Source organism: Streptomyces sp. BK208 (assembly GCF_004364245.1).
Taxonomy (GTDB): Bacteria; Actinomycetota; Actinomycetes; order Streptomycetales; family Streptomycetaceae; genus Streptomyces.
In genome coordinates this window covers 114,278-227,381 of record NZ_SOAV01000006.1, presented here as the reverse complement: position 1 = coordinate 227,381, position 113,104 = coordinate 114,278, and the positions used below count along the sequence as shown (strand labels likewise).

The 113,104-nt window shown below is 72.2% G+C and carries 106 protein-coding genes, 3 tRNA genes and 1 riboswitch (2 of these 110 cut by a window edge); of the genes, 44 read left to right on the top strand and 65 right to left on the bottom strand.

All coding sequences use genetic code 11. The features are described from left to right. From EV562_RS16980 to EV562_RS16955, 6 genes are all read right to left on the bottom strand, one after another. Nucleotides 1-523, bottom strand: the 5' portion of a protein-coding gene (locus tag EV562_RS16980) for a TetR/AcrR family transcriptional regulator (protein ID WP_208298366.1). The gene continues 47 nt to the left of window position 1, outside the view; the window shows 523 of its 570 coding nt (coding positions 1-523); the start codon lies at nt 521-523; its stop codon lies off the left edge, out of view. Nucleotides 524-653: 130 nt separating this feature from the next. Next, complete coding sequence (locus EV562_RS16975; RefSeq protein WP_133887866.1) at nt 654-1,082, bottom strand: MaoC family dehydratase; 429 nt, start codon at nt 1,080-1,082, stop codon at nt 654-656. A 17-nt stretch (nt 1,083-1,099) separates the two neighbouring features. After that, entirely contained in the window at nt 1,100-1,552 is a 453-nt protein-coding gene (locus EV562_RS16970) for a MaoC family dehydratase N-terminal domain-containing protein (RefSeq protein WP_133887654.1), read from the bottom strand. Nucleotides 1,553-1,654: 102 nt separating this feature from the next. Then, entirely contained in the window at nt 1,655-1,819 is a 165-nt protein-coding gene (rpmG, locus tag EV562_RS16965; RefSeq protein WP_003948671.1) for a 50S ribosomal protein L33, read from the bottom strand. A 91-nt stretch (nt 1,820-1,910) separates the two neighbouring features. Further along, nucleotides 1,911-1,983, bottom strand: a tRNA-Met gene (locus EV562_RS16960). A 46-nt stretch (nt 1,984-2,029) separates the two neighbouring features. Next, a tRNA-Thr gene (locus tag EV562_RS16955) sits at nt 2,030-2,102 on the bottom strand. 223 nt (nt 2,103-2,325) lie between these two features. Here EV562_RS16955 and EV562_RS16950 point away from each other — a divergent pair. Both EV562_RS16950 and EV562_RS16945 read left to right on the top strand, forming a co-directional pair. After that, nucleotides 2,326-3,633 carry an amidohydrolase family protein gene (locus EV562_RS16950; protein ID WP_133887653.1) on the top strand — a complete coding sequence of 436 codons (1,308 nt, stop codon included), beginning with the start codon at nt 2,326-2,328 and terminating at the stop codon, nt 3,631-3,633. Between the two features lie 244 nt (nt 3,634-3,877). Continuing rightward, nucleotides 3,878-4,534 carry an NAD(P)H-binding protein gene (locus tag EV562_RS16945; RefSeq protein ID WP_133887652.1) on the top strand — a complete coding sequence of 219 codons (657 nt, stop codon included), beginning with the start codon at nt 3,878-3,880 and terminating at the stop codon, nt 4,532-4,534. Between the two features lie 47 nt (nt 4,535-4,581). On the opposite strand, the gene EV562_RS16940 is transcribed toward EV562_RS16945, so the two are convergent. Further along, a complete protein-coding gene (locus EV562_RS16940) occupies nt 4,582-4,803 on the bottom strand; it encodes a hypothetical protein (RefSeq protein ID WP_133887651.1) in 222 nt (73 codons plus the stop codon). A gap of 124 nt (nt 4,804-4,927) precedes the next feature. Continuing rightward, nucleotides 4,928-5,009 (bottom strand) — tRNA-Tyr (locus EV562_RS16935). A gap of 234 nt (nt 5,010-5,243) precedes the next feature. On the opposite strand from EV562_RS16935, the gene EV562_RS16930 reads away from it, so the two are divergent. After that, nucleotides 5,244-5,732, top strand: a complete 489-nt coding sequence (locus EV562_RS16930; protein WP_133887650.1) for a YajQ family cyclic di-GMP-binding protein — start codon at nt 5,244-5,246, stop codon at nt 5,730-5,732. Between the two features lie 148 nt (nt 5,733-5,880). On the opposite strand, the gene EV562_RS16925 is transcribed toward EV562_RS16930, so the two are convergent. From EV562_RS16925 to EV562_RS16865, 13 genes are all read right to left on the bottom strand, one after another. Further along, entirely contained in the window at nt 5,881-6,147 is a 267-nt protein-coding gene (locus tag EV562_RS16925; RefSeq protein WP_133887649.1) for a GlsB/YeaQ/YmgE family stress response membrane protein, read from the bottom strand. Nucleotides 6,148-6,340: 193 nt separating this feature from the next. Then, the gene (locus tag EV562_RS16920) at nt 6,341-6,757 is read right to left on the bottom strand and encodes a YccF domain-containing protein (RefSeq protein WP_133887648.1); all 417 of its coding nucleotides are present in this window, start codon (nt 6,755-6,757) and stop codon (nt 6,341-6,343) included. Further along, nucleotides 6,754-7,617 carry a zinc metalloprotease HtpX gene (gene htpX / locus EV562_RS16915; protein WP_133887647.1) on the bottom strand — a complete coding sequence of 288 codons (864 nt, stop codon included), beginning with the start codon at nt 7,615-7,617 and terminating at the stop codon, nt 6,754-6,756. The genes EV562_RS16920 and htpX overlap by 4 nt, the downstream gene beginning before the upstream one ends. Nucleotides 7,618-7,939: 322 nt before the next feature. Beyond that, nucleotides 7,940-9,493, bottom strand: coding sequence for an NADH-quinone oxidoreductase subunit N (locus EV562_RS16910; RefSeq protein ID WP_133887646.1), 1,554 nt, complete (start codon nt 9,491-9,493; stop codon nt 7,940-7,942). After that, nucleotides 9,490-11,088 (bottom strand): NADH-quinone oxidoreductase subunit M, encoded by a 1,599-nt coding sequence (locus EV562_RS16905; RefSeq protein WP_133887645.1) that lies wholly within the window; start codon nt 11,086-11,088, stop codon nt 9,490-9,492. The genes EV562_RS16910 and EV562_RS16905 overlap by 4 nt, the downstream gene beginning before the upstream one ends. 6 nt (nt 11,089-11,094) lie before the next feature. Further along, the gene (locus EV562_RS16900) at nt 11,095-13,089 is read right to left on the bottom strand and encodes an NADH-quinone oxidoreductase subunit L (protein WP_133887644.1); all 1,995 of its coding nucleotides are present in this window, start codon (nt 13,087-13,089) and stop codon (nt 11,095-11,097) included. After that, nucleotides 13,086-13,478 carry an NADH-quinone oxidoreductase subunit NuoK gene (gene nuoK, locus EV562_RS16895; RefSeq protein WP_133887643.1) on the bottom strand — a complete coding sequence of 131 codons (393 nt, stop codon included), beginning with the start codon at nt 13,476-13,478 and terminating at the stop codon, nt 13,086-13,088. Before nuoK (EV562_RS16895) ends, EV562_RS16900 begins: the two co-directional genes overlap by 4 nt. Continuing rightward, nucleotides 13,478-14,224, bottom strand: coding sequence for an NADH-quinone oxidoreductase subunit J (locus tag EV562_RS16890; RefSeq protein WP_243860075.1), 747 nt, complete (start codon nt 14,222-14,224; stop codon nt 13,478-13,480). Before EV562_RS16890 ends, nuoK (EV562_RS16895) begins: the two co-directional genes overlap by 1 nt. Then, entirely contained in the window at nt 14,221-14,781 is a 561-nt protein-coding gene (locus EV562_RS16885; RefSeq protein ID WP_133887642.1) for an NADH-quinone oxidoreductase subunit I, read from the bottom strand. Before EV562_RS16885 ends, EV562_RS16890 begins: the two co-directional genes overlap by 4 nt. Next, complete coding sequence (locus EV562_RS16880; RefSeq protein WP_133887641.1) at nt 14,781-15,749, bottom strand: complex I subunit 1 family protein; 969 nt, start codon at nt 15,747-15,749, stop codon at nt 14,781-14,783. The genes EV562_RS16885 and EV562_RS16880 overlap by 1 nt, the downstream gene beginning before the upstream one ends. Next, nucleotides 15,746-17,329, bottom strand: coding sequence for an NADH-quinone oxidoreductase subunit C (locus EV562_RS16875; RefSeq protein ID WP_133887640.1), 1,584 nt, complete (start codon nt 17,327-17,329; stop codon nt 15,746-15,748). The genes EV562_RS16880 and EV562_RS16875 overlap by 4 nt, the downstream gene beginning before the upstream one ends. Further along, nucleotides 17,326-17,964: an NADH-quinone oxidoreductase subunit B gene (locus EV562_RS16870; RefSeq protein ID WP_133887639.1), complete on the bottom strand. Its 639-nt coding sequence runs from the start codon at nt 17,962-17,964 to the stop codon at nt 17,326-17,328. The genes EV562_RS16875 and EV562_RS16870 overlap by 4 nt, the downstream gene beginning before the upstream one ends. Next, nucleotides 17,955-18,356, bottom strand: a complete 402-nt coding sequence (locus EV562_RS16865; RefSeq protein ID WP_037799397.1) for an NADH-quinone oxidoreductase subunit A — start codon at nt 18,354-18,356, stop codon at nt 17,955-17,957. Before EV562_RS16865 ends, EV562_RS16870 begins: the two co-directional genes overlap by 10 nt. A gap of 242 nt (nt 18,357-18,598) precedes the next feature. On the opposite strand from EV562_RS16865, the gene EV562_RS16860 reads away from it, so the two are divergent. The 9 genes from EV562_RS16860 to EV562_RS16820 all read left to right on the top strand — a co-directional run bounded on the left by EV562_RS16860 (nt 18,599) and on the right by EV562_RS16820 (nt 29,657). Continuing rightward, the gene (locus tag EV562_RS16860) at nt 18,599-19,825 is read left to right on the top strand and encodes a sensor histidine kinase (protein WP_133887637.1); all 1,227 of its coding nucleotides are present in this window, start codon (nt 18,599-18,601) and stop codon (nt 19,823-19,825) included. Between the two features lie 112 nt (nt 19,826-19,937). Beyond that, nucleotides 19,938-21,305 (top strand): sensor histidine kinase, encoded by a 1,368-nt coding sequence (locus EV562_RS16855; protein WP_133887636.1) that lies wholly within the window; start codon nt 19,938-19,940, stop codon nt 21,303-21,305. Between the two features lie 546 nt (nt 21,306-21,851). Continuing rightward, a complete protein-coding gene (locus EV562_RS16850) occupies nt 21,852-22,511 on the top strand; it encodes a response regulator transcription factor (RefSeq protein ID WP_275898184.1) in 660 nt (219 codons plus the stop codon). 268 nt (nt 22,512-22,779) lie between these two features. Beyond that, the gene (locus EV562_RS16845) at nt 22,780-24,717 is read left to right on the top strand and encodes a 2-oxoacid:acceptor oxidoreductase subunit alpha (protein WP_133887635.1); all 1,938 of its coding nucleotides are present in this window, start codon (nt 22,780-22,782) and stop codon (nt 24,715-24,717) included. Further along, nucleotides 24,710-25,768, top strand: coding sequence for a 2-oxoacid:ferredoxin oxidoreductase subunit beta (locus EV562_RS16840; RefSeq protein WP_133887634.1), 1,059 nt, complete (start codon nt 24,710-24,712; stop codon nt 25,766-25,768). Before EV562_RS16845 ends, EV562_RS16840 begins: the two co-directional genes overlap by 8 nt. Nucleotides 25,769-25,951: 183 nt before the next feature. After that, nucleotides 25,952-26,806, top strand: a complete 855-nt coding sequence (locus EV562_RS16835) for an SDR family oxidoreductase (RefSeq protein WP_133887633.1) — start codon at nt 25,952-25,954, stop codon at nt 26,804-26,806. A gap of 144 nt (nt 26,807-26,950) precedes the next feature. After that, a complete protein-coding gene (gene rarD / locus EV562_RS16830; RefSeq protein ID WP_133887632.1) occupies nt 26,951-28,006 on the top strand; it encodes an EamA family transporter RarD in 1,056 nt (351 codons plus the stop codon). 39 nt (nt 28,007-28,045) lie between these two features. Further along, a complete protein-coding gene (locus EV562_RS16825; protein WP_133887631.1) occupies nt 28,046-28,516 on the top strand; it encodes a VOC family protein in 471 nt (156 codons plus the stop codon). Nucleotides 28,517-28,703: 187 nt separating this feature from the next. Continuing rightward, complete coding sequence (locus EV562_RS16820; RefSeq protein WP_133887630.1) at nt 28,704-29,657, top strand: M28 family metallopeptidase; 954 nt, start codon at nt 28,704-28,706, stop codon at nt 29,655-29,657. Nucleotides 29,658-29,722: 65 nt separating this feature from the next. On the opposite strand, the gene EV562_RS16815 is transcribed toward EV562_RS16820, so the two are convergent. From EV562_RS16815 to EV562_RS16795, 5 genes are all read right to left on the bottom strand, one after another. Then, a complete protein-coding gene (locus tag EV562_RS16815) occupies nt 29,723-31,222 on the bottom strand; it encodes a tetratricopeptide repeat protein (RefSeq protein ID WP_166661833.1) in 1,500 nt (499 codons plus the stop codon). A gap of 197 nt (nt 31,223-31,419) precedes the next feature. Further along, nucleotides 31,420-31,920, bottom strand: a complete 501-nt coding sequence (locus tag EV562_RS16810; RefSeq protein ID WP_133887629.1) for a hypothetical protein — start codon at nt 31,918-31,920, stop codon at nt 31,420-31,422. Between the two features lie 178 nt (nt 31,921-32,098). After that, a complete protein-coding gene (locus tag EV562_RS35110; RefSeq protein ID WP_166661832.1) occupies nt 32,099-33,391 on the bottom strand; it encodes a tetratricopeptide repeat protein in 1,293 nt (430 codons plus the stop codon). A gap of 8 nt (nt 33,392-33,399) precedes the next feature. After that, nucleotides 33,400-34,101, bottom strand: coding sequence for a hypothetical protein (locus EV562_RS16800; RefSeq protein ID WP_133887628.1), 702 nt, complete (start codon nt 34,099-34,101; stop codon nt 33,400-33,402). Nucleotides 34,102-34,124: 23 nt separating this feature from the next. Then, entirely contained in the window at nt 34,125-35,165 is a 1,041-nt protein-coding gene (locus EV562_RS16795; protein WP_133887627.1) for a peptidoglycan DD-metalloendopeptidase family protein, read from the bottom strand. Nucleotides 35,166-35,350: 185 nt separating this feature from the next. Here EV562_RS16795 and EV562_RS16790 point away from each other — a divergent pair, with 185 nt between their 5' ends. The 10 genes from EV562_RS16790 (at nt 35,351) to EV562_RS16745 (ending at nt 44,651) form a co-directional block, all read left to right on the top strand. Next, nucleotides 35,351-35,881, top strand: coding sequence for a DUF6668 family protein (locus EV562_RS16790; protein ID WP_347877074.1), 531 nt, complete (start codon nt 35,351-35,353; stop codon nt 35,879-35,881). A 10-nt stretch (nt 35,882-35,891) separates the two neighbouring features. Beyond that, nucleotides 35,892-36,146, top strand: coding sequence for a hypothetical protein (locus tag EV562_RS16785; RefSeq protein WP_133887626.1), 255 nt, complete (start codon nt 35,892-35,894; stop codon nt 36,144-36,146). A 272-nt stretch (nt 36,147-36,418) separates the two neighbouring features. After that, nucleotides 36,419-36,718 carry a hypothetical protein gene (locus EV562_RS16780; RefSeq protein ID WP_133887625.1) on the top strand — a complete coding sequence of 100 codons (300 nt, stop codon included), beginning with the start codon at nt 36,419-36,421 and terminating at the stop codon, nt 36,716-36,718. 42 nt (nt 36,719-36,760) lie between these two features. Then, nucleotides 36,761-37,525: a hypothetical protein gene (locus tag EV562_RS16775; protein ID WP_133887624.1), complete on the top strand. Its 765-nt coding sequence runs from the start codon at nt 36,761-36,763 to the stop codon at nt 37,523-37,525. Nucleotide 37,526: 1 nt separating this feature from the next. Beyond that, nucleotides 37,527-38,732: a hypothetical protein gene (locus EV562_RS16770; protein WP_133887623.1), complete on the top strand. Its 1,206-nt coding sequence runs from the start codon at nt 37,527-37,529 to the stop codon at nt 38,730-38,732. A 184-nt stretch (nt 38,733-38,916) separates the two neighbouring features. Further along, on the top strand, nt 38,917-40,410 hold the full coding sequence (locus EV562_RS16765; RefSeq protein WP_133887622.1) for an SCO6880 family protein: 1,494 nt from the start codon (nt 38,917-38,919) through the stop codon (nt 40,408-40,410). After that, nucleotides 40,407-41,903: an ATP/GTP-binding protein gene (locus EV562_RS16760; protein ID WP_243860074.1), complete on the top strand. Its 1,497-nt coding sequence runs from the start codon at nt 40,407-40,409 to the stop codon at nt 41,901-41,903. Before EV562_RS16765 ends, EV562_RS16760 begins: the two co-directional genes overlap by 4 nt. Continuing rightward, on the top strand, nt 41,900-43,657 hold the full coding sequence (locus EV562_RS16755) for a type IV secretory system conjugative DNA transfer family protein (RefSeq protein ID WP_133887621.1): 1,758 nt from the start codon (nt 41,900-41,902) through the stop codon (nt 43,655-43,657). The genes EV562_RS16760 and EV562_RS16755 overlap by 4 nt, the downstream gene beginning before the upstream one ends. A gap of 5 nt (nt 43,658-43,662) precedes the next feature. Next, on the top strand, nt 43,663-44,067 hold the full coding sequence (locus EV562_RS16750) for a DUF4913 domain-containing protein (RefSeq protein ID WP_133887862.1): 405 nt from the start codon (nt 43,663-43,665) through the stop codon (nt 44,065-44,067). 44 nt (nt 44,068-44,111) lie between these two features. Continuing rightward, nucleotides 44,112-44,651: an NUDIX domain-containing protein gene (locus EV562_RS16745; RefSeq protein WP_133887620.1), complete on the top strand. Its 540-nt coding sequence runs from the start codon at nt 44,112-44,114 to the stop codon at nt 44,649-44,651. Here the strand turns inward: EV562_RS16745 and EV562_RS16740 are convergent. Beyond that, entirely contained in the window at nt 44,632-45,186 is a 555-nt protein-coding gene (locus tag EV562_RS16740) for a hypothetical protein (RefSeq protein ID WP_133887619.1), read from the bottom strand. The genes EV562_RS16745 and EV562_RS16740 overlap by 20 nt on opposite strands. A 43-nt stretch (nt 45,187-45,229) precedes the next feature. Here EV562_RS16740 and EV562_RS16735 point away from each other — a divergent pair, with 43 nt between their 5' ends. Next, nucleotides 45,230-47,854: a hypothetical protein gene (locus EV562_RS16735; protein ID WP_133887618.1), complete on the top strand. Its 2,625-nt coding sequence runs from the start codon at nt 45,230-45,232 to the stop codon at nt 47,852-47,854. Between the two features lie 74 nt (nt 47,855-47,928). Further along, nucleotides 47,929-49,254 carry a hypothetical protein gene (locus tag EV562_RS16730; RefSeq protein WP_133887617.1) on the top strand — a complete coding sequence of 442 codons (1,326 nt, stop codon included), beginning with the start codon at nt 47,929-47,931 and terminating at the stop codon, nt 49,252-49,254. A gap of 13 nt (nt 49,255-49,267) precedes the next feature. On the opposite strand, the gene EV562_RS16725 is transcribed toward EV562_RS16730, so the two are convergent. From EV562_RS16725 to EV562_RS16710, 4 genes are all read right to left on the bottom strand, one after another. Further along, on the bottom strand, nt 49,268-50,218 hold the full coding sequence (locus EV562_RS16725) for an ABC transporter permease (protein ID WP_133887616.1): 951 nt from the start codon (nt 50,216-50,218) through the stop codon (nt 49,268-49,270). Next, complete coding sequence (locus EV562_RS16720) at nt 50,205-51,188, bottom strand: ABC transporter ATP-binding protein (protein WP_133887615.1); 984 nt, start codon at nt 51,186-51,188, stop codon at nt 50,205-50,207. Before EV562_RS16720 ends, EV562_RS16725 begins: the two co-directional genes overlap by 14 nt. 61 nt (nt 51,189-51,249) lie before the next feature. Then, nucleotides 51,250-52,482, bottom strand: coding sequence for an outer membrane lipoprotein carrier protein LolA (locus tag EV562_RS16715; RefSeq protein ID WP_133887614.1), 1,233 nt, complete (start codon nt 52,480-52,482; stop codon nt 51,250-51,252). Between the two features lie 474 nt (nt 52,483-52,956). Then, a complete protein-coding gene (locus tag EV562_RS16710; protein WP_133887613.1) occupies nt 52,957-53,967 on the bottom strand; it encodes a polyprenyl synthetase family protein in 1,011 nt (336 codons plus the stop codon). Nucleotides 53,968-54,687: 720 nt separating this feature from the next. Then, nucleotides 54,688-54,848, top strand: a riboswitch (cyclic di-AMP (ydaO/yuaA leader). Nucleotides 54,849-54,852: 4 nt separating this feature from the next. Between EV562_RS16710 and EV562_RS16705 the strand changes: the two genes are divergently transcribed. Beyond that, on the top strand, nt 54,853-55,344 hold the full coding sequence (locus EV562_RS16705) for a transglycosylase SLT domain-containing protein (RefSeq protein WP_133887612.1): 492 nt from the start codon (nt 54,853-54,855) through the stop codon (nt 55,342-55,344). A gap of 99 nt (nt 55,345-55,443) precedes the next feature. Here EV562_RS16705 and EV562_RS16700 read toward each other — a convergent pair whose 3' ends face one another. Continuing rightward, complete coding sequence (locus tag EV562_RS16700; protein WP_133887611.1) at nt 55,444-56,253, bottom strand: HAD family hydrolase; 810 nt, start codon at nt 56,251-56,253, stop codon at nt 55,444-55,446. A gap of 299 nt (nt 56,254-56,552) precedes the next feature. On the opposite strand from EV562_RS16700, the gene fahA reads away from it, so the two are divergent. From fahA to EV562_RS16660, 8 genes are all read left to right on the top strand, one after another. Next, nucleotides 56,553-57,788: a fumarylacetoacetase gene (gene fahA, locus EV562_RS16695; RefSeq protein ID WP_133887610.1), complete on the top strand. Its 1,236-nt coding sequence runs from the start codon at nt 56,553-56,555 to the stop codon at nt 57,786-57,788. Between the two features lie 322 nt (nt 57,789-58,110). Then, complete coding sequence (locus EV562_RS16690) at nt 58,111-59,049, top strand: M56 family metallopeptidase (RefSeq protein WP_133887609.1); 939 nt, start codon at nt 58,111-58,113, stop codon at nt 59,047-59,049. A gap of 216 nt (nt 59,050-59,265) precedes the next feature. Next, nucleotides 59,266-60,054: a GntR family transcriptional regulator gene (locus EV562_RS16685; RefSeq protein ID WP_133887608.1), complete on the top strand. Its 789-nt coding sequence runs from the start codon at nt 59,266-59,268 to the stop codon at nt 60,052-60,054. Nucleotides 60,055-60,111: 57 nt separating this feature from the next. Continuing rightward, nucleotides 60,112-60,339 (top strand): ferredoxin family protein, encoded by a 228-nt coding sequence (locus EV562_RS16680; protein WP_030145386.1) that lies wholly within the window; start codon nt 60,112-60,114, stop codon nt 60,337-60,339. A gap of 14 nt (nt 60,340-60,353) precedes the next feature. Beyond that, a complete protein-coding gene (locus EV562_RS16675; RefSeq protein WP_133887607.1) occupies nt 60,354-61,721 on the top strand; it encodes an ABC transporter substrate-binding protein in 1,368 nt (455 codons plus the stop codon). Next, nucleotides 61,718-62,608 (top strand): ABC transporter permease, encoded by an 891-nt coding sequence (locus EV562_RS16670; RefSeq protein ID WP_133887606.1) that lies wholly within the window; start codon nt 61,718-61,720, stop codon nt 62,606-62,608. The genes EV562_RS16675 and EV562_RS16670 overlap by 4 nt, the downstream gene beginning before the upstream one ends. Further along, the gene (locus EV562_RS16665; RefSeq protein ID WP_243860073.1) at nt 62,592-63,521 is read left to right on the top strand and encodes an ABC transporter ATP-binding protein; all 930 of its coding nucleotides are present in this window, start codon (nt 62,592-62,594) and stop codon (nt 63,519-63,521) included. Before EV562_RS16670 ends, EV562_RS16665 begins: the two co-directional genes overlap by 17 nt. A gap of 17 nt (nt 63,522-63,538) precedes the next feature. Further along, the gene (locus EV562_RS16660; RefSeq protein WP_243860089.1) at nt 63,539-66,262 is read left to right on the top strand and encodes a fumarate reductase/succinate dehydrogenase flavoprotein subunit; all 2,724 of its coding nucleotides are present in this window, start codon (nt 63,539-63,541) and stop codon (nt 66,260-66,262) included. 42 nt (nt 66,263-66,304) lie between these two features. On the opposite strand, the gene recQ is transcribed toward EV562_RS16660, so the two are convergent. After that, nucleotides 66,305-68,347: a DNA helicase RecQ gene (gene recQ, locus EV562_RS16655; RefSeq protein ID WP_133887604.1), complete on the bottom strand. Its 2,043-nt coding sequence runs from the start codon at nt 68,345-68,347 to the stop codon at nt 66,305-66,307. 223 nt (nt 68,348-68,570) lie between these two features. Here recQ and EV562_RS16650 point away from each other — a divergent pair, with 223 nt between their 5' ends. After that, entirely contained in the window at nt 68,571-69,170 is a 600-nt protein-coding gene (locus EV562_RS16650) for a Uma2 family endonuclease (RefSeq protein ID WP_133887603.1), read from the top strand. Between the two features lie 84 nt (nt 69,171-69,254). On the opposite strand, the gene nuoN is transcribed toward EV562_RS16650, so the two are convergent. Genes nuoN through EV562_RS16580 form a run of 14 tightly spaced genes read right to left on the bottom strand, consistent with a single transcriptional unit; the run spans nt 69,255 to nt 85,427 of the window. After that, nucleotides 69,255-70,913 (bottom strand): NADH-quinone oxidoreductase subunit NuoN, encoded by a 1,659-nt coding sequence (gene nuoN, locus EV562_RS16645; RefSeq protein WP_133887602.1) that lies wholly within the window; start codon nt 70,911-70,913, stop codon nt 69,255-69,257. Then, nucleotides 70,910-72,481, bottom strand: coding sequence for an NADH-quinone oxidoreductase subunit M (locus EV562_RS16640; RefSeq protein ID WP_133887601.1), 1,572 nt, complete (start codon nt 72,479-72,481; stop codon nt 70,910-70,912). The genes nuoN and EV562_RS16640 overlap by 4 nt, the downstream gene beginning before the upstream one ends. A gap of 5 nt (nt 72,482-72,486) precedes the next feature. Then, nucleotides 72,487-74,451 carry an NADH-quinone oxidoreductase subunit L gene (gene nuoL / locus EV562_RS16635; protein ID WP_133887600.1) on the bottom strand — a complete coding sequence of 655 codons (1,965 nt, stop codon included), beginning with the start codon at nt 74,449-74,451 and terminating at the stop codon, nt 72,487-72,489. Nucleotides 74,452-74,460: 9 nt separating this feature from the next. Beyond that, nucleotides 74,461-74,760, bottom strand: coding sequence for an NADH-quinone oxidoreductase subunit NuoK (nuoK, locus tag EV562_RS16630; RefSeq protein WP_003974374.1), 300 nt, complete (start codon nt 74,758-74,760; stop codon nt 74,461-74,463). Beyond that, nucleotides 74,757-75,644 (bottom strand): NADH-quinone oxidoreductase subunit J, encoded by an 888-nt coding sequence (locus EV562_RS16625; RefSeq protein ID WP_133887599.1) that lies wholly within the window; start codon nt 75,642-75,644, stop codon nt 74,757-74,759. The genes nuoK (EV562_RS16630) and EV562_RS16625 overlap by 4 nt, the downstream gene beginning before the upstream one ends. Beyond that, nucleotides 75,641-76,318, bottom strand: coding sequence for an NADH-quinone oxidoreductase subunit NuoI (gene nuoI, locus EV562_RS16620; RefSeq protein WP_133887598.1), 678 nt, complete (start codon nt 76,316-76,318; stop codon nt 75,641-75,643). The genes EV562_RS16625 and nuoI overlap by 4 nt, the downstream gene beginning before the upstream one ends. Next, nucleotides 76,311-77,690, bottom strand: coding sequence for an NADH-quinone oxidoreductase subunit NuoH (gene nuoH, locus EV562_RS16615; protein ID WP_133887597.1), 1,380 nt, complete (start codon nt 77,688-77,690; stop codon nt 76,311-76,313). Before nuoH ends, nuoI begins: the two co-directional genes overlap by 8 nt. Beyond that, nucleotides 77,687-80,218: an NADH-quinone oxidoreductase subunit G gene (locus EV562_RS16610; RefSeq protein ID WP_133887596.1), complete on the bottom strand. Its 2,532-nt coding sequence runs from the start codon at nt 80,216-80,218 to the stop codon at nt 77,687-77,689. Before EV562_RS16610 ends, nuoH begins: the two co-directional genes overlap by 4 nt. Beyond that, nucleotides 80,215-81,564 carry an NADH-quinone oxidoreductase subunit NuoF gene (nuoF, locus tag EV562_RS16605; RefSeq protein WP_208298365.1) on the bottom strand — a complete coding sequence of 450 codons (1,350 nt, stop codon included), beginning with the start codon at nt 81,562-81,564 and terminating at the stop codon, nt 80,215-80,217. Before nuoF ends, EV562_RS16610 begins: the two co-directional genes overlap by 4 nt. After that, the gene (gene nuoE, locus EV562_RS16600; protein WP_133887594.1) at nt 81,561-82,433 is read right to left on the bottom strand and encodes an NADH-quinone oxidoreductase subunit NuoE; all 873 of its coding nucleotides are present in this window, start codon (nt 82,431-82,433) and stop codon (nt 81,561-81,563) included. Before nuoE ends, nuoF begins: the two co-directional genes overlap by 4 nt. Next, complete coding sequence (locus tag EV562_RS16595; RefSeq protein WP_133887593.1) at nt 82,430-83,752, bottom strand: NADH-quinone oxidoreductase subunit D; 1,323 nt, start codon at nt 83,750-83,752, stop codon at nt 82,430-82,432. The genes nuoE and EV562_RS16595 overlap by 4 nt, the downstream gene beginning before the upstream one ends. Next, nucleotides 83,749-84,504, bottom strand: coding sequence for an NADH-quinone oxidoreductase subunit C (locus EV562_RS16590; RefSeq protein WP_133887592.1), 756 nt, complete (start codon nt 84,502-84,504; stop codon nt 83,749-83,751). The genes EV562_RS16595 and EV562_RS16590 overlap by 4 nt, the downstream gene beginning before the upstream one ends. Then, nucleotides 84,501-85,055 (bottom strand): NADH-quinone oxidoreductase subunit B, encoded by a 555-nt coding sequence (locus EV562_RS16585; RefSeq protein ID WP_005313804.1) that lies wholly within the window; start codon nt 85,053-85,055, stop codon nt 84,501-84,503. Before EV562_RS16585 ends, EV562_RS16590 begins: the two co-directional genes overlap by 4 nt. A gap of 12 nt (nt 85,056-85,067) precedes the next feature. Then, a complete protein-coding gene (locus EV562_RS16580; protein WP_003974383.1) occupies nt 85,068-85,427 on the bottom strand; it encodes an NADH-quinone oxidoreductase subunit A in 360 nt (119 codons plus the stop codon). A 768-nt stretch (nt 85,428-86,195) separates the two neighbouring features. Here EV562_RS16580 and EV562_RS16575 point away from each other — a divergent pair. Both EV562_RS16575 and def read left to right on the top strand, forming a co-directional pair. After that, complete coding sequence (locus tag EV562_RS16575) at nt 86,196-87,026, top strand: C40 family peptidase (protein ID WP_133887591.1); 831 nt, start codon at nt 86,196-86,198, stop codon at nt 87,024-87,026. A gap of 124 nt (nt 87,027-87,150) precedes the next feature. Then, nucleotides 87,151-87,777, top strand: coding sequence for a peptide deformylase (gene def / locus EV562_RS16570; protein WP_133887590.1), 627 nt, complete (start codon nt 87,151-87,153; stop codon nt 87,775-87,777). 77 nt (nt 87,778-87,854) lie between these two features. Here the strand turns inward: def and EV562_RS16565 are convergent, their stop codons facing one another. Further along, the gene (locus tag EV562_RS16565; RefSeq protein WP_133887589.1) at nt 87,855-89,147 is read right to left on the bottom strand and encodes a geranylgeranyl reductase family protein; all 1,293 of its coding nucleotides are present in this window, start codon (nt 89,145-89,147) and stop codon (nt 87,855-87,857) included. Nucleotides 89,148-89,244: 97 nt separating this feature from the next. Here EV562_RS16565 and EV562_RS16560 point away from each other — a divergent pair, with 97 nt between their 5' ends. Continuing rightward, on the top strand, nt 89,245-89,772 hold the full coding sequence (locus EV562_RS16560; protein ID WP_133887588.1) for a GNAT family N-acetyltransferase: 528 nt from the start codon (nt 89,245-89,247) through the stop codon (nt 89,770-89,772). Between the two features lie 90 nt (nt 89,773-89,862). Here EV562_RS16560 and EV562_RS16555 read toward each other — a convergent pair whose 3' ends face one another. The 4 genes from EV562_RS16555 to EV562_RS16540 are packed head-to-tail and all read right to left on the bottom strand — an operon-like array spanning nt 89,863 to nt 94,493. After that, nucleotides 89,863-90,558 carry a demethylmenaquinone methyltransferase gene (locus tag EV562_RS16555; RefSeq protein WP_133887587.1) on the bottom strand — a complete coding sequence of 232 codons (696 nt, stop codon included), beginning with the start codon at nt 90,556-90,558 and terminating at the stop codon, nt 89,863-89,865. Between the two features lie 43 nt (nt 90,559-90,601). Continuing rightward, on the bottom strand, nt 90,602-91,693 hold the full coding sequence (locus tag EV562_RS16550) for an acyltransferase (protein WP_133887586.1): 1,092 nt from the start codon (nt 91,691-91,693) through the stop codon (nt 90,602-90,604). Further along, nucleotides 91,693-93,924 carry a glycosyltransferase gene (locus EV562_RS16545; RefSeq protein ID WP_133887585.1) on the bottom strand — a complete coding sequence of 744 codons (2,232 nt, stop codon included), beginning with the start codon at nt 93,922-93,924 and terminating at the stop codon, nt 91,693-91,695. The genes EV562_RS16550 and EV562_RS16545 overlap by 1 nt, the downstream gene beginning before the upstream one ends. A 17-nt stretch (nt 93,925-93,941) precedes the next feature. After that, complete coding sequence (locus EV562_RS16540) at nt 93,942-94,493, bottom strand: hypothetical protein (protein WP_243860072.1); 552 nt, start codon at nt 94,491-94,493, stop codon at nt 93,942-93,944. Between the two features lie 192 nt (nt 94,494-94,685). Here EV562_RS16540 and EV562_RS16535 point away from each other — a divergent pair, with 192 nt between their 5' ends. Continuing rightward, nucleotides 94,686-95,714 carry a chitinase gene (locus EV562_RS16535; RefSeq protein ID WP_133887584.1) on the top strand — a complete coding sequence of 343 codons (1,029 nt, stop codon included), beginning with the start codon at nt 94,686-94,688 and terminating at the stop codon, nt 95,712-95,714. A 7-nt stretch (nt 95,715-95,721) separates the two neighbouring features. Here the strand turns inward: EV562_RS16535 and EV562_RS16530 are convergent, their stop codons facing one another. The 4 genes from EV562_RS16530 to EV562_RS16515 form a co-directional block, all read right to left on the bottom strand. Next, entirely contained in the window at nt 95,722-96,321 is a 600-nt protein-coding gene (locus EV562_RS16530; protein WP_133887583.1) for a hypothetical protein, read from the bottom strand. A 7-nt stretch (nt 96,322-96,328) separates the two neighbouring features. Beyond that, nucleotides 96,329-97,528, bottom strand: a complete 1,200-nt coding sequence (gene mqnC, locus EV562_RS16525) for a cyclic dehypoxanthinyl futalosine synthase (protein WP_102928285.1) — start codon at nt 97,526-97,528, stop codon at nt 96,329-96,331. A gap of 78 nt (nt 97,529-97,606) precedes the next feature. Next, nucleotides 97,607-98,413 (bottom strand): A24 family peptidase, encoded by an 807-nt coding sequence (locus EV562_RS16520; RefSeq protein WP_166661831.1) that lies wholly within the window; start codon nt 98,411-98,413, stop codon nt 97,607-97,609. An 8-nt stretch (nt 98,414-98,421) separates the two neighbouring features. Next, the gene (locus EV562_RS16515; RefSeq protein ID WP_133887581.1) at nt 98,422-101,427 is read right to left on the bottom strand and encodes a BTAD domain-containing putative transcriptional regulator; all 3,006 of its coding nucleotides are present in this window, start codon (nt 101,425-101,427) and stop codon (nt 98,422-98,424) included. 274 nt (nt 101,428-101,701) lie between these two features. On the opposite strand from EV562_RS16515, the gene EV562_RS16510 reads away from it, so the two are divergent. Both EV562_RS16510 and EV562_RS16505 read left to right on the top strand, forming a co-directional pair. Continuing rightward, entirely contained in the window at nt 101,702-102,349 is a 648-nt protein-coding gene (locus EV562_RS16510) for a hypothetical protein (RefSeq protein WP_133887580.1), read from the top strand. A gap of 53 nt (nt 102,350-102,402) precedes the next feature. Beyond that, nucleotides 102,403-103,395 (top strand): hypothetical protein, encoded by a 993-nt coding sequence (locus EV562_RS16505; protein WP_243860088.1) that lies wholly within the window; start codon nt 102,403-102,405, stop codon nt 103,393-103,395. On the opposite strand, the gene EV562_RS16500 is transcribed toward EV562_RS16505, so the two are convergent. Beyond that, complete coding sequence (locus tag EV562_RS16500; protein WP_133887579.1) at nt 103,385-104,278, bottom strand: hypothetical protein; 894 nt, start codon at nt 104,276-104,278, stop codon at nt 103,385-103,387. The two genes, EV562_RS16505 and EV562_RS16500, sit on opposite strands and share 11 nt — an antisense overlap. Before the next feature lie 159 nt (nt 104,279-104,437). Between EV562_RS16500 and EV562_RS35595 the strand changes: the two genes are divergently transcribed. Genes EV562_RS35595 through EV562_RS16480 form a run of 4 tightly spaced genes read left to right on the top strand, consistent with a single transcriptional unit; the run spans nt 104,438 to nt 107,436 of the window. Then, complete coding sequence (locus EV562_RS35595; protein ID WP_243860071.1) at nt 104,438-106,000, top strand: WXG100 family type VII secretion target; 1,563 nt, start codon at nt 104,438-104,440, stop codon at nt 105,998-106,000. A 3-nt stretch (nt 106,001-106,003) separates the two neighbouring features. Beyond that, entirely contained in the window at nt 106,004-106,378 is a 375-nt protein-coding gene (locus tag EV562_RS16490; RefSeq protein WP_133887578.1) for a hypothetical protein, read from the top strand. Between the two features lie 46 nt (nt 106,379-106,424). Further along, nucleotides 106,425-107,072, top strand: coding sequence for a hypothetical protein (locus EV562_RS16485; RefSeq protein ID WP_133887577.1), 648 nt, complete (start codon nt 106,425-106,427; stop codon nt 107,070-107,072). A gap of 22 nt (nt 107,073-107,094) precedes the next feature. Then, nucleotides 107,095-107,436, top strand: coding sequence for a hypothetical protein (locus EV562_RS16480; RefSeq protein WP_133887576.1), 342 nt, complete (start codon nt 107,095-107,097; stop codon nt 107,434-107,436). 77 nt (nt 107,437-107,513) lie between these two features. Here the strand turns inward: EV562_RS16480 and EV562_RS16475 are convergent, their stop codons facing one another. The 8 genes from EV562_RS16475 to EV562_RS16440 form a co-directional block, all read right to left on the bottom strand. Further along, nucleotides 107,514-107,975 carry a pilus assembly protein TadG-related protein gene (locus EV562_RS16475; RefSeq protein WP_133887575.1) on the bottom strand — a complete coding sequence of 154 codons (462 nt, stop codon included), beginning with the start codon at nt 107,973-107,975 and terminating at the stop codon, nt 107,514-107,516. Continuing rightward, nucleotides 107,972-108,406, bottom strand: coding sequence for a TadE/TadG family type IV pilus assembly protein (locus EV562_RS16470; protein WP_133887574.1), 435 nt, complete (start codon nt 108,404-108,406; stop codon nt 107,972-107,974). Before EV562_RS16470 ends, EV562_RS16475 begins: the two co-directional genes overlap by 4 nt. Continuing rightward, nucleotides 108,407-108,787 carry a TadE family protein gene (locus tag EV562_RS16465; RefSeq protein ID WP_243860087.1) on the bottom strand — a complete coding sequence of 127 codons (381 nt, stop codon included), beginning with the start codon at nt 108,785-108,787 and terminating at the stop codon, nt 108,407-108,409. A gap of 160 nt (nt 108,788-108,947) precedes the next feature. After that, on the bottom strand, nt 108,948-109,208 hold the full coding sequence (locus EV562_RS16460) for a hypothetical protein (protein WP_133887572.1): 261 nt from the start codon (nt 109,206-109,208) through the stop codon (nt 108,948-108,950). Between the two features lie 89 nt (nt 109,209-109,297). Then, nucleotides 109,298-110,218, bottom strand: a complete 921-nt coding sequence (locus tag EV562_RS16455) for a type II secretion system F family protein (protein ID WP_166661830.1) — start codon at nt 110,216-110,218, stop codon at nt 109,298-109,300. Continuing rightward, entirely contained in the window at nt 110,215-111,225 is a 1,011-nt protein-coding gene (locus EV562_RS16450) for a type II secretion system F family protein (protein ID WP_166661847.1), read from the bottom strand. Before EV562_RS16450 ends, EV562_RS16455 begins: the two co-directional genes overlap by 4 nt. A gap of 62 nt (nt 111,226-111,287) precedes the next feature. Beyond that, nucleotides 111,288-112,595 (bottom strand): ATPase, T2SS/T4P/T4SS family, encoded by a 1,308-nt coding sequence (locus EV562_RS16445; RefSeq protein WP_133887570.1) that lies wholly within the window; start codon nt 112,593-112,595, stop codon nt 111,288-111,290. Further along, nucleotides 112,592-113,104 carry the 3' portion of a hypothetical protein gene (locus EV562_RS16440; RefSeq protein ID WP_133887569.1) on the bottom strand. The gene runs 372 nt beyond the window's last position, so the window shows 513 of its 885 coding nt (coding positions 373-885); the start codon falls outside the window, past its right edge; its stop codon occupies nt 112,592-112,594. Before EV562_RS16440 ends, EV562_RS16445 begins: the two co-directional genes overlap by 4 nt.

The following is a 113,104-nucleotide window of genomic DNA, read 5'->3' as shown; positions in this document are numbered from 1 at the left end:
CCCACACCCGGTGCTCGGCCGGAAAGCCCATGGCCGACAGGCAGTTGATGAGCATGCCGTACGCCAGGAACCCCGTCGTCTCCTCGACGTCGGCCCCCAGCGGCAGGTGGACGGCGTCGAACAGCCGCATCCAGCCGGCGCGCACCGCCGCCCCGAACTCGTGGTCGCCCTCCTGCTCGGCGGCCGCCACGGCGAGATACATCTGCATCTGCAGCATCAGCCGCTCGGGGTGTTCGTCGATGGCCACCTGGTACGCCGCGGCCATCGCGTGCAGCGCGTCCTCGCCGTGCAGGCCCTCGGACGCCTGCTCCAGCATGGAGACGGTCTCGTCCACACAGCGGGCCGCCGTCGCGAGGAAGATCGCCTTCTTGCTCGGGAAGAGCCGGAAGAGGTACGGCTGGGAGACACCGACGCGCTTGGCGATCGCCTCGGTGGAGGTGCCGTAGTAGCCACCTCGCGCGAACTCGGCCATCGCCGCGCGGACGACGCTCTCACGCCTCTCCGCCGCACTCATCCTGACCATGCGACGAAGTTAGTGCTCAATCACTAACTTCGTCAAGCGGTCGGCGGCGCCCCGTTCCGCGGGCAGGGCGGAGGGGCGCCCTCGACAGAGACCGCCCCCCAGGTGAGCCCGCTCAGGCAGGTGTGCCCGCTCAGGCCAGCCGGACGACCGCCCGGGACATGCCCAGGACCTTCTGGCCGCCGCTGGTGGCCGTGAGGTCGACGCGGACGGTGTTGTCGTCGAGCTTGGCCGCCACCTTGCCGCTGACCTCGATCACGGCGCCCCGGTCGTCGTCCGGGACGACGACGGGCCTGGTGAAGCGCACGCCGTACTCCACGACCGATCCCGGATCGCCGGTCCAGTCGGTCACCACGCGGATCGCCTCGGCCATGGTGAACATGCCGTGCGCGATGACGTCCGGCAGACCCACCTCCTTGGCGAACCTCTCGTTCCAGTGGATCGGGTTGAAGTCGCCGGAGGCGCCCGCGTACCGCACGAGCGTGGCGCGGTCCACGGGGAAGCTCTGCGCGGGCAGTTCGGTACCGACCTCGACGTCGGCGTACGCGATCCGCGCCGCCACGGAATCCGACATGGTGCTCACGCCTCCCCGGCCGCGCGGGCCACGAGCTTGGTCCAGGCGGTCACGACGTGCTCGCCGGCCTCGTCGTGGACCTCGCCGCGGATGTCCAGGATGTCGTTGCCGGCCATCGACTTGATCGCCTCGATGGTGGAGGTGACCGTGAGCCGGTCACCGGCCCGCACCGGACGGACGTAGGCGAACTTCTGGTCGCCGTGCACCACCCGGCTGTAGTCGAGACCGAGCTGCGGGTCCTCGATGACCTGACCGGCCGCCTTGAACGTGATGGAGAACACGAAGGTCGGCGGAGCGATCACGTCCGGATGGCCGTGCGCCTTCGCGGCCTCCGCGTCGGTGTACGCCGGGTTGGCGTCCCCGACCGCCTCCGCGAACTCACGGATCTTCTCCCGGCCCACCTCGTAGGGCGCGGTCGGCGGGTAACTCCGCCCCACGAACGACTGGTCGAGCGCCATGGGCTCGGCACCTCCATGCTGCTGTCTGGTCTGGCTGCGGGTGAGGAAACGACGTGAGGCCGTCCCCGATGATCCGGGGACGGCCTCACGTACGAGCCTGATTTATCGCGTTTCGCGGTGCGCGGTGTGCGCGTTGCAACGCGGGCAGTGCTTCTTCATCTCCAGTCGGTCCGGGTTGTTACGCCGGTTCTTCTTGGTGATGTAGTTCCGCTCCTTGCACTCCACGCAGGCCAGCGTGATCTTCGGGCGGACGTCGGTGGCAGCCACGTGAGTGCACTCCTTGACGAACGGATTGATGGTATTAACGCAAGAAAGAGTAGCCGATTGAAGGACCGACCCCGCAATCGGCTACTGAGAGTAGCGGTGACCGGACTTGAACCGGTGACACAGCGATTATGAGCCGCTTGCTCTACCGACTGAGCTACACCGCTGTGATGCGATCGGAGCCCGCCTTGCGACGGGAACCTCTCACACCAGAGCCCCAAAACGGAATCGAACCGTTGACCTTCTCCTTACCATGGAGACGCTCTGCCGACTGAGCTATTGGGGCGAGCGATGAAGACATTACACGGTCGCCCGCCGTTCGCCCAAATCCGTTTCGCCGACCCTGCCCCGTCCCGTCCCGGCCGCTCCCGCGGGGCCCCGGCGGCACGGACCGCACCGGTACGACTATTGCGCTCCTGCGCACCACGGGCTGATCACCGTCCTAGGCTCGACTCACTCTGCGTGATCTTGCGTCCCCCACTGCGCAGTCCCGAGCCCAGAGGAGCGCGATGCCCGACAGCCAACCGCAGCCGCCCCACTCGCCCTCCCCCTCGGACCCCGCCGACCGCGGCTCGCTCCTGCTCCGCGGGGCGCGGCTCACCGACGGCCGCACCGTGGACGTACGGCTCCACGGCGGGCGCATCGAAGCGGTCGGCACGGCCGGCAGCCTGGCCCCGGTGCGCGGCCCCGGCCCCGGCGGCCACCTGGACCTGAGCGGATACCTGCTGCTGCCCGCCCCCGCCGACCCGCACGTGCACGCCGACACGGCGCTCACGGCCGACGTCCCGGGCCCCGTCTCCTACGACCCCGAGGACGTCCAGCGCCGGACCACCGAGGCGGCGCTGCTCCAGCTCGGCCACGGTGCCACCGCGTCGCGGGCGCACGTGCGGGTGGGCGACGTCGCGGGCCTCGGCGCGCTGACCGCAGTGCTGCGGGCCCGGCGCTCACTGCGCGGGCTCGCCGAGCTGACCGCGGTGGCGATGCCGAGGGTGCTGACCGGGGTGGCCGGCGCCGACGGGCTGGCGATGCTGCGGGACGCCGTCAAGATGGGCGCGGACGTGGTGGGCGGGTGCCCGGACCTGGATCCCGACCCTACGGGCTACGTGGAGGCCGTTCTCGAGGTCGCCGCCGAGCACGGCTGCCCGGTCGACCTGCACACGGACGGCGCCGACCCGGCGCGGCTGGCCCGCCTGGCGGCCATGGCGGGCGGACTGCGCCCCGGGGTGGCCATCGGCCCCTGTGGCGGGCTGGCCCGGCTGACCGCCGACGCGCTCTCCCGGGCCGCGGACCAGCTCGCGGCGGCCGGGGTGGCGGTGGTCTGCCTGCCGCAGGGTGCCTGCGGGGCGACGGACCGCACCGAGGACACGGCTCCGGTGCGGCCGCTGCGGGCGGCCGGGGTGCGGGTCACCGCCGGAAGCGGTGCGCTGCGGGACGTGTCCAACCCGGTCGGGCGGGGCGACCCCCTGGAGGCCGCCTACCTGCTGGCCTCGCGCCACGGGCTGCGCCCCGAGGAGGCGTACGACGCCGTCAGCGCGGCGGCACGGTCGGCGCTCGGCCTGCCCGAGGTGCGGGTGGAGGCGGGTTTCCCGGCCGAACTCCTCGCCGTGCGCGGGGACCGGCTGGCGGGCGCGCTGTCGCTGGCGTACAGCCGGATCGTGGTGCACCGGGGGCGCGTGGTGGCGCGGACCAGCGCGGTACGGGAGTACGGCGACTCCACCACCGCCTCGGACCTCGGGCTGCCCCGGCAGGGGCGCGGCTACGGGCAGGGGCCCCGGGACGGACGCGAGGGACCGGGCGGTCGCGGACACCAGGCCTGATGCCCTTGGGGCCTGAGCCCTCGGTGGAGGGCTGGGCTGGCGAGGCGGCGGGGCTGTGCGGGGGGGGGCCGAAGTCGTGCGGCGGCGAGGGGGCCGGCGAGCACGGGGTGGGCGAAGCCCCGGGGACGAGGTGGGGGCGGGGCTGCGCGGGTCGGCGAAGTCGTGGGGTAGCGAGCGGGCAGGGCTGCCCGAGGTCGGCGAAGTCGTGGGGCGTGTGCGGCCGTCGGGGCGTACGGTCGAAGGCATGCGCATTGTCATCGCTGGTGGTCATGGTCAGATCGCGCTGCGGCTGGAGCGGTTGCTCGCCGCGCGCGGTGACGAGGTGGCGGGCATCGTCCGCAAGGCCGAGCAGGCCGACGACCTGCGTGCGGCCGGTGCGGAACCGGTCGTCCTGGACCTGGAGTCGGCCTCGGTCGAGGAGGTCGCGGAGGTACTGCGGGGCGCGGACGCGGCGGTCTTCGCGGCGGGGGCCGGCCCGGGAAGCGGGGTGGACCGCAAGAACACGGTGGACAAGGCGGCGGCGGTCCTCTTCGCGGACGCGGCCGTCCGGGCGGGCGTGCGGCGCTACCTGATCGTGTCGTCCATGGGCGCCGACCCCCGGCACCAGGGGGACGAGATCTTCGATGTCTATCTGCGCGCCAAGGGCGAGGCCGACGCCTACGTCAGCTCGCAGGACGCCCTGGACTGGACGATCCTGCGCCCCGGTGCCCTGACGGACGACCCGGGCACGGGGCTCGTACGGCTGGAGGCGCGCACCGGCCGCGGGTCCGTCCCGCGCGACGACGTCGCCGCCGTCCTGGCGGAACTGGTCGACACCCCGGCCACGAACGGCCTGACCCTGGAGCTGATCAGCGGTTCGTCACCCGTCTCGGTGGCGGTGAAGTCGGTCGCCGGGAACTGAGGCGACGCGGCCACGGGCGCCTCGGGGCGAGGCCGGGCGGGAACGGGTCAGAAGAGGGGCAGCTGCCCGGGGAAGTCGGGGACGACGTAGCCGTCCAAGGACGGTTGCGCCGCCCCCAGTTGTGCCGGGCGGCGCGAGCCCGGACAGGACACCAGCTCACCGCTCGCCCGCACTCCGGACGGGTCGTGCCGCGCGTACCGCCCGGCGACGACGGCGATCTCACGGCGGCACTCGGGGCAGGTTCTGCGGCGGGAGGACGACGAGGCCATGGCACCAGTCTGCCCGCCGGCGCGGCCCCACGGCCGCCCCACGAGCCGCCCTCTCGGAGCCATCCATGACGAAGGGCCCCGTGACCTGCTGTGATAGCAGGTCACGGGGCCCTTCGATCCCGTGTGGCGGCGCCAGGATTCGAACCTGGGAAGGCTGAGCCGGCAGATTTACAGTCTGCTCCCTTTGGCCGCTCGGGCACACCGCCGGGGTTCGCTGCCGGTAGAACCGCTGTGAGGCGGTGCTCCGTGGCAACGACGTAAACAATACCTGATGCGGAGGGGTGCTTCGCCACCCGATTGATCGCCGCTCGCACCGCGACGGGTGGCTAGGCTTGTCCGGATGCGGCCGGGGACCCTGCGGGCCCGGCGGTCGCCGACGTATGCCGGTACGGACCCGATTCGCGGCCCGACACGCACCCAGATACAAGGAGCCACAGGACATGGCCGACTCCAGTTTCGACATCGTCTCGAAGGTCGAGCGGCAGGAGGTCGACAACGCCCTCAACCAGGCCGCCAAGGAGATCTCGCAGCGCTACGACTTCAAGGGCGTGGGCGCTTCGATCTCGTGGTCCGGGGAGAAGATCCTCATGGAGGCCAACTCCGAGGACCGGGTGAACGCCATCCTCGACGTCTTCCAGTCCAAGCTGATCAAGCGCGGCATCTCGCTCAAGTCCCTGGACGCGGGCGAGCCCCAGCTGTCCGGCAAGGAGTACAAGATCTTCGCGTCGATCGAGGAGGGCATCTCCCAGGAGAACGCGAAGAAGGTGGCCAAGCTCATCCGCGACGAGGGCCCCAAGGGCGTGAAGGCCCAGGTGCAGGGTGAGGAGCTGCGGGTCTCCTCGAAGAGCAGAGACGACCTGCAGACCGTGATCGCCCTGCTGAAGGGCCAGGACTTCGACTTCGCGCTGCAGTTCGTGAACTACCGGTGATGCGCTGAGCCGGTGACACGGTGGCTCGTGGCGCGGTGGCTGGTGGCGCCGGGCCTTCGCGGACGGCAGAGGGCGGGCACCCGCGGTGCCCGCCCTCTGCCGTGTCCGGTCGCACGCCGTCCGGCCGCACGCCGTCCGGCCGCGCGGGTCAGTCGCGCGAGTTGCCGAACAGCAGCCGGTAGCCGATCAGGAGCACCAGCGAACCGCCGATCGCCGCGGCCCAGGTGGTGCCGTCGTAGAAGTCCTTGCTGATCGGGTGGTCCAGCCAACGGGCCGATATCCAGCCGCCGATGAACGCACCGGCTATGCCGATGAGGGTGGTGCCGACGAGCCCTCCGGGGTCGCGGCCCGGCAGCAGGAACTTGGCGATGGCTCCGGCCAGCAGTCCGAGGATGATCCAGCTGATGACGGTCATGCCGTGACCCTGCCCTTTCCGGCTGAGCCCGCACTGTGCCAGTGCCGTGGGCTCGTTCCTGCGCGGTGTTCCTGTCTTCCTGCCGGTGAGGACGTCGTGACGGCGGCCTGTGGTTGCACCGGGCAGGCCGGTGCGACGCGGGACACCTGCGGGTTCTGCGGGTGCTCGGCGGCGTGGCGCCTCGGCCGTACGCCTACCAGCCGGTCCGCTGCTGCGGTCCCGACGCCGTGAAGGGCTGGTCGGTGCGCACGATCTCGCGTCCCAGCGGGAGCAGCGAGACGGGGATCAGCTTGAAGTTGGCCACGCCGAGCGGGATGCCGATGATCGTGACGCACAACGCGATGCCGGTGACGATGTGGCCGAGGGCCAGCCACCAGCCGGCGAGGAGGAGCCACAGCACGTTCCCGACGCAGGAGGGGGCTCCCGCGTCGCGGCGCTCGACCGCCGTGTACCCGAAGGGCCACAGGGCGTAGACGCCGATGCGGAAGGCGGCGATGCCGAAGGGGATCCCGATGATCGTGATGCAGAGCAGCGCGCCGGCGAGCAGGTAGCCGAGGAACAGCCAGAAGCCGCTGAGCACGAGCCAAATGACGTTGAGGATGGTCTTCACTGCTGTCGACCTGCCATCTTTTCGAGCCGGGCGATTCGCTCCGCCATCGGCGGGTGGGTGGAGAACATCTTGGACAGCCCCTGCCCCGGCCGGAAGGGATTGGCGATCATCATGTGGCTGGCGGTCTCGATCCGGGGCTCCGGGGGGAGCGGGAGCTGCTTGGTGCCGGTCTCCAGCTTGCGCAGGGCGCCGGCCAGGGCGAGCGGGTCGCCGGTCAGCTGGGCGCCGGAGGCGTCGGCCTCGTACTCCCGGGACCGGCTGATCGCCAGTTGGATCACGGTGGCGGCGAGCGGTCCGAGCAGCATGATGAGGAGCATGCCCAGCAGGCCGGGCCCGTCGTCGTCGTTGGACCGTCCCACGGGGATCAGCCAGGCGAAGTTGACCAGGAACATGATCACCGAGGCGAGGGCGCCGGCGACGGAGGAGATCAGGATGTCGCGGTTGTAGACGTGGCTGAGTTCGTGCCCGATGACGCCGCGCAGCTCGCGCTCGTCGAGCAGGCGCAGGATGCCCTCGGTGCAGCACACGGCCGCGTTGCGCGGGTTGCGGCCGGTCGCGAAGGCGTTCGGTGCCTCCGTCGGGGAGATGTACAGGCGGGGCATCGGCTGGCGGGCCTGGGTGGAGAGCTCGCGGACCATGCGGTAGAGCGCCGGGGCCTCGAACTCGCTGACCGGCCGGGCGCGCATCGCGCGCAGGGCGAGCCTGTCGCTGTTCCAGTACGCGTACGCGTTGGTGCCCAGGGCGACGAGGACGGCGACGACGAGCCCCGCTCGGCCGAAGAAGCTGCCGATGACGATGATGAGCGCGGACAGTCCCCCGAGGAGTACTGCGGTCCTGAGCCCGTTGTGCCGGCGGTGCACGGTACGCCCTCCAAGTCGTGCAGCAGGGGAACCCTTTTGCTTGCTGGTCTCGCTCGCTGTGTCGCTTCCCTGTCTCCGGTGCCACGGGTGCCGTGGGTGAACACGTCCAGTGGACCCTTCCCTACTGGTCAACGCCAGGCGAGGGCCGCCAGTTCCCCGGCGCCGGGCGGGGCAGGTGTGACCCGTACGGGTGACGGCCGCGCGCCCGTCCTTCACGCGCGCGTGGAGGACGGGCGTGGAGGACGGGCGCCGCACGCGCGCGTGGGCGGGTCCGGGGCGGGCCGGTGCCTGCCGGTCGGCGTCGGTGTGTGCCGGGGTGCGTTCAGAAGAGGCCGGTGTCGGCGAAGCGCAGGATCAGCTGGGGCGCCCCGGAGAGGGCGACGGCGAGGACCGCGGTCACGGTGAGGGCGGCGGTGAGGGGGGCAGGGGCGCGGTGGCGGGCGGTGGCGTCCTCGGGTGTCCGGAACAGCAGTGCGGTCCAGTGGAGGTAGTAGAAGAGCGCGATCACGACGTTGACGGCCATGACGACGGCCAGCCAGCCGAGTCCGGCGTCGACCGCCGCGGAGAACACCGTCACCTTGGCGAAGAGGCCGATGACGCCGGGCGGCAGTCCGGCGAGGCAGAGCAGGAAGAAGGCCAGGAGCAGGGCGGTGAGGGGGTTGGACGCGTACAGGCCGCGGTAGTCCGCCACGCGGTTCAGGGACCTCGTGCGGCCCACGAGCGCGGCCACCGCGAAGGCACCGAGGTTCACCGCGGCGTACATCAGCGCGTAGGCCACGGTGGAGCCGATCGAGTGCTCGGGGTCGTCGGAGTAGGCGGCGGCCGCGATCGGCACCAGGAGGTAGCCGGCCTGCCCGACGGACGACCACGCGAGCAGACGTACCGCGCTGTACGCGCGCGTGGCCTGCTGGCGCAGGGCGCCCACGTTGCCGACGGTCATGGTGAGCGCGGCCAGCGCCGCCAGGGCGGGGCCCCACACGTCGGCGTAGGACGGCAGGGCGACGACCGTGACGAGGATCAGACCGCAGAAGCCGACCGCCTTGCCGACCACGGACAGGTAGGCCGCGATCGGCAGGGGCGCGCCCACGTAGGTGTCGGGCACCCAGAAGTGGAAGGGCACCGCGGCCGTCTTGAAGGCGAAGCCGACCAGGGTGAGGACGGCGCCGGTCTGGGCGAGGGTGGCGAACTGCCCGTCGACGTGCTGGACGCGCTCGGCCACCTGGGTGAGGTGGAGGGTGCCGGTGGTGGCGTACAGAAAGCTGATGCCCATGAGGCTGACCGCGGTCGCGGTGACCGAGGACAGGAAGAACTTCAGGGCCGCCTCGGAGGACTTGCGATCGCCCTGCCGAAGGCCGACGAGGGCGAAGGCGGGCAGGGAGGCGACCTCCAGGGCGACGACGAGGGTCGCGAGGTCGCGGGAGGCGGGCAGGAGGGCGGCGCCGGCCGCGGAGGAGAGCAGCAGGAACCAGAACTCGCCCTCGGGCAGTCCCCGCTCGGCGTCCTTGACGGCGGTGAGGGACAGGAGGGCGGTCAGCAGGGCGCCGCCGAGCACCAGGAACTGGACGGCGAGGGTGAAGGTGTCCGCGGTGTAGCTGCAGACGCCGGGCCGGCCGGTCAGGCAGAACGTCGAGCGGTCGTCGCCGATCAGGGGCAGCAGCATGAGGGCCGAGGCGGCGAGTCCGGCGACCGCGATCCAGCCGAGCAGGGGCTTGCGGGCGTCCTTGACGAACAGGTCCGTGACGAGGACGACGAGCCCGACGACCGCCGTGAGGGTGGGCGGCGCGACGGCGAGCCAGTCGACGGACTGGACGAGGTTCTGCGCCAGTGGCTGCTGCGCGAGGGCCGCCTCGGCGAGGTGCTGGGCCGGGGAGCTCATCGGTGGCCTCCTGAGAGGAGCTGCTGCACGGCCGGGTCGGTCAGCCCGAGGAGGGTCCTGGGCCACAGTCCGGCGACGACGGTGAGGGCGACGAGCGGGGTCCAGGCGGCGAACTCGTACGTCCGCACGTCGGCGAGGCGCGGGGCGTCCTGCGGTACGGGGCCCATGCAGACCCTGCGGACCACGATCAGCATGTACGCGGCGGTCAGCAGGGTGCCGAAGGCGGCGATCGCCATGAAGGTGAGGAAGGCCGGGCGGCTGAGGTCGTCGTGGGGGTCGAAGGCGCCGAACAGGGCGAGCATCTCGCCCCAGAACCCGGCCAGGCCCGGCAGGCCCAGCGAGGCGACCGCGGCGAAGGCGACCAGCGCGCCCAGGTGCGGCGCCTTGCCGTACAGGGCGTGCCCGGACTCCTCGGCGAGGGTGTCGAGGTCGGTGGTGCCGGTGCGGTCCTTGAGCGCGCCGACCAGGAAGAAGAGCAGGCCGGTGATCAGGCCGTGGGCGATGTTGGCGAAGAGGGCGCCGTTCACGCCGGTCGGGGTCATGGTCGCGACGCCGAGCAGGACGAAGCCCATGTGGCCGACGGAGGAGTAGGCGATGAGGCGTTTGAGGTCGCCCTTCGCGCCTCTTCTGGCGAGGGCCAGGCAGGCCAGGGAGCCGTAGACGATGCCGACGACGGCGAAGGCGGCGAGGTAGGGCGCGAAGGTGCGGAAGCCGTCCGGCGCGACCGGGAGGAGGATGCGGACGAACCCGTACGTGCCCATCTTCAGCAGGACGCCGGCCAGCAGCACCGAGCCGACGGTCGGCGCGGCGGTGTGGGCGTCGGGCAGCCAGCTGTGCAGCGGCCACATCGGAGTCTTCACCGCGAGCCCGATCCCGATCGCCAGAACGGCGATGACCTGCACGGACGCGGTCAGTGACCGGCCGTTGTCAGTGGCGAGTGCCACCATGTCGAACGTGCCCGCCGTGATTCCGATCAGGAGCAGGCCGAGCAGCATGACGACGGAGCCGAGGAGGGTGAAGAGGATGAATTTCCAGGCGGCCGCGGCCCGTCCCTCGCCGCCCCAGCGGGCGATGAGGAAGTACATCGGGATGAGGACCGTCTCGAAGGCGAGGAAGAACAGGACCAGATCGAGGACGGCGAAGGTCGCGAGGGTGCCGGCCTCCAGGACGAGCAGCAGCGCGACGAACGCCTTCGGGCTCGGGCGCGGCTTCCGCGGCGTCAGCCGCTCGTGTCGCTGCTCGAAGTAGGAGTAGAGCGCGCAGAGGAAGGTCAGCAGCGCGGTCAGGACCAGCAGGGGGAGGGAGATGCCGTCGATGCCGAGGTGGATGCGCACGCCGAGCGCGGGGATCCAGCTGATGTCCGTGCTGGCCTGCATCTTCGACGGATGGTCGTGGTCGAAGCCGAGCACGAGGACGATCGCCGCGACGAGGACGGCGCCGGTGACGGTGACGCCGTGCCGGAGCACGGCCTGCTCGGGTGACTTCCCCTTCAGCCCGGGCGGGGCCGGCAGCAGCGCGGCGGCGGCGCCGAGGAGCGGGCCGACGACGAGGAACGCGAGAAGGACCTGCATCACGGACTCGTTGATATCGATCACGCCTGCTCACGCTCCCGTGGCGACGAGGACGGCGGCGACCGCGAGGACGACGGTGCCGGCGAGCAGCGCGCTCACATAGGTCTGCACATTGCCGGTCTGGGCACGTCGTACGGCGGCCCCGAGCAAGCGGGGCAGCCCGCCCGCCGCGCGTACGTAGGTGTCGACGACCTCGCGGTCGAGGAACCGGACGAGGCTCGCCGCGGCCCGGACCGGTCGGACGAAGAGGGTCGTGTACACCGCGTCCAGGTGGAAGCCGGCCGCCGCGTGCCGGTGCACCGGGCCCAGCAGCAGTCGTCCCGGATCGGACGGGTCGGGCGCGGAGGCGAGGTCGCCGTAGGCGGGCCGGTGGCTGGCGATGGCCTCGGCCTCCACCAGGGCGGCGTCGCCCTCGGGGTGGGCCGCGACGGCGCCCAGCGGGGCGCGGTCGGCGAGCGCCGTGGTGTGCCGCCAGGCGGCGTAGGTGAGGATGCCGCCCACCAGGGCCACGCCCGTGCCGAGGACGGAGGTGGTGAGGGTCGGGGTGAGGTCGCGGCCGTCGAACCAGTCGGGCAGCAGACGGAAGGTGAGGCCGCCCAGCGCGAGTGAGGGGACGGCGAGCACCCAGAGCACGGCGTTCATGACCACCGGCTGCCTGCCGTGGTCGGGGGCCTCGGCGCCCCGTCCGCGGAAGGCCAGCAGCCACAGGCGGGTGGCGTAGGCGGCGGTGAGCAGAGCCGTGACCAGGCCGGCGACGAGGACGGTCCAGCCCGCGGCGCCGGGCGCGTGCTCGGTGTGGCCGGTGGCGACGTGTTCCGCGGCACCGAGGACGGACTCCTTGGAGAAGAAGCCGCTGAAGGGCGGGATCGCGGCGAGCGCGAGCAGGGCCACGGTCATCGTCCAGTAGGCGTCCGGGACGCGGTCGCGCAGACCCCGCACGCGGGACATGGCGGCCAGCGAGTTGGTGCCGGCGGCGTGGATGACGACACCGGCGGCGAGGAACAGAAGCGCCTTGAAGGCGCCGTGGGTGAGGAGGTGGAAGACGGCGGCGCCCCGGTCGCCCGTGGCGAGGGCGCCGGTCAGGTAGCCGAGCTGCCCGATCGTCGAGTAGGCCAGGACCCGCTTGATGTCGTCCTGGGCGAGGGCGGCGAGCGCGGAGCCGACCATCGTGACGGCCGCCATGACGGCGAGGACGGCCATCGCGGCCCGCGATGCCTCGAAGAGCGGAAGGAGCCGGGCGACGAAGTACACGCCGGCGGCGACCATCGTCGCGGCGTGGATCAGCGCGGAGACGGGCGTCGGGCCCGCCATCGCGTCGGGGAGCCAGGTGTGCAGCGGGAACTGCGCCGACTTGCCCGCCACGCCCGCCAGGAGCAGCAGGGCGATGAGCGTGGGGTGGTCGAGGGAGCCGCTCGCGACCGCGTCGAGGATCTTCGTGATGCGGAAGGAGCCCGTCTCGGTGGCCAGCGCCAGCAGCCCGATCAGGAAGGGGACGTCGCCGAGCTTGGTGACCAGGAAGGCCTTGAGGGAGGCGGCGCGTGCCTCCGGGGTCTCCCAGTAGTGGCCGACCAGGAAGTACGAGCAGATGCCCATGACCTCCCAGCCGACCAGCAGCACCATCAGGTCGCCCGAGTAGACGACGAGGAACATGGCGGAGGTGAACAGGGAGACGAGAGCGGCGTACGAGGGGTAGCGCGGGTCGTCGCGCAGGTAGCCCGTCGAGTAGATCTGCACGCAGGTCGCGACGGTGCCGACCAGGACGGCGACGAGCGCGGCGAAGCCGTCGATGTGCAGGGCGAGTTCGACGGGGACCGAACCGGTCGGCGTCAGCTCCGTGGCGGCGTCGACGGCCCGGCCTCCGCCCTGGCGGGCGGCGACGAGCACGGCGAGGACGAGTGCCGCCAGCGTCGGCAGGACGGCGAGGGGCCGGACGAACCCGGGCGCCGACCGGCCCAGCAGGAGCCCGGCGGCTGCCCCGAGGAAGGGGAGGAGGGGGACGAGGACGGCGAGGGTGGTCGTGGTCACGCGCTGGCCTCAGCCTTCTCGGCGGCCGTCCCGGTCGCGGGGGTGTCGGTGTCGGTGCCGTCCGGTTCGTGGCCCTCGGCGGTGTCGCGGAGCCGGTCGATGTCCGCGGTGCCGCGGTTGCGGTGGACGGCGAGGACGATCGCCAGGCCGATGCCGATCTCGGCGGCCGCGATGGCGATCGTGAACAGGGTCAGGGCCTGGCCGGAGTGCAGGGTCTCCTCCGCGGCCCTGCTGAGCCAGACGTCGAAGGCGACCAGGTTCAGGTTGACGGCGTTGAGCATCAGCTCGACCGACATCAGGACCAGGATCGCGTTGCGGCGGGCGAGGACGCCGTAGAGACCGGTGCAGAAGAGGAGGGCGGACAGGACGGCGGGATAGGCGAGGTGCATCAGCGGTCACCGCCCTCTCCCGGCCCGGCCGGGGGCGCGGTGTCGGTCGTGGCGGGGCCGGCCGGGTGGTCGGCGTTGGCCTTGGCCTCGGCCTTGGCCCTGGTCACGGCACCGGCCTCGGCACCGGCCCTTGTCACGGCCTCGGCACCGGCCTTGGCATCGGCCTTGCGCGACAGGACGATGGCGCCGACCAGGGCGGCGAGGAGGAGGACGGAGAGGGCCTCGAAGGGGAGGACCCAGTTCTGGAACAGGCTCGCTCCGGTGACGGCGGTGGTGCCGGCGGCGGGGCCGTCCAGGTCGATCCAGGTCGTGCGGAAGGCGTCGGCGACGACCCACACCAGAGCCGCCGCGGAGGCGACGGCGACGGTGAGGGCGGCCCAGCGGTTGCCGGAGTCGGCGTCCGGGGACCGGCCGATGGGCGCCCTGGTGAGCATCAGGCCGAACAGGATGAGGACCACGACGGCACCGACGTAGATGAGCACCTGGACCCAGGCGATGAACTCGGCGGTGAGCAGCAGGTACTCGACGGCGAGGCCGCCGAGGGCCACCACCAGCCACAGTGCCGCGTGGACGAGTTGGCGGGTGGTGACGGTGACGACGGCGGCTGCGAAGGTGACCAGGCCGACGAGGAGGAAGGCGATCTCGACACCGGTCGGGGACAGGAAGCCGTGGGTCCCGGCCGCGGTGGCCGTGGAGTGTGCGTGTGCGTGTGCGGTGAGGTGGCCGGCGGCCGCGGCGAGGGTCATGTCGGCTCCTCCTGACCGGGCTGGTCCGGCTGCTGCTGCGCGGCGAGCTTGTCGGCGGCCTTGCGGGCGGCGGCGAGTTCCTTGGGCTCCTCCGCGCCGGGGTCGAGGGCGGGCGGGGCCGGCACGGTCCACATCCACTCGCGCAGCTTGTCGCGCTCGTGGGTGAGGTCGCGGATGTCGGTCTCGGCGTACTCGAACTCCGGGGACCAGAACAGGGCGTCGAACGGACAGACCTCGATGCAGATACCGCAGTACATGCACAGGGAGAAGTCGATGGCGAACCGGTCGAGGACGTTGCGGCTGCGGTCGCGTCCGCCGGGCGTGGCCGCCAGGACCGTCTCCTTGTGGGAGTCGATGTAGATGCACCAGTCGGGGCACTCGCGGGCGCACAGCATGCAGACCGTGCAGTTCTCCTCGAACAGGCCGATCACACCGCGGGTGCGGGGCGGCAGCTCCGGCTGGACGTCCGGGTACTGCTCGGTGACGGTCTTCTTCGTCATCGTGCGCAGGGTGACGGCCAGGCCCTTGGCCAGGCCGCTGCCCGGGATGGGGGGCATTACGCGATCACCACCTTGACGATGCCGGTGAGGGCGATCTGGGCGAGGGAGAGGGGGATGAGGAGGGTCCAGGACAGTTTCTGGAGCTGGTCCTCGCGCAGCCGCGGGTAGGTGACGCGCAGCCAGATCACGACGAAGGCGAGGACGGCCGCCTTGAGCAGGGTCCAGACCCAGCCGAGACCGTCGGCACCCCAGGGGCCGTGCCAGCCGCCCAGGAAGAGGACCGTGGTCAGTCCGCACAGGACGACGATCCCGGCGTACTCGGCGAGGAGGAACAGGGCGAAGCGCAGACCGGTGTACTCGGTGTAGGCGCCGAAGATGATCTCCGAGTCGGCGACCGGCATGTCGAACGGGGGCCGTTGCAGTTCGGCCAGCCCGGCGACGAAGAAGACGATCGCGCCGACGATCTGCCAGGGCAGCCACCACCACTCGAAGGCGTCGAGGATGCCGACGAGCGAGACGGTGCCGGCCGCCATCGCCACGGACGCGGCGGTGAGCAGCATCGGGAGTTCGTAGGCGAGGAGCTGGGCGGCGGTACGCAGGCCGCCGAGGAGGGAGAACTTGTTAGCGGAGGACCAGCCGGCCATGAGCGAGCCGAGGACGCCCACGCCCATGACGGCGAGGACGAAGAAGACGCCCGCGTCGACGACCTGGCCGACCGCTCCCTCCCCGGGGCCTACGGGGATGGCCAGGAGCACCAGCAGGTAGGGCAGCAGGGCCACGGCCGGGGCGAGCTGGAAGATGCGGCGGTCCGCGTCGGCCGGGACCACGTCCTCCTTCTGCGCGAACTTCACGCCGTCGGCGACGAGCTGGGCCCAGCCGTGGAAGCCACCCGCGTACATCGGGCCCAGGCGGCCCTGCATGTGGGCCATCACCTTGTGCTCGGTCTGGCCGACGATCAGGGGGAACGTGAGGAAGACGACGAAGACGACCAGGAGACGCAGGGTGACGTCGAGCGCGTCGTTCACTGCGGGCCTCCTGGAGGGTTCGGGGGACGGCGGGGGGAGCCGCCGTCTTCGCGGGCGTCGCCGTCTTCGGGGGCGTCGCCGTCTTCGGGGGCGTCGCCGTCTTCGGAGCGGTCCCGGTCGTTGTGGGAGTTCGGGTCGTCGTGGGAGTTCCGGTCAGCGGGGGTGTCGCCGTCACCGGAGGTGCCGGGCCCGCGGGAGACGTCCGCCTCCCGGGTGGCGTCCTCCTCCTGCGAGGCCTGCGTCTCCTGGGGAATGGCGGCCTCCTGGGAGGCGTCCGTTCCCCCAGGAGCCTCGGGTTCGTCGAACGCCGGGCGGGCGTGGTGCCACGGGGCGTCCGGGCTGCGCGGTGCGGCGGGCGCCGGTTTCGGGGCCCGTTCCCCGGCGGGCGGGGACACGGCGCCGGTGTCGCCGCGGTCCCCTGGGGCGCGGTCGGCGTCCTCTCCGTCCCGCTGCCCGGCCTCGGAGGCGTCCCGCTGGCTCGCCGAGCCCTGGGACGCGCTCCGGCTCCGCCGGGGTCCCGCGGTACCGGCCGACCGGTCCCGCCGCGGTGCCGGGCCGGGGTCGGTACGGGGTGCCCCACCCGCGGGCGCGGCGCCGGAACCGTCGGCGTCCTGCTGCGCTCCGGGATCGGAGTCGGCGGTGGAGCCGGGAGTGGGCCCGTCCGTCGCGGAGTCGGCGGTGGAGCCGGGGGTGGCCGCGGGGGTGGGTCCGTCCGTCGGGCCGGCCGCTCGCTGGGACGCGGAGCCCTGGCTCGCGCTGCGCGACCGCCGCGGCGCCGGGGCGGCCGTCGCCCCGATGCCGGGAGAGCCCTGGCCGACCGAGCCCTCGGCCGTCGTACGGGAGCGGCGCGGAGCGGCCGGGGTGTCGGTGCCGGGCGACTCCGTCCGCTGACCGACGGAGCCCTCGGCGGCCGTCCGGGTCCGCCTGGCCGGGCGTTCGCCCGCCGCGCGGGCCGGGCGCTCCCCCGCCGCACGTCCCGCACCTCGGGCCGGGCGGGCCGGGGCGGGCGGGAGCTGGCCCTTGAGCGGGCCCCACTCGTTGGGGTCGGGGACGCCCGGCGGCAGCATCTGGCGTCGCCGGGGCCCGCCGTGGTCGGACTCGCCGGGTTCCTTGGCGCCGGGCCAGGCCTTGGCGACGCGGGCGGCCAGGACGAAGTCCTTGCGCAGCGGGTGGCCCTCGAAGCCCTCCGGCAGGAGCAGGTGGCCGAGGCCGGGATGGTCCGCGAAGACGACGCCGAACATCTCGTGCGTCTCGCGCTCGTGCCAGGCCGCGCCGGCGTACACCCCGACGGCGGTGGGCAGGACCGGAGCCTCGTGCGGGACGGTCGTACGCAGCAGCAGCCGGCGTACCGGTCCCAGCGCGGCGACGTGTGCCGCGACGCGGAAGCCGGTGCCCGGTTCGTCGACCGCGCTCAGCCAGTCGAAGTAGGTGCAGCCCAGCCGGTCCCGCGCCGTCTCCAGGGCGGTGATCCAGGACCCGGGCGGCACGTCGACGGTCAGGAGGTCGTAGGACTCCTCCGCCGTGGCGTCCGTGCCGAAGAGTTCCTCGGCGCCGGCGGGCAGCCAGCCGACCGCGCTCATCGTCCCTCCCCCGCGTCGCCCGTGCCGGAGGGCGGGGCCGGCGGTCGCACCAGGTCGCTTCGCAGCGCGGCCGTCGAGGGCCGCGGCGACGTGCCGTACCGCTCCCCCAGGGACTCCCGCGCGATCTTCTCCTGGAGCTTGAGGATGCCCTGGAGCAGCGCCTCGGGGCGCGGCGGGCAGCCGGGCACGTAGACGTCGACGGGGATGATCTGGTCGACGCCCTTCGTCACGGAGTAGGAGTCCCAGTAGGGGCCGCCGCAGTTCGAGCAGGCGCCGAAGGAGATGACGTACTTCGGCTCGGGCATCTGCTCGTACAGGCGCTTGACGGCCGGCGCCATCTTGTCGGTCACCGTGCCGGAGACGACCATCAGGTCGGCCTGGCGGGGGCCGGGTGCGAACGGGATGACGCCGAGCCGGATGAAGTCGTGGCGGGCCATCGACGCGGCGATGAACTCGATCGCGCAGCAGGCGAGGCCGAAGTTGAAGACCCAGAGCGAGTAGCGGCGGCCCCAGTTCAGGACGACCTTCATCGGCTCCGGGGCGAGGCGTGCGAGCGTGCCAAGCCGCTTGGGCTCGGGCAGCGGCACCGGTGCGGAAGCGGAAGCGGGTGCGGACTCGGAGGGGTTCACGTCCATGACAGGACGCCCTTCTTGTATGCGTACAACAGGCCCACGGCGAGGAACCCGAGGAAGACGAACATCTCCACGAGGGTCGTGGCGCCGTAACCAGGGTCGGCGAAGACCGTCGCCCAGGGGAAGAGGAAGATCGAGTCGACCGCGAAGACGACGTAGAGGAACGCGTAGACGTAGTAGCGGACCTGGGTGTGGGCCCAGCCCTCTCCGACGGGGTCGACGCCGCACTCGTAGGTGAGCAGCTTCTCGGGGGTCGGGACCACCGGCCGCAGCAGGCGCCCCGCGCCGAAGGCGACGGCGACGAAGAGCACCCCCACGACGGCGAGCAGGCCGACGACCGAATAGGACCGGAAATAGTCCGCGGCGAGCCCGACGGTGGCGTCGGCGGTGGTCACGGCGCCGGCGGTCGCGCCGCCGGCGGTCGGGTCCGGCACGTGCGCCCCTCGCTCCCTGTCGTGAACGTCGTGACCGTCATGAACGCTGCCGTCCGACGATCTGTACGCACGGGAGTCTAGAGCCTGATAAAGAGACGGTAAGCAGCCCGTCGTACGGGAGGACGCGGGGTGGGGTTTTCCTCAGTGCGTTGCGGCGGTCCCCCTCATGGCGCGGCACCGCGCCGCACGGCACGCTGACGGGTATGACCGAACGTCTCTCGACCTCCAGCCCCGCCGGGACCACCGGCGCAGCGGCCGACGACCGCCTGCCGCCGGCCCGTTTCGCCTACGACCGGCACACCTGGAAGGAGATCGCCCACCTGCTGGCGAACTTCCCGGTGGCGTTGCTCGGGTTCGTCTATGCCGTGACGATGCTGTCCGTCGGCATCGGGCTGACGGTCACGGTGATCGGGCTGCCGCTGCTGGCGGCCGGGCTGCTGGGCGCCCGGCAGTTGGGCAAGCTGGAGCGGGCCCGGGCCCGGGCGCTGCTCGGGGTGCGGGTGGACGAGCCGAGCCCGCTGCCGCGGCAGGGCGGGCGCGGCTTCTTCGCACATCTGTGGATGTCCTTGAAGGACCCGGTGGGCTGGCGCACGGTCCTGTACGACGTCATCCGGTTCCCCTGGGGCGTCGCCACCTTCGTCGTCACGTTGACCTCGTTGTTCGTGCTGTGGCCGGTGCTGCCGTTCATCGCACGCGCGCTGGCCAACGCCGACCGGGCGATGGTGCGCGGGCTGCTGTCCCCGTCCGACGGGCTGGAGCGGCGGATCGCCGAGCTGGAGTCGGACCGGGGCGTCGTCGTCGACACGGCCGCGGCCGACCTGCGGCGCATCGAGCGCGACCTGCACGACGGGGCACAGGCCCGCCTGGTCAACCTCGCCATGGGGCTCGGCCTGGCCAAGGAGAAGCTGCTGGAGGACCCGGACGCCGCGGCTGCCATGGTCGACGAGGCGCACGGCGAGGTGAAGCTGGCCCTGCAGGAGCTGCGGGACCTGGCCCGCGGCATCCACCCGGCCGTCCTGACCGACCGGGGTCTGGACGCGGCCCTCTCCTCGGTCGCCACCCGCTGCACCGTGCCGGTGAAGGTGACGGTCGACCTGACGGAGCGCCCCGCGGCCGCCATCGAGGGCATCGCCTACTTCACGGTCTCGGAGCTGCTCCAGAACGTCAGCAAGCACAGCGCCGCGCGGTCGGCCTCCGTGGAGGTGTGGCGGTCGTCCGACCGGCTGCTCATACAGGTCGGGGACGACGGCCGCGGGGGCGCGCGCCTCGACGGCGGTACGGGGATGAAGGGTCTCGCCGACCGGCTGTCCGCCGTCGACGGTCTCTTCGTGGTCGACTCGCCGGAGGGCGGCCCGACGTCGATCACGGCCGAGCTGCCCTGGCGCGACCGCACGGCGGCCGACGCGGCCGGCTCCGCACCCAGGAGGTAGGGAAAACCCCCCTTCCCGGACGCCGACGGGCTCCATTGGCCCGGACGGCGCGGTCGAGGAGGGTGGAGTCACGACAGCACAGCCGTAGGCGACGAGGAGAAGGACGGCACCGATGGCCACGGAATACGGACAGAGTTACGGGCTCGGGGACGGGTCCGGCTTCCCCGGGGACACCGGAGCGCGGCGCCACCGGCTGCCGGCCGGGCTGCGCGCACCGTTCGAGGCGCGCAGCTGGCGGGAGTTCGGCTACGTCCTGGTGGGTCTGCCGGTCGGCATCCTGCTCTTCACGTACGCCGTCACCATGGTGTCGCTGGGAGCGGGCCTGCTGGTGACGTTCCTCGGGGTGCCGGTGCTGGCGGCGGCGCTCGCCGGGTGCCGGGGCTTCGGGGCGATGGAGCGGGCCCGGGCCCGTGCGCTGCTGGGGCTGCGGGTGTCCGACCCGGAGCCGCTGCGGCTGAAGAAGCAGGGCGCGATGGGCTGGATGGGGGCGGTGCTCAAGAGCGGCGCCTCCTGGCGGAGCCTGCTGTACGCGCTGCTGCAGTTCCCGTGGTCGGTGTTCTCCTTCGTCATCGCCCTGAACGTCTGGGCCGTGGGGTGGGCGATGCTGACCTACCCGCTGTGGTTCTGGGTGTTCCCGATGTACGCGGGCCAGGACGGGCTCCAGCTGTACGGCGACGAGACGCACCGGATCTACCTGGACAACCCCTTCGAGATCACCGTGACGTCCCTGGTCGGGCTGCTGTTCACGCTGGCGACGCCGTGGCTGGTGCGCGGGCTGACGACGGTGGACCGGGTCATGGTGCACGGGCTGCTGGGGCCGTCCCGGCTGGCGACGCGGGTCGTGGAGCTGGAGTCGGACCGGGGGGTCGTGGTCGACACGGCCGCGGCCGACCTGCGGCGCATCGAGCGCGACCTGCACGACGGGGCACAGGCCCGGCTGGTCAGCCTCGCCATGGACCTGGGACTGGCCAAGGAGAAGCTCAAGGAGGACCCCCGGGCCGCGGCCGTCATGGTGGACGAGGCGCACGGCGAGGTGAAGACGGCGCTCCAGGAGCTGCGGGACCTGGCCCGCGGCATCCACCCCGCGGTCCTGACCGACCGGGGTCTGGACGCGGCCCTCTCCTCGGTCGCCTCCCGCTGCACGGTGCCGGTGCGGGTCGAGGTCGATCTGGCCGAGCGGCCGGCGTCGGCGATCGAGGGCATCGCCTACTTCACGGTCTCTGAGCTGCTCCAGAACATCAGCAAGCACGCGCGGGCCACGTCGGCCGCCGTGGAGGTGTGGCGGGTGGAGAACCGGCTGATGCTCCAGGTCGTGGACAACGGCGTGGGCGGTGCGAACGCGTCGGCCGGGTCCGGGCTGGCCGGTCTGGCGGAGCGGCTCGACGCGGTGGACGGAATCCTCGTGGTGGACTCGCCGGCCGGCGGGCCGACGCGGATCACGGCGGAGCTGCCGTGGCGGAACGAGCCGCTCACCCGCTGATCCGCGACGCGCTGCGCCCGGCCCGGTGCCGACCCCGGGCCGGGCGCACGTGCCGTCGTCCGCCGCCCGCCCGGTCCACCCGGCCTCCTCCCCCAGGCCGACGGGACCGGGACGGCGGGACCGGGCCAGCGGGGCGGGCCGACGGTGCGGCCGACAGGGGTCGACGGGGGCCGACGGGGCCGGGAGGCCGGGGTCGGCCGAGACAGGGCCGGGGCGCGGAGGCCGGGTGGCCCAGCCGCGTGTGAGAGCCGCGCGACGGAGCCGGGCAGCGGGACCGGATGGGCCGGGTGGCGGGGCCGGGCAGCGGGACCGGGTGGGCCGGGTGGCGGGACCGCCCCGGCGGGATCGGGCAGCCGGTCGCCGGGCGTCGTCCGGATCGGGGCCGGTTCGCAGGCGGACTTCCCGTCCCTTTCCGCTGCCTGTCGGCGCCCGGCCCCGATTACTGGAATGCTGGACCCGTCGCACGGACGGTCTGTGGACGCGGCGTGGGCCGCGCGGACCGTGAGGTGCACGGGCTGTGGGGGGCCGAGGATCGTGGAGGACAGGGTGCGGGTGGTCATCGCCGAGGATTCAGTGCTGCTCCGAGAGGGGCTGACCCGGTTGCTGACCGACCGCGGGCACGAGGTCGTCGCCGGTGTCGGGGACGGTGAGGCGCTGGTGAAGACCATCACCGAGCTGGACGCGCAGGGCGAGCTGCCGGACGTGGTGGTGGCGGACGTACGGATGCCGCCGACGCACACCGACGAGGGGGTGCGGGCCTCGGTGCGGCTGCGCAAGGCGCATCCCGGTCTCGGCGTGCTGGTGCTGTCCCAGTACGTGGAGGAGCGGTACGCGACGGAGCTGCTGGCCGGCTCCAGTCGCGGCGTCGGCTACCTGCTCAAGGACCGGGTGGCCGAGGTGCGGGAGTTCGTGGACGCGGTCGTGCGCGTGGCACAGGGCGGTACGGCCCTGGACCCGGAGGTGGTCGCCCAGCTGCTGGGACGCAGCCGCAAGCAGGACGTGCTGGCGGGGCTCACCCCGAGGGAGCGGGAGGTGCTCGGGCTCATGGCCGAGGGCCGGACGAACTCGGCGATCGCCCGTCAGCTCGTGGTGAGCGACGGGGCCGTCGAGAAGCACGTCAGCAACATCTTCATGAAGCTGGGGCTGTCCCCGAGCGACGGTGATCACCGCAGGGTGCTCGCGGTGCTCACGTATCTCAATTCCTGAGACGGGCGGACCACGCCTCGGGAGCACGGGCCGGTTCGGCGGTGTGGACGCTCGTCCGGACGAATGAGAGACCGGTGCTGGCGGGGGTGCGCCCCTGCCGGTGCCGGGGGCCGGGGAAGCCGTGCGGTTCCCGGGCCGCGGACTTCTCGATGTCGTGTCCATCATGCGAATGTCCACCGGAAGTCACGGTGCGCGGACGTAGGGTTGATCCTGGGACGGTCGGTGGAAGACCAGTCCCCGGACAGCCGTCCCGAGGGAGGTCCAGCAAGTGACCAGCCAGGTCAGCAGCCCAGCGGAGCAGACCGACGGAACCGACGAGACCGTCGTGGGAGCGCAGCGCAAACCGGCCGGAGCCAAGGACGTCCGCCGGCTGGACCGGGTGATCATCAGGTTCGCGGGTGACTCGGGCGACGGTATGCAGCTCACCGGCGACCGTTTCACCTCGGAAACGGCCTCGTTCGGCAACGATCTGTCGACGCTGCCGAACTTCCCGGCCGAGATCCGGGCACCCGCCGGCACCCTGCCGGGCGTCTCCTCCTTCCAGCTGCACTTCGCCGACCACGACATCCTCACGCCGGGCGACGCCCCGAACGTGCTGGTGGCGATGAACCCGGCCGCGCTGAAGGCCAACGTCGGCGACCTGCCGCGCGGCGCGGAGATCATCGTCAACACGGACGAGTTCACCAAGCGGGCGATGCAGAAGGTCGGTTACGACACCTCCCCGCTGGAGGACGGGTCCCTCGACGGCTACCACCTGCATCCGGTGCCGCTGACCACCCTGACCGTCGAGGCGCTCAAGGAGTTCGACCTCAGCCGCAAGGAGGCCGAGCGCAGCAAGAACATGTTCGCGCTCGGGCTGCTGAGCTGGATGTACCACCGGCCCACCGAGGGCACGGAGAAGTTCCTGAAGTCGAAGTTCGCGAAGAAGCCCGACATCGCCGCGGCCAACATCGCGGCCTACCGGGCGGGCTGGAACTTCGGGGAGACCACGGAGGACTTCGCGGTCTCCTACGAGGTGGCACCGGCGGCGACGGCGTTCCCGCCCGGCACCTACCGCAACATCTCCGGGAACCTCGCCCTGTCCTACGGCCTGGTCGCCGCGTCCCGGCAGGCGGACCTACCGCTCTTCCTCGGCTCGTACCCGATCACCCCGGCCTCGGACATCCTGCACGAGCTCTCCAGGCACAAGAACTTCGGCGTGCGGACCTTCCAGGCCGAGGACGAGATCGCCGGGATCGGCGCGGCGCTCGGCGCGGCCTTCGGCGGCTCCCTGGCGGTGACGACGACGAGCGGTCCGGGTGTGGCGCTCAAGAGCGAGACGATCGGGCTCGCGGTGAGCCTGGAGCTGCCGCTGCTGGTGGTGGACATCCAGCGCGGCGGCCCTTCCACGGGTCTGCCGACCAAGACGGAGCAGGCCGACCTGCTGCAGGCGATGTACGGGCGCAACGGCGAGGCGCCGGTCCCGGTCGTCGCCCCGCGCACCCCGGCCGACTGCTTCGACGCCGCCCTGGAGGCGGCCCGGATCGCGCTGACGTACCGGACGCCGGTCTTCCTCCTCTCCGACGGCTACCTCGCCAACGGGTCGGAGCCGTGGCGCATCCCCGAGCCGGACGAACTGCCGGACCTGGCGGTGCGGTTCGCACAGGGACCGAACCACACCCTGGACGACGGCACCGAGGTGTTCTGGCCGTACAAGCGCGACCCGCACACCCTCGCCCGTCCCTGGGCGGTGCCGGGCACGCCCGGTCTGGAGCACCGGATCGGCGGCATCGAGAAGCAGGACGGCACGGGGAACATCTCGTACGACCCGGCCAACCACGACTTCATGGTCCGCACCCGCCAGGCCAAGATCGACGGCATCGACGTCCCCGAGCTGGAGGTCGACGACCCGGACGGCGCGCGGACGCTGGTGCTGGGCTGGGGCTCCACGTACGGGCCGATCACCGCCGCCGTGCGCCGGCTGCGCGCCGCGGGCCAGGAGATCGCCCAGGCGCACCTGCGGCACCTCAACCCCTTCCCGCGCAATCTCGGGACCGTGCTGAAGCGGTACGACAAGGTGGTGGTCCCCGAGATGAACCTCGGTCAGCTCGCCACCCTCGTCCGGGCGAAGTACCTGGTCGACGCCCAGTCGTACAACCAGGTCAACGGCATGCCGTTCAAGGCGGAACAGCTCGCCACCGTCCTGAAGGAGGTCATCGATGGCTGACACCGACGCACTGCTCCAGCTCGTCCCCCGGGCCGAGGGCAAGCAGTCCATGAAGGACTTCAAGTCCGATCAGGAAGTGCGCTGGTGCCCCGGCTGCGGTGACTACGCCATCCTCGCCGCCGTGCAGGGCTTCATGCCCCAGCTCGGGCTGGCGAAGGAGAACATCGTCTTCGTCTCCGGCATCGGCTGCTCCTCCCGCTTCCCGTACTACATGAACACCTACGGGATGCACTCCATCCACGGCCGTGCCCCCGCCATCGCCACCGGGCTCGCCGCCTCGCGCCGGGATCTGAGCGTGTGGGTCGTCACCGGGGACGGCGACGCGCTGTCCATCGGCGGCAACCACCTCATCCACGCCCTGCGCCGCAACGTCAACCTCAAGATCCTGCTGTTCAACAACAGGATCTACGGCCTGACCAAGGGCCAGTACTCCCCGACCTCCGAGGTCGGCAAGATCACCAAGTCGACGCCGATGGGTTCGCTGGACGCGCCCTTCAACCCGGTCTCGCTGGCCCTCGGTGCGGAGGCCTCGTTCGTCGCCCGGACCGTCGACTCGGACCGCAAGCACCTCACCGAGGTCCTGCGGCAGGCGGCCGACCACCCCGGCACGGCCCTGATCGAGATCTACCAGAACTGCAACATCTTCAACGACGGTGCCTTCGACGCCCTCAAGGACAAGCAGCGGGCCGAGGAGGCGGTGATCCGGCTGGAGCACGGGCAGCCGATCCGTTTCGGCGCCGACGGGGCCAAGGGCGTCGTACGGAATCCGCACACCGGTGACCTGGAAGTCGTCACCGTGACCGCGGACAACGAGAGGGACGTCCTGGTCCACGACGCCCACGCCGCGTCCCCGACCACGGCCTTCGCGCTCTCCCGGCTCGCCGACCCCGACACGCTGCACCACACGCCCATCGGTGTCCTGCGCTCGGTCGTGCGGCCGGTGTACGACTCGCTCATGTCCGAGCAGCTCGACACGGCCGTCGAGCAGAACGGCAAGGGCGACCTCGCCGCGCTGCTCTCCGGCAACGACACCTGGACGGTCGTCGGCTGACGGGACCGCCGTCACCGCACGTCGAAGGGGCCCGGACGCTTCCCGTCCGGGCCCCTTCGGCGTGCGCCGCGACCGACGGCTCACACAGAGGTAAGTACCTTACTTTGAAGTGGGCACTTTCTTTTCGACAGCGCCAGCCTTAGGGTTAGTGAAGCAACGGACCCCACAAGGAGCGCGGAAACCATGAGCATCGTCGTCACCGGAGCCACCGGACACCTCGGCCGCCACGTCGTGCGGCAACTGCTGGAGAAGGTGCCGGCCGACCAGGTCACCGCGGTCGTCCGGGACCGCGACAGGGCCGCCGACCTCGCCGCCCTCGGGGTACGGCTCGCCGTCGCCGACTACAACGCGCCCGAGACCTTCGACGGCCTGTTCGCGGCCGGCGACCGGGTCCTGCTGATCTCCGGCAACGAGTTCGACAAGGGACGCGTACGGCAGCACACGGTCGTGATCGACGCGGCGAAGAAGGCCGGTGTCGCCCTGCTCGCCTACACGAGCGCCCCCAGCAGCCTCAGGGCCGCGCTCGCCGACGACCACCGCGCCACCGAGGAGGTGCTGGTCGGCTCGGGCGTGCCGTACACGCTGCTGCGCAACGGCTGGTACCACGAGAACTACACCGAGCAGCTCGCGCCGGTCCTGGAGCACGGCGCCGTCGTGCAGGCGGCCGGCGACGGCCGGGTCTCCTCGGCCTCCCGCGCCGACTACGCGGCCGCCGCCGTCGCCGTACTGACCGGCGAGGGCCACGAGAACACCGCGTACGAGCTGGGCGGCGACGAGGCGTGGAGCTTCGCCGAGTACGCAGCCGAGCTGAGCCGGCAGACCGGCGAGGAGATCGTCTACAACCCCGTCTCCCTGGAGGCCTACACCGGCATCCTGACCGGCGCCGGAGTGCCCGGGCCGCTCGCGGACGTCTTCGCGGGCGTGGACGCCGCCATCGCCAGGGGCGAGCTGGTCGTCTCCACCGGCGACCTGTCCCGGCTGGCCGGACGCCCGACGACACCGTTCGCGGAGGCCGTCGCCGCCGCGCTCAAGGGCTGACCTCCCCCCTCCCGGCGCCGCACCCACCTCGCCTGTCATGACCGTATGGCGATACGGGCATGACAGGCGGCCGGGTGCGGCGCTACCTTCGTCGTGGCATGCCCTCCCCGTCCCCGGCGTGCCGTGTGCGAGAAGGAGGTGCCCGTGGCCGGGTCGTCCAGGAGTGATCAGCGAGTGGGCCTGCTGAACGGCGTCGCGGCGTACGGGATGTGGGGTCTCGTGCCCCTGTTCTGGCCGTTGCTCAAGCCCGCCGGGGCGGGTGAGATCCTCGCCCACCGGATGACGTGGTCCCTGGCCTTCGTCGCCGTCGCCCTGCTCTTCGTACGGCGCTGGGCCTGGGCCGGCGAGCTGCTGCGGCAACCGCGCAGGCTCGCCCTGGTCACGGTCGCCGCCGCGGTCATCACCGTCAACTGGGGCGTCTACATCTGGGCCGTGAACAGCGGCCATGTCGTCGAGGCCTCGCTCGGGTACTTCATCAACCCGCTGGTCACCATCGCGATGGGCGTGCTCCTGCTCAAGGAGCGGCTGCGGCCCGCGCAGTGGGTGGCGGTCGCCACCGGCTTCGCCGCCGTGCTCGTGCTCACCGTCGGCTACGGCCGGCCGCCGTGGATCTCCCTCTGCCTCGCCTTCTCGTTCGCCACGTACGGACTGGTGAAGAAGAAGGTCAACCTGGGCGGCGTCGAGTCGCTGGCCGCCGAGACGGCGATCCAGTTCCTGCCGGCGCTCGGCTATCTGCTGTGGCTGGGCTCGCGGGGCGAGTCGACCTTCACCACGGAGGGCTTCGGCCACTCGGCCCTGCTCGCCGCGACCGGCGTGGTCACCGCGGTCCCGCTGGTCTGCTTCGGCGCGTCGGCGATCCGCGTGCCGCTGTCCACGCTGGGGCTGCTGCAGTACCTGGCACCGGTCTTCCAGTTCCTGCTCGGCATCCTGTACTTCGGCGAGGCCATGCCGCCCGAACGGTGGGCCGGCTTCGCACTGGTCTGGCTGGCGCTGAGCCTGCTCACCTGGGACGCCTTGCGCACGGCCCGCCGGACCGCGCGGGCGCTGAGGGAGCAGCTGAACCGGGCGGGCGCGGGTGTGCCGCCGGTCAAGGGCGACGTCGCGGCGCGGGAGCAGGGCATCGTGGCCTCCGGGTCGCCGGCCCCCGGCGCCACGGGCGGCGCGCCCGAGCAGCGGGACGTGGGAGCGGCGAAGCCGTAACCCGGCGCGCGGCACCGGCCGCACCGTATAAGTGGTGGCATGACTTCTGCCCCGGGGCCCGCCCCCCTGCATTTCAAGATCGTCATCGACGCGGCCGCACCGCACGCGCAAGCGGACTTCTGGGCCGCGGCGCTCCACTACGAGGTGGAGGACAACAGCGCGCTCATCGAGAAGCTGCTGGGCTTCGGGGCGGTACCGGCGGAGCTGACCGTCGAGTCCCACGGCCGCCGCGCCTGGCGCGACCTGGCCGCCGTACGGCACCCCGAGGACCCCGTGCAGGACGAGAGCGGCACCGGGCTGGGGCGGCGGCTGCTGTTCCAGCGCGTGCCGGAGGCCAAGACCGGCAAGAACCGGCTCCACCTCGACGTGCACTCCGCGGACGGACGGCGCGAGGCGGAGGTGGCCCGGCTGGAGGCGCTGGGGGCGAGCGTGCAGCGGCAGGTGAAGGAACCCGGCGGGGAGTGGGTGGTGATGACGGACCCGGAGGGGAACGAGTTCTGCGTCCACTAGGGCGCCCCGCGTCCCGCGTCCCGCGCCCCGTCCCGCCCGGGGCGCGGCCGGCAGGCTTCCGTTATGTGCGACGCGGTGGCCGAATACCGGTCTTGACGGGAGGTCAGCGCCGCCCGCACCATCCAGGCACCTCATTCACTGCGGGGCCCCCTCCCCAGGGACCCCCTAGGAATTCGGAGCCCCCCACATGAAGCTCCTCCTTTCCGGGCGTGCGCTGACAGCCGCCGCCGTCGCCCTCGCCGCACTGGTGACCGGCGGTTCCGCCGCCGGAGCGGCGCCCGCGCCGGCACCCGACCAGGCAGCCGCCGCGCCCGACATATCCATAGCCAACGTCAAGGCCCACCTGGCGCAACTGCAGTCGATCGCCACGGCGAACGGCGGCAACCGCGCCCACGGCCGCGCCGGCTACCAGGCCTCGTTGAACTACGTGCAGGCCAAGCTGGACGCGGCCGGCTTCACGACCCGCGTCCAGCAGTTCACCGCCTCGGGCCGGACCGGGTACAACCTGATAGCCGACTGGCCCGGCGGCGACGCGAATCAGGTTGTCATGGCCGGGTCACATCTGGACAGCGTCACCTCGGGACCCGGCATCAACGACAACGGCTCCGGCTCCTCCGCCGTCCTGGAGACCGCGCTCGCCGTCGCCCGCTCCGGCTACCACCCCGCCAAGCACCTGCGCTTCGCCTGGTGGGGCGCGGAGGAGCTGGGACTCGTCGGCTCCCGCTACTACGTCAACAGCCTCGGCTCCGCCGACCGCGCGAAGATCAGCGGCTATCTGAACTTCGACATGATCGGCTCGCCCAACCCCGGCTACTTCGTCTACGACGACGATCCCGCGATCGAGCAGACGTTCAAGAACTACTTCGCGGGCATCGGCGTCTCCACGGAGATCGAGACCGAGGGCGACGGCCGCTCCGACCACGCGCCCTTCAAGAACTCGGGGGTCCCCGTGGGCGGCCTCTTCAGCGGCGCGGACTACCGCAAGACGTCCGCGCAGGCCGCCAAGTGGGGCGGCACCGCGGGCCAGCCGTTCGACCGCTGCTACCACTCGTCCTGCGACACCACCGCCAACATCAACGACACGGCGCTGGACCGCAACAGCGACGCCGTCGCGTACGCGGTCTGGCAACTGTCGCAGTAAGGCCACGGGCGGCCCCGCCCCGGCACCGGGGCGGGGCCGCCCCTTGTGACGCCGTCCGGCCCGCGTCAGCCGGCCTGGGCGCCGACGCGCCGGGTGAGGCGGCCCATGCGGGTGCGGGCGGACTCCAGCTCGCCGGCGTCCTCGGCGGCCGGACCGTCCTCGGCGGCGAGTTCGTCCCACAGGCCGACCAGTTCGTGCCCCAGCTCGAGGCCCCGGGCGGGTTCGCGTACGGCACGCCAGGCGGTGGCCGCGCTCTGGACGTTGCCGTACGCGGCCTCGGCGTCGCCCGAACGCCGGTGTATCCGGGCCAGGTCGAGGGAGAGCGCGAAGGCGCGGTCCGGGTCGCCGGACAAGTAGGCGATGTACGCGGTGAGTTCCCGGAGCCTGAGCACCTCGGGGTGTTCGGGACCCAGCGTGTCGGAGGCATCCGTCACCGTCTGCTCCGCCAGCCGGGCCGCGTCCTCCGTACGCCCCTCCTTGACGGCCTCGTTGATCCGGGCCGTCGGCTCCGCGAGCAGCGCGGGGGCGGTGGCGTCACCGGGCGCGGTGAGCGGTCCGTCACCGAGCACCGCCTCGGCCACGGCGTCGAAGCCGCGGGCGGGGGTGGGCTTGGGGTCCGGGTCGGAGGAGGAGTCGGGGCGGGGGCCCAGTTCCGTGACGGGGGCGGGCTTCGGTCCGGGGGCGGAGGCGGTCTCCGGCCCGGGTGCCGGGGCGGGCTCGGGATGCCGCTGGCGTTCCGTGTCCCGCGGGGCGCCGCCTTGCGCGCCGGCACCGTCCATGCGGGGCGGCGGCCCGAACACCCCCGTCGGCGGCGCCACCGTGCCGGGCGGCGTCGCCCCTCCGGCCGGCTCCGGCACGGCGCGCAGGGCGAACGTCGGGGCGGTCTCGGCACCGACGCGCTCCCCTCCCGTCCGGGACAGGGCCGGGAGCGGGAACGTCGGGGCGCTGTCCCGGACCGGCGCCGGGGGGCGCAGGAGGCGCGTGTGCGAGTCCCGCCGCACGGGCGCCTCCTCCGGTACCGGCGGGCGCAGTACGTGCGTGTGCGAGTCCCGCCGCACGGGCGCCTCCTCCGGTACCGGCGGGCGCAGTACGTGCGTCTGCAGGTCCTGCCGCGCGGGCGCCTCCTCGGGTGCCGGTGGACGCAGTACCTGCGTCTGCAGGTCCTGCCGCACGGCGGCCTCCTCCGTCGCCGAAGGGCGCAGTACACGCGTCTGCGCGTCCCGCCGCACGGGCGCCTCCTCGGGTGCCGTCGGCTCCGGGTCGGCGGCGAGGTGGCTGGCGCCGTCCGGGTCGACCCGCAGGGGGACGGAGTAGCCGATGCGCCGGTCGTGGACGGTGGCGAGGACCGGATGGCCGGCGGCGAGGGCGAGCCGGTGGAGGCGGTTCAGGACGGCGTGCTGGATCTCCTCGCCCGGGGCCGCGACGACCAGTGAACCGTCGACCGAAGCGCCGCGTACGCCGGGGCCCCCCGCCGGCACGCGAACGTCGATCGGCGTCACCACGGAATCGGGCGAGCGCTCGGCGCGCTCGTGCTCCCGTTGGTTGTCGCTGCCGAGTCGAGACATCGTTCCCCCACTCATCGGCGGCTTCCGTCGGCGGTTTCCGTCCCCTGCCGTCCAGAGCCTGTCATGCCTGTCGTGCACCTACCGTCGAGTCTCTCTGCCCGCTCCCGATTCTCACGTCACCGGGGTGTCACAGGCTCGTTCCAGGTGCGAGGGAGCCGCCGGCGGGGCCGCCCGGCCGCCGACGGCCGCCCGGTGGATCAGCGCCCGGACGGGCCGCGGCCGGCCGGAGGCGAGGACGCCGGTGACGCGGGGCGCGAGGCCGCCGGGGCCGTCCTGAGGGTATGCGCACGGGCCGCGGACAGGCCGGTGAGGTGGGCGGGGACTGTGGTGGTGAGGCGGGCCGCCACGGCCCGGGGCATGCCCGCGGCCCGGGACAGGTCGCCCTGGACCTGGGACCTGAGCAGCGCGGTCCGCGCCAGCTGGGCGCCCTGCCGGTCCCCCGCCGCGGGCGCTCCCGACGTACTCACGACCGCGCGCACCGCCGCGGGACGTACGGGGATCGGGGCGGCGCCCGAGGCGGGCGTCCCGGGCGCTCCGCTGCCCGCCGAGCGCAGCGCCGACGCCCGGGGCGCGCCGGGCGGCAGCTCACCGTCGCCCGCCCCGTGCCCCCGGCCGGACCGGTCCCGTCCGGGTCGGGTCCGGCCGCCGGGCGTGACGGTGCGCCAGCTCGCGATCCCGTTCAGCTCGTTGAACGTCACCTCGACGCGGGGGCGCGGCGAGCGCCTCAGGGCCGCCTCGCGCCGAGGGCTTCGACGCCGCTCCTCGGAGGGAGGAGTGGCCGCCGCCGGGCGGGGCCGCACCGGTGGCCCCGGGCGCGCGGCGGGGCCCGGCGAGGGCGGCGTCCTGGAACGGCCCCCGGCGGGATCCGGGGCGGTGTCACCGGCCCTGCGCATGCGGTCCCTCCGTTTCCCTCCGGCCGCCGGTCACGCCGCGCGCCCGTTCGGCGAGGCGGCCCATCCGGGCCCGGACGGACTCCAGCTGCGAGGGATCGGCCGCCGCGGCGCCGCCGGCGGCGGCCATGTCGGCCCACAGCGCGATGAGTTCGTGTCCGAGGGCCAGCCCCAGTGCGGGCTCCCGCAGCGCCCGCCAGGCGGCCGCCGCGCTCAGCACGTTGCCGAAGGCCGCCTGGTCGTCGCGGCCCCGGCGGACCCGGGCCAGCGCCATGGAGAGCACGAAGGAACGGTGGGCGTCACCCGCCAGGTAGGCGATGTAGGCGGCGAGTTCGCGCAGCTGCAGCACCTCGGGGTGCTCCGCGCCCAGCCGCTGCACCGCGGAGGCGATGGTCTGCTCCGCCATGGCGGCGGCCGACTCGATCCGGCCCGCGCGCACGGCCTCGTTGATGCGGTGCACGGGCTCCGCCAGCAGGGACGGGGTCCTGACGTCCGCCGGCGCCGGTTCCGCCGGCGTCGTACGTACGGGCGGCCGTGCCTCGGGCCGCACCTCGGACGGGACGTCGGCCCGCACCTCGGACGGGACTTCCGCCCGCTCCTCGGACCACGGGGCCGGCTTCGTCTCCGGCGGCGCGACCGGCGTGGGCGGCGGGGTCGGCGTGGGCGGCGGGGTCGGCGTGGGCGGCGGGGTCGGCGGGGTCGGCGGGGTCGGTTCGGGCGTCCGCTCCGCCGCGAGCGGTTCGCCGGGAGCCGGGTCGGGCACGGCGCGCAGGGCCCTCGTCGACTTGTCCCGGACGGGCCGCGCCGACGCCGGAACCGCCATGAGCGGCATGGTCGAGGGCTGTTCGCGGGTGACCGGGTGCTCGTCCGGCACGGCCGCGGCCGGCGGCCCGCCGACCGCCTGTGCGCGCACGGAGGCGTGCTCCTCGGCCACGGCCTGGGCGGCCGCCATCACGTCACGGGGCAGCGGGACGGGCTCCCCGGCGAACGCGCTGGACCCGTCCGCCTCGACGCGGACGGGCGTGAGGTAGCCGATCCGCTCGTCGTTCACGGTGGCCGCCACGGGGTGACCGGTGGCGAGTACCAGGCGGTGGAGGTAGTCCAGCACGGCGCTCTGGACGCTCTCGCCGGGGCCGGCGGTGACCGGCAGGCCGCCCACGGTGGCTCTGCCGTCGACCGTGACGTGCACCTCGATGGGCTTGAGTCCGGAGGCGGGCGCCTCTTCCGGCCCGGCCTGGTTCTTCCGCCGCTTGTTCTCGCTGCGACTGAATCTGGGCATCGGTTCCCTCACTGCCTGGAATCGTCGGACGGTGAACCCACGGAAGCCGACGTGCTCGGCGCGGGCGGTCTCGCGGCCTCGACCACCGTCACGTCGTCCACGCGCCACGGATCGCCCACGCCCGCGCGGACCAGCTTGACGTAGGCGTTGAGGCGCGGTCCGGCGCCCTCCCAGCCGTCGCGGCCGTGGGCGGTGCCGGACACGACCAGGGACCGGTAGGCGATCCGTTCGCCGTCCGGCGGGGCGTCGTCCTCGAGTTCACTGCTCACGTCCACGGTGGTCCAGGCCCGGTGGCCGGCCCAGACGGTCCACTCGTTCCCGGGGCCGCTCGCGGGCCGGTACTGACGCTCGGCCGCCGCCTTGCGCTCCGTGCACCAGCGGACGCCGCGCAGCACCGCGTCCTGGGGACTCGTGTCGTACGCGGTGTCGTAGCCGTAGGTCGTCTCGGCCCAGGCTTCGGAGACCGCCGTGGCGTCGTCCTCGTCGACGACCCCGGTGTCGGGCACGTGCGCGTCGGGACCCAGCGGCTTCCCGGGCGGTACCGGGGCCTTCGGGGCGACGGACGGCTGCGCCGATCCGGTGCCGCCGTCGCCGGACCCGGTCTCGCGGTGGTCGGCCAGGCCGCACCCGCAGAGCAGGGCGAGGCCGGTGACCACCGCGAGCGCGCCGGTCGCGGACCTGTGCAGGGCCCGTGCGGAGCGTTTTCCCATCGTTTTCCCCCTGGCCTGTGCCGTCACTTCAACCCCAGCCATGGTGCGGGATCGACGTAGTCGCCGTTCTGCATCACCTCGAAGTGCGCGTGCGGACCCGTCGAGTAGCCCGTGGAGCCCACCGCACCGACCTGCTGGCCCACCTTGACGCTCTGCCCGACCGAGACGCTGAAGGCGGACATGTGGTTGTACGTGGTGGACACCTGCTTGCCGTCGATGGTTCCGTGCGAGATGACCACCCGGTTGCCGTAGCCGTTGGACCAGCCGGCGAAGGTGACCTTGCCGTCCCGGGCCGCGAGGAACGGCGTGCCCTGCGACGCACCGAAGTCGATGCCGGTGTGGAGCTTGTTGACGTGCAGGATCGGGTGGAAGCGCATGCCGTAGGGCGAGGTGACGGGCGGGTTGCCGCGCAGCGGCATGGCCATCTGCTGCCCCGGCGGCACCTTGCCCGGCGGGTCGTCGACCGACTCGTACTTCGGTATCAGGGACTTGATGCGGGTGACGTAGTTGCGCGTCTCCGTGTACGGCGGGATGCCGTGGTACTGCCGGACGGCTCCCGGACCCGCGTTGTACGCGGCCAGGGCCAGGTCGAGCGTCTCGCCGGAGGCCTGGCCCTGCTTCTTGTAGCCCTCGACCTGCCGGGCGAGCGCGCAGTCGTAACGGCCCTGCGCCATGATCGCGTCACCGGGGTCGTAGGGCGACACACGGCCGTTGCCGTCGTCGTCGCGGCCCCACGTCTTCCACGTGCCGGGCATGAACTGAGACAGGCCCTCCGCGCCCACCGGGGACTTCGCGTTCGGGTTCCACCCGGACTCGGCCTCGATCTGCGCGGCCACGACGGCCGGTTTGATCACGTCGCACAGGGCGCCGGCCTTGAGCACCCACGGAACGTACTGCTCGGGCACGGCGCCGCCCTTCAAGCCTCCGCCGACCCCGGTGCCGGCGCCGCCGCCCGCCGCACTGGTGCCGCCGCTGACCGCGACCATCATGATCACGGGCATCAGCACCATGGCCACCGAGCCGCCGACGACCCAGGCCGCCGCGCCTCCCCCGTTCTGCGACATCAACCCCCCTCGGGTCCAACCACGTTCCTGCAACGACCGCTTGAGTCTCCCCGGCGGCGATGCCCGACCGGGTCACCGCTTCGTCACAAACTCGTCCCAGGGCCTCACAGGGTGTTACCAGCCTCTCCGTCATCAGCGAAGATCGCACGGTGTTCCGCTGAACCGACACGGGGGGAGAGTTGGCGGTGACCAGCAACGCGCCTATGGGACCGGAGATCTGGACTCGCGGTCCGCTCGACGGGACGACCCCGTCGCATGACGTCGATCCGCACCCCCGTGTGACGGCTCCGGCCCGGCAGTTGGCCTGGGTCGGCGCGCACGGAGGTGCGGGCACGTCCACCCTCGCGACCGTCCTCGGCGGTGTCGACGGCGGACGTACCTGGCCCCGGCCGGACCAGGGTGAGCCCGACGGCGTGCTGCTGGTCGGCCGCACCCATGCCGCCGGCCTTCAGGCCGTGTCCCGCGCCCTGGACGTGTTCCGGCGCGGGGAGCAGCCGCCGGGCCTCGAACTCGTCGCCGTCGTGCTGGTCGCGGACGCGCCGGGACGCCTGCCGCGTGCGCTGCAGCAGCGCATCAAGGTCATCGGCTCGGCGGCGGACGTGCACCGCGTGCCCTGGACGCCCGCGTGGCGCACCGGGGACCTCGACACTCCGGCGCCCAAGGAGACGGCCGCGCTGGCCGCGCTGCTGGCCGCCCCACCCGTACGCATGTCATGAGGAGTATCCGATGAGCACTGGAGAGATGGCCGTACTCGCCGTCGGGGCGGACGTCACCCGTGAGCTCGACACGGTGCTGGGCTGGATGGCCTGGCTGGTCACCTGCGCCGGTGTCGCCGGGCTGATCATCGTCGGGACGCGCATGGCGCTCGCCGTGAAGACGGGCGACGCCGAGGAACACCTGCGGGAGTTCCTGACGGTGATGGGCGCCTGCGTCATCGGCGCCTCCGCGGGGCCGCTCGTGTCGTTCCTCCTGAACGGATGACGGGGTGACCGGGTGACGGGCTGACACCCCGGCACCGGCACCAGCACCAGCACCAGCACCAGCACCAGCACCAGCACCGCAACAGACACCTCGACGTATCGAATGCCACGTACATGTCACAGCGTGGTGCTGATTCGTCACACGCCATGGCGCGACACCTCAGGGGTCGCAAGACTCACGTCGACGCCGCCGGCCGGCACCAGTACCGGCCGATTCGCAGTCACCAGCAATTGTCTGATCGGCCGTCAGGCCGACCACATCGGGGAGAGACCATGTTGGACACACTCGTCGCCAAGGCCCACCGGACCGTTGTCCTGGCGGACGGTGACGTACCGGACCCGACCCGCGACGCTCCGGGCGCCCTCACCGGCAAGGTCGACACCGTGCTCGGCATCCTGGCCTGGGCCGGTACCGCGGCCGGTGTCGCCGGTGTACTGATCACCGGCGCCATGATGGCCATCTCCATGCGCCGCGGCGAGGGTTCGGAGCACATGGGCCGCCTCGGCATGGTGCTGGGCGGCTGTGTCCTGGTGGCCACCGCCGGCCCCGTCGTCACCTTCGTCTTCGGCTGACGCACCCCGCGTCCCGACAGCGAGACAGAGAGAAGGAACGACATGGTGAACCCCGGTCGATCCCGAGGGGGCAGCGGGGAGTGGGAGAAACCCTTCTGGCAGCAGCGGGGCTGGATCCTGTCGGCCGGGTTCCTGGCGACGCTGCTGATCATCGGCCTGATCGCGCTGACGAGCGGCGGCGGCACGTCGAACCGCGCCGACGACGATCCGACGGCGCCGCCGGCCACGCCCACACCGAGCGCACACGAGAAGCCGGACGCCCGGCCCGCGGGCTGCCGTACCGACGACAGCGACCAGACCAAGCCGACGGCCGTTCCCAAGGACTTCGAGTGGAAGGCCAACGGAACCGGACTCGTGCCGGTCTCCAGGACCGCCGGTCCGCTGACGTACGACGGCCCCGTCTGGTCCTGCTACGCGCACACCCCGATGGGGGCGGTGTTCGCCGCCCAGGCGATCACGGACCACTTCAGCTATCCGGGCTGGCGTGACGTGGTGGAACGGCAGGTCGTCCCCGGCCCGGCCCGCGACGCGCTGGTCTCCAGCCGCTCGCAGGACGAGGACAAGCCCACCTCGGGCAAGGCCGACGCCGGCGGCTACGCGGGCTTCTCGATCCTGGCGTACGACAAGGAAGAGGCGACAGTGATGTTCCTGCTCCGCGGACCCAACGCGGGTGTGTACGGCACGGCCTCCGTCACCGTGCGGTGGCACGAGGGCGACTGGAAGATCGTGCCCGGTGCCGACGGTTCGGTGTACTCCGGCATGGCGCAGGTGAGCGGCACCCAGGGCTTCATCACCTGGGAGGCGTGACATGGCCTGCACCTGGAAGGTCTACGACTGTGTCGGCGAGGGCCTGCAGTGGGGCCTGGGCGAGATCGGCGAGGGCGTCACCAGCGGAGCCGTCGAGGTGTTCGCCAAGGCCATCGGCGAAGCCGCCTCCGAAGTGCTCAAGTCGCTCAACGGCGTGTGGCTGGGCGTCAAGGCCGGCGGGACCGGCGGCCCCATCAACACCATTCAGGGCGAGCTGAACTGGCTGGTCGGGTACGTGGCCGTCGCCTCGCTGCTGATGGCGGCGATACGGATGGCCCTGGACCGCCGGGGCCAGTCCATGAAGGTGGCCTTCATGGGCATGTGGAAGGTGCTCCTCGCCGGGGCCGTCGCCGTCCCGGCGGCCGGGGCGCTGATGCGGGCCTCGGACGCCTACGCCGAGGAGGTCTATGCCAAGTCCGACCTGGGCGGTCAGGCGGCCGAGATGCTCGGCGTGATGACCCTGGGCCAGCCCGGTCTCGTACTGGTCTTCGGCCTGCTGGTGATCCTGTCGACGTTCGTCCAGATCGTCCTCATGTACATCCGCATCGGCGTCATGATCATGCTGATCGGGACCCTGCCGCTGGCCGCGTCCGCCTCCATGACCGGATGGGGCGAGGGCTGGTGGAAGAAGCACGTCGGCTGGCTGGCCGCCTGGCTGCTCTACAAGCCCGCGGCCGCGCTCATCATCTTCTCGGCGACGGCGATGACGCAGGACGCCAGGGGCACCAAGGACCTCACCCGGACCATCGCCGGCATGGGCATGCTGATCCTGGCGGTCTTCGCCCTGCCCGCGCTGCTCAAGCTCATCGTCCCGGCCACCGCGGCGCTCGGCGGCACGTCGGGCGGCACGGTCGCCCTCAACGCCGTCAACAACCTCGCCAGCGGCGCCGTGAGCATCGCGGGCGGAGCCGCCGGCGGGGGCGGCGGCGGAGGCGGCGGGGGCGGGGGCGGCTCGTCCGCGGCACCGCAGGGCTCTCCGTCCTCCGGAGCCGGAGCAGGCGGCGGAGGAGCCGGAGCGGGCGGCGGCGCCGGAGCGGGCGGAGCCGCGGGCGGGGCCGCGGCAGGCGCCGCGGCCGGAGCGGCCACCGGAGGAGTGGCGCTGGCCGCACAGGCCGCCGCGGTCGTCGTACAGACCCAGGTCGCCGCAGCCTCGGAGGTCGCCAACTCCCTGGACGACAACGACGGGATGAAGGGCCACAACCAGTAGCCGACCGGCGGCGCGCAGACCGGGCCGGGGACCTCCCCGGCCCGGCTTCCGCCCCGCATCCCACCGCCCCGCGTCCCGCCGTCCCGCATCCCACCGCCCCGCGTCCCGCCGCCCGACCGGGCCGCCCCGCTCCACCCGCCCGACCACGCCGCCGCACCAGGCAGAAGCCGGAAGAAGGAAGCCCATGTCCACCGACGCCATGACGCGTCCCACCTACGGGAACTGGCGGCGACCGCGCCGGCCCGGTCTTGGCCCGCTGGGCCTGCTCGGCACCGTCGTCGCCTTCGGCGGGCTTTTGCTCGCGCTGCTGGCCTCGCTGGTCTCCCTGATGCTCGCCGTCGCCGTGCTCGTCCCGGTGGGTGCCTTCCTGGCCCCGCTGGCGCTGCGCACCGCCGACGGCCGAAACGTCTACCAGGTCCTCGCCGTCCGGATCGGCTGGATGAAGCGCAAGGCCAACGGCTCGACCACGTACGTCTCCGGCCCGCTCTCGCGGCGCCCCGGCGGCCGCTTCCAGCCCCCCGGCCTCCTCGCCCGCACCAAGATGCACGAGGGCCGGGACGCCTACGACCGTCCCTTCGGCGTGCTCCACCACCCGGGCCGCAACCTCTACACCCTCGTCATCGGCTGCGACCCGGACGGCGGTTCGCTCGTCGACCCGGAGCAGGTCGACATCTGGGTGGCGTCCTGGGGCGACTGGCTGGCCCGGCTCTCCCACGAGCCCGGCCTGCGCGGTGCCCAGGTCGTGGTCGAGACCGCCCCGGACACCGGCACCCGGCTCGCGGCCGAGGTCCTGCCCCGCATCACGCCCGACGCCCCGGCCGCCGCCCGGGCCGTGATGGAGGAGGTCGTCGAGCGCTACCCCTCCGCCTCGTCGGAGATGCACACCTACGTCGCGCTCACCTACGGCCCGACCGCCGGGCCCAAGCGCAGCACCGACGACGTCATCACCGACCTGTCCATGCGGCTGCCGGGCCTGCTGTCCGGCCTGATCGCCGCCGGCGGCGGCTCCGCCTACCCGCTCTCGGCGGAACGGCTCGCCGAGATCGTGCGCGTCGCCTACGACCCCGCGGTCGCCCCCGCCGTGCTCAGCACCCGCGCCGAGCACTCCTCGACCGGCATCGAGTGGGACGACGCGGGACCCGCGGCCGCCGTCGAGACCGTGAACGCCTACAAGCACGACTCCGGCGTCTCCCGCACCTGGATGCTGACCCTCGCCCCGCGCGGCACCGTCCGCTCCAGTGTGCTGCGCGGGCTGCTGGAACCCGCGGCGGGCACCCGCCGCAAGCGGATCTCGCTGATCTACCGGCCGATCGACCCCGCGACCTCCGCCCGCATCGTCGAGGCCGACCGCCGCTCGGCCCACTTCATGGCCGGCTCACGCGGCGGACTGGTGCAGGCCCGCGCCAGCTCCGAGGTGCGGGCGGCCGAGCAGACCGCGGCCGAGGAGGCGTCCGGCGCGGGGCTCGTGGAGTTCTCGCTGATGGCGACGGTCACCGTCGACTCCGAGCAGGACCTGGAGGACGCGGCCGTCACCATGCGCAACCTCCAGGCGTCCTCCCGCATCGTGCTGCGTCCCGCCGACCGGATGCAGGCCTCGGCGTTCACCTGCACGCTGCCCGTCGGGCTGCTGCCGTGGGAGCACACCCTCGTTCCGTACCAGATCCGGGAGGCCCTGTGAGCAGGCAGCAGCAGACGCCCCGAGTGCCCACGGTGCCACCGCGCGGCTGGCCGGGCCCCGGCGGCGGCCAGGTCGGCCATGTGGACCCGCCCACGATGTGGCGGGCGACCACCGTGCAGGCCTGCGGTCTGTGGCCGTTCGCCGCCGGATCGGGCGCCCCCATGACCGGCGTGCCGCTCGGCCAGCACCTGCAGACCGGTGCGACGGTCTGCGGGGACCCCATCTCCTGGTTCACCCGGGCCCGTTACATCTCCAACCCCTCGCTGTTCATGCTCGGCATGCCGGGACTGGGCAAGTCGACGCTGGTCAACCGGATGCTCATCGGCCTCACGGCGACCGGTGTCACCCCGCTGGTGCTCGGCGACCTGAAGCCCGACTACGCGGACACCGTGCGCGCGCTGGGCGGCCAGGTGATCTCCATCGGGCGCGGAGTCGGCGGCATCAACGTCCTCGACCCCGGCGCCATGGGCGAGGCGGCGCTGCGGCTCGGCGGCGAACGCGGACGGATCCTGGCCGCGGAGGCCCACGGCCGGGTGCTCAACATGGTGGCCGCGCTCATCACCATCGTGCGCGGACGGCCCATGGACGACCACGAGCAGTCGGTGCTCTCCGCCTGCCTGCACCACCTCGTGGACCGCACCGAGCGCGGACGCGCCCCCCTGCTGCCCGACCTGCTGCGGGTCCTCGACGAGGGCCCCGACCGGGTGCGCGCCGTCACGCTCGACCGCGGCGACATCGGCCGCTACCAGGAAGCCGTCGACCCGCTGCACCGCTCGCTGCTCGGCATCCTGGACGGTCCGCTCGGCGACACCTTCGCCACCGAGACCTCGACGAGGATCGACCCGGCGTCGCCCGCCGTCTGCGTGGACATCTCCCGCATCGGCGAGGCCGACACCCAGCTCACCGCTGCGGCGATGCTCGCCGCCTGGTCGGACGGGCTCGGTACGGTGGCCGCCGCGCACGCGCTCGCGGACGCCGGACTCGCCCCGCAGCGCTGGTTCTTCACGGTCCTCGACGAGCTGTGGCGGCCGCTGCGCGCCGCCTCCGGCATCGTCGAGCGCATCGACGCCCTGACCCGTCTCAACCGCTCCCTCGGACTCGGCGACGCCAAGATCACCCACACGCTCAAGGACGCCGAGGCCCTGGGCAGCGAGGCCGACCGGGCCAAGGCGCGCGGCTTCGTGGAACGGGCCGGCATGGTCGTGTGCGCGGGTCTGCCGCGCACCGAGATGCGGGAGCTGGGCGAGATCGTCGGCATGTCGGAACGCGAGATCGAACTGGTCTCCTCCTGGTCGTCCCCGCCCGGCTGGGCGGGCACCGGCATCAACGAGGAGCCGCCGGGGCGGGGCCGTTTCCTGATCAAGGTCGGCGGACGCCCCGGCATCCCCATCAAGGTGTCGATCACCGACACCGAGCGAGCTCTGCACGACACCAACACCCGCTGGACGGGCAACGAGCTGAACCTCACCAAGCAGGGGGAGGGACCGAGATGAGTACGCGCCCCACGCGCAAGGGCCACGGCGCCTCGGACGATCTGCTGCCCTGGATCATCCCGGTCGTGGCCGTCCTCGTGGGCGGCGGCTTCGCCGGCGCCTGGCTGGGCGGCACGCTCGGCGCGGCCCTGGCCGGCGGTGGCTGGGACCCGCCGCCGTTCACGCTGTCCACCCTTTCCGCGCTGGTGCAGGACGGTCCGCGGGCCCTGTGGCCGGACGCGTCGAGCGGTGCGGTGACGGCCGGCATCGCGGCGGTCTTCGGCGTGTTCATCGCCCTCGTGGTCGCCGTGGTGATCCTGGTGCGCGGCCGCGGCCGGCGCCCCGACGGCCTCGCCGGCCGCAAGGAACTGGCGGGACTGCTGCCCAAGGGCGCCGCGGCCCGGGCCAGGGAACTGCGGCCGTCCCTGTCCAAGGTCGCCAAGCCGGAACCCGACGAGACCGGCAACCTGCTGGGCGACCTGGAGCCGAACGGCCCCGAGCTGCGCTCCAGTCACGAGGACGTCGAGCTGGACCTGATGGCGCCGCGCGCGGGCAAGTCCACCGGCATCGCCGTGCCCCGGGTGCTGCGCGCCCAGGGCAGCGTCCTGCTGACCTCCAACAAGTCCGACGTCTACAGCGTCACCCGGGCCGAACGCGAACGCACAGGCCAGGTCTGGGTGTTCGACCCGCAGGGCATCGCGCACACCCCCCGCGCCATGTGGTGGGACATGCTGGCCGACGCCGCCACCATCGAGGGCGCCCGGCGTCTGGCGGGCCACTTCGTCGGCGCGGTCAACGACGACGCGTCCAAGCGCGACTTCTGGATCTCGGCGGCGCAGAACACGCTCACGGCCCTCTTCCACGCCGCCAACCGCGGCGGACGCGGCGTCGTCGAGGTCCTCTCGTGGCTGGCCGACCCGGCCGACCGCACCCCCGTCGACCTGCTGCGCGACGCGGCCATGCCGGCCCTCGCCGACCAGTTGCAGGGCACCGTGCAGGGCGCCGTCGAGACCCGGGACGGCATCTACGAGACGGCCCGCCAGTGCGTGGCCTGTCTCCTGGACCCGGCCATCGCCGCCTGGGTGACACCGGACGCGGCGGTGCCGCAGTTCCGTCCGGAACAGCACGCGCTGTCCCGCGACACGCTGTACCTGCTCTCCAAGGACGGCGGCGGCTCGGCGGCGGGCGTCATCGCGGCGGCGGCGGACTCGGTGCTGCGCGCGGGCGTGGTCGCCGCCGAGCGGCTGGGCGGCCGCCTCGATCCGCCGATGACGGCCGTGCTGGACGAGGCCGCCAACGTCTGCCGCATCTCCGACCTGCCCGACCTCTACTCCCACCTCGGCTCGCGCGGCATCAACATCGTCACCCTGCTGCAGAGTTACCGGCAGGGCGTACGGGTCTGGGGCGAGGCGGGGATGGACGCGCTGTGGGGCGCCGCCACCATCAAGCTGCTGGGCGCCGGACTGGACGACGCCGACTTCGTGGAGAAGGTCTCCCGGCTGGTCGGCGAGCACGACGTGTCGACGGTCAGCGTGTCCCGCAGCAGGGACGGCCGGTCCCGCTCCACCTCCTACCGCCTGGAGCGCATCATGCCGGCCGACCGCATCCGCGCCCTGCCCAAGGGCACCGCGCTGCTCCTGGCCACCGGCGTCCGGCCGGCCCTGATCCGGCTGCGCCCCTGGTACGCCGAGCCCGGCGCCGACCGCATCCAGGCCGCCGCCCAGGCCGAAGTGAAAGCCATCACCGCCCGAGCCGCACAGAAGGCGTTCCCGTGACCACCATGGCCCCCGCCCACGAAGCCGACCCCACGCCGGAGCAGCCGCAGGCACCGGCCTTCATCCTCTATCTGGACGGCGCCGAGTACGCCGAGGAGATGCGGAGCCTGGCCCTGTGGGTCTCCGACCTGCTGCTCCCCGTCTACGGCCGGGAGGTGACCTCCGCGCAGCCGTGGTGCCCGCGCTGGTGGGAGCACCTGGAGGCGGTCGCCCGGCTGCACGCCCTGTGGCTGGCCTGGCAGGAGTACACGGACCCGGCGGCGGGCGCCTCAGGACCGGCCGTCTGGCACCGGGACCACCTCGGTCCCGTGCTGTCCGAACTCCGCTCGCCGCACGGCCCGTTCGCCGGATGCCGGCCGGGCGGCCACCGGGCCAAGGCGGCGCCGGCGGTCGAGGCGTACGACGGCTGACGGACCCGACGGCGGACATCGGCGAACAGACCGGGGAGGACCTCATGCGCTGGACCGTCCACACCGAACGCGTCATCCACGACACCCCGTGGGTGCGCCTGCGCGCGCTGGACGTCGAGCAGCCGGACGGCACCCGCACCGACTACCACGTGGTCAGGCTGCGCGACGTAGCCGTGACGGCGGCCGTCGACGGCGAGCGGCGGGTGCTGATGATGTGGCGCCACCGCTTCGTCACGGACACCTGGGCGTGGGAGCTGCCCATGGGGCTGGTCGAGGACGGCGAGGAGGCCGCGCGGGCGGCCGCGCGCGAGCTGGAGGAGGAGACCGGATGGCGCCCGGGAACGGTGCGCGAGCTGGTCTACGCGGAGCCGGCGGCCGGCATCACCGACGCCCGGCACTTCGTCTTCCGCACGGACGACGCCGTGCGCGTCGGCGAACCGACCGAGCGGAACGAGTCGGACCGGGTGGAGTGGATCCCGCTCTCCCGGATCCCCGCGATGATCGCCCGCAGGGAGATCGTCAGCAGTGCCACGCTGGTCGGCGTCATGGCACTGCTGCTCGGCCTCAGCCCCGAGGCGGACTGAAGTGGTCGATCCCGGCGAGAATGGAGCGCTTCAGCTTGAGGGACTCGTCGATCTCCGCCCGGGTGAACCGCTCGGGGTCCTTGGCGTACAGGGCCCGCCCGCGCTCCGAGACGAAGCGGTCCGCGGGGACGCGGTCCTGCCCCGGGGGAAGGAACTTGGCGACCTCCTCCAGCGCGGCGATCGCGTACGCCGTCGACGGGCGGACCGCCCGGTGCTCGGCCGGCGCCGTGCCGAGCAGGCGCAGGCCGGATTCGGTGGAGATCTCGTCGCTGACCCACATGAACTCGCCCGGATCGACGATGCGCGAGGGCTCCCGGCCCCCGAACGCGGGCGGTGCGGGCGGAAGTTCGTCCACCATGCGGAACGCGAACGAGCGGGTGCGTCCGCACTGCGGGCAGGTGCCCTCGAAGACCGCGGTCAGAGCGCCGTCGTGGTCCTCCAGCCGGTGCTCGCGCGCGAACTGCTCGGCGCCGCACTCACAGGGGTGGAGGTCGATGTAGAGGTGCGCCTCTTGCAACGAACGTGCGATCAACATGGCAGGATTCTACGGGGCTCATAGGCGCAGGGGGGAGACGTCAGTGAACCAGGGCGACGAGAGGGAACGGCCCGAGGAGACGGTCATCACGGCCACGGATGTCCTCGGCACCGGCTTCCGGGCGGACAGCGGCACGCGGCTTCCGCGGGAGCGGGTACTCGCCGAGGCCGAGGCCGCGCTGCCCGTGGTCGTCCAGGCGCTGTACGCCGACCGGCTGCGGGTGAACGGCATCACGGAGCAGGACGGGCGCCGCTTCTTCTCGCTGACCGACGACAGCGCCAGGAACCTCACCGTCAGGCTGGAGGCCGCGTCGCTGCCCGAGCGCACCGTGGCGCGCAGCTTCGTGAACACCGCCTCCGACAACCACGTCGTCCAGCTCTCCGACCGCATCGCGCCCGAGCAGATCGGCCGCGCGCTCAGCCACGAGGTCAACGAGCTGCTCGCCGTGCGGGACCGCGCCGAGCGCGCCGAGGCGCCTGCCGCCGGCGACATGCTGCGTCGCGGCGCCGCGCTGCCGGAGCGGCCGCGGCTGTCCGACGAGGACCTGGGCCGCGTCGGCGAGCTGAACTACCTCACGGAGCGCATGAACGACGGGACGCTGACCGCGCCGCAACGCCTGGAGGCGCGCGGCGAGCTGTCCCAGCTGATCGACCACACCGGCCTGCGGGTCGGCGCGCCGCCCGACGACGCGGCCGCCCGGACGCTGGAGCAGTACGCGGTCGCCATCCGCACCGACACCGTCGGGCCGCACCTGACGACGGACGCCCGGCGCGCTCTGCGCGAACTCGGCCGTCCCATCGACCAGTTGGCCCCCGTTGACGCACAGGTGCTCGGGGAGCACCGGGCCCGGGTCGCGGAGGGCCGGGCGTCCGGCGCGCCGCTGGGCTCCGCCCCCGCCCTGCCGCTGCCGGGCCTGCACTCCGACGGCACACCGATCCCCCGGGATCAGCTCGTCGCCGCCCGGGACGAGGCGGCCCGGCAGCGCACCGACACCGGACTGAGGACGCTGGAGCAGCTCCGTGCCGAGGCGGCCGGCCTGCCCGAGGGCCGGTACCCGCAGCGGGAGATCATGATCGGCGGCGGGGCCGCGCTCGCGGGCCGCGATCCCGACGTCCTGCTGGTCGACTCGCGGGGCCGCTGGCACGTGGACCCCATCAAGGGCATCGTGCAGTCCGCCGACCAGGTGCGGCACCTGCGGGAGGTCGGCTGGGACCCGTACCGGTTCGGGGACCCGAAGGACCGGGTCTCGCTCGCGGCGCTCCAGTTGTGGGAGGACACCGCGGCCGCCGCCGGCCCGCTGGTCGACGGGCGCGCCTCGCTGAGCCTCGCCGACGACGGACGGCTGCTCGCGGAGATATCCCCGGCGGACGGCTCGCCCCCGGTCACCGTCGAGGTGGTGGGCACGCCGCTGGTGGCCACGGGCGTTCCCCCGGAGGTCGTACCGGGCGTGAACCGGCAGGTGCCGACGATGGACGAGGCCGCCCGGGCGCTCACGGACCACCTCGGCACGGTCGGCACGCCCGAGGCGCTCCACGCCAGGGACCGGCTGGCCGCGCTGCCGGAGGGCGAGGGCCGGGCCGCCGCCGCCCTGGACATCCTGGCCGAGCCCGCGGTGGCCGACGCGCTGCGGGCGGCCGGGGACGACTCGACGGCCGTCCGGGCCCGGGAGACCGTCGAGGCGACCGCGAAGTGGGAGCAGGCCAGTGCCGAGGCTCCCGGGCGGGTCCTGCTCGGGGACGAGGTCGGCGACGGGGCCTACGACCCGACGGTCGCGGACAACTGGGTGATCGCCGGTATCGGCGGCGGCGCCATCGCCAACACGGAGATCATCCTGGAGGGCAACCCGAACGCCCGGGTGACCATGGTGGGGACCGCGGCGCCCTGGGTCCTCCACAACGACTCCCAGTACCTGGCGATGCGCCGGCAGTACGACGCCGAACTCGGCGGCGACGGGCGCCTGGTCACCGTGCCCAATCAGCGGCTGGGCGCCGTCGAAACGGTCCGCACCCCGGACGGCGGGGTCCGGCTCAAGGCCCGCGACGTCGAGGGGGACGCCTACGTCGCCTGCCTCGGCCGGGTGGCCCGGCTGCCCCAGGCCGCGGACTCCCTCGACGCCTGGGCCCGGCAGAGCGGCGGCCAGGTCAAGGGCGAGCTGCTCTTCGACAGGAGCGAGCAGTACCTCGGCTACCGGCTGCACTTCCAGGCGGGTGACCGGCAGCACACCGTCGACGTGACGGGCGCCGCCTCCCGGATGCTGCCCGGCAACGTGTTCAGCGAGAAGGACATGGCCAGGCTCGCCGTCGTGGACCGCAGGACGGCGCCGCCGGAGAGCGGCAACGTGGCGGCCGGCTTCATGGCCACCGCCCTCCAGGGCTCGCACCTGGCCAAGCACCGCGCGGAGCAGTCCGGCAACGCACCGACGGCCCGGACGGGCGGCGCTCCCCCGGCAGCCGGAGCGGGCAGCAACCCGGTCGCGGGCGCGGGCACCAACCCGGCAGCCGGCACGGGCACCAACCCGGTCGCGGGCGCGGCCCGCCTCCAGTCCGGGCGCAGACCGCAGGGACCGGGCTCCGCTCCCGGGGCCGGACCGGCCACCGGTGGTCCGACCACACCGCCCCGGCTGCCCAAGCCGCCGCAGCCGGGCGGGGGCGGCGGGCCCGCCCGGTGACGGCCGGCGGCCGCGCCGCACAGCACATCCGCGCCCGGGAAACCCGACGACCAGCCATCACGGAGGAACGGACCATGCGCACCACGAGGACCGCACTGGCGGCCGCCCTGGCCGCGGTACTGCTCGCCGGGTGCGGCTCGGGCGACGACGGGGAGCGGGACGGCGCGGACCGGGGCCCGGACGGTGGCCGCGCCACGCCCCGGCTCCACGTGCCGCCCGCCTTCGACGGCACCCGGGGCTGGGACGAGGAACCGGGCCGGATGCCCTCGGCCACGGACGCCGAGCCGGTCGTCGCGGTCGGCGGCACGGTCGCCCACGTCGAACCCTCCGGCGACGGCTACGCGGTCCGGGTCCGGGACGCGGCGACGGGCGAGGTGCGCTGGACCAGCACCGTCCAGCGGCTGCCGGTGACGGACCCGGACGCCCCCGGCGGCCCCGGCGCCCCCGGGCTGACCGCCGTCCGGCAGGGGGACCGCACGTACCTGGCCCTGTGGGCGGTCGGCGAGCGGACGGACGGCGCCCTGTCCGAGGAGAAGGAGGTCGTGCGGATCGGGGTCTACCCGCTGGACGCCTCCGGCGACTCGGTCGCCCCGCTCCACGACGTCCAGGTTCCCGTGAACACGCAGGAGGGGTCGGTCCAGGCCCGGGACGGCGGCGCCGGGCTGCTGCTCTCCTGGCGGTCGGCCGGCGAGCACCGGGCCGTCGTGGACCCGGGCACCGGCCGGGTGACGCGGTACGACGATCCCGCCGCGCTGATCCCCGACTGCGACTCCGCGATGTGCGCCGGAAGCGCCGTGGTGGCCGTCACCCCCGAGGGGCCCGTGGTCGGCGGCACGTCGGGCGGTATCCGGGTGCCGGGCGGCTGGAGCGGCGAGGACATCGCGCCGGAGGGCGTCGAGACGGGCCGGACGTTCGTCAGCGGGGAACAGAACGGCACGCTGGCCGGCGTCCGCGACGGCATGTTCGTCGCCCGCTGGCGGGCCGCCGACACCGCGGACGCCTACGTCTGGTCGGCGCACGACCTGGCGAGCGGCCGGCTGCTGGCGAGCACCGTCTGCGACGACGACGGCCCGGACGCCCCGAGCGAGCCGGTGGCCTCGCCGAAGGGCACCCGTCTGGCCCTGGGCGCGGTCCTGTTCGACGTCGAGGCGGGCACGGGCCGGTGCCTGGCCGCCGAGGACGGCCGTCCGGGTGTCACGGTCACCGCCGTCACCGACGACGGCACCGCGTACGGCACCACGAGCGCCGGGGCGGGCGTGGTGGTACCCAAGGGCGCCGGGACACCCGAGGCGCTGCCCGGGGGCACCCTGGTGCCGGCCGCCGCGCTGGACGAGGGGGCGTTGTTCGTCCGGCGGGGTGACGACGGCACCCTGCGCCTGTCGGTGCGGCGGGCTCGCTGACGCCGGACCGGCGTCACGCCGTGATGTCGCGGGTGGTGAAACGCGCCCAGGCCGCCGAGCCGAAGACCGCCGCGTAGAGGGCCTGGAGACCCAGGTTCTTCACCAGGTCGTCCCAGTAGACCGGTTCGCGCATCAGGTCGGCGAAGGACAGCCAGTAGTGCGGAAAGAAGTACGGCTGGAGGGCGTCGAGCTGGGGGATCTGGTCGAGGATCTGGACGGTGATCAGCAGCCCGACCGTGGTCGCCATCGCCGCGATGCCGCTGCCCGTCAGGGTGGAGACGAACAGGCCGAGGGCCGCGACGCCGACGAGTGAGGCGGCCACGGCCAGGGCGATCAGCAGCGCTCGGCCCAGGCCCTCGGCGTAGGTGATCCGGGTGCCGGAGATGGTGATCAGGTCGCCGACGGGGAACAGCAGCGCGCCGGCCGCGAGCGCCGACACCGCGACCACCAGGGTCGCCGCGAGGCAGAAGACGAGCACCGTCGCGTACTTGGTGAGCAGCAGCCGGGAACGGCCGGCCGGGGCGACCAGCAGGTAGCGGAGCGTGCCCGCGCTCGACTCGCCCGCGATCGCGTCGCCCGCGACGACGCCGACGGCCATCGGCAGGAAGAACGGCAGGGTCGCGGCGAGCGCGGTGAAGACCAGGAACAGCCCGTTGTTGCTCACCTGCGAGATGAACGCCGGCCCCTCGCCGCCTCCGCCCCCGCCGGGCGCGGAGCCGTCACTCGTCTCGATCCTCACGGCGATGCCCACCAGGACCGGCACCGCGGCGAGCACCGCCAGCAGAGCGAGGGTGCGCCAGCGCCGGAAGGTGGTCAGCAGTTCGCTGCGAAGCAGTCCGAGGGACCACAGCGGGCTCGGCCGCCGTGCCGCCCGCGGTCCCGGCCCCGCCCCCGGCGCCGCGTCGGCGGACTCCTCCAGCGGCTCCTCCCGCGCGCCGGTGTGCGACGCCTCAGCCCGCGACATCGAACCCCTCCCCCGTCAGTGCCACGAACGCGTCCTCCAGCGAGGCTCGTTCCAGAGCGAAGCCCCGGACCCGGACCCCGGCCGCGACCAGCGCCGCGTTCACCTCCGCGAGGTCGCGCTCCGGCGGCTCCGCCGTCACCCGGTCACCGGCGACGGCCACGTCGGCGGCGCCCTGCTCCTTCAGCACCCGGGCGGCGTCCGACGCGTCCGGCGTGGTCACCGCCAGCCGGCCGCGCGCCCCGGCCGCCAGGTCGGCGACCGCGCCCTGGGTGAGCAGCCGCCCCTGGGCCATCACGGCGGCGTGCGTGCACACCTGCTCGATCTCGTCCAGCAGGTGGGAGGAGAGGAAGACGGTGGTGCCGTCGGAGGCCAGCTCGCGCACGAGGGTGCGGATCTCGCGCATGCCCTGGGGGTCGAGTCCGTTGGTCGGCTCGTCCAGGACGAGCAGCCGGCGCGGCTGGAGCAGCGCCGCGGCGAGGCCCAGCCGCTGCTTCATGCCGAGCGAGTAGGCCTTCGCCTTCTTGCCGCCGGCGGCCGCGAGGCCCACCCGGTCCAGCGCGGCCGCGACGCGCTCGCGCCGGGTGCGCGGGTCGGCGGTCGGGTCGGCGGCGTCGTAACGCGTCAGGTTGTCGCGCCCGGAGAGGAAGCCGTACAGGGCCGGGCCCTCGATGAGGGCGCCGACCCGGGGCAGTACGGTGCGGGACGCGCGCGGCATGGGCTGCCCGAGGACCCGGGCGCTGCCCGAGGTGGGCTCGATCAGCCCCATCAGCATGCGGATGGTGGTGGTCTTGCCGGAGCCGTTGGGGCCGAGGAAGCCGAAGACGCTGCCCGCCGGGACGGTCAGGTCCAGACCGTCGACGGCGAGCTGTCCGCCGCGGTAGCGCTTGGTGAGCCCGCGGGTGGCGATGACGGCGTCGTCCGCGCTCTCCCGGTCCGGGCGCCGCGCTCGTACGGCGGACGGTTCGGCCATCGGCTCCCTCGTTCTCCTCGTCCCGACCTCCCCGCCGTACGGGCGGCGGGCAGCGTACGGGCTACTTCGCGGCGTCGGCCGCCTTCACCAGGGCGTCCTTGGTGACCGCACCGGCGTAGACCTTGCCGTCGTCGGTGATCAGGGCGTTGACCAGGCGGGTCTTGAAGACCGTGCCCGACCCGAAGTCGCCCTTGACCTGGTCGCCGAAGGAGCCGAGGAAGCCGCCCAGGGCTCCGAGGTCGCCTGCCGGGGAATCCGTGGGCAGGCCGCCCCGGGAGCCGGTGTCGAAGGCGGCGATCGAGTTCCAGCCCTCGCCGATGACCTTGAGTGCGTCCAGCCCCTCGGCGGGTCCGCCCCCGGCCTCGCGGTCGTGCCCGGGAACCTCGGCGCTCTTGTCGCCCTCGGTGACCTTCGCCCCCTCGGGCGGCGTGAAGTCGAACGTGGACGCGTCCGGCTTCGCGAAGCCGACCTTGGTGAAACCGACGTCCACGACGGCGGCGCCGCCGCTCGCCGGGGTCAGCGTGAACTTCAGCGGGGTGCCGGTCTCGGCGTCCACGGCGACGGTGATCGCACCGACCGTGGAGCCGTCCTGCTTGGGCTCGACGACCAGGCGGTACGCGTCCCGGCCGGCCACCTGCGCGGTGCCGCCGACGGACACGGACGTGGTGTCGTCGATCGACGCGAGCGCCTCGTCGGCGAAGTCCTTCGGGGTGGCCGGCACGTCCTTGCGCGGCTGCCCGGCGCTGCCGGAGGAGGCCGGGGCGGTGGAGTGGTACACCTCGTTGGACTTGCTGTCGTAGCCCCAGACGTCCTTGCCGTCGTGGATCAGGCTGTACTCGGCGGCGTTCTCCATCAGGGACAGCTTCTGCCGGTCGGGGCCGTCGACGGCGACGCGCAGCGTGTGGCTGCCGGACGCCAGCTCGGTGAGCTTCGCCGACGGGTCGGCGGCGGATCCCCCGTCGTCGCCGCCGGAGCCCCGGCCCGCGGCCATGCCGGACATCAGGCCGCTCTCCAGACCGCCGAGATCCGGCAGGCCCAGGTCGGTGTTGATCCGTACCGTGCCGGACATCTGCTGGACGTCCGACGCGGCGATCTTCTCGATGAGCTGCTCCGCCGTGACCTTCGGCAGGTCGGGGTCCCCGGAGTCGGCGAGCGCCGGGACGAGGCCGATCGTCACGGCCGCCACTCCCACCACCGCGACCGGGACGACGTACCGCGCGGCCTTGCGCCGGCCGGCCTGCGGCTCCTCGCCCGCTCCGGCGGTCGTGCTGTCGTCGGAATCGATCGGTGCCATGTGTGCCCTACCTCCGTCGTCGGCGGCGGCTGTCCCGCGATGTCACTCGTTCACCCGTGAGCCGCCATTCTCACCCGAATCGGTGAGGATTGGTGTTTTCCCGTGGTGTCCATCTGACCAAATCACCGGAGCACAAGCGTCAGACCGCGGGCTCAACTCCGCCTACTCCTGCGGGATGACACACACGGGCGGCGGCTCCCCCGGCCCGTAGGGGGCCGGGTACGCCGTCGGCGTCCGTACGGGGCCGGGTATGCCGCCAGTGTCCGTACGGGGCCGGGTATGCCGCCAGTGTCCGTACGGGGCCGGGTACGCCGCCGGTGTCCGTACGGGCGGGTACGCCGCCGGTGTCCGTACGGGCGGGTACGCCGCCGGTGGACGGCGCACGGCCGACGGTGGCCGGCGCAAGGCCGGAAGGGGGCAGCCGGTGGACGCAGGCGCCGCACGGCTCGCCCCCGGGCTCAGGGCCGGACGGGGTCAGCCGGCCCGGTGGACCACCGCGTCGCACAGCTCCACCAGCGCCACCTTCGCGTCGCACTCCCGCAGCGGGGCCAGCGCGGCGCGGGCCTCCTCGGCGTACCGGACGGTGTCCCGGCGCGCCTGCTCCAGCGCGGGGTGGGCGCGCAGCAGGCGCAGCGCCTCGGCGTGCCGCGCGTCGTCGCTCAGGTCGGAGTCGAGCAGCTCGCACAGGGCGAGGTCCTCGGCCAGCCCCAGCCGGCCCGCCCGCTCGCGCAGCCGCAGGACGGGCAGGGTGGGGATGCCCTCGCGCAGGTCCGTGCCGGGGGTCTTGCCGGACTCGTCGGAGTCGGAGGCGATGTCAAGGACGTCGTCCGCGAGCTGGAAGGCGACGCCGAGCCGCTCGCCGTACTGGGTCAGCACGTCCACCACCGTCTCGTCGGCGCCGGACATCATGGCGCCGAACCGGCAGGAGACCGCCACCAGCGAGCCCGTCTTGCCTCCCAGCACGTCCAGGTAGTGATCGACCGGGTCCCGGCCGTCCTGCGGCCCGGCCGTCTCCAGGATCTGGCCGGTGACCAGCCGCTCGAACGCGAGGGCCTGGACGCGGACCGCCTCGGGGCCGAGGTCGGCGAGGATCTGCGAGGCGCGGGCGAAGAGGAAGTCACCGGTGAGGACCGCGACCGAGTTGCCCCAGCGGGTGTTCGCGCTGGACACCCCGCGCCGCACGGCGGCCTCGTCCATCACGTCGTCGTGGTACAGCGTGGCGAGGTGGGTCAGCTCCACGACCACGGCCGAGGGCACGATCCCGGGGGCGTAGGGGTCGCCGAACTGCGCCGAGAGCATCACCAGCAGCGGCCGGAACCGCTTCCCGCCGGCCCGCACCAGGTGCTGGGCGGCCTCCGTGATGAACGGCACCTCGCTTTTGGTTGCCTCGAGCAACCCTTCCTCGACAGCAACCAATCCGGCCTGGACATCGGCTTCCAGAGCCTGGTCCCGCACGCTCAGCCCGAACGGCCCGACGACGGTCACGAGGGGTCTCCTGTCTGCTGGTGTCTACTGGCGATTACCTGGTTTGTCGATAGGTCGCTGCCACCACTCAAGTCAGCGTATCCGGTCACGTTTCGATCACCGCTAGCGCCCACCGTTACAGGCCGGTCGGTATCGGATCATGAGCGATATGTTTTTGATCAGGTGATACGAGCAGATTCTGATCGAAATCGCACATCGCCGGCGGGGACGAACCGGACCCGGAACGGCGAGCGGGCCGGAAGCCGCCGTCCGAGATCCCACCACCCCTCCCAACGGCCCGCACTCCGAGAACGTCACCCCCTCGACACCCGCCCGGGGACAGGCACCGGCGCCCGCACCGGCCCCGCGCCCGCGCCCTCCGCCCGCGCGCTCACCACCCCGCTTCCCCCCTCCGTCGCGCTCGACACCCGAAGCCGCCCCCCTGCGCGGCCGGTTGGGACACAGTTGGGCTTAATGCCCGTTTTGCCGTGCTTGTTGAGGCCAGTGAGTTGACTCACTCCGGACCACCCGCGGGCGACCTCTCCGCAACCTGTGCCCTCCCTTTGTCCCGCAAGCCAGTTGAGGCATCGCAACAGCAAAGGATCAAGAGCCTCAAACACCCCAGAACAAGGTCAACAGGCATGTTGGGTGATTCCTGCACTTGTTTCGGACATGTGCTCTCGCATACGTTCCCGGCCTGTCGGGCGGACGCCGAATCCTGCCACCGCCCGTCGCACAGTCATCCACTCAACACTTCGCAGGCAGGAGCGGGGGACCCAGGTAAGTCGCCGCGCCGGTCACCACCGGAGCGGCTCGGGGTGAAGCCGTACCCGTCAGGGCACGGCCGGGCACCTCCCCGCCCGAACCCGACAGCTCACCTCGCAGGCGTAAGGAGAGGGACACTGCATGTCTGCCAACGGTCAGAACCGTCACGCCCGCACCAGCCGCCTCGCTCGCAAGCTCGCCCTGGTCGGAACCGGTGCCGCGGTGCTCGCGATGCCGCTCGTCGGCGCCGCCACCGCCTCCGCGGCCACCCCGGCCGCCGCCACGACCGCCACCACGGCGGCGGCGACGTACCCGGACAATCTGGACGGCTGGATCCGCGAGTCGCTGGACATCATGGCGCAGCACGGCATCCCCGGGACCTACGAGGGCATCCACCGCAACATCATGCGGGAGTCCTCCGGCAACCCGCTCGCCATCAACAACTGGGACATCAACGCCATCAACGGCACCCCGTCCAAGGGTCTGCTCCAGGTGATCGACCCGACCTTCCAGGCGTACCACGTGGCCGGCACCTCCTGGGACCCGTACGACCCGGTCGCCAACATCACCGCCGCCTGCAACTACGCGGCCGACCGCTACGGCTCGATGGACAACGTCTTCAGCGCCTACTAGGCCGCACCGCCACGGGGGCGCGCCCCACGGGGGCGCGCCTCACACGGCCGGGCCTCACACGGCCGGGCCTCACGAGGCAGTGCCTCACGGGGCAGTGCCTCACGAGGTACCGAAGATCCGCTCGAGGACGACGGCCACGCCGTCGTCCTCGTTCGTCGTGGTGACCTCGTCGGCCACCGCCTTGAGTTCGGGGTGGGCGCCGGCCATGGCGACGCCGTGGGCCGCCCACTGGAACATGGGGATGTCGTTGGGCATGTCCCCGAAGGCGATCGTCCGCCGCCGCTCCAGGCCCAGGTGCTCGGCGGCCAGCGCGAGACCGGTCGCCTTGGTGATGCCGCACGGCTGGAGCTCCACGGTGCCGGGCCCCGACATGGTGACCGTCGCGAGGGAGCCGACCACCGCGCGGGCCGTCGCCGCCAACTCGTCGTCGGTCAGCTCGGGATGGCGCAGCAGCACCTTGCTGATCGGCGTGGACCACAGCTCCTCGCGCCGCTCGACGCGCACCGCGGGCAGGGCCGGGTGGGGCATCAGGTAGCCCGGCTCGATGAGCGTCAGCCCGTCGACGCCGTCCTGGTCGACGGCTGCGTGCACCTGGCCCACCTCGGCCTCGATCTTGCCGAGCGCGGTCTCGGCCAGCTCCCGGTCCAGGGTGACCGACCACAGCATCCGGTGCGCTCCGGCGTCGTACACCTGCGCGCCCTGACCGCACACCGCGAGTCCGGCGCAGCCGAGGCGGTCGAGCAGGGCGCGCACCCGGGGGGCGGGCCGCCCCGTCACCACGAGGTGCCGCGCACCCGCCCCGGCGACGCGCGCCAGCGCGGCCAGCGACCGTTCGGAGACGGTGTCGTCGCCGCGGAGCAGCGTGCCGTCCAGGTCGGTGGCGACGAGTGAGTACGCGGTGCGGTCCATGATCAGAGAATACGGACACCGCACCCCTCCGACTCACCCGCGACCGCTTCCGTACGAGGACGGAGCGAGTGCGCTCGAACCCGTACGCGGATGCACGCGGACGTCCGATCATGCCCACAACCTCGTTGTCTTCCTTTTGTTCCGCTGCCCGCCCTCGCCGCGCCGTCGGCCACCCGGAGACGGGGAAACGACTGCCCAAGACCGGTGGAGCACCCGTAACGTGTGGCCCGACCACGTGTCACGCGGCACACCCGGCGCGCACGGCGCACATGGCGAGCACGAGAGCGAGGCAGCACCCGATGCCCCCCTTCGATGTCCCCGAGGGCGACCCCTTCGGCCCGCACAACCTTCCGTACGGCGTGTTCTCGGTCCCCGGCCCGGACGGGCGGACGGAGCGGACCGTGGGCGTCCGGCTCGGCGACCACGTCCTCGACGCGGGCGCGGCGGCCCACGCGCTCGGCTCGCCGTACGCGTCCCTGCTCGCGCAGCCCACCCTGAACCCGCTGCTGGCGGCCGGGCGCACCGCCTGGTCGGACGTGCGGCGCGCGCTGACGGCGTGGGTGACGGTCCCCTCGCACCGCGAGACCCTGGAACCCCTCTTCCACCCGCTGTCGTCGGTGACCCTGCACCTGCCCTTCGAGGTCGCCGACTACGTGGACTTCTACGCCTCCGAGAACCACGCCCGCAACGTCGGCCGGATCTTCCGCCCCGAGGCCGCCGACCCCCTCACCCCGAACTGGAAGCACCTCCCGATCGGTTACCACGGCCGCTCCGGCACGGTCGTCGTCTCGGGCACGGACGTCGTACGCCCGTCGGGGCAGCGCAAGGCCCCGGCCGACGCGGCTCCCGTCTTCGGCCCCTCCGTCCGCCTGGACATCGAGGCCGAGGTCGGCTTCGTGGTGGGCGTGCCCTCCGAGCTGGGCCGTCCGGTGGCGCTCGGTGACTTCCGCGAGCACGTCTTCGGGCTCTGCCTGCTCAACGACTGGTCCGCCCGGGACGTGCAGGCCTGGGAGTACGTCCCCCTCGGCCCGTTCCTCGGCAAGTCCTTCACCACGTCGGTGTCCGCGTGGATCACCCCGCTGGACGCGCTGGACGAGGCTCGGGTGGCGCCGCCCGAGCGCACCCACGAGCTGCTGCCCTACCTGGACGACACGGACGACGACCAGGACGGCCCCGGCGGCTACGACCTGCGGATCTCGGTCGCCGTCAACGGCCACGTCGTCTCGGAGCCGCCGTTCTCCACCATGTACTGGACGGCCGCCCAGCAGTTGGCCCACATGACGGTCAACGGCGCCTCGTTGCGCACCGGCGACCTCTACGGCTCGGGCACGGTGAGCGGGCCCACCGAGCGGGAGCGCGGGTCGCTGCTCGAACTGACCTGGAACGGCCGCGACCCGCTGGAACTCCCCGACGGGAAGCGGACGTTCCTGGAGGACGGCGACGTGGTGACCCTGTCGGCCTGGGCTCCCGGCCCCGGCGGCGTCCGGGTGGGACTGGGCGAGGTCACCGGGCGAGTGGTCGGCCGGGGGGCCTGAGGGTTCGCCCGGCGGGGCCGGAAGCCGGGTTCCGGGTTCCGGGGTTCTGAGCGGGTGCCGGTGACGGGTGCCCGGTTCTGGTCCGGGTGCCGGGTGCCGGGTGCCGGGTGCCGGGTGCCGGGACGGCGTACTCCGGGAATCCGGAGTGACCCGGGGCCCGCCGACGGCTGACTCGCACCGCCCGGTCCCGTCATACTGGCGTCGGGCGGTGTGCGCCCCGGGCCGCCGCGATCCGGTCCGGAACCGTCCGACCGAGCACAGCACAGCACAGCCCCTGTACAGCCAGAGCCGCCATCCTCGACCAGGATCCGGAGCCAGTGGCATGACCGTCTGCCTGCTCCTGCTGTTCGTCGTCGCCGTGCCCGCCGCGGTGCCGGTGCCCCGAGCGCTGACCCGTTCCGCGTGGCCCGAGCGGGATCCCGTGGTCGCGCTGTGGGTGTGGCAGTGCCTGGTCGCCACGGTGCTGCTGTGCTGTCTGACGGCCCTCGTCCTCGGCGCCGCCGCCGTCTTCGGCACCGTCCGCGCCCAGCTCTTCGCACCGGCGCCGCCCGCGGTGACCGCGGCGTACAACCTCTCCGCCGGACCGGTCTGGGCGGCCGTCCTCACCCTGCTGCTGGCGGGCGGTGCCGCCTGGACGACCGCGATGCTCGCCCGTGAGCTCGTCGAGGCCCGCCGCCGGCGTGCCCGGTCCCGCGCCCACCTGCGCGAGCGCGCCCCCGACCTGCCCGCGGGGCTGCCCGCCTCCCGCGGGCCGCTGCTGGTCCTGGAGGACGAGTACCCGGACGCCTGGTGGATGCCCGGCAACCCGCCCCAGCTGATCGTGACCACCGGCGCCCTGCACCGCCTCACCGACCATCAGCTGGACGCGGTCCTCACCCACGAGCGCGGCCACGCCCGCGCCCGGCACGACTGGCTGCTGCACCTGTCCACCGCCCTGGCGACCGGGTTCCCGAGCGTTCCGCTCTTCGCCCACTTCTGCGACCAGACCCACCGCCTGGTCGAGCTCTCGGCCGACGACACCGCCTCCCGGCGCTGCGGCCACCTGACCACCGCGCTGGCCCTGATCGAGCTGAACCAGCACCGCGGCGTCCTGTCCTGCGCCTCCAGCCACCGCCTCCTCGGCGAGCGCGTCGACCGTCTCCTGGAACCCCGCCCCCGCCTCCCCCGCCGCCACCGCGCCCTGACCACGGCGACGGCCGCCCTGGTCCCCTTCATCCCCCTCCTGATCACCTTCGCCCCGGGTCTGACGGCCTTGGCCTAGCAGCGGCGCCCTCGCCCTCGCCCCGGCAGTGTCGGGCCGCGCGACCCGTCCCGCGCCCGCACCACGCGGCGCCCCCGCCCGCAGCCGGAGAACCCCGTGGCAGAAGTCGCCCGCCCGCCACGAAAACCCCAGCTCATCCGCGCGAGCGGCGGATCCCGGGGTGGCGCAACATTCCGGCAACACCGTTAATCCGACCGGATAGGTATGGTTCCAGCCATGCCGCCCACCGACCGCATCCGAGACCACGCCGGCCAGGGCGCGACCACCGTCGCCGCCCAGCGCACGCGGCGCCGGCTGCGCGCCGACCGGGCCCGTCAACTGGCCGACCTGCTGCGCCGGCAGCTCCTCGACGACGCCTACCCCGACGGCACCCTCCCCCACGAGGACACCCTCGCCGCCGACTACGGCTCCACCCGCAACACCGTCCGCCAGGCCCTCGACCTGCTGCGCGCCGAGGGCCTCGTCGCCCGGCAGCCCGGCATCGGCACCGTGGTCGTGGGCCGCAAGTACGCCCACGGGCTCGACCGCCTGATGGGCCTCGCGGAGACCCTGCACGAGCACGGCCGCGTCACCAACGAGGTCCGCACCACGGTCCCCGTCCCGGCCCCCGCCCCGGTCGCCGAACGTCTCCGCGTCCCGCCCGGCGCCGACGTCCTCTACATCGAGCGGCTGCGCCGCCTGAACGGCGTCCCCCTCTCCCTGGACCTCACCTACCTGCCCCTCGACATCGGCACCGAACTGCTCGGCGCCGACCTGGAGAACACCGACGTCTTCCGCCTCCTGGAGTCCGTCACCGGCCGGCCGCTCGGCCACGCCGAGATCACCCTGGAGGCCGTCACCGCCGACGCGCACTCCGCCGCCGTGCTGGAGGCCCCGCGCGGCACGGCCGTCCTCATGCTGGAACGGCTCACCCACCTCGCCGACGGCCGCCCCGTCGACCTGGAGTTCATCCGCTTCCGCGGCGACCGCATCGCGATGAGCGGTCTGCTGCACCGGTCCCTCTGACCCGACCCCGCCGACACCCCTCGCGCATCTCCCTCGCGCACCTCCCTGGAGACAGCCATGCCCTTGGCGCCCCAGCGGGCCGACGTGCCCGTGACCATCGACGAGTCGAAGTGCATCGAAGGCTGCACGCTCTGCGTGGACATGTGCCCGCTGGACTCCCTCGCCATCGACGAGCGCAACGGCAAGGCGTACATGCACGTCGACGAGTGCTGGTACTGCGGCCCGTGCGCCGCCCGCTGCCCCACCGGGGCGGTCACGGTCAACATGCCCTACCTGCTCCGGTGAGAGGCCGACACCCCATGGAACCGAAACGCCCCGCACTCCCCGTCACCGCGGCCGCTGCCGTCGCGGTCCTGCTCCTCCCTCTCACCGCCTGCGGCGGCGACGCCTCCGCCGACGGGGACGGCTCCACCGTCACCGTGACCGTCGGCTACCAGTCCAGGACGATCAACACGGTCACCGCCGGCACCCTCCTGCGCTCGCTCGGCTACTTCGAGAAGCAGCTCGCCTCCCTCGGCGACGGCGTCACCTACAAGGTCGACTGGCAGGACTACGCGACCGGCGCGCCCATCACCGCGCAGATGACCGCCGGGAAGATCGACATCGGGTCGATGGGTGACTTCCCCCTGCTCATCAACGCGGCCCGCGGCAAGCAGCTCGGCAAGCCGACCCGCATGGTCTCGGTCACCGGCTACAACCTGCGCGGCGGCCTCAACACCATCGTCGTCCCGACCGGTTCCTCCCTCGCCTCCCTGAAGGACCTCAAGGGCAAGAAGGTGTCGACGAGCGTCGGCTCGGCCGCCGACGGCACCCTCGTGCGCGCCCTGCGTCGCGCCGGCCTCGACCCGGCCGAGGACATCGAGAAGCTCAACCAGCAGCCGGCGGTGGGCGCTTCCGCCCTGGACTCGGGAAGCGCGGACGCCCTGTCGCAGTTCGTCGCCTGGCCCGGCCTCCTCGCCCGCCAGGGCAAGGCGAAGGCCCTGTACGACGGAGCGCAGCTGAACCTGCCCACCTTCCACGGCGTCACCGCCGTCGAGGACTTCGCGAAGAAGCGCCCCGCCGTGCTGGAGGCCTTCCTGAAGGCCCAGGCACAGGCGACCGCGTACCTGGACGCGCACCCGGTGGCCGCCGCCGAGAAGGTCGCGAAGGCCACCGGCCTGCCCGCCGAGACCGTCTACCTCTACAACGGCGCCCAGGGCATCGCCACCTTCGACCCGGCGATCCGGCCGCAGCTCGTCGACGCCCTCAAGGAGGACGTGTCGGTCCTCAAGGACGCGAAGCTCACCGGCGACGTGGACGTGGACGCCTTCGTCGACGACCGGTACGTGAAGAAGGCGCTCGGCCCGGCGGAGTACGCCGAGCGGCTCGCCGCCACGCCCCCGGAGCCGGCCGGCGAGGTCTGGCCGAAGGGTGCGCACAAGAGCGTCCCCTTCGCCTCACCCGACGCGCTGCTGCGGCATCTCGCCGGGCATCGCGACGAGGTCCGCGCCGCCTACGTCCCCGACGCCACCACCGGCACGCTGTGGTTCGCCGACCAGGCCGTGTGGGTGGCCGACGGCGGCCGGCTGCTGCCCTTCGTCGCTCCGGAGACCGCGCGGGCGTACCTCGCCGGGCACGGCGGAGCGCGGGTGGTCACGTACGCCGAGGCACTGGAGCGGGCGTCGTGAGCCGGTACGCCCGGTACGCGCTGCGGATCGCCTCGCTCGCCCTGGCCCTGGGCCTGTGGCAGCTGCTGACCAGCCAGGACATCGATCTGTGGCTGCGCTTCTCGCAGTTCCCCACCGTCACGGACGTGGCCCGCACCTTCGCCGGCCGGCTCGCGGGGCCGGACTACTGGACCGACCTCACCGACAGCCTGACCCGCATCCTCACCGGCTTCGTGCTCGCCGCCGTGCTGGGCGTGGCCACCGGTGTGCTGGTGGCCCGCTCGCGGCTCGCCGAGGACCTGCTCGGCCCGGTCCTGGAGGTGATCCGGCCCGTCCCGGCCATCGCCCTCGTCCCCGTGGCGATCCTCCTCTTCCCCTCCAACGAGCAGGGCATCGTCTTCATCACCTGCACCGCCGCCTTCTTCCCCGTCCTGGTCTCCACCCGGCACGCGGTACGCGCGCTGGCCCCCGTCTGGGAGGAGGCGGTCCGCACCATGGGAGGCGGCCGGTGGCGGGTCCTCGGCTCGGTGGTCCTGCCGGGCGCGCTGCCCGGTGTGTTCGGCGGTCTGTCGGTCGGCATCGGCGTCTCGTGGATCTGCGTCATCTCCGCCGAGATGATCTCCGGTCAGTACGGGGTGGGGTACCGCACCTGGCAGGACTACACGGTCGTCGACTACCCCGGCGTCTTCGTCGGCATGGCCACCATCGGCGTGCTCGGCTGGCTGACCTCCACCGCCGTGGAGCTGCTGGGCCGCCGCCTGACCCGCTGGCTGCCCCGCACCGGACATCTCCCGGCCGCCCGCCCGAGGTCCGCGCGGGCCGGTGCGGCACCACCGCCCGCCGGAGCCGCCCCGCACAGGATTCCCCGCGCCCAGCCCGAGGAGGCACGCGATGAGCACCTCGTCTGAGACCGAGACGGAGACCGAGGCCGCAGCGGAGACCGAGGCCGCAACGAATACGGCGGCCGGGACGGAGACAGCGGCCGGGACGGAGACAGCGGTCGAGACCCGGGCCCAGGTCGGGACTGAGGTCGCGGCCGGGGCCGGGCTCCGGAACGAGGGCGGCGCGGGTGTCGCCGGGACACCTCCTCGCGGGACTCGGCTCACGCTGCGCGCCGCCTCCCTCGGCCGGCCGGACGCCGCCGCGGTCAGCGGCGTGGACGTCGACGTCTCCCCGGGCGAGATCCTGACCGTGGTCGGCCCCTCCGGCTGCGGGAAGTCGACGCTGCTGCGCACGCTGGCCGGGCTGCTGCCGCCGCTGGCCGGGACGGCGGAACAGGACGGCCGTCCGATCCACGGCCCAGGTGCGGACCGGGCGCTGGTCTTCCAGGAGGACGCCCTGCTGCCCTGGCGCACCCTGCGGGCCAACGTCGAACTCCCCCTCGCCGTCCAGGGCCTGCCCCGCGCCGAACGCCGGCGCCAGGCGACGGCCTGGCTCGAACGGGTCGGACTCACCGCCCAGCTGCGGCAGTTGCCGCACCGCGTCTCCGGGGGCCAGCGCCAACGCGCCCAGCTGGCCCGCGCACTGGCCGGACGACCCCGCGCCGTCCTGATGGACGAACCCTTCGGCGCCCTCGACGCCCAGACCCGCGCCGGCATGCAGGACCTGCTGGTGGAGGTGCTGCACGGCACGGGCGCCACCGTCGTCTTCGTCACCCACGACGTGGACGAGGCCCTGTTCCTCGGCGACCGCGTCGCCCTGCTCGGCGCCGGCCGCCTCGGTGCCGTACGCGAGGTGCCCCGGCCCAGGGACCGCACCGCGCACGACGATCCGGCACGGGTGGCGCTGCGACGCGACGTCCTGACATCCCTCGGCACCTGAAAGGCCACCTGGTGGAGATCCCCTCCCTCACCGACGCCGAAGAACTCTCCTGCGACGTCCTCGTCATCGGCGGCGGCACCGCGGGCACCATGGCCGCGCTGACCGCGGCCGAGCACGGCGCCGACGTACTGCTGCTGGAGAAGGCCCACGTCCGCCACTCCGGCGCACTCGCCATGGGCATGGACGGCGTCAACAACGCCGTCGTCCCCGGCCGCGCCGAACCCGACGACTACGTCGCCGAGATCACCCGCGCCAACGACGGCATCGTCGACCAGTCCACCGTCCGCCAGACCGCCACCCGCGGCTTCGCCATGGTCCAGCGGCTGGAGTCGTACGGGGTGAAGTTCGAGAAGGACGAGCACGGCGACTACGCCGTCCGGCAGGTGCACCGGTCCGGTTCCTACGTGCTGCCGATGCCGGAGGGCAAGGACGTCAAGAAGGTCCTGTACCGGCAGCTGCGGCGACGTGAGATGCGCGAGCGGATCCGCATCGAGAACCGCGTGATGCCGGTCCGGGTCCTGACGGCGGACGGACGGGCGGTGGGCGCGGCCGGCTTCAACACCCGCACCGGGCGGTTCGTGACCGTCCGCGCGGGCGCCGTGATCCTCGCGACCGGCGCCGCCGGCCGGCTCGGCCTGCCCGCGTCCGGCTACCTGTACGGCACCTACGAGAACCCCACCAACGCGGGTGACGGCTACGCCATGGCCTACCACGCGGGCGCCGAGCTGACCGGCATCGAGTGCTTCCAGATCAACCCGCTGATCAAGGACTACAACGGCCCGGCCTGCGCCTACGTCGCCAATCCCTTCGGCGGCTACCAGGTCAACCGGCACGGCGAGCGCTTCGTCGACTCCGACTACTGGTCGGGCCAGATGATGGCCGAGTTCGCGGCGGAGGTCGCCAGCGACCGCGGTCCGGTGTACCTGAAGCTCAGTCACCTCCCGGAGGAGTCGGTCTCCGCCCTGGAGTCCATCCTGCACTCCACCGAACGGCCGACACGCGGCACCTTCCACGCGGGCCGCGGGCACGACTACCGCACCCACGACGTGGAGATGCACATCTCCGAGATCGGCCTGTGCGGCGGCCACTCCGCCTCCGGCGTCCGGGTCGACGACCACGCCCGCACCACCGTCCCCCGCCTCTACGCGGCCGGTGACCTGGCCTGCGTGCCGCACAACTACATGATCGGCGCGTTCGTCTTCGGCGACCTGGCGGGCGCGGACGCCGCCCGGTACACCGCCTACGCGGGCGAACTGCCGGCCGAGCAGCTGCGCGAGGCGCACGAGCTGGTCTACCGCCCGCTGCGCAACCCCGACGGCCCGCCGCAGCCGCAGGTCGAGTACAAGCTGCGGCGCTTCGTCAACGACTACGTGGCCCCGCCGAAGTCCGGCGCCCGGCTGTCGCTCGCGCTGGAGTCCTTCCAGCGGATGCGCACGGACATCGCGGCCATGGGCGCCCGCACGCCGCACGAGCTGATGCGCTGCGCCGAGGTCTCCTTCATCCGCGACTGCGCGGAGATGGCCGCCCGCGCCTCCCTGGCCCGCACGGAGTCCCGCTGGGGCCTCTACCACGAGCGCGTCGACATCCCCGAGCGGGACGACGCGTCCTGGTTCCACCACCTCGATCTGCACAAGTCCCCCTCCGGTGCGATGGAGTTCACGGCACGACCCGTGGCTCCCTATCTCGTTCCGATCGACGAGTTCACGCCGGTCGGCGGGCCCTCCCGGCACCTCGGCGAGGTGCACCCGGAGCAGGTGGCGACGGCCGGTGCCCGCGACGCCGCGCCCCTCGGCGACGGGACGCACCCCACCGCCGCCACGGCCGCCCGGGCCGCCCCGGTCACCGAACCCGGCGCTGCCGGCTCCCCCCGGCTGCTGGAGCTGCTGGCCCTCGCCGAGCACGAACCCGACCTCTCCGTCCTCCGCCCCTACCTGTCCGCTCCCGAGCCGGGCGTCCGGCGTACGGCGGTCACCGTGCTCACCGAGACCGTCCCGGCAGGCACCGGTCCGGCGCTCGCCGACGCGCTCTCCGATCCCGACGGCGAGGTGCGCGCCGCCGCGGCCGCCTCCCTGCGGGAACTGGCCGAGACGCTGAAACCCGAACCCGCCCTGAGCGAGCCCCTCACCGAGGCTCTGGCCCAGGCCGACCCCGTCGTCCGGGCCACGGCGCTCGACCTGCTGCGCATCCTGCGGCTGGGCGACGCCGGCACCTTCGCCGCGGCCCTGCGCGACCCCGACGCCCCGGTGCGCATCGAGGCGGTGCGCGGACTGGTCTCGCTGGACGCCGCGGAGGCACTCTCCCCCGCCGCCGATGACCCTTCGCGTGAGGTGCGGGTCGCGGTCGCCAAGGCGCTGGGGACGCTGCGGGCGGCGCCCCGCCCGGGCACGGCCCTGGACCGGCTCACCGAGGACCCTGACGTCCTGGTCCGCGGCGCGGCCCTCGTGGCCCTGGCGGACACGGGCTGCCCCGCCCCGCTGGCGGCCCGTGCGGTCGCCGCGCTGTCCGACCCCGCCTGGCAGGTACGGGCGGGTGCGGCCACCGCGCTGTCCGCCGCCGCTTCGGACACCGCGGTGCCGGTCCTCACCAAGGCGCTCGCCGACCGGAACGCCGACGTCCGCAAGGCGGCCGTCCTCGCCCTGACCCGGCACACCGCCGGCACCGAGGAGGCCAGGGCGGCGCTCGCGACCGTCACCGACGACACGGACGCCGACGTTCGGGCCTACGCGACCCGGGCCCTGTGACGCGGACGCGGTGACGCGGCGAACGCCGGGAGGAGCGGCCCCCTATATCCAGTCGTCGGGCTCAGGCTCGGGCTCGTGCTCCGGCTCGTGCTCGTGCTCGTGCTCGGGCCAGTCCTCCGCGCCGGAGCCGGACGCGGAACCCGTGCCGGGTCCTGCCGACGGGGCCGACGAGGGCGCCTGGGCGGCGGTCGGGCCCTCCAGCCCGGCCAGCACCGCGATCACACCCTCCCCGTACGTCGCCAGCTTCTTCTCACCGACCCCGCTGATACTCCCGAGCTGCCCGACCGACGTGGGCCACACGGTGGCGATCTCCCGGAGGGTGGCGTCGTGGAAGATCACGTACGCCGGTACGCCCTGCTCACGGGCCTGGTCCGCACGCCACGCACGCAGCGCCTCGAAGGCGGGGGCCAGCTCCGCGGGCAGCTCGGCGGCTGCCGCCCTGGCCTTGCGCTCGCCGCGTCCACCGCCCGCCGACCTGGCCGCGGCGGGCTTCTTCGGCTCCTTGCGCAGCGGCACCTCGCGCTCCTGGCGGAGCACCTCGCCGCTGGTCTCGGTCAGCACCAGCGTGCCGTACTCCCCCTCCACGGCGAGCAGGCCCTGGGCCAGCAGCTGCCGGGCGACTCCCCGCCACTCGCCCTCGGTCAGCTCCTCGCCGATGCCGAACACGGAGAGCTGGTCGTGGTCGAACTGGATCACCTTGGCGGTGCGCTTGCCCAGCAGGATGTCGATGATCTGCCCGGCGCCGAACTTCTGCCCGCGCTCCCGCTTCAGTCGCACCACCGTCGACAGCACCTTCTGTGCCGCGACCGTGCCGTCCCAGGTCTCCGGCGGCGTCAGGCAGGTGTCGCAGTTGCCGCAGCCGGCCTGGTCCGGGTCCTGCCCGAAGTAGGCCAGGAGCTGGCCGCGGCGGCACCGGGCGGTCTCGCACAGGGCGAGCATGGCGTCCAGGTGGGACTGGGCGCGACGGCGGAAGGCCTCGTCGCCCTCGCCTGACTGGATCAGCTTGCGCTGCTGTACGACGTCGTTGAGCCCGTACGCCATCCAGGCCGTGGAGGGCAGGCCGTCCCGCCCGGCGCGGCCCGTCTCCTGGTAGTAGCCCTCGACCGACTTGGGGAGGTCCAGGTGGGCGACGAACCGCACGTCCGGCTTGTCGATGCCCATGCCGAAGGCGATGGTCGCCACGACCACCAGGCCCTCCTCGCGCAGGAACCTCGACTGGTGCGCCGCGCGGGTGCCCGCGTCCAGGCCCGCGTGGTACGGCACCGCCTCGACACCGTTGCGCGAGAGGAACTCGGCGGTCTTCTCGACCGAGTTGCGCGAGAGGCAGTACACGATGCCCGCGTCCCCGGAGTGCTCCTCGCGCAGGAAGCTCAGGAGCTGCTTCTTGGGGTCGGACTTCGGCACGATCCGGTACTGGATGTTGGGGCGGTCGAAGCTGGCCACGAAGTGCCGCGCCGCCGGCATGTTCAGCCGCTCGGTGAGCTCGCGGTGGGTGGCGTCGGTGGCCGTCGCCGTGAGCGCGAGCCGGGGGACGTCCGGCCAGCGCTCGCCGAGCAGCGACAGGGCGAGGTAGTCGGGCCGGAAGTCGTGGCCCCACTGGGAGACGCAGTGCGCCTCGTCGATGGCGAAGAGGGAGATCTTGCCGCGGGAGAGCAGGCCGAGGGTGCTGTCCAGGCGCAGCCGCTCGGGGGCCAGGTACAGCAGGTCCAGCTCGCCCGCGAGGAACTCGGCCTCGACGACGCGCCGCTCGTCGAAGTCCTGCGTGGAGTTCATGAACCCGGCCCGCACGCCGAGCGCCCGCAGGGCGTCGACCTGGTCCTGCATCAACGCGATCAGCGGCGAGACCACGATGCCCGTGCCGGGCCTGACCAGGGACGGGATCTGGTAGCACAGCGACTTTCCGCCGCCGGTGGGCATGAGCACGACGGCGTCACCGCCGGCGATCACGTGCTCGACGATCGCCTCCTGCTCGCCGCGGAAGGCGTCGTACCCGAAGACCCGGTGCAGGGTGGCCAGCGCCTCGCTGTCCCCGTCCCTCACCTGCGCCGTCCCTGTCATCTCACCGATCACGCCCGTCCCGCCCATCGTCTCGTCCCCCGTACGTACTGCCTCGCCCGTCCGGTCCGTCCTGCCCCGACCACTGCCTCCACGATAGGGGTCCGCGCCGACAGCCCCGAAGTTGTCCACAGGCTGCCCGGCCCGCCCCGCGCCAAGGACACGATGATCGTTCACACGTTCGCGGGAGTCCCGCCCGTTTCCGGCGGATAGTCTGATTGCGCCCGCGAGACTCCGTCCCATGGGAGCACTGATGAGCGTCGCACCGAAGGCGTCCACCCCCGACTGGCCGACCCCGCCGGAGGGCGGCTGGACCGCGGACGACCTGGACCGGCTTCCGAATCTGCCTCCGCATACGGAGCTGATCGACGGGAGCCTCGTCTTCGTGAGTCCGCAGACTCTTTTCCACTCACGCGCTGTCGACTTCTTCAACTGGCAGCTCCAGTCCCTCGCTCCGTCGGAGTTCGAGGTCATCCGCGAGTTCACCATCGACATCGACCGGCAGAACCGGCCCGAGCCTGATGTGATCGTCGTGCGAGGCGAGGTGGTGGACGACCCGGAGCAGACCCGCTACCCCGCCGAGGCTGTCACTCTGGCCGTCGAGGTCGTCTCCCCCGAATCGGTGTCCCGCGACCGCGAGACCAAGCCCCTGAAGTACGCCCGGGCCGGTATCGCCCACTACTGGCGGGTGGAGAACGAGAAGGGCCTCGCCGTCGTCCACGCCTTCGAGCTGGAACCCACCACCGGCGCCTACACCAGCGTCGGCATCTTCAGGGAGCGCATGAAGGTGAGTGCGCCCTTCCCGACGGATCTGGACCTGACCGCCATCAAGCCGCGCCGCGCCGGCGAGTAGCCCGGCACACACGGCTGTGGTCCGGCACCCCTGCGCAGGGGTGCCGGACCACAGCCGCGAAGCCGCAACGCCGCAACCGCCGCGTCAGCGCACGAACACCCCCGCCTGACCCGCCAGGTCCAGGAAGTACTGCGGCGCCACGCCGAGCACCACCGTGACGGCCACGCCCACGGCGATGGCCGTCATCGTCAGCGGGGACGGCACCGCGACGGTCGGGCCCTCCGGGCGCGGCTCGCTGAAGAACATGAGCACGATCACCCGGATGTAGAAGAACGCCGCGATCGCCGACGAGATCACACCGATCACGACCAGCGGGGCCGCACCGCCCTCCGCCGCCGCCTTGAACACGGCGAACTTGCCCGAGAACCCGGAGGTCAGCGGGATACCGGCGAAGGCCAGCAGGAACACCGCGAACACGGCCGCCACCAGCGGCGACCTGCGGCCCAGCCCGGCCCACTTCGACAGGTGCGTCGCCTCGCCTCCCGCGTCCCGCACCAGCGTGACGACCGCGAAGGCGCCGATCGTGACGAAGGAGTACGCCGCGAGGTAGAAGAGGACGGACGAGATGCCCTCCGGCGTCGTCGCGATGACACCGGCGAGGATGAAGCCCGCGTGCGCGATCGACGAGTACGCCAGCAGCCGCTTGATGTCGGTCTGCGTGATCGCGACGATCGCGCCGGCCAGCATCGTGACGATCGCCACGCCCCACATCACCGGCCGCCAGTCCCAGCGCAGGCCGGGCAGGACGACGTACAGGATGCGCAGCAGGGCTCCGAAGGCGGCCACCTTGGTCGCCGCCGCCATGAAGCCGGTCACGGGCGTCGGCGCGCCCTGGTACACGTCCGGCGTCCACATGTGGAACGGCACGGCGCCCACCTTGAACAGCAGCCCCATGACGATCAGCGCCGAGCCGACGAGCAGCAGCGCGTCGTTGCCCATGGTGTCGGCGAGCGCCGGGGTGACGCTCTGGACGGTGCCGTCGACGACCTGGGCGATCGTGCCGTACGACATCGAGCCCGCGTAGCCGTACAGCAGCGCGATGCCGAACAGCGTGAACGCGGAGGCGAAGGCGCCGAGCAGGAAGTACTTGACCGCGGCCTCCTGCGACATGAGCCGCTTGCGGCGGGCCAGCGCGCACAGCAGGTACAGCGGGAGGGAGAAGACCTCCAGCGCCACGAAGAGCGTCAGCAGGTCGTTGGCCGCCGGGAAGACCAGCATGCCGACGACGGCGAAGAGCAGGAGCGGGAACACCTCCGTGGTGGTGAAGCCCGCCTTGACCGCCTTCTGCTCGCTCTCGCTGCCGGGCACGGCAGCCGCCTGCGCGGCGAAGGAGTCGACGCGGTTGCCGTGCTGTTCCGGGTCGAGGCGCCGCTCGGCGAAGGTGAACAGGCCGACCAGGCTGGTCAGCAGGATGGTGCCCTGCAGGAACAGGGCCGGTCCGTCGACGGCTACGGCGCCCATCGCCGTGATGCCGGCCTTGGTCGTGCCGTACCCGCGTGCCGCGAGCGCGACGACCGCGGCGAACGCCGCGATCAGGGCGACGGCGGACACGAACATCTGGGCGTAGTACCGGGACCTGCGCGGCACGAACGCCTCGATCAGGATTCCGATGACCGCCGCGCCGATGACGATGAGGACGGGCGACAGCTGCCCGTACTCGATCTTCGGCGCGTCGATCTTGGCGATCGGGTCGGCCGCCGTCGCCGCCGTTGTCCACAGGCTGTGGACGGCTGTTGCGCTCACTTGGCCGCCTCCACCTCAGGCTGGGGGTCCGTCTTGTGTACGTCGGACATGGTCTGCTCCACCGCCGGGTTGACGATGTCCGTCACGGGCTTCGGGAAGACGCCCAGGAAGATCAGCAGCGCCACCAGCGGCGCCACCACCACCAGCTCGCGCACCCGCAGGTCGGGCATCCCGTTCACCTCGGCCTTCACGGGGCCCGTCATCGTCCGCTGGTAGAGGACGAGGGTGTAGAGCGCGGCGAGCACGATGCCGAGGGTGGCGATGATGCCGATCACCGGATACCGGGTGAACGTGCCGACCAGGACCAGGAACTCACTGACGAAGGGCGCGAGGCCCGGCAGCGACAGGGTGGCCAGGCCGCCGATCAGGAAGGTGCCGGCCAGGATCGGGGCGACCTTCTGCACCCCGCCGAAGTCGGCGATGAGCCGCGAGCCGCGCCGCGAGATCAGGAACCCGGCGATCAGCATCAGCACGGCGGTCGAGATGCCGTGGTTGACCATGTACAGCGTGGCGCCGGACTGGCCCTGGCTGGTCATCGCGAAGATGCCCATGATGATGAAGCCGAAGTGCGAGATCGACGCGTAGGCGATCAGCCGCTTGATGTCGCGCTGGCCGACCGCGAGCAGCGCGCCGTAGATGATGCTGACGACCGCCAGCACCAGGATGACCGGCGTCGCCCACTTGCTGGCCTCCGGGAAGAGCTGGAGGCAGAAGCGGAGCATCGCGAAGGTGCCGACCTTGTCGACGACCGCCGTGATCAGCACCGCGACCGGAGCCGTCGACTCCCCCATGGCGTTGGGCAGCCAGGTGTGCAGCGGGAACAGCGGCGCCTTCACCGCGAAGGCGAAGAAGAAGCCGAGGAACAGCCAGCGCTCGGTGCTGGTCGCCATGTCCAGCGAGCCGTTGGCCCGCGCCTCGGCGATCTCCGCGAGCGAGAAGTTCCCGGCGACCACGTAGAGGCCGATCACCGCGGCCAGCATGATCAGGCCGCCGGCCAGGTTGTAGAGGAGGAACTTCACCGCGGCGTACGAGCGCTGGGTCGCCGCCGTCTTCTCGCCGTGCTCGTGCGCCCGGTCCCCGAAGCCGCCGATCAGGAAGTACAGCGGGATCAGCATGGCTTCGAAGAAGATGTAGAAGAGGAAGACGTCGGTGGCCTCGAAGGAGATGATCACCATCGCCTCGACGGCCAGGATCAGGGCGAAGAAGCCCTGCGTCGGCCGCCACCGGCTGCTGCCGGTCTCCAGCGGGTCGGCGTCGTGCCAGCCCGCGAGGATGATGAACGGGATCAGCAGCGCGGTCAGCGCGATCAGCGCCACCGCGATGCCGTCCACGCCCAGTTCGTACCGGACGCCGAAGTCGGCGATCCAGGAGTGGGACTCGGTGAGCTGGTAGCGGTCGCCGCCGGGGTCGAAGCGGACCAGGACCGTGATCGCCAGCGCGAGCGTGGCCAGCGACACCAGCAGCGCCAGCCACTTGGCCGCGGTGCGCCGCGCGGCCGGCACGGCTGCCGTGGCGATCGCACCGACGGCCGGGAGGGCCGCCGTGACTGTCAGCAGGGGAAAGGACATCGGTATCAGACCGCCCTCATCAGCAGGGTCGCGGCGACCAGGAGCGCCGCACCGCCGAACATCGAGACCGCGTACGAGCGCGCGAAGCCGTTCTGCAACTTGCGCATCCGCCCGGACAGGCCGCCGACCGAGGCCGCCGTGCCGTTGACGACTCCGTCGACCAGGCTGTGGTCGACGTAGACCAGGGATCGCGTCAGGTGCTCGCCGCCGCGGACCAGGACCACGTGGTTGAAGTCGTCCTGGAGCAGGTCGCGCCGGGCGGCCCGGGTGAGCAGCGATCCGCGCGGGGCGACGGCCGGGACCGGACGGCGCCCGTACTGCGCCCAGGCGATCGCCACGCCGACGACCATGCAGGCCACGGTCGCCCCGGTGACCACGCCGGCGCTGATCGGCGAGTCGCCGTGACTGTGCCCGGTGATGGGCTCCAGCCAGTGCAGGAAGCGGTCGCCGATGCTGAAGAAGGCACCGCCCGCGACCGATCCGACGGCCAGCACGATCATCGGGATCGTCATGAGTCCCGGCGACTCGTGCGGGTGCGGCGGCTCGTAGGCGCCGCGGGTCTCGGCGGCGGGCTCCACGTCGGGCCGCGCCGGCGAAGGCGTCGGGGCGTTGCGCCAGCGCTCCTCGCCGAAGAACGTCATCAGCATCACGCGCGTCATGTAGTACGCGGTGATGGCCGCGCCCAGCAGGGCGCAGGCGCCGAGGATCCAGCCCTCGGTGCCGCCCTTGGCGAACGCCGCCTCGATGATCTTGTCCTTGGAGAAGAAGCCGGACAGGCCGGGGAAGCCGATGATGGCGAGGTAGCCGAGGCCGAAGGTGACGAAGGTGACCGGCATGTACTTGCGCAGTCCGCCGTAGCGGCGCATGTCGACCTCGTCGTTCATGCCGTGCATGACGGAGCCCGCGCCGAGGAACAGCCCGGCCTTGAAGAAGCCGTGCGTGACCAGGTGCATGATCGCGAAGACGTAGCCGATGGGACCGAGGCCGGCGGCCAGCACCATGTAGCCGATCTGCGACATGGTCGAGCCGGCCAGCGCCTTCTTGATGTCGTCCTTGGCGCAACCGACGATGGCACCGAAGAGCAGCGTGACCGCGCCGACGATGGTGACGACCAGCTGCGCGTCCGGCGCGCCGTTGAAGATGGCGCCGGAGCGGACGATCAGGTAGACGCCCGCCGTCACCATGGTCGCCGCGTGGATGAGGGCGGAGACCGGGGTCGGGCCCTCCATCGCGTCGCCGAGCCAGGACTGCAGCGGCACCTGGGCGGACTTGCCGCAGGCGGCGAGCAGCAGCATCAGGGCGATCGCGGTGAGCTTGCCCTCGTCCGCCCCGGCCGCGAGCCCGGCCTCCCCGTGGCCGCCGAGCACCGGCCCGAAGGCGAAGGTGCCGAACCACAGGAACATCAGCATGATGCCGATGGACAGGCCCATGTCGCCGACGCGGTTGACCAGGAAGGCCTTCTTCGCGGCCGTGGCGGCGCTGGGCTTGTGCTGCCAGAAGCCGATCAGCAGGTAGGAGGCGAGACCGACGCCCTCCCAGCCGACGTACAGCAGCAGGTAGTTGTCGGCGAGGACGAGGATCAGCATCGCCGCGAGGAACAGGTTCAGGTAGCCGAAGAAGCGGCGGCGCCGCTCGTCGTGCTCCATGTACGCGACCGAGTACAGGTGGATGAGCGAGCCGACGCCGGTGATCAGCAGGACGAACGTCATCGACAGCTGGTCCAGCCGGAAGGCGACGTCGGCCTGGAAACCCTCCACCGGGATCCAGCTGAACAGGTGCTGCGTCAGGGTGCGGTCCTCGGCGCCGCTGCCGAGCAGGTCGGCGAAGAGGACGACGCCGATCACGAAGGACGCGGCGGCCAGCAGCGTGCCGATCCAGTGGCCGACGCGGTCAAGGCGGCGTCCGCCGCACAGCAGGACGACCGCTCCGAGCAGGGGCGCCGCCACCAGCAGCGCAATCAGGTTCTCCACTTCAGCCCCTCACAGCTTCATCAGGCTGGCGTCGTCGACCGAGGCCGAGTGGCGGGAACGGAACAGGGACACGATGATCGCGAGCCCGACCACGACCTCCGCGGCGGCGACGACCATCGTGAAGAAGGCGATGATCTGGCCGTCCAGGTTTCCGTGCATCCGGGAGAACGCGACGAACGCGAGGTTGCAGGCGTTGAGCATCAGCTCGATGCACATGAAGACCACGATCGCGTTGCGCCGGATCAGCACACCGGTGGCGCCGATCGTGAACAACAGGGCCGCGAGGTACAGGTAGTTGACGGGATTCACTTCGACGCCTCCTCGGACCGCCCGGAGTCGGACCGCTCGGAGCCGGACCGCCGGGAGCCGGCCGGGCCGACCGCGTTGCGCTCCAGCCGCTCCTCGGCCCGCTGCTCCAGCGCCTTGAGATCGTTCAGCGCCTCCATCGACACGTCCCGGACCTGACCCCGCTCGCGCAGCGTCTTGCTGACGGTCAGCTCCGAGGGCGTGCCGTCGGGCAGCAGGCCCGCGATGTCCACCGCGTTGTGCCGGGCGTACACGCCGGGCGCCGGCAGCGGCGGCAGGTACTTGCCGTCGCGCACGCGCTGCTCGGACAGCTCGCGCTGGGTCCGGGCGCGCTCGGTGCGCTCGCGGTGGGTGAGCACCATGGCGCCGACGGCGGCCGTGATGAGCAGCGCGCCGGTGATCTCGAAGGCGAAGACGTACTTGGTGAAGATGAGGGACGCGATGCCCTCCACGTTCCCGTTCGCGTTGGCCTGGCCGAGGCCGGTGAACTCGGAGAGGGAGGCGTTGCCGATGCCGGCGATCAGCAGGATGCCGAAGCCGAGCCCGGACAGCAGGGCCAGCCAGCGCTGGCCCCTGATGGTCTCCTTCAGGGAGTCCGCCGCGGTGACGCCGACGAGCATCACCACGAACAGGAACAGCATCATGATGGCGCCGGTGTAGACGACGATCTGCACGATGCCGAGGAAGTAGGCGCCGTTGGCCAGGTAGAACACCGCCAGGACGATCATGGTCCCGGCGAGGCACAGCGCGCTGTGCACGGCCTTCCTCATGAAGACGGTGCACAGGGCGCCGATCACCGCGACCGTGCCGAGGATCCAGAACTGGACGGCCTCTCCGGTCGAGGTGCCGGCCGAGAGAGTCGCCGCGGCGGCGAGCTGCGCGCTCATCGGCGGATCACCTTCTCCGACGCCGGCTCCGTCCCGCCGAAGGTCGAGTCGCCCTCCTGGACGACCTCCCCCTCGGAGTGGGCGACCTGCTGGACCGTGCCGGGCGCGGCCTCGGTCACCAGGCCCCGGTAGTAGTCCTGCTCGTCGGTGCCCGGGTGGATGGCGTGCGGCGAGTCGACCATGCCCTCCTCCAGACCGGCGAGCAGCTGGTCCTTGGTGAAGATGAGGTTGGCGCGGCTGGAGTCGGCCAGCTCGAACTCGTTGGTCATCGTCAGCGCGCGCGTGGGGCACGCCTCGATGCACAGGCCGCACAGGATGCAGCGGGCGTAGTTGATCTGGTAGACGCGGCCGTACCGCTCGCCCGGCGAGTAGCGCTCCTCGTCCGTGTTGTCCGCGCCCTCCACGTAGATGGCGTCGGCGGGACAGGCCCAGGCGCACAGCTCGCAGCCGACGCACTTCTCCAGGCCGTCCGGATGGCGGTTGAGCTGGTGCCGTCCGTGGAAGCGCGGAGCGGTGGTCTTCTGCTGCTCCGGGTACTGCTCGGTCAGCCGCTTCTTGAACATGGCCTTGAAGGTCACGCCGAAGCCGGCTACCGGGTTCATGAAACCGGGGTCGGTCCCCTTCGGTTCCCCGTGTTCCGGGTTCTCCTTGTGTCCCTTGTGTTCCTCAGCCATCGGACGCCTCCTTTCCATCCGTAGATCCGCCCACAGGTTCGTCACTGTGAGTATCGGGCCCGCCACTGACAATCAGCTCCCGCTCCCGGCGGGGACGGCGCCTGGGCACCGGCGCCACCTGCTGTCCCGGCATCGGCGGGACGGGGAAGCCGCCGGCCATCGGGTCGAAGGCGGCCTCGCTCTCGGCGGGCTGTTCGGCGGCCTTCGCGCCCTTGTCCCGGTACATGTCCACGAGGAAGGACAACAGCAGCAGGACCAGGACGCCGCCGCCGACGTAGAGGGCGATGTCGGAGAAGCCGTAGTTCTCGTTCCTGAGGGCCCGCACGGTCGCGACCAGCATCAGCCAGACCAGGGAGACCGGGATGAGGACCTTCCAGCCGAGCTTCATCAACTGGTCGTAGCGGACCCGGGGGAGGGTGCCGCGCAGCCAGATGAAGAAGAACAGCAGCAGCTGGACCTTGACCACGAACCAGAGCAGCGGCCACCAGCCGTGGTTGGCGCCCTCCCAGAAGGTGCTGATCGGCCAGGGGGCCCGCCAGCCGCCGAGGAACAGCGTGGTGGCGACCGCCGAGACCGTCACCATGTTCACGTACTCGGCGAGCATGAACATCGCGAACTTGATCGACGAGTACTCGGTGTTGAAGCCGCCCACCAGGTCGCCCTCGGACTCGGGCATGTCGAACGGGGCGCGGTTGGTCTCGCCGACCATCGTCACGATGTAGAGGATGAAGGAGACCGGCAGCAGCACGATGTACCAGCGGTCGTTCTGCTGGGCGACGATCTCCGAGGTGGACATCGAGCCGGAGTACAGGAACACCGAGGCGAACGCGGCGCCCATGGCGATCTCGTAGGAGATCATCTGCGCACAGGAGCGCAGTCCGCCGAGGAGCGGGTACGTCGATCCCGAGCTCCAGCCGGCGAGCACGATGCCGTAGATGCCGACCGAGGCGACCGCCAGGATGAACAGCATGGCGATCGGCAGGTCGGTGAGCTGCATGGCGGTGCGGTGCCCGAAGATCGAGACCTCGTTGCCGGCCGGCCCGAAGGGGATCACCGCGATCGCCATGAAGGCCGGGATGGCCGCCACGACCGGCGCGAGGACGTACACCGCCTTGTCGGCGCGCTTGACGATGACGTCTTCCTTGAGCATCAGCTTGATGCCGTCGGCGAGCGACTGGAGCATGCCCCAGGGGCCGTGCCGGTTCGGGCCGATGCGCAGCTGCATCCAGGCGACGACCTTGCGCTCCCACACGATGGAGAACAGCACGGTCACCATCAGGAAGGCGAAGCAGAACACCGCCTTGACGACGACCAGCCACCAGGGGTCCGTGCCGAACATCGAGAGGTCTTCAGCGGCGAGGTACGGGCTCATGCCTCCACCTCCTTGGGGGCGGCGTCCGCGGGCGTCGCCGGACCGATACGGACGAGGGTTCCGGGCTGCACCCCGGCGTCGGAGGCGACGCCGGTGCCGGCCGAGTTCAGCGGGAGCCAGACCACCCGGTCGGGCATCTCGGTGACCTGCAGCGGGAACGTCACGGCCCCGGCCGGTCCGGTCACGGCGAGGACGTCGCCGTCCTTGACGCCCGCCTCGGCGGCCGTGGCGGCCGACAGGCGCGCGCGGGCGGCGTGCCGGGTGCCGGCGAGCGCCTCGTCGCCCTGCTGGAGCAGGCCCCGGTCGAGCAGCAACCGGTGTCCGGCCAGTACGGCCTCTCCGGCGGCCGGCCGCGGCAGCGCGCTCGCGGTCTGCAGCGGCTCACCGGCCCGCGGCCCCTCCCAGGCGCCGAGCCGGTCGATCTCCGCGCGCGTGGTGCGCAGATCGGGCAGTCCGAGGTGGACGTCCATGGCGTCGGCCAGCATCTGAAGGACGCGGGCGTCGGCGGGCGCGAGGCGCCGGGTCATCTGGTCGGGCTTGAGCGCGGCCTCGAAGAAGCGCACCCTGCCCTCCCAGTTGAGGAAGGCGCCGGGCTTCTCGGCGACCGCGGCGACGGGCAGCACGACGTCGGCGCGTTCGGTGACCTCGCTGGGCCGCAGCTCCAGCGACACCACGAACCCGGCCTCGTCGAGTGCCGCACGCGCGCGCGCCGGGTCGGGCAGGTCGGCGACCTCCACGCCCGCCACCAGCAGCGCCTGCAGTTCGCCCCGGGCCGCGGCCTCGACGATCTCGCCGGTGTCGCGGCCGTAGCGGTGCGGAAGGTCGGCCAGGCCCCACAGGGCGGCGACCTCCTCCCGCGCGCGGGGGTCGGTCGCGGGGCGTCCGCCGGGCAGCAGCGACGGCAGCGCGCCGGCCTCGACGGCGCCGCGCTCCCCGGCCCGGCGCGGGATCCACACCAGCCGGGCGCCGGTCGCGGCGGCGGTCCGTACGGCGGAGGTGAGTCCGCCGGCCACGGACGCGAGCCGTTCGCCGACGACGATCACGGCGCCCTCGGCGCGCAGCGCTTCGGCCGCCTGGGCGCCGCCCTCCTCGAGGCCGACACCGCCGGCGAGGGCGTCCAGCCACTCGGTCTCGGTGCCGGGAGCGGCGGGAAGCAGCGTGCCGCCCGCCTTCTCCAGGCCCCGCGTGGCGTGCGTGGCCAGCGAGAAGACCTTCTGCCCGTGCTTGCGCCATGCCTTGCGCAGCCTCAGGAAGACACCGGGCGCCTCCTCCTCGGCCTCGAAGCCGACCAGCAGGACGGCGGGCGCCTCCTCCAGCGACGTGTAGGTGACGCCGTCGCCTCCCTGGGACTCCGTCCGGGAGGTGCCCCCGAGATCGCGGCCGCGGCCGGCGACGTGGGCGGCCAGGAAGTCGGCCTCCTCGGCGCTGTGCACGCGCGCGCGGAAGTCGATGTCGTTGGTGTCGAGCGCCACGCGCGCGAACTTGCTGTACGCGTAGGCGTCCTCGACGGTGAGCCGCCCGCCGGTCAGGACGCCGGTGCGGCCCCTGGAAGCGAGCAGTCCCTGGGCGGCGATCTGCAGCGCCTCCGGCCAGGAGGCCGGTTCCAGCTCGCCCTCGGCGTTGCGCACCAGCGGCGTGGTGAGCCGGTCGCGCTGCTGGGCGTACCGGAAGCCGAAGCGCCCCTTGTCGCAGATCCACTCCTCGTTGACCTCGGGCTCGTTGGCCGCGAGGCGCCGCATGACCTTGCCGCGCCGGTGGTCGGTGCGGGTCGCGCAGCCGCCGGAGCAGTGCTCGCACACCGACGGCGAGGAGATCAGGTCGAAGGGACGGGAGCGGAAGCGGTAGGCCGCCGAGGTGAGCGCGCCGACCGGGCAGATCTGGATGGTGTTGCCGGAGAAGTACGACTCGAAGGGGTCGCCCTCACCGGTGCCCACCTGCTGGAGCGCGCCCCGCTCGATCAGCTCGATCATCGGGTCGCCCGCGACCTGGTTGGAGAAGCGGGTGCAGCGGGCGCACAGGACGCAGCGCTCGCGGTCGAGCAGCACCTGCGTGGAGATCGGCACGGGCTTCTCGTAGGTCCGCTTCTTGCCCTCGAAGCGGGAGTCGGCCTGCCCGTGCGACATGGCCTGGTTCTGCAGGGGGCACTCGCCGCCCTTGTCGCAGACCGGGCAGTCCAGCGGGTGGTTGATGAGCAGCAGCTCCATCACACCGTGCTGGGCCTTCTCCGCGACCGGCGAGGTGAGCTGCGTCTTCACCACCATCCCGTCGGTGCAGGTGATGGTGCAGGACGCCATGGGCTTGCGCTGGCCCTCGACCTCGACGATGCACTGGCGGCAGGCGCCGGCCGGATCGAGGAGGGGGTGGTCGCAGAACCGGGGGATCTCGATGCCGAGCTGCTCGGCGGCCCGGATGACCAGGGTGCCCTTGGGCACGCTGATCTCGGCGCCGTCGATCGTCAGCGATACGAGGTCCTCCGGCGGGACCGCCGCCTCTCCCCCTCCCGAGGGAGCATTGGTGGTCACAGTCATGCCTTCACCTCCGTGCGGTCGGCCCAGGCCGTCGACTTGGCCGGGTCGAAGGGGCAGCCGCGGCCCGTGATGTGCTCCTCGTACTCCTCGCGGAAGTACTTGAGCGAGGAGAAGATCGGCGAGGCGGCACCGTCGCCGAGGGCGCAGAAGGACTTGCCGTTGATGTTGTCGGCGATGTCGTTCAGCTTGTCGAGGTCGGACATCTGTCCCTTGCCGGCCTCGATGTCGCGCAGCAACTGGACGAGCCAGTACGTGCCTTCGCGGCAGGGGGTGCACTTGCCGCAGGACTCGTGGGCGTAGAACTCGGTCCAGCGGGTGACGGCGCGCACGACGCAGGTCGTCTCGTCGAAGCACTGGAGCGCCTTGGTGCCGAGCATGGAACCGGCGGCGCCCACTCCTTCGTAGTCGAGCGGGACGTCGAGGTGCTCGTCGGTGAACATCGGCGTCGAGGAGCCGCCGGGCGTCCAGAACTTCAGCCGGTGACCGGGGCGCATGCCGCCGCTCATGTCGAGGAGCTGGCGCAGCGTGATGCCGAGCGGGGCCTCGTACTGGCCGGGGCCCGCGACGTGGCCGCTGAGCGAGTAGAGCGTGAAGCCCGGGGACTTCTCGCTGCCCATCGACCTGAACCAGTCCTTGCCCTTGTTCAGGATCGCGGGAACCGACGCGATGGATTCGACGTTGTTCACCACAGTCGGGCACGCGTAGAGGCCCGCGACGGCGGGGAAGGGGGGACGGAGCCGCGGTTGACCCCGGCGGCCTTCGAGCGAGTCGAGCAGTGCGGTCTCCTCACCGCAGATGTACGCGCCGGCGCCCGCGTGCACGGTGAGGGTGAGGTCGAGTCCGCTGCCCAGGATGTTCTCGCCGAGGAAGCCGGCCGCGTAGGCCTCGCGCACGGCCTCGTGCAACCGCCGCAGCACTGGGACGACTTCACCACGCAGGTAGATGAAGGCGTGCGAAGACCTGATGGCGTAACACGCGATGACGATGCCCTCGATGAGGCTGTGCGGGTTCGCGAAGAGGAGCGGGATGTCCTTGCAGGTCCCCGGCTCCGATTCGTCGGCGTTGACAACAAGATAGTGAGGCTTGCCGTCCCCCTGGGGAATGAACTGCCACTTCATCCCGGTCGGGAACCCGGCACCGCCGCGTCCGCGCAGACCGGACTCCTTGACGTACGCGATCAGGTCGTCCGGCGCCATGGCCAGCGCCTTGCGGAGCCCCTCGTACCCCTCGTGCCTCCGGTAGACGTCGAGAGTCCACGACTCGTCCTCGTCCCAGAAGGCCGACAGCACGGGTGCGAGCAGCTTCTCCGGGTTGCTGCCCTTGATCTCGGCTGCCACGGTCATCACTCCCCCTCCTCGGCGGTAGGCCCTGCCGGGTGGGAAGGGTCGGATGCCGATGTGTCCTGCGGCGCGTCGTGCGAGCTGAGGTGCTGCGTCGGGGACGGGTCGTGCACGGCCCGGTCCTGCGGCGCGTCGTGCGGCCCGCCGTCCCGCGGGTGCACCACGCGCGCGGCGGACGCCTCCCCCTTGGCGAGCCTGAGCCCGGCCAGGGAGGCGGGACCCGCGCTGCCGCCGGCCGCGACGGCGCCGTCCCGCTCGTCGGGGAAGCCCGCCAGGATCCGGGCGGTCTCCTTGAAGGTGCACAGCGGCGCACCGCGCGTGGGCGTCACCGGCCGTCCCGCGCGCAGGTCGTCGACGAGGCCGCGGACGCTCTCGGGGGTCTGGTTGTCGAAGAACTCCCAGTTGACCATCACGACCGGTGCGAAGTCGCAGGCCGCGTTGCACTCGATGTGCTCCAGGGTGACCTTGCCGTCCTCGGTCGTCCCGCCGTTGCCGACGCCCAGGTGCTCCTGGAGGGACTCGAAGATGGCGTCGCCGCCCATCACCGCGCACAGCGTGTTGGTGCACACGCCGACCTGGTAGTCGCCGCTCGGCCCGCGCCGGTACATGGTGTAGAAGGTGGCGACCGCGGTGACCTCGGCGGTGGTGAGGCCCAGCACGTCCGCGCAGAACTGCATTCCGGTGCGCGTGACGTGTCCCTCCTCCGACTGCACGAGGTGCAGCAACGGCAGGAGGGCGGACCGGGAGTCCGGGTAGCGCGCGATGACCTCGCGCGCGTCGGTCTCCAGCCGGGCCCGGACGTCGTCCGGGTAGGCGGGCGCGGGCAGTTCCGGCATGCCCAGGCTGACGCCCCGCTCCGAAGAAGAGGTGGTCACCGGTCGACGCCTCCCATCACGGGGTCGATGGATGCCACGGCCACGATGACGTCGGCGACCTGGCCGCCCTCGCACATCGCCGCCATGGCCTGCAGGTTGGTGAAGGACGGGTCGCGGAAGTGGACCCGGAAGGGGCGGGTGCCGCCGTCGGAGACGACATGCACGCCGAGCTCGCCCTTGGGTGACTCGACCGCCGTGTACGCCTGTCCCGGCGGCACCCGGAAGCCCTCGGTGACCAGCTTGAAGTGGTGGATCAGGGCCTCCATGGAGGTGCCCATGATCTTCTTGATGTGGTCGAGGGAGTTGCCGAGGCCGTCGGGGCCCAGGGCGAGCTGTGCGGGCCAGGCGATCTTCTTGTCGGCGACCATGACCGGGCCGGGCTGGAGCCGGTCCAGGCACTGCTCGACGATCCGGAGCGACTGGCGCATCTCCTCCAGCCGGATCAGGAAGCGGCCGTAGGAGTCGCAGGTGTCGGCGGTGGGGACGTCGAAGTCGTACGTCTCGTATCCGCAGTACGGCTGGGTCTTGCGCAGGTCGTGCGGGAGGCCGGTGGACCTGAGGACGGGGCCGGTGGCGCCGAGGGCCATGCAGCCGGCCAGGTCGAGGTAGCCGACGTCCTGCATGCGGGCCTTGAAGATGGGGTTCCCGGTGGCGAGCTTGTCGTACTCCGGGAGGTTCTTGTCCATCTTCTTCACGAACTCGCGGATCTGGTCCACCGCGCCCGGCGGCAGGTCCTGGGCGAGGCCGCCGGGGCGGATGTACGCGTGGTTCATCCGCAGGCCGGTGATCAGCTCGTAGATGTCGAGAATCAGTTCACGATCGCGGAAGCCGTAGATCATGATCGTGGTGGCGCCCAGTTCCATGCCGCCGGTGGCGATCGCCACCAGGTGCGAGGAGAGCCGGTTCAGCTCCATCAGCATGACGCGGATGATCGTGGCCCGGTCCGGGATCTGGTCCTCGATGCCGAGGAGCTTCTCGACGCCCAGGCAGTACGCCGCCTCGTTGAAGAACGGCGTCAGGTAGTCCATGCGCGTCACGAACGTGGTGCCCTGCGTCCAGGTCCGGTACTCGAGGTTCTTCTCGATGCCGGTGTGCAGGTAGCCGATGCCGCAGCGGGCCTCGGTGACCGTCTCGCCGTCGATCTCCAGGATGAGGCGGAGCACGCCGTGCGTGGACGGGTGCTGCGGGCCCATGTTGACGACGATGCGCTCGTCGTCGGCGCGGGCGGCGGACTGGACGACCTCGTCCCAGTCACCGCCGGTGACCGTGTAGACGGTGCCTTCGGTCGTCTCCCTGGGGGAGGCGTGGGAAGTGCTCACGAGTACGACCTCCGCTGGTCCGGAGCCGGGATCTGGGCGCCCTTGTACTCGACGGGGATGCCGCCGAGGGGATAGTCCTTGCGCTGCGGAAAGCCCTGCCAGTCGTCCGGCATCATGATCCGCGTCAGGGCCGGGTGACCGTCGAAGACGATGCCGAAGAAGTCGTACGTCTCGCGCTCGTGCCAGTCGTTGGTCGGGTAGACGGAGAACAGCGACGGGATGTGCGGGTCGCTGTCGGGCGCGCTGACTTCGAGGCGGATCAGCCGGTTGTGGGTGATCGAGCGCAGGTGGTAGACGGCGTGCAGCTCGCGGCCCTTGTCGTGCGGGTAGTGGACACCGCTGACGCCGGTGCACAGCTCGAACCGCAGGGCCGGGTCGTCGCGCAGGGTGCGGGCGACGCGGACCAGGTGCTCGCGCTCGATGTGGAAGGTCACCTCGCCCCGGTCGACGACCGTCTTCCCGATGGCGTTCTCCGGCAGGAGCCCCTGCTCCTCCAGTGCGCCCTCCAGCTCGTCGGCGACCTCGTCGAACCAGCCGCCGTAGGGCCGGCTCGCCGGTCCGGGCAGCCGGACGGAGCGGACCAGGCCGCCGTAGCCGGAGGTGTCGCCGCCGTTGGCGGCGCCGAACATGCCACGCTGGACGCGGATCTCCTCGCCGCCCTGGCCGCGCTGGCCGGGGAGGTTCTGCGCGGACAGGTCCTTCTCGGGGTTGGGACCGTTCGCCTCACCCGGGGTGTTGTTCGCGTCGCTCACCGCAGCAGCCCCTTCATCTCGATCGTGGGCAGGGCCTTGAGCGCCGCTTCCTCCGCCTCGCGGGCCGCTTCCTCGGCGTTCACGCCGAGCTTGGAGCCCTGGATCTTCTGGTGGAGCTTGAGAATGGCGTCCATCAGCATCTCGGGCCGCGGCGGGCAGCCGGGGAGGTAGATGTCGACCGGGACGATGTGGTCGACGCCCTGGACGATGGCGTAGTTGTTGAACATGCCGCCCGAGGAGGCGCAGACCCCCATGGAGATCACCCATTTCGGGTTCGGCATCTGGTCGTAGACCTGCCGCAGCACCGGCGCCATCTTCTGGCTGACCCGGCCGGCGACGATCATCAGGTCCGCCTGCCGCGGCGATCCGCGGAAGACCTCCATGCCGAAGCGCGCCAGGTCGTAGCGGCCTGCGCCGGTGGTCATCATCTCGATGGCACAGCAGGCGAGGCCGAACGTGGCCGGAAAGACGGACGACTTGCGCACCCAGCCCGCGGCCTGCTCGACGGTGGTCAGCAGGAAGCCGCTCGGCAGTTTTTCTTCGAGTCCCATGTCAAAGGCCCCTCAGTCCCATTCCAGGCCGCCGCGCCGCCATACGTACGCGTACGCGACGAAGACGGTGAGCACGAAGAGCAGCATCTCCACGAGCCCGAAAATCCCCAGGGCGTCGAAGGTGACGGCCCAGGGGTAGAGGAAGACGATCTCGATATCGAAGATGATGAAGAGCATCGCCGTCAGGTAGTACTTGATGGGGAAGCGCCCGCCGCCGGCCGGCGTGGGGGTCGGCTCGATGCCGCATTCGTAGGCCTCGAGCTTCGCCCGGTTGTACCGCTTCGGACCGATCAGCGTGGCCATCACCACGGAGAAGATCGCAAAGCCTGCCCCGAGGGCTCCCAGTACGAGGATGGGCGCATACGCGTTCACCGCTCCTCGCTCCTCTCAGTCGGCACTGACTGCTGGCGGTTTCACGGGGCTCACAGCCGCCCCAACAGCCCCACGAGCCCCGCCCGTCCCGACGAAGATCGCGAACATGTGAAGCAGGTCACAAGCCCAACTGCCTCGCATCCTATGCCCGACGCTCTGTGATCTGCGACACGGGGTATTGCACAAGCTTTGTGATCTCCACCACCTGACGAACGATCATGAAGTCGGATGAGCGGTGATCTTCACACAGGAAGCGTTCACCTGATCACCAGAGGTGACATTTTCGTTCGTCGTCGCTGGCCAGAGGGCTGTGACGAGGAGCGTCTCCATATCAAGATGGTTCGCTTGCATGCAAATTGGCGCTGGACGACCCCCCTTGATAGAGGAGGCGTTCACACGTCAGGGGGAGAGCCGTGGACGATGTGGACACGTGCACGCGTTCACGAGCGGCCGGGGGGTGACGTCGGGCGGGCGCCGCGCACGCGACGGACGCGCGCGCCGGGGTAACCGTTCCGTGACCTGTGCCACATTCATGAGAGGCGTCTGAGAACCGGGCTTGGCCAAGTGTCCCAACCAGTGGTAAGCGCGGGGCAATTCGGGCGTAACGATCAAAGACCGTGATCACAGGCCGGTTACGGCCCGTCCGCAATGTCCGTTACGGCGTCAATAAAGAGCGACACGCCCGGGATTTGGCGGCTCGATTGAACAACTGTGGCGCAGCACACGTTTCTTGAAGGTATGGAGGAGCTACTGATACCGGTTGTCCCTATGTCCCACACCGCTCACATACGCAGCCACCGGAAGCCCCGCCGCAGCGCGTCGACGATCGCGATGCGGGCCGGAGTTGCCGGTGGCGTCCTCAGCACCCTGGCAGTGGCCGGTGCGTCGGGGTCGGCCAACGCGGCCGAACCGGTGACGCAGACCCTCGAACTGCCCACCCTGACGGCCGACCTGGCCGCTCAGGTCGCCCAGTCCGCGGACGTCACGCAGCAGGCGGCCGCGAGCTACCAGCTGCAGGCCGAGCGTGACGCGGCGGCCGCGAAGGCCGCCAAGCAGGCCAAGGCGGACCTCGCCGAGGCGAAGAAGAAGGCCGCGGAAGCCAAGAAGAAGGCCGAGGAGGCCGCGCGCAAGGAGGCCGCCGAGCGCGCCGCGCGCAGCGCCGAGCGCACCACCCTGAGCGCCTCCGCGGACACCGGCTCCTCCACCGCCACGGGCGGCAGCAGCACCGGCTCGTCCACCGCCACCGGTTCGGCCGCCGCCGTCGTCTCCTTCGTGCAGGCCCAGGTCGGCAAGGCGTACGTCTCCGGCGCCACCGGCCCGTCCGCGTACGACTGCTCCGGTCTCGTGCAGGCCGCCTTCAAGCAGGTCGGCATCAGCCTGCCCCGCGTCTCCCAGGCCCAGTCGACGGCCGGCACCCAGGTCGGGCTGGACAGCCTCCAGCCGGGCGACATCCTGTACTGGGGCGGTGCGGGCAGCGCGTACCACGTGGGCGTCTACGTGGGCGGCGGCATGTTCGTCGGCGCGCAGAACTCCTCCACCGGTGTCGTCGAGAAGCCGCTGTCGTACGACCCGCCGAGCGGCGCGGTGCGCGTTCTGTAGGACGCGAGCACATCCCGGCGAAGGGCCGCAGCCGCTCGGGGGCTGCGGCCCTTCGGCCTCTCCTGGCATGCTCGGCGCGGGCCGGGTCCCACCGGCCCGTCCACGAGCCGGAGGAGAGAACGTCATGCCGAGTGTGTTCGTCCAGGGGCGGCCCACCGCCTCCTACCCCCCGTTCGCGCCCGAGGCCCGGCGCGGATCGGTGCGCCGCGTCACCGAGGCCGGCGAGGGTGTGCTGCACCGGCCGTGCCGGGACGTCACGGAGTTCGGGCCCGACCTCGCCGCGCTCATCGACGACATGCTCCGCACCATGTACGTCGCGGAGGGGGCCGGGCTGGCCGCCAATCAGGTCGGGGTGGATGTGCGGCTGTTCGTCTACGACTGCCTGGACGACGACGGTGTCCGACATGTCGGGCACGTCGTCAACCCGGTGCTGGAAGCCCTCGACCCGGCCGCCCGGCGGCTGCTGGACGAGGGCGAGGGGTGCCTGTCGGTGCCGGGCGCCGTCATGGCCGTACCGCGGCCCGACCGGGCCGTGGTGCGGGGCCTGGACAAGGACGGCGCGCCGCTCCGCGTCGAGGGGACCGGTTACTTCGCGCGGTGCCTCGCCCACGAGACCGACCACGTGAACGGACGGCTCTACCTGGACCGGCTCTCCGGCCGGGAACGCAAGGCGGCGCTGCGGCAGTCGGCGGACCGGCGCGAGGAGGTCCTCGCGCGCCGCTCGGCCAACGCGGCGGCCTTCACCGCCTGAACGGCCCGGCGGCCCGGCCGGGCCGTGGGGCCGGACCGTGCCGTGCCGGGCCGTGGGGCCGGGGCGGCTCGGGAGGCTCAGGCCTTCGGCGCGACCTTGCTCAGTCCGTTGATGATGCGGTCCATCGCGTCGCCGCCCGTGGGGTCCGTCAGGTTGGCGAGCATCTTCAGGGTGAACTTCATCAGGACCGGGTGGGTCAGGCCGCGCTGGGTCGCGATCTGCATGACCTTCGGGTTGCCGATGAGCTTCACGAAGGCGCGGCCCAGCGTGTAGTAGCCGCCGTAGGTGTCCTTGAGGACCCGCGGGTAGCGCTGCAGGGCGATCTCGCGCTGGCTCGGCGTGGCCCGGGCGTGGGCCTGGACGACGACGTCGGCGGCGATCTGGCCGGATTCCATGGCGTAGGCGATGCCCTCGCCGTTGAAGGGGTTCACCAGGCCGCCGGCGTCGCCGACGAGGAGCAGGCCCTTGGTGTAGTGGGGCTGGCGGTTGAAGGCCATGGGCAGGGCGGCACCGCGGATCGGGCCGGTCATGTTGTCCGGGGTGTAGCCCCAGTCCTCGGGCATGGACGCGCACCAGGCCTTGAGGATCTCGCGCCAGTCCAGCTCCTTGAAGGCGGCGGAGGTGTTGAGGACGCCGAGGCCGACGTTCGAGGTGCCGTCGCCCATGCCGAAGATCCAGCCGTAGCCCGGCAGCAGCCGGTCCTGCGCACCGCGCCGGTCCCACAGCTCCAGCCAGGACTCCAGGTAGTCGTCGTCGTGGCGGGGCGAGGTGAAGTACGTGCGGACGGCGACGCCCATCGGGCGGTCCTCGCGGCGGTGCAGGCCCATCGCCAGGGACAGCCGCGTGGAGTTGCCGTCCGCGGCCACGACCAGCGGCGCGTGGAAGGTGACCTCGCGCTTGTCCTCGCCCAGCTTGGCGTGCACGCCGGTGATCCGGCCGGTGCGGTCGTCGACGACCGGGGCACCGACGTTGCAGCGCTCGTACAGGCGGGCGCCGGCCTTCTGGGCCTGCCGGGCGAGCTGCTCGTCGAAGTCGTCGCGCTTGCGGACGAGTCCGTAGTCGGGGAAGGAGGCCAGATCCGGCCAGTCCAGCTGGAGGCGGGAGCCGCCGCCGATGATGCGCAGGCCCTTGTTGCGCAGCCAGCCGGCCTCCTCGGAGATGTCGATGCCCATGGCGACGAGCTGCTTGACCGCGCGCGGGGTGAGGCCGTCGCCGCAGACCTTCTCCCTGGGGAACGCGGTCTTCTCGAGCAGCAGGACGTCGAGGCCCGACTTGGCCAGGTGGTACGCGGTCGTGGAGCCGGCCGGCCCCGCGCCCACGACGATGACGTCGGCGGTGTTCTCGGAGAGCGGCTCAGTCTCGACGGTCACGGCGGGATCTCCCCAAGTTCGGAATCTGCGTGCCGACCGGCACTGGTCATGGGCAGTCTATTCAGCGTCACCGACCACCCGGCTGAAGGGCTGCCCAGTGAAGCGACCTCTCCCCGCCGTAGCGTTGCGCGTCCCCACCGACGAGGACGCCGTCGCCTGGCACCGGATCTTCGACGACCCGGACGTCATGGAGTTCCACGGCGGCAGGGCCGCGGAACTGTCCGTCTACGAGGAGCTGACCGCCCGCCAGCGCCGGCACGACGCGGAGCGCGGCTTCTGCCTGTGGACCATGGTGGACGAGTCCGGGCAGGTCATCGGGTTCACCGGCGCCCAGCCGTGGCCCGGGGAGTGGGGCCCCAAGGGCGAGATCGAGATCGGCTGGCGGCTCGGGCGGGCGCACTGGGGCAAGGGCTACGTCACGGCGGCGGCCCGGCAGACCCTGCAGCGGGTGGGCGCCACGGGGGTGACCGGGGTGGTCGCGATGGTCAACGCGCGCAACGCCCGGTCCATCGCGGTCACCGAGCGGCTGGGCATGCGGCTCGCCGAGGTGTTCACGATCCCGTCCTCGGAGCAGCGGGGGCACTGCTACCGCCTCTCCCTGGACAGCGGCGACCGCGACTCCTGACCTCCCGCGCCATCGCCCCGCCACCCGGCCCGGACCGGACCGCGGGTGCCGGCGGGGCCGGGGAGCCGGCCGTGCTGCCGCGCGTCGCGCTCAGCCCGCCTTGAACCCGCGGTGCAGCGTCACCACGCCGCCCGTCAGGTTGCGCCACGCGACCCTGGACCAGCCGGCCTTGCCCAGCCGCTCGGCGAGCGCCGGCTGGTCGGGCCAGGCCCGGATGGACTCCGCGAGGTAGACGTACGCGTCGGGGTTGGACGACACCGCGCGGGCGACCGGCGGCAGGGCGCGCATCAGGTACTCGGTGTAGACGGTGCGGAACGGCGCCCAGGTCGGGTGCGAGAACTCGCAGATGACGACCCGGCCGCCGGGCCGCGTCACCCGGTACATCTCGCGCAGCGCGGCGTCCGTGTCCTGCACGTTGCGCAGGCCGAAGGAGATGGTGACGGCGTCGAAGACGTCGTCCTTGAACGGCAGCCGGGTCGCGTCGCCCGCGGTGAACGGCAGCCACGAGTGCCGCTCCTTGCCGACCTTGAGCATGCCCTGGGAGAAGTCGCAGGGCACGACGTAGGCGCCGGTGCGGGCGAAGGGCAGGGAGGAGGTCGCCGTGCCGGCCGCCAGGTCCAGGACCTTCTGCGCCGGGCGGGCGTCGACGGCCCGGGCGACCGCCTTGCGCCACGCCCGGTCCTGGCCGAGCGAGAGCACGGCGTTCGTCAGGTCGTACCGTTCCGCGACGTGGTCGAACATCGAGGCGACTTCGTGCGGCTGCTTGTTCAGGGAAGCGCGGGTCACGGGCCCATTGTTGCAGCACCCTCCCCACTCACCGCCGACGGGCTCACGGCAGCAGGCGCGGCCGCTTCCGCGCGGCGACGTCCTCCACCCACCCGAACAGCAGCACGAAGAGCGCGATCAGGACCCAGCCCACCCCCAGCAGGAACCACTGGCTGTCCAGCGGCAGGTACGCCTCGAAGGCGGGCACGTCCCAGAGCCGGTCGATCAGCGGCACGGCCAGGACGAGGGCCAGCTCGTGCCAGAGGTAGATCGTCACCGCGCGGGCGTTGAACACGCTCACCAGCCGGTCCAGCCGCCGCAGCCGGACCGGTCCGGAGAGGCCGGACCCGAGCCGCGTCTTGGCGTACATCAGCAGCGTCACGAAGCCGGCCGACCAGAAGGCCTGCGCGAGCGGGATGTCGTCGAGGTCGTAGGTGCCGTACTCGGCCCGGTGCGCGAAGGCGTACCAGGCGCCGCAGACGAGGGCGGCGAGCGACAGGACGACGACCGGGACCGGCCTGAGGCGGCCCAGCACGCCGTCGCGGTGCGCGAAGCCGAGGACCCAGCAGAAGAGGTACGTCGCCAGGTCGAGCAGGCCGGTGCCGAAGCGGTCGTCCGGCGGCTGCCGGAGGAACTGCAGCACGACGATCGGCGCGAGGGACAGCAGCAGCACCGGCACGGGCGCACGCCGGAAGAGCCGCAGCAGGAGCGGGGAGAGCAGGACGAACCACAGGTACGTCCGCAGGTACCAGAGGATCTCCCAGGCCTGCTCGCCCCAGGCACTGCCCGGCGGGTCGCCGAGCGGCACCACCCAGTAGACGATCTGCCACCCCGGCATCCAGCCGCGTGCCAGCATCGCGCCCACCACGAACAGGCCCCAGCACCAGAACGGCGGCAGCAGACGGCGCAGCCGGCTCCGGACCACCGTCGCCGCGGGCCGCCGCAGCGAGCGGGCCATCAGGGTGCCGGCCAGGCCGAACATGACCCCCATGGACGGGAAGAGCAACCCGGCCCAGGGCCAGCCGAAGGCGTGGTAGGCGACGACCCGGACCAGCGCCAGGGCGCGCAGGGTGTCGAAGTACCGGTCCCGGCCCGGCGCCGGGGAGCCCCCGTCCGCGGGAGCGGTGCGCGGGGCACCCTTGCGGTGCGCGCCCATCAGCCGGCCCCCGTGGTCCCCGCCGGGGTGCCGACCTCGCCCGTCCGCTTCAGCTTCTGCCAGCGCAGCCGCCCGCCGGTCAGGGCGGTGACGCAGGAGTGGATGAGGACGAGGTACATCATCTGCCGGTACGCCAGCTGCTGGAGCGGCATCATCAGCAGGTACCGGTACTTCTCCCGGTCGAGCCGGAAGGCGTACGCCGCGCACACCAGCTGCACGCCCAGTACCGCGAGCCACGCGAGGAGTGCCGCGCGGAAGTCGACGAAGAGCATCGAGTAGACGGTGAACACGTCGATGAGCGGCGCGAACACGGGCGTGACCACCTGGAAGAGCACGACCAGCGGCATGCCGACGCGCCCGAAGCGGCCCGAGGGCCCCCGGTCCGTCAGGGACCGGCGGTGCTTCCACAGCGCCTGCATCGTGCCGTACGACCAGCGGTAGCGCTGGGACCAGAGCTGGCCCAGCGACCCGGGCGCCTCCGTCCAGGCGCGGGCGTGCTCCTCGTAGACCACCCGCCATCCCGCGCGGTGCAGGGCGATGGTGATGTCGGTGTCCTCGGCGAGGGTGTCGTCGCTCATGCCGCCGGCCTGGAGGACCGCCTCGCGCCGGAAGGCGCCGATCGCGCCGGGGATGGTCGGCATGCAGCGCAGCAGGTCGTACATGCGCCGGTCGAGGTTGAAGCCCATCACGTACTCGATGTGCTGCCAGGCACCGATGAGGGTGCGCCGGTTGCCGACCTTGGCGTTGCCGGCGACCGCGCCGACGGCGGGGTCGGCGAAGGGCTGCACCAGGTGCCGCACGGTGTCCGGCTCGAAGACGGTGTCGCCGTCCATCATCACGACGACGTCGTACCGGGCGTGCCGGACGCCGTTGTCGAGGGCGGCGGGCTTTCCCGCGTTGGCCTGCCGCACGACGCGGACGCCCGGCAGTCCCAGGGACTCGGCGATCTCCGCCGTACCGTCGGTGGAGCCGTCGTCCACGACGATGATCTCGATCGGGTGGGTGCTGCCCGCCAGTGACCGCAGCGTCGCCTCGATGCACTCCTTCTCGTTGTACGCCGGGACGATCACGCTCACCGGCCCGGTGACGGGCGGGCCCCAGCTGAAGCGGCGCCTGTTGCGCTGTCTGTGGTGGCGGCGGGCGAGGACCAGCATCATCGCGAACCGGCCCAGGACGGCCACGCCCACGACCACGAGTCCGGCCGACAGCGCCGGCACCGTCCACTCGGCGACGGCGACGGCCGCGATCAGCGCCCTGCCCTCGTAGAGGGTGGCACCGGTGGCCTCGTGGTGGGCGGCCCGGAGGCCGCCACCGCTGCCGCCGGGTTGCTGTGGCCGCTGCTCGGCCATTGCACCGCTGACGGTGGTGAAGGTGTAACCCGCGGCCTTCATCTTCTCGATGTACTTCGGCAGCGCCGCGATCGTCTGCGACCGCTCGCCGCCGGCGTCGTGGAAGAGGACGGACGCGCCCTCGTCGTCCTCCGGCGTGGCCCACTCGACGATCTTCGAGGCGCCGGGCCGTTTCCAGTCGTCGCTGTCGGTGTCGACGAAGACGCTGGTGTAGCCGTCCTCACCGAGGCTCTGGTAGACGGGCCAGCTGTAGTCGTCGACGGCGTCCGTCTGCGAGGAGTAGGGCGCCCGGAACAGCGTGGTGGTGATGCCGGCCGCGCCGGCGAGGGCGAGCTGGGTCTGCTCGATCTCGCGGGTGACGCGAGCCCGGCTCTGGAAGGAGAGGTCGACGTGGGTGAAGGTGTGGACGCCCACCTCGTTGCCCTGTTCGACCATGTCCCGCACGATGCCGGGGTGGCGCGAGACCATCGAGCCGACCAGGAAGAACGTGCCGGGCACGTCGTACTTCTCGAGGATCTCCAGCACCCGCGGTGTCCAGGTGGGGTCCGGGCCGTCGTCGAAGGTCAGCACGATCGTCTTGTCGGGGACGGAGACGGTGGTGGCCTGCCCGCCCGGGAAGGACAGGATCGGGCCGCCGTCCAGTACCTCGTCGGGGACGTCGCTCGCCGAGGCGCCGGTGCGGACGCGCTCGTCGCCGCCGACCTCCGCGCGCAGGTAGCCGTCGAGGAGCAGCACGCAGGTCAGCGCGAGCAGGAGCAGCAGGGCGAGGAGAACACGGGGGCGTTGCAGGGCGGCGGCCCGGCCGGCGGCCCGTGCCATGCGGGTGGGAGCGCGGCGGCGGCCCCGGGCGCGCGGGGTGGGGGGCGGGGTGCGCGTGGTCATGGGGTGGGGGCGTCCGGTCAGTCGGTGCGGGCGGAGGCGGGTGCGGTGGCGGGTGCGGATGCGGTGGCGGGTGCGGTGGTGGCGGTGGCGGGTGCGGTGACGGGCACGGATGCGGTGGCGGTGGCGGTGGCGGGTGCGGTGACGGATACGGATGCGGTGGCAGCGGTGTCGGGTGCCGCGCTGGGGGCGACGGAGGGCGCGCCGCTCGGCGGGGCGCCCGTGGGAGCGGCCCCGCCCTGGGGACGCGTGCCGCCGCCGGGACCGGGTCCGCCCTCCGGTCCGCCGCCGCCCCCGACGCCGAAGGGCAGCAGCGAGGACGGGTTGACCGAGATGCCGACGCCCATGAAGGCCAGGCCCAGGACGGCCGTGTAGCCGACGCACACCGCCCCCACCAGCAGTCCCAGCCGGCGCAGCAGCCGGGCCCGGCGTCCGGTGCTGTCGACGAACACGGGCCCCTCGGCGGATCCGTCGTCGCGGATGCGGCGGCGACCGCGCGCGGCGGTACGGGACGGGGCACGGACGGCGGCGCGGGGTGCGGCGCGGGGCGGGTAGGCAGGCTCGGAGTGCATGCCCCCGGACGTTAGGGAGCCTTGCCTGTCGTCGACTGGCAGGTTCTTGAGAGATTCCGGTGAAAAGCGGCCCGTCCTGTCCGTTTCCTGGGAGACGGCACCGCGGAGCGCCCTTTCCTCAGCGAAGACCCAGGAACGCGTGCCACCTTCACTGGTCCGACGACGACAACGGACGAAACGGGAGAGTGGCTCATGAGGGTTCACCGGAACGCGGCGGCCGGGTGCGCCCTGTTGTTCACCCTGGCCACCGCGGGCTGCGCCGGACGGGGCGGCACCACCGACGCGGCCCCCGCGGCACCGCCCGCGTCCTCGGCGTCCTCGGCGTCCTCGGCGTCCTCCGCGCCGGCCACCGCCTACGCCCCCTACGTCAGCGCCACCACGGCCTCCGCCACCGACACGGCGGGCTCCCCCACGGTGTACAACCTGGCGTTCGTCATCTCGTCCGGCGACGGCTGCGTCCCCCGCTGGAACGGTGTCCAGGAGATCGACGACGCCTCCGTCGCCGCCCGCGTCGAGAAGCTGAAGGCGTCCGGCGCCACCGTCCGCGTCTCCTTCGGCGGCGCGTCCGGCACGGAACTCGCCGCCGCCTGCGACAGCGCCCCCGCGCTGGCGGCGGCGTACGGCGCCGCCCTGGACGCCGCCGGGTCCGTGCGGGCGGACTTCGACGTGGAGGGCGACGAGCTGACCGACGCCGACTCCGTCGCCCTGCGTTCGGAGGCGATCGCGCTGCTCCAGGAGGAACGCGGCGGCCTCCAGGTCTCCTTCACCCTCCCGGTGATGCCCTCGGGCCTGGACACCGACGGCCTGGCGCTGCTGGCGTCGGCGAACGACCACGGCGTGCGGGTCTCCACGGTCAACCTCATGACCATGAACTACGGAGAGTCGTACACCGCCGACATGGGCGACTACGCCCTCACCTCGGCGAAGGCCGCCCACACGCAGCTGAGGAAGGTCTTCGGCACCTCCGACGCGGACGCCTGGCGGGGCATGGCGCTCACCTCGATGCTCGGCGTCAACGACGTCGCCGGGGAGACCTTCACCCTCGAAGACGCCGCCGAGGTCCGCGCCTTCGCCGTGGAGAAGGGCGTCGCCTGGGTGTCGATGTGGGCGGCGTTCCGGGACCGGCGGTGCGCGGACGACGCGTCCGCCCAGGACGCGCTGACCGACTGCAGCGGGGTGGAACAGGAGAGCGGCGCGTTCGCGGAGGCGTTCGCGGGCTAGCGTGCGCTCAGCGCCGCCGGTACACGATCCGGCCCGCGACGACGGTCGCCACGCACGCGGACGCGCCGTCCCGCACCAGCGCGGCCCGGTCGGGCACGTCGAACACCGCGAAGCGGGCGGGGTTCCCGGGGGCGAGCGCGGGAAGCAGCACCAGCGGCACCGGCGAGAACGACGCGGGCCCGGGCAGGCCGGCCGGGCGCCCCGCCAGGGCGAGCCCCGCTCCGCGCACCGCGTCCAGGGCCGCGCGCCCGCGCAGCTCACCGGCGACGGCGACCGTTCCGTGCGCCAGCATGCGCTGCACTCCGCGGCGGGCGCTGGCACCCCGCGCGGACGGGTTGCCGGCGAGGAGTGCGAGCCCGCGCTCCCCGAAGACCGGCTCGGTACCGAGCCGGTCCGCTTCGCGCGGGTCGGGGTGGTACGCCTGCTCCAGCAGCTCCGGACCGTACGGGTTGAGCAGTCCGGGCGTCAGGAGTCCGGGCCACCGGCGCACCCGCGCCCGCGGGTGGTCGGCGACCAGCTCCTCGTACGAGCCGACGGCGGCGAGATGCGCGCCGTCGGCCACGACGGCTGACTCGGGCGAGGCCTCGGCGACGTGGATCGTCAGCACGGCGGCGTCAGTTGGACGCCAGCAGCTTCAGCTCGGGGTGGGCGGTGCCACCCTCGATGGCCGTGGACGAGATGTGGGAGACCACGCGCTCGTCGACGGGGTCGTTCGCCGGGTCGTCGTGCACGACGAGGTGCTCGTACGTCGTCGCGCGCTGCGCCGGCACCCGTCCGGCCTTCCGGATCAGATCGATGATCTCCATCCGGTTGGAGCGGTGCTTGGCACCGGCGGAGGAGACCACGTTCTCCTCCAGCATGATCGAGCCGAGGTCGTCCGCGCCGTAGTGCAGGGAGAGTTGACCGACCTCCTTGCCCGTGGTCAGCCACGACCCCTGGATGTGCGCGACGTTGTCGAGGAACACGCGGGCGATGGCGATCATCCGCAGGTACTCGAAGAGCGTGGCCTGCGTGCGGCCCTTCAGGTGGTTGTTCTCGGGCTGGTAGGTGTACGGGATGAAGGCGCGGAAGCCGCCGGTGCGGTCCTGCACGTCCCGGATCATCCGCAGGTGCTCGATGCGCTCGGCGTTGGTCTCACCGGTGCCCATGAGCATCGTGGAGGTGGACTCCACACCCAGGTTGTGGGCGATCTCCATGATCTCCAGCCAGCGCTCGCCGGACTCCTTCAGCGGCGCGATCGCCTTGCGCGGCCGCTCGGGCAGCAGCTCCGCGCCGGCCCCCGCGAAGGAGTCGAGCCCGGCCGCGTGGATGCGGGTGATGGCCTCCTCGACCGACACCTTCGAGATCCGCGCCATGTGCTCGACCTCGCTCGCCCCCAGGCTGTGGATGACGAGCTCGGGGAACTCCTTCTTGATGGCGGCGAAGTGCTTCTCGTAGTACTCGACGCCGTAGTCCGGGTGGTGGCCGCCCTGGAACATGATCTGCGTGCCGCCCAGCTCGATCGTCTCCGCGCAGCGGCGCAGGATGTCGTCGAGGTCGCGGGACCAGCCCTTGGCGGTGTCCTTCGGCGCGGCGTAGAAGGCGCAGAACTTGCACGCCGTGACGCACACGTTCGTGTAGTTGATGTTGCGCTCGATGATGTACGTCGCGATGTGCTCCGTACCGGCGTACCGGCGGCGGCGCACGGCGTCGGCGGCGGCGCCCAGCGCGTGCAGCGGAGCGTCGCGGTACAGGTCCAGCGCCTCTTCGGGAGTGATCCGCCCACCGGCGGCGGCGCGGTCGAGGATGGGCTGAAGGTCGGCCTTCTCGGTCACCGGCGTCCCTTTCGCAAGGTTCGTAAGGGTTGTGGACGGACGCGACCAGCGTACGCCAGGCGTTTCGCCCGCTCGTGCTCAGGCCGCGTAGGCCCCGGCCAGGACGCCGAGGAAGGCTCCCGCGATGAGGAAGGGACCGAAGGGGATGGCCGTCTTGCGGTCCGCGCGCCGGGCGACCAGGAGGGCGCCGCCGTACAGCGCCCCGAGCAGGAACCCGGCGAAGGTGCCCAGCATCAGCGTGGGCCAGCCGTACCAGCCGAGGGCGGCGCCGGCCGTGAGCGCGAGCTTGACGTCGCCGAAGCCCATGCCGGCCGGGTTGACGAGGAACAGCACCAGGTAGCCGGCGCCGAGCGCGAGGGCGCCCAGCAGGGCGGTGGTCCACTCCCCCGCGTGCTCGGGCACGAGCGCTGCCAGGCCGAGCAGGGCGAGTGCGGCACCGGCGAGCGGCAGGGTGAGCGGGTCGGGCAGCCGCCGTACCTTCAGGTCGACGACGGCCAGCAGCACGCCGACCGGGGCGAGCAGCAGCCAGACGGCGAGTTCGGGCCGGGTCCCGGTGGCGGCGGCGAGGGCGGCGCAGACGAGGGCGGTGACGGGAGCGAGGACGAGGCGGCTCGGCCCGTAGGGCACCGCCGGCGGCACCCGGTGGTACTCGGCGCCGGTGGTGGCGTCGTACGTCGGCTCCGTCGCCCCCCGCGCCGGGTCGCAGTCCCGGCAGCGGGCCCGGCCGGCCCAGCCCCGGACCGGGTGGCCGCCGGGGCACGCGGTGCGCCACGCCTCCCCGGAGGGGGCGGAGAACCGGTAGGCGGCACGCGGCAGCAGCGCGCCCGTGACCGCGCCCCACAGCGCGGCGACGAGGACGACCGCGAGATCGACGTCGATGCCCATGGCCGTGTTCATCCGGCGGCGGCGACGCCCTCGCGCCAGGTCGGCAGCAGTTCGTCGAGCAGCGCCTCGGTGCGGGGCGGCAGTCCACGAGCCCCGCTGCGGCCGACGAGGTCGGCGGCGAGGGCGCGCAGCCGGCCGGGGTCGCCGGTGGCGTGCGTGGCGCGCAGCAGCTCGTGCCACAGGCGCTCGTCGGCGGGGGCGGTGCGCAGCGCCGCGTTCAGCGCCTCGATGGCCTTCTCCGCACGGTTCTTCTCCAGGTGGAACTCGGAGAGCGCCAGCCCGGTGTCGGCGACGAGCAGCGGGAGCTGGGCGTCGACGATCTCGTGGGTGAGCCAGCGGTAGCGGCCCTGGGGCCGGTCGGCGAGCAGCGGTCCGCGCACCAGCACCAGGGCGTCGGTGAGCAGCCGCCCGCGCACCTGGCGGCTGCCGGCGCCCCGGCCCTGCGTGGCCTCGTAGTAGAGGGAGCGCAGCACGTCGAGGTCGGAGACGACGGACTTGGCGAGGGTGAGCCGTCCGGTCGCGTCGGTGGCGAGCCGCGGTGTGCCGTCGGGGTCGGCGCCGAGCCAGGCCCGCAGCCGCTCCAGCAGCGCGTCGCGCACGTCCGGGGTCACGCCGCGCGGCCACAGCGCGGAGGACAGCACGCGCGGGTGGACGCCCTCGCGGTGCAGCAGGAGCAGCGCCAGCGCCTCGTGCAGCAGGGCGCTGCGCTCGCCGTCGGGCGCGTCCAGGCCGATGATCTCGTACGAGCCGACGAGGCGGGCGTACACGGCGGGCCGGCCCTGCTCGCTGACGTCGACGAGGAACGGCGGCGCGTTGCCCGGCCGGCCGGGACCGCCCTCGGGGCCGGAGCCGGGATCGGCGTCGGTGAACAGCTCGACGACGGCACGCTGCTGGGCGAGGGGCAGCAGCTGGGCTTCCAGCTCCAGCCCGAGCAGCGGCGCGAGCAGCCGGCCCGCGCCGGTGATCTCCATCTCCCAGGCGGCGCCGGGCAGGTCGGTGCCCTCGGTGCCGACGAGGTAGCCGATGCCGAGCCGGTCGGCGTCGGCGGCGAGTTCGGCCAGCCGCAGCGCGTCGTCGTCGGAGGGCCGGGCGGCGAGCAGGACGAGGTGCGGCGCCCAGCGGGTGTGCTGGGCGGGGCCGGTGCGGCCGGTGAGCACGGAGTCGTGCCCGGCGGCCCCGAGCGCTCCGCGCCGCTGCCGGGTCTCGGCCGACATGGTCTCGAAGAGGTCCTCGAAACCGTCGAGATGCCGGATCCGGTTGGGCGCGAGGGGCGTGAGATCGTCCCCGAACCCCACCAGGGTGATGGTCATACGGTCCGACCAGCCGTTGGTGGCCAGTTCGGCGGCGACCGACGCGAACACGGCGGCCCGGTCGGACTCGGCGCCGCTCAGCGAGACGATGCCGGGCACGGCCTCCAGGTTGAGCAGCAGCCGGGAGTCGTCCATGGTGCCGAGGCTGACGAGCCCGGGGTAGGGCGCGGCCGTCTCGGCGTCCTCGTACCCCTCGGCGTCGGCGCGGGCGAGCATCCAGAAGGTCTGGTCCTGCCCCTGCTGCCAGGGCGCGGGCGGCTTCCCTGCGGGCTGGGCGAGCTGCAGGTGCAGGTCGCCGTTGCCGCTCATCCAGGCCGCGTAGACGACGGGCAGCGGGCGGGACTCGGCGGCGAGGGCGGCGGCCAGCCCGCGCAGCGACCGGTCGAGCAGGCGTACACCCTCGGGGTCGGCGCCGACGAGCAGCGCGTCCTGCACGTCCTGCGCGTCGCCGGTCGGCGTGGGCGGCTCCATGCCGCGCCGCCCGCCGACCGCGCCCAGCGCCGACTGCCACATCGCCTGCCGGCGCCGGCGCCCGAGGGCACCGAGGAGACCTGCGGCGAGCAGCGGCGACGCGAGGAGCGCCTCGGGCAGCCCGAAGGAGTCCTCGGCCTGGCCGGCGGCGGGGGTGGCGTGCCGCTGCCCGGCACCGGGGACGGGAGTGGCCGGCGTGACGGGGTTCGCGGGCGTGGGCGCGGGCCGCTGCTCGGGCAGCGAGACCTGCGCGTCACCGCCCTGCGCTCCCCCTCCGCCCCGGGCGTGGTCCCCGCTCTGCGCGTAGTCGCTGATTTGCTGCTGCACCTGCTCGGGGACGTCCGGCGCCTCGTCGGGCATCTCGACCAGCTCGCCGCCGCGGGCGTCGCCGGGCATCTCCATGATCCAGCCGGGCCGGATGAGGGACGCCTCCGACAGGCGGGACCCGTCCGGCTGCACCCGGTCCTTGTTCAGCTCGAAGATCTCCTTGTACCGGCGTCCGTCACCGAGGTGCCGTTCGGCCACCTCCCACAGGGAGTCGTGGTGACGCCCCTCCGGCGGCTGGATCCGGTAGTACTTCGTGTCCCCGCGCGCGGCGGCGGAACCTCCGTCGGCCCGGGCCGCGGACTGTCCGGCCTGCCCCGCCTGCTCGGCGAGGGCGTTCGCGGTGGCGGCGGCCTGCTCCTGCTGCTGGGCGAAGAGTCCCGGCGTCTGCTGGGCGGCGGCGACGGACGGCTTCTGGTTCCCCTCCAGGCTCTGCCCGAGCTGGGACAGCCCCGGCGTGAGGCTCGCCGCGGTGGCACCGACGAGGAGCAGCGCGGCGACGAGCTGCCGGGCGAGGAGCTGACTGGGCCCCGACCCGGGCACCCGCCCCGGCACCCCTACGCCGGACAGCGCGGCCTTGACCTCGACGAGCACGCAGGCGGTGAACTGCGCCCAGGCGAACCAGACGATGACGGTGAGGATGTGCAGGAAGGTGGAGACGGTGATCTCACGCTGCAGCCAGTCCAGGCTCGGCGCGCCGTCGGGCAGCGGCCAGCCGATCTGGGTGGCCAGCGCGAGGGGCACGCCGACGACCAGCACCAGCAGCACCACGAAGGCGAGGAACGCCTTGACGAAGTCCCCGAACGACCGCCGCCGCACCCGCACGGGCTGAGGCGTGCGGTTCCTCGGTGCGGAGGGTGCCGAGGGAGCCGTCGAGCTTGAGGAGCTTGATGTGCGGCGTCGCGGCATGGGCGGAGTCCTGGGTCGTGGTCGTGGGCGGCGCAGGCCGCGGGGCGTCCGGGATGAGGGGTGTGCTGAGCCTACCGAGATCTTATGGACTCCCACCGTCGGCGGCGAAGGGGCGAGGGAGGCCCGCATCACAACGTCCGCCCGCTTCATGCCGTTTGCCCGCCTCTGCGGACTCCGCCTTCACACTCCGCGCACAATCCCCGAAAACCGGTCAGAGCGCGCCCCTGGTAGCTTCGTTCCCTGTCGCACACGTCGTATCCCGGGGGGAACACCAGTGGCCCGCAGCGCCCTCACCATGACCGCCGCCACCTTCGCCGCGACGGCGTCCCTGCTCCTGACCGCCTGCGGCGGGGAAGATTCCTCGCCGGACGACATCAAGGGGGCGGAGACGGGGAGTCCTTCGGCATCGGAGTCGGCCTCCCCCTCCGCATCACCCGGCGTCGAGCGTCCGGCGATCGAGCTTCCCAGCAGCTTCCAGCTGACCTTCGAAAACTGGAAGAGCAGCGACGCCAAGGAGCAGGCTGTTCTCAATGACGCCAAGGAAGAGCTGCGGGCGGGATACGCCGCGATCATCGCCAACGACCCCGACAGTGAAGCCGTCGCCTTCTACGACACTGACTCAGGCCACGCGCAGAGCAAGAAGTGGATCAGGTCGTACACCGACAAGAACGTGACGGTCATCGGCAAGCTGCCGGTCTTCGGCCCCAAGGTCAGCCTGCTCGACGACGGCAGCACGGCGTCTCTCGGCTACTGCACGAACGAGAGTGACGCTTACACGAAGCACCGGAAGACCGGAAAGGTCGAAGGGAATCCCAAGGACATGGATCCCGAGGTGTATTACCTGGTAACCCTCCGCAAGAGCAGCCAGGGCGTGTGGCAGAACGCCTCCGTCCGTTCGGAGAGGGGCGAGTGCGCGAAGTGAGGGTCTGGCACAGGGGCCTGCCGGTCATCGCTGCGTCACTGACCACCGTCCTCGTGTACTCCGCTCCCGCCCACGCCTTCGGCGGATCCGACACGAGAGGCGAGGCCGAGGGCAAGGAACTGACCGCCTCCGCCCAGCGCACCAGCATCAGGGTCACGCAGGTGGACGGCCCGACGGACGGCAAACGGGGAAGCCTGAGCGCAACCGACGTCAACTGGGAACCGCCGCCCTGCTGGTACGAACCGGTGTTCACTCCTGAGGAACTCAAGGACTTCGCGGAGCACGACGCCGGTGGTGACGTCAGCCTCCGCCAGGGGTGGTACGGGTCGCAGTTGTGGACCGATCACTTCAAGGACGGCAAGGACGCGCCCAACTATTTCGGGACCCCGTCTTCGGTGAAGGGCTACAAGGACTACAACCTGGGCAAGAAGGGCTACTTCTGGCGCGGAGTCGCTCCGCGGCTTGCCGGCCTCGACGATACGTCCCTCTGCAACAGGCTCATGTTCTGGCAGGACGCGGGCGAGATCCCCGACGACCCGAATGCACCGACTCCGCAGACCCTCGCGGAGTACGCCTACGACAAGGTCGAGGTCCCCGCCACCGAGATCGAGGCAAAGCCGGCCGCCAAGTCCACCGTCAATCTCCCCACCTGGGTCTGGCTGGACAAGGGCACCTTCAAGGAGGTCAAGGTCCGGGCCGAGCTGCCCGGCACCGGGCTGTGGGCGGAGACGACCGCCAAGCCCGTCGCCCTCCACCTTGAACCCGGCACCGCCGACGCCGAGACCTTCCCCGCCTCCGGCGACTGCGAGATCGACGCCGACGGCTCCATCGGTACGCCGTACGCGAAGGGCAAGGCCGACGAGACCCCGCCCTGCGGCATCCGTTACCTGCGCGCGTCGAACGGCGGACCGTACCAGCTGAGCGCCTCGATCACCTGGGAGATCTCCTGGGAGGGCACCGGCGGCGCCCAGGGCGACCTGCCGGACGGCACGTTCGAGACGACGCAGGACATGGAAGTCCAGGAGATCCAGTCCATCAACCGCTGAACAGGTCCTCGGCCCGCTCGGCGGTCACCGCACGGCGGGCCCAGACTTCGAGCTGATCCAGGTCCGAACAGGCAAGCACTCGCTCCCGCACGGCCTCGGACACCGGGATGGCCCGCCACTCCAGGATCCGCAGGGTCATCCCGGCCCGGTCCTCGAGCCGCCCTTCTTCGCGACCCTCGACCCGGCCTTCCTCACGGACCTTCTCGGCCACCGGGTTGTTGAAGAAGTAGCGGATCTCCGACATCAGGTCCCTCCAGATCTCCTTGGCCCGGGAATCGGCCAGGCATGACTCGATGAGCTGTCCGAACACCGCCGCGCTCTCGCCGTCGACGGTCCGCAGAGCGAAAGCCAACGGTTCCAGTATGGCGGCAGCCTTTGCACCCCGCCCGTGTGTCATGGCCGACAGCACGGCGAGCGGGACGTCTCTCTCGGCCTCCCGTTCACTCGCGATCACCGGCACGTTGTCCGGGCCGATCACCAACGGTCGCACCGTCATCGATTCCCAGCCGGGCAGCCCTCGCCTGATGGGTCGGGAAGCCCAGCGTGCCGTAGCACCGCTTTGCGTGATCACGACGAGTACCGGCTCACAGCGGTACTTCTCATACAGGTACGCGAGGTAGTACGGCCAGCTGCCACGCTTCCTCTCGTCCTTCTTCCCCTGCGCCTCGACGACGAGCAGGTAAGCCCCGTCGTCCGTCTCCACCCGCATCAGCGTGTCCACGCGCCGCTCGACGGGTTCGATCTCCGTCACGTCGGCGTTCAGGACCGCGAAGTCCCGCGGCTCCGGGAAAGGAACGCGCAGCACCTTCTGGAACGCCCGCGTGAGCAGCGCCGGGTCCTTCTGGAAGACCCGGTGCAGGGCCTCGTGCGACGAGCCGACCATCAGCTCTCCCTCCTGTGCGATGTGATCAACGCGCCACGCCGCGACAAGGTCACACCACCTGTCCTTGCGCCGACCCGACACAGGTCTGCAGCGCGTGCGATAGGTTCGTACGCGCGTTCCAAGCGGGTACATCTAGCAACGTGCACGGGGGAGAACACGGTGTCGCACAGGCCTGCGGACTGGCACGTACTCGACCTGGACGAGGACCCGACTCCGGGCGACCCGGACCGCATTCGCAAACTCGCCGGCACCCTGCACGACTTCGCCGATGACGTTGCCGACGTTCTGCGCGGCCTCAAGGGGATCGCCAAGGAGGACGAAATCCTCTCCTGGGCGGGCAAGACGGCGGAGGTGTTCGCCGAGGAGTTCGAGGACGCCCCGAAGAAGCTGCGCAAGCTGAAGAAGTCGTACGGCCTGGCGGGCGACGCGCTGGCCACGTTCTGGCCCGACCTGCGGGATGCCCAGGAGAAGGCCGACAAGGCGCTGCGCGACGGTCGCAAGGCCCGCGACGAACTCAGCACCGCACAGACTGCGTTGACCGGTGCCGAGGACTGGGTCCGCAGGGCGACCGAGAAGACCGACTCGTACGATCCGGCCAAGAACGGCGGCAAGGACGTCCCCAAGCCAGACGAGGCCGACGTCCGCCGCGCCACGCGTGACGCCCAGCACGCGAAGGCCCGCCAGGCGGCGGCCGAGCGGAACGTGGAGAGCGCCCAGAGCGCCCTCGACGCGGCCAAGAAGCTCGCCGGTCAGGCGAAGGGGTTGCGCGAGGAGGCCGCCCGTCGGACGGTGACCAAGCTCCGGGAAGCCTCCGACGCCGGCATCCCGAACCGGCACTGGTGGGAGGAGGTGGGCGACTGGGTCTCCGACCACTGGGACGAGATCGTCACCGTCTGCAAGTGGGTCGTGACGATCGTCGGCATCATCGTGATGATCGTGGGCGGCCCGCTGGGGTGGTTGGTCTTCGCGGCGGCCCTCGTCGTGATGGCGGACACGATAAGAAAAGTCATCAAGGGAGAAGCCGGCTGGGGGGATCTCCTGTGGGCGGCGCTGGACTGCATACCCGCGACCAAGGGATTCACCAGCATCGCGAAACTCGGCAAGCTGTGGAAGGCAGGCGGCCTAAAGGCGCTCGGCGCAGGACTCATGGGCGGCATTGGCGGCGGCCTGAAAGGACTCGCCAGCGGCATCCGATCCGGGTCGGCCAACATTGCCTCAGTCGTAAAGGGTCTCGCATCCCGTGGGAAAAAGCCACTGTCCCTGAAGGTCACGCCTTTCAAGGACGGTCGCCCGGGCATGCTCGTTTTCGCCCCAGGAGACCGACTCCTCAAAAGCATGAATCGGGTAAAAAACAATGGCACCTTCGACGTGGGAATGCACGGATCCCCCACTTCAGTGGGTTATCAGGTGAAGGAGGGCGCCGCCCACTTGGCCGAGAACTGGCAGAGCTTCAATCATCGCGAGATGGCTTCACTGATGCGAGCACACGGATGGAACGGAGAACCTGTTAGGCTGCTATCCTGCCAAACCGGTATGAAATCAGATGGATTCGCACAGAACCTGGCAAACACCCTCGGAGTCAAGGTCGAGGCTCCCAATGACTTTCTCTGGGTCTGGCCTCACGGCAAGACGGCTGTTGCACCGTTCAACGACGCCGGGACTTACATGCACCCGACGCTTCGCGGCGGGTTCGAAACCTTCCACCCGAATGGGGGAGCTTAGAAAATGACTATGATTCCTGCGCCTCACCGAATCGGCGAGCCTCAACTGGAGGCCGACTTTGCACCAGGAACGCTCGACGAAGAAATGGCCGATCGGCTCTCCGGCTTCCTTGAGGAGGCAGAGCCAGTGCTTTTCTCACCGGGCACTGTACCCGACCCCTTCTCCGATTCATCAGACATGCACGTTCGCGTCGGGATCATGACCGATGGCACTTGGGTCTGGCAGCTCGCCTGGTCGGACTACGTCAAGTATCACAGAGTGGCCCCACCACGCGAATTCCTCGATCACATCATCTCACGCAAATTCACTGCGCCAGAGCTTACCATTGAGCAGACACTGGAGATTGCTGAGGCCGAAGGGCTTCCGCTGCCTGAGTGAGGAAGGGATTTACGTGCGCGCCATACCAGGTTGGGTGACATAAAGCATGAGTGACCGAAAGTCTGCAGGGTCAGAGCAACGGGACGCTCCGTTCGGTATTTCAGTTTCGGTTCCGAATTCGTGGTGGGAGTTCGACATCCGTCCTGAAGGCCGAGAGGCGACGATCCGCGCCTTGGTGGATGAACGCCTCGAAGAGACGCCCGAACTCGGACCGTATCGCGCCGATCTGACCGCCATGCTCCGGAAGATGGCCAAGGACGCCCACGACTCCGGTGCCCTCTACCTGGGGTGCATGGCCGAGAACTTCGACGGTGTACCGCTCTCCGCGACCGTCACCGTGTCCGTTCTAGGCGCCAGGAACAAGCAGGGCGTCGCCCTGTCCACCGATCCCCGGGCCATCGCCGACAGCCTGCGTGTGATCACCGCGCGGCGTGAAGGCGATGCCTGGCGCAAGGTGACGACGGTCGACATTCCCGAAGTGGGCATGGCCGCGCGGACCTACGGCGTAGAGGACGTACCGGTGGCGCCGGGCGACAGTCGTACCCTCCGTATGGTGCTCACGCAGACGTACATCCCCGTCCCCGGAACCACCGACCAGGTCGTCCTCGTCTCCGGAGCAAGCCCGGTGCTGGATCTCGCCGAGGCGTTCCACGACATCTTCGACGCTGTGACCGGCTCCTTCCGTTTCGTCTGACCCGCAGAAAGGACTTCGGGCCATGGGCAAGAGCGATCTCGCGATCCCGTTGAGCGACCTGGAGGACTACGGGCGCCAGTTGCGGTCGCTGAAAACGCGGCTGAACCACACGAAGAAGCTCTTCGAGTCCTATCAGGACGACATCGGCGACGGCAGCGTCAACGACGCGCTCGACGACTTCGAGTCCAACTGGGAGGACGGCCGCGAGGACATCGGCCAGCAACTCGACGCCCTGGCCGGGATGTCGGACGCCGTCGTCCGCGAGTTCAAGAAACTCGACGACGATCTCACCAAGAAGGTCAACGACGCCGTGAAGACGGAGGACAAGCGGGGCGGCAAGGGCGGCAAGGGCGGCGGCACGTAGCAGCCGGCCGGGGTCGCCGTACCGCACCTCGGTGGGACTGGTCCCTCACCGGGTCGGGCCACGTCCGGTACGCCGGCTCACCCCACCTCGTTCTCCGCCACCGCCTGTCCGTGGACCACCACGTCGCCGCCGTAGAACATGCCGGTGAAGACCGGGGCGTAGGTGAGCTGGACCTCGACCTGCACCTGGGCCGCGTCGGCCGTGACGCAGTGGGTCGCGGCGATGTCCGCGCCGGTCATGTCCATCTCGGCGGCGAAGGCCTTGACCCGGGCGTCGCAGTTCTCGTAGTTGATGGGGGCGGGGCCGCCCACGTCGTCGTAGAGGGCCTCGCGGTCGATGTCCTGGGCGGCGTAGCGCGCCGCCTGCTCCGCGATGTCCGCGGCGCGTTCGCGCTTGGAGATGGACATGCCGCCGTCGATGACGAAGGCCGAGAGGGACAGGAAGACCAGCGCGAAGATGATGACCGCGCCGGCGCCCGAGCCGCGGTCGTCCAGCCGGGTGCGCCGGTCCGCGAGCCACTCGCGTACCAGGGATCTCACGCCGTCCTCCGGTACGGGTCCAGCGGCGAACTGAAGGTCGCCGACAGGGTGGTGGGGATGTCCAGGCCGATCGAGGCCAGGCCGCGCACCTCGCAGCTCACCTCGACGGTGAAGAGGGTGTCCGGTTCGAAGCCCGGGCTCTTCTGGACGACGGAGACCGGGCCGGAGCAGACGTCCGCGAGGTTGGACTCGGCGGCCTTCTTCGCCTCCGCGATCGCCGTGCCGTGGTCCTTCTGGATCGAGCCCGCGCGGGCCGCGTCCCTGGCGGCGCCGTCGAGTGCGCCGCGGCCGTCGACCAGCTGGCCGAAGGCCACCAGGACGAGGATGAACAGGATCATCACGGGGGCCAGGATGACCACCTCGACGGTGGACAGGCCCCGGTCGTCCCCGCTCCCCCGCGGCCGGTCGCCTCTGCGGCGGGAGTGGTCCATCTAGTTGCCCCCCTCCTGCACGAAGCGCTCGACCGGCCCCGTCGACCGGGCGTGCACCGTCAGGTCCAGGCCCGGGAAGACCGTGGGGATACGGGCCGTGATCTCCACGCCGACCGTGTTCTGCTCCGGCTGGAGGGTCTTCACGTCGGGTGACAGGACCAGCTGCGGGCCGAGTTGGCCGATGTAGCTGTCGACCACGTCCCGGGCCTCGCCCCGCCACGCGCCGGGCCGGGCGTCGGCCGTCGCGCGGGCCTTGCGCGCGCCCGCCTGGGCCGCGGCCTGCGCCACGTGGTCGGCGAAGAAGTACAGACCGAACTGCACCGTCGCGAAGATCATGAAGAACAGGACCGGAGTGAGCAGCACGAACTCGATCGCGGTCATGCCGGAGTCGTCACCGCGGCTGGTCGCGGCCTCCCGCGCGGCGTCCACCCTGCGGCGCACCCGTCCGTGCACGCCTCTGAGCACGCCGCGCGCGGCGCCCGGCGTCCTCGTCCCCGTCTGTCCCGTCACGTCGTCCCCGTCAGTGCCCCGCGCCGGCCGGTCAGCAGGTCTTGCCCGCGTCCGCGCCCTTGATGCAGTCGCCGACCTTGTTGGCGCCGTCGCTGAGGGCGGTGTTGATGATGGCGGCCACCACGCCGACGATCGCGACGACGACCGCGGAGATGATGACCCACTCGACCGCGGAGGCGCCGCGGTCCAGTTCACCGGAGCGGGCGCGGTCCACCCGGGCCCGCAGGAAGGTGATCAGGAAGTCGACGGGCACGATGCCCGTGGTGCCGGTGCGGAAGTTCCGTCCGTTCATGGTGGGTTACGTCCTCTCGTATCGGTTCTGGGAGCGAAGCGGCTCGGAGCTGCTGGATCGGGTCTGGCACGGGTGCGTGGAAGGCGGCGTCACACCTGGAACACCCGCATCGCCGCCGGGTAGATCAGGAACACCAGGAACCCTGCGCACAGCAGGAGCTGGGCCACGAGCATCGACTGGGACTTCTCACCCGCGCTGCCCTCGATCTCGGCGAGTTCCCGGTGCCGCATGGTCTCCGCGCGGGAGGCGAGGGACTCGCGGACCTTGGCGCCGTCGTCCGCCACCAGGGCGAGCGAGGCGGACAGGTCCTTGAGCTCCTCGACGCCCAGGTCCTCGCCGAGCTGGCCCAGCGCCTGCCACTGGCTGATGCCCGTGATGCGCGCGTCGGCCAGCGCGTTGCGGATGCGGTGGGTGGCCCAGCCGTCGGAGACCTCGGCGGCCGCCATCAGCGCCTCCGGCAGACCGCGGCCGCCCGCGAGGCTCATGGAGACCAGGTCCAGGTAGGCGCCGATCACGCGCCGCAGGTCACGGCGCTTCTCGGCGGCGTCCCGGCGGACCTCCAGGTCGGGGAGGAAGAAGAAGAGCGCTGCGCACAGCAGGGCCAGCCAGACCGGGATGATCGGGCTGTCGCCGAAGCCCAGCTGCCAGACGATGGCGAACAGGAACGGGCCGAAGAACAGCCCGCCCGCGGCCAGCAGCGCCTTGGTCGCCAGGAACTTCTCCCAGCTGCGGTCCAGCACCGCCAGGTCCGCGCGCAGCGAGCGCTGCTCCCAGCCCTGCTGGAGGTACAGCTCGGCGACCCGGGCGCCGACCTGGGCCCGCAGCGAACCGAGACGGCCGGTGTCCTGCGCGGCGCGGGACGACTCGTACGCCGCCCCGCGCGCCCGCATCGCGTCGATCCGGGCGACCTGCTGGACCGGACTGCGTCTGCTCGGCATCAGGGCGCGGACCAGGGCGTAGACGCCCAGTCCGATGACGGCGCCGACCAGGACCGGCATGGTCAGGTTCATCGACGTACCCCCTCGTCCCCGGACGCCGGCGACGGCTGCGACGGTTGCGGCAGGCGCTGTACGGGCTGCCCCGGCCGACCGGAGTGGCCCGGCTGGCCCGGCTGGCCCGGTGTGCGGGGGCGCACGAACTGGACGCCCGCGCCGTCCCGGACCAGGAAGCGTTCCGGCGTCTCGATGGTGGACAGCTTCCGCAGCCACCAGAAGCCCAGCGCGAACAGCCCGCACACGCAGGCCAGGACGAGCTGGCCGACGGGTGAGCCGTACGGCTCGACGAAGTCCCGGTTGAAGATGGACAGGCCGAGGACGAAGAGGACCGACACCGCGACCACGATCTGTACGGACCGGCGGGTCGAGGCGCGCTGCGCCATCACGCGCTGGCGCATGTCGACCTCCTCGCGCGCCGACTTGGCGAGCGCGCCGAGGACCTGCCGCAGACCCGGGCCGCGCAGCCGCGCGTTGAGGATCAGCGCGGCGACGATGATGTCGGCGGACGCGTCGTCGATCTCGTCGGCGAGGTGCTGGAGCGCGTCGGGCAGCGGGGTGCGCGAGCGCAGCCGGTCGACCAGGGCGTCCAGGTGGGGCCGCAGGACCGGCGCCGCGGCGCGGGCCGAGGCCGGGATGGCCTGCTCCAGGCCGACCGCGCCCGCGATGGTGTCGCGCAGCGACTCGGTCCAGGAGGCGAGGGCCTCGACCCGCTTCATGGCGGCGCGTTCCTCGGAGGCGCCGCCGAAGAGGCGGTCCCAGAAGAAGACGAGGACTCCGGCCGCGATGCCCAGCACCGCCCAGCGGGTCAGGAGCAGGACGGCCAGACCGACGAGGGCGGCTGCGGAGCCGCGCCGGCCCGCCCAGCGGATCAGCTCGTTGACGCGCTCGCTGGCCTGCCGCTTCTCGTGCTCGGGCTTGACGGGCAGTCCGCGTACCGCGACCAGGAAGAGGGCGAGGCCGCCGCCGACGGCGACGCCGCAGCCGAGCGCGTACAGGACCGTGGTCGAGAACAGTCCGCCCATGGAGCCGAGCGAGTCCAGTGCCGCGAGGGTGGTCGTCGCGTCGTTCGTGGCGCTCATGTCCGTCACCCCCACGTTCCGTTGGGCCGGTAGCCGTAGGCGATGAGTTCCTCCAGGCAGGCGATGGGGGCGTGCGGTACGACCTGGCCGTCCGGCGTCTCGGCGAACACCTCGCTGGACAGTACGCGGCCGTCGACGCCGTTGACCTCGCGGACCGAGGTGACCGTGCGCTGGAGGCGCCCGCCGCTCTGGAAGTCGTTGCGCCGCTGGACGAAGACGACGAAGTTGACAGCGCCCGCCACCAGCATCTGGCTGGCCTCGATCGGCAGCCGCTCGGTCGCCTGGAGGGCGTACGTGGAGATGCGGTTGAAGACCTCGTGCGAGCTGTTGGCGTGGATCGTGGAGAGCGAGCCGTCGTTGCCCTGCGACATCGCGTTCAGCATGGTGACGATCTCGTCGCCGAGCACCTCACCGACGATGACGCGGGAGGGGTTCATGCGCAGGGAACGGCGGACCAGTTCCGCCATGCCGATGGCGCCCTGGCCCTCGGAGTTGGGGAGCCGCTCCTCGAACGCCACGACGTTGGGGTGGAGTTCGGGGAAGGTGTCGAGGCCCAGCTCCAGCGCGCGTTCCACGGTGATCAGCCGCTCGTGCGGCGGGATCTCGTTGGCGAGGGCGCGCAGCAGCGTCGTCTTTCCGGCGTTGGTGGCGCCCGCGATCATGATGTTCTTGCGGGCCCGGACCGCGCAGGCCAGGAAGTGGCCCAGCTCGGGGGTGAGGGTGCCGTTGCCGACCAGGTCGGAGATGAAGACCTTGCCCAGGCGGGCGCGGCGGATGGAGAGCGCCGGGCGCCGGGCGACGTCCATGACCGCCGACAGACGTGAGCCGTCCGGCAGCCTGAGGTCCAGCTGCGGGTTGGCGGAGTCGAAGGGGCGGGAGGACAGACCCGAGTAGGCGCCGAGGATCTGGATCAGCTCGATGAGCTCCTCGTCGGTCTCGGCGACCGGCTCGCCGCGTACCTCGCGCCCGTCGGAGTAGCCGACGAAGACGTGGTCGCAGCCGTTGATGTCGATGTTCTCGACCTCGGGGTCGTCGAGCAGCGGCTGGAGCCGCCCCACGCCGAAGAGCGCGGCGTGCACGGCGGCCGCGTACGCCTCCTCGGTCTCCGCGTCCAGCGGCGTGCGCCCGGCGTTGATCTCGGCGCGGGCGTACTCCTCGAGTATCTGCGCGATGACGGCGCGGGCGTAGTGCCGTTCGTCCTCGGTGGACATCGGGGTGACGCCGGAGACCTGGTCCTGGCGGCGCTGCTCGGCGATGCGGTCACCGGCGTCCTGCCGGAACCGCTTGACCAACGCGTGGTCGACAGCGGTCATCGGCCGGCCCCCGCGTGGCCGGACATGCCGGCGGGACCGGTGTGGCCGGTGGCACCGGGACCGGCGTGGCCGCCGGGCACGGACCAGGCGGCACCGAACTGCTGGTACAGGTCCGAGGTGACCTTGCGGGCCGAGCGGATGAGCAGCGACTTCTCCAGCCGCCCGCGCCTGCGCCCGGCCAACTGGTCGGCGCCGGCCGGGTCGTCGGCGATCGTGCCGACCACGCGGGCGCCGGTCTGGGCGTGCACCAGCATGTCGTTGACCTGGCCGGAGAGCTTGGCCGCGTTGTTCGTGTCGGCGACGAGGACGACGCCGATGAGCGGCAGGCCCAGGCTCGCGGCGCCGCGCGCTCCGCCGTGCAGCTTGTTGGACAGCGCGGCGGCGCGGTCCCGTACCCGGGCGATGGCCTCCGGCTCGGTGCGGGAGAGGAGCAGGACGAGCGCGGCGTGCGGAAACAGCTCGGTCGCCGGGGAGTCCCCGCTGACCCGGCCGCAGTCGGCGATGACGTC

What these genes read in the sequence shown, in the direction of transcription:
- def (WP_133887590.1), top strand. Translation starts at nt 87,151, where the DNA reads ATGCCGAGTGTGTTCGTCCAGGGGCGGCCCACCGCCTCCTACCCCCCG.
- EV562_RS16500 (WP_133887579.1), bottom strand. Translation starts at nt 104,278, where the DNA reads ATGGTCGGCTCGTCGCACGAGGCCCTGCACCGGGTCTTCCAGAAGGAC.
- EV562_RS16480 (WP_133887576.1), top strand. Translation starts at nt 107,095, where the DNA reads ATGGGCAAGAGCGATCTCGCGATCCCGTTGAGCGACCTGGAGGACTAC.
- EV562_RS16740 (WP_133887619.1), bottom strand. Translation starts at nt 45,186, where the DNA reads ATGTTGATCGCACGTTCGTTGCAAGAGGCGCACCTCTACATCGACCTC.
- EV562_RS16930 (WP_133887650.1), top strand. Translation starts at nt 5,244, where the DNA reads ATGGCCGACTCCAGTTTCGACATCGTCTCGAAGGTCGAGCGGCAGGAG.
- EV562_RS16870 (WP_133887639.1), bottom strand. Translation starts at nt 17,964, where the DNA reads ATGGACGTGAACCCCTCCGAGTCCGCACCCGCTTCCGCTTCCGCACCG.
- EV562_RS16755 (WP_133887621.1), top strand. Translation starts at nt 41,900, where the DNA reads ATGAGTACGCGCCCCACGCGCAAGGGCCACGGCGCCTCGGACGATCTG.
- EV562_RS16535 (WP_133887584.1), top strand. Translation starts at nt 94,686, where the DNA reads ATGAGGGTTCACCGGAACGCGGCGGCCGGGTGCGCCCTGTTGTTCACC.
- EV562_RS16550 (WP_133887586.1), bottom strand. Translation starts at nt 91,693, where the DNA reads ATGGGCGCGCACCGCAAGGGTGCCCCGCGCACCGCTCCCGCGGACGGG.
- EV562_RS16470 (WP_133887574.1), bottom strand. Translation starts at nt 108,406, where the DNA reads ATGGACCACTCCCGCCGCAGAGGCGACCGGCCGCGGGGGAGCGGGGAC.
- EV562_RS16875 (WP_133887640.1), bottom strand. Translation starts at nt 17,329, where the DNA reads ATGAGCGCGGTCGGCTGGCTGCCCGCCGGCGCCGAGGAACTCTTCGGC.
- EV562_RS16485 (WP_133887577.1), top strand. Translation starts at nt 106,425, where the DNA reads ATGAGTGACCGAAAGTCTGCAGGGTCAGAGCAACGGGACGCTCCGTTC.
- EV562_RS16465 (WP_243860087.1), bottom strand. Translation starts at nt 108,787, where the DNA reads ATGACCGCGATCGAGTTCGTGCTGCTCACTCCGGTCCTGTTCTTCATG.
- EV562_RS16800 (WP_133887628.1), bottom strand. Translation starts at nt 34,101, where the DNA reads ATGGGAAAACGCTCCGCACGGGCCCTGCACAGGTCCGCGACCGGCGCG.
- nuoI (WP_133887598.1), bottom strand. Translation starts at nt 76,318, where the DNA reads ATGGCTGAGGAACACAAGGGACACAAGGAGAACCCGGAACACGGGGAA.
- EV562_RS16720 (WP_133887615.1), bottom strand. Translation starts at nt 51,188, where the DNA reads ATGGCCGAACCGTCCGCCGTACGAGCGCGGCGCCCGGACCGGGAGAGC.
- EV562_RS16575 (WP_133887591.1), top strand. Translation starts at nt 86,196, where the DNA reads ATGTCCCACACCGCTCACATACGCAGCCACCGGAAGCCCCGCCGCAGC.
- recQ (WP_133887604.1), bottom strand. Translation starts at nt 68,347, where the DNA reads ATGGGCGGGACGGGCGTGATCGGTGAGATGACAGGGACGGCGCAGGTG.
- EV562_RS16750 (WP_133887862.1), top strand. Translation starts at nt 43,663, where the DNA reads ATGGCCCCCGCCCACGAAGCCGACCCCACGCCGGAGCAGCCGCAGGCA.
- EV562_RS16460 (WP_133887572.1), bottom strand. Translation starts at nt 109,208, where the DNA reads ATGAACGGACGGAACTTCCGCACCGGCACCACGGGCATCGTGCCCGTC.
- EV562_RS16640 (WP_133887601.1), bottom strand. Translation starts at nt 72,481, where the DNA reads ATGTCCTTTCCCCTGCTGACAGTCACGGCGGCCCTCCCGGCCGTCGGT.
- EV562_RS16945 (WP_133887652.1), top strand. Translation starts at nt 3,878, where the DNA reads ATGCGCATTGTCATCGCTGGTGGTCATGGTCAGATCGCGCTGCGGCTG.
- EV562_RS16815 (WP_166661833.1), bottom strand. Translation starts at nt 31,222, where the DNA reads ATGTCTCGACTCGGCAGCGACAACCAACGGGAGCACGAGCGCGCCGAG.
- EV562_RS16730 (WP_133887617.1), top strand. Translation starts at nt 47,929, where the DNA reads ATGCGCACCACGAGGACCGCACTGGCGGCCGCCCTGGCCGCGGTACTG.
- EV562_RS16925 (WP_133887649.1), bottom strand. Translation starts at nt 6,147, where the DNA reads ATGACCGTCATCAGCTGGATCATCCTCGGACTGCTGGCCGGAGCCATC.
- EV562_RS16540 (WP_243860072.1), bottom strand. Translation starts at nt 94,493, where the DNA reads ATGCACTCCGAGCCTGCCTACCCGCCCCGCGCCGCACCCCGCGCCGCC.
- EV562_RS16685 (WP_133887608.1), top strand. Translation starts at nt 59,266, where the DNA reads ATGCCGCCCACCGACCGCATCCGAGACCACGCCGGCCAGGGCGCGACC.
- EV562_RS16715 (WP_133887614.1), bottom strand. Translation starts at nt 52,482, where the DNA reads ATGGCACCGATCGATTCCGACGACAGCACGACCGCCGGAGCGGGCGAG.
- EV562_RS16450 (WP_166661847.1), bottom strand. Translation starts at nt 111,225, where the DNA reads ATGGGCGGACTGTTCTCGACCACGGTCCTGTACGCGCTCGGCTGCGGC.
- EV562_RS16725 (WP_133887616.1), bottom strand. Translation starts at nt 50,218, where the DNA reads ATGTCGCGGGCTGAGGCGTCGCACACCGGCGCGCGGGAGGAGCCGCTG.
- EV562_RS16765 (WP_133887622.1), top strand. Translation starts at nt 38,917, where the DNA reads ATGTCCACCGACGCCATGACGCGTCCCACCTACGGGAACTGGCGGCGA.
- EV562_RS16795 (WP_133887627.1), bottom strand. Translation starts at nt 35,165, where the DNA reads ATGTCGCAGAACGGGGGAGGCGCGGCGGCCTGGGTCGTCGGCGGCTCG.
- EV562_RS16910 (WP_133887646.1), bottom strand. Translation starts at nt 9,493, where the DNA reads ATGAGCTCCCCGGCCCAGCACCTCGCCGAGGCGGCCCTCGCGCAGCAG.
- EV562_RS16515 (WP_133887581.1), bottom strand. Translation starts at nt 101,427, where the DNA reads ATGCCGCGACGCCGCACATCAAGCTCCTCAAGCTCGACGGCTCCCTCG.
- EV562_RS16680 (WP_030145386.1), top strand. Translation starts at nt 60,112, where the DNA reads ATGCCCTTGGCGCCCCAGCGGGCCGACGTGCCCGTGACCATCGACGAG.
- EV562_RS16840 (WP_133887634.1), top strand. Translation starts at nt 24,710, where the DNA reads ATGGCTGACACCGACGCACTGCTCCAGCTCGTCCCCCGGGCCGAGGGC.
- EV562_RS16705 (WP_133887612.1), top strand. Translation starts at nt 54,853, where the DNA reads ATGTCTGCCAACGGTCAGAACCGTCACGCCCGCACCAGCCGCCTCGCT.
- EV562_RS16490 (WP_133887578.1), top strand. Translation starts at nt 106,004, where the DNA reads ATGACTATGATTCCTGCGCCTCACCGAATCGGCGAGCCTCAACTGGAG.
- fahA (WP_133887610.1), top strand. Translation starts at nt 56,553, where the DNA reads ATGCCCCCCTTCGATGTCCCCGAGGGCGACCCCTTCGGCCCGCACAAC.
- nuoH (WP_133887597.1), bottom strand. Translation starts at nt 77,690, where the DNA reads ATGAGCCCGTACCTCGCCGCTGAAGACCTCTCGATGTTCGGCACGGAC.
- EV562_RS16545 (WP_133887585.1), bottom strand. Translation starts at nt 93,924, where the DNA reads ATGACCACGCGCACCCCGCCCCCCACCCCGCGCGCCCGGGGCCGCCGC.
- EV562_RS16860 (WP_133887637.1), top strand. Translation starts at nt 18,599, where the DNA reads ATGACCGAACGTCTCTCGACCTCCAGCCCCGCCGGGACCACCGGCGCA.
- EV562_RS16585 (WP_005313804.1), bottom strand. Translation starts at nt 85,055, where the DNA reads ATGGGACTCGAAGAAAAACTGCCGAGCGGCTTCCTGCTGACCACCGTC.
- EV562_RS16625 (WP_133887599.1), bottom strand. Translation starts at nt 75,644, where the DNA reads ATGAGCGCGCAGCTCGCCGCCGCGGCGACTCTCTCGGCCGGCACCTCG.
- EV562_RS16970 (WP_133887654.1), bottom strand. Translation starts at nt 1,552, where the DNA reads ATGGCGCTCGACCAGTCGTTCGTGGGGCGGAGTTACCCGCCGACCGCG.
- nuoK (WP_133887643.1), bottom strand. Translation starts at nt 13,478, where the DNA reads ATGCACCTCGCCTATCCCGCCGTCCTGTCCGCCCTCCTCTTCTGCACC.
- EV562_RS16745 (WP_133887620.1), top strand. Translation starts at nt 44,112, where the DNA reads ATGCGCTGGACCGTCCACACCGAACGCGTCATCCACGACACCCCGTGG.
- EV562_RS16665 (WP_243860073.1), top strand. Translation starts at nt 62,592, where the DNA reads ATGAGCACCTCGTCTGAGACCGAGACGGAGACCGAGGCCGCAGCGGAG.
- EV562_RS16770 (WP_133887623.1), top strand. Translation starts at nt 37,527, where the DNA reads ATGGCCTGCACCTGGAAGGTCTACGACTGTGTCGGCGAGGGCCTGCAG.
- EV562_RS16780 (WP_133887625.1), top strand. Translation starts at nt 36,419, where the DNA reads ATGTTGGACACACTCGTCGCCAAGGCCCACCGGACCGTTGTCCTGGCG.
- EV562_RS16835 (WP_133887633.1), top strand. Translation starts at nt 25,952, where the DNA reads ATGAGCATCGTCGTCACCGGAGCCACCGGACACCTCGGCCGCCACGTC.
- EV562_RS16825 (WP_133887631.1), top strand. Translation starts at nt 28,046, where the DNA reads ATGACTTCTGCCCCGGGGCCCGCCCCCCTGCATTTCAAGATCGTCATC.
- EV562_RS16675 (WP_133887607.1), top strand. Translation starts at nt 60,354, where the DNA reads ATGGAACCGAAACGCCCCGCACTCCCCGTCACCGCGGCCGCTGCCGTC.
- EV562_RS16940 (WP_133887651.1), bottom strand. Translation starts at nt 4,803, where the DNA reads ATGGCCTCGTCGTCCTCCCGCCGCAGAACCTGCCCCGAGTGCCGCCGT.
- EV562_RS16690 (WP_133887609.1), top strand. Translation starts at nt 58,111, where the DNA reads ATGACCGTCTGCCTGCTCCTGCTGTTCGTCGTCGCCGTGCCCGCCGCG.
- EV562_RS16855 (WP_133887636.1), top strand. Translation starts at nt 19,938, where the DNA reads ATGGCCACGGAATACGGACAGAGTTACGGGCTCGGGGACGGGTCCGGC.
- EV562_RS16650 (WP_133887603.1), top strand. Translation starts at nt 68,571, where the DNA reads ATGAGCGTCGCACCGAAGGCGTCCACCCCCGACTGGCCGACCCCGCCG.
- EV562_RS16700 (WP_133887611.1), bottom strand. Translation starts at nt 56,253, where the DNA reads ATGGACCGCACCGCGTACTCACTCGTCGCCACCGACCTGGACGGCACG.
- EV562_RS16785 (WP_133887626.1), top strand. Translation starts at nt 35,892, where the DNA reads ATGAGCACTGGAGAGATGGCCGTACTCGCCGTCGGGGCGGACGTCACC.
- EV562_RS16610 (WP_133887596.1), bottom strand. Translation starts at nt 80,218, where the DNA reads ATGACTGTGACCACCAATGCTCCCTCGGGAGGGGGAGAGGCGGCGGTC.
- EV562_RS16455 (WP_166661830.1), bottom strand. Translation starts at nt 110,218, where the DNA reads ATGAACCTGACCATGCCGGTCCTGGTCGGCGCCGTCATCGGACTGGGC.
- EV562_RS16890 (WP_243860075.1), bottom strand. Translation starts at nt 14,224, where the DNA reads ATGACCCTCGCCGCGGCCGCCGGCCACCTCACCGCACACGCACACGCA.
- EV562_RS16885 (WP_133887642.1), bottom strand. Translation starts at nt 14,781, where the DNA reads ATGCCCCCCATCCCGGGCAGCGGCCTGGCCAAGGGCCTGGCCGTCACC.
- EV562_RS16950 (WP_133887653.1), top strand. Translation starts at nt 2,326, where the DNA reads ATGCCCGACAGCCAACCGCAGCCGCCCCACTCGCCCTCCCCCTCGGAC.
- EV562_RS16445 (WP_133887570.1), bottom strand. Translation starts at nt 112,595, where the DNA reads ATGACCGCTGTCGACCACGCGTTGGTCAAGCGGTTCCGGCAGGACGCC.
- EV562_RS16775 (WP_133887624.1), top strand. Translation starts at nt 36,761, where the DNA reads ATGGTGAACCCCGGTCGATCCCGAGGGGGCAGCGGGGAGTGGGAGAAA.
- EV562_RS16520 (WP_166661831.1), bottom strand. Translation starts at nt 98,413, where the DNA reads ATGGGCATCGACGTCGATCTCGCGGTCGTCCTCGTCGCCGCGCTGTGG.
- EV562_RS35110 (WP_166661832.1), bottom strand. Translation starts at nt 33,391, where the DNA reads ATGCCCAGATTCAGTCGCAGCGAGAACAAGCGGCGGAAGAACCAGGCC.
- EV562_RS16820 (WP_133887630.1), top strand. Translation starts at nt 28,704, where the DNA reads ATGAAGCTCCTCCTTTCCGGGCGTGCGCTGACAGCCGCCGCCGTCGCC.